General features: G+C 63.0%; 106 protein-coding genes and 1 pseudogene. 46 read left to right on the top strand and 61 right to left on the bottom strand.

Annotated features, from left to right (window positions below; genetic code table 11):
- Window positions 1-106 precede the first annotated feature (106 nt).
- Together V1479_RS22780 and mepK are read left to right on the top strand one after the other, a co-directional pair.
- Complete coding sequence (locus V1479_RS22780) at window positions 107-1,636, top strand: sigma-54-dependent transcriptional regulator (RefSeq protein WP_368804880.1); 1,530 nt, start codon at window positions 107-109, stop codon at window positions 1,634-1,636.
- A gap of 240 nt (window positions 1,637-1,876) precedes the next feature.
- Window positions 1,877-3,667 (top strand): peptidoglycan L,D-endopeptidase MepK, encoded by a 1,791-nt coding sequence (mepK, locus tag V1479_RS22775; protein ID WP_438620823.1) that lies wholly within the window; start codon window positions 1,877-1,879, stop codon window positions 3,665-3,667.
- Window positions 3,668-3,747: 80 nt separating this feature from the next.
- Here the strand turns inward: mepK and V1479_RS22770 are convergent, their stop codons facing one another.
- Window positions 3,748-4,395, bottom strand: a complete 648-nt coding sequence (locus V1479_RS22770; RefSeq protein ID WP_368804878.1) for a 2-dehydro-3-deoxy-phosphogluconate aldolase — start codon at window positions 4,393-4,395, stop codon at window positions 3,748-3,750.
- 98 nt (window positions 4,396-4,493) lie between these two features.
- A complete protein-coding gene (locus V1479_RS22765) occupies window positions 4,494-5,369 on the bottom strand; it encodes an N-acetylmuramidase domain-containing protein (RefSeq protein WP_368804877.1) in 876 nt (291 codons plus the stop codon).
- Between the two features lie 95 nt (window positions 5,370-5,464).
- Here V1479_RS22765 and trhO point away from each other — a divergent pair, with 95 nt between their 5' ends.
- Together trhO and V1479_RS22755 are read left to right on the top strand one after the other, a co-directional pair.
- Window positions 5,465-6,397 (top strand): oxygen-dependent tRNA uridine(34) hydroxylase TrhO, encoded by a 933-nt coding sequence (gene trhO / locus V1479_RS22760; RefSeq protein WP_368804876.1) that lies wholly within the window; start codon window positions 5,465-5,467, stop codon window positions 6,395-6,397.
- 107 nt (window positions 6,398-6,504) lie between these two features.
- Window positions 6,505-7,224 (top strand): tellurite resistance TerB family protein, encoded by a 720-nt coding sequence (locus tag V1479_RS22755; RefSeq protein ID WP_368804875.1) that lies wholly within the window; start codon window positions 6,505-6,507, stop codon window positions 7,222-7,224.
- A gap of 6 nt (window positions 7,225-7,230) precedes the next feature.
- Here V1479_RS22755 and V1479_RS22750 read toward each other — a convergent pair whose 3' ends face one another.
- Entirely contained in the window at window positions 7,231-7,848 is a 618-nt protein-coding gene (locus V1479_RS22750) for a TetR/AcrR family transcriptional regulator (RefSeq protein ID WP_368804874.1), read from the bottom strand.
- Window positions 7,849-7,988: 140 nt separating this feature from the next.
- Between V1479_RS22750 and V1479_RS22745 the strand changes: the two genes are divergently transcribed.
- The 4 genes from V1479_RS22745 to V1479_RS22730 all read left to right on the top strand — a co-directional run bounded on the left by V1479_RS22745 (window position 7,989) and on the right by V1479_RS22730 (window position 12,186).
- Complete coding sequence (locus V1479_RS22745) at window positions 7,989-8,423, top strand: ABA4-like family protein (protein WP_368804873.1); 435 nt, start codon at window positions 7,989-7,991, stop codon at window positions 8,421-8,423.
- A 21-nt stretch (window positions 8,424-8,444) separates the two neighbouring features.
- Window positions 8,445-9,293, top strand: a complete 849-nt coding sequence (locus V1479_RS22740; protein WP_368804872.1) for a hypothetical protein — start codon at window positions 8,445-8,447, stop codon at window positions 9,291-9,293.
- A gap of 195 nt (window positions 9,294-9,488) precedes the next feature.
- Entirely contained in the window at window positions 9,489-10,247 is a 759-nt protein-coding gene (locus tag V1479_RS22735) for an SDR family oxidoreductase (protein ID WP_368804871.1), read from the top strand.
- 160 nt (window positions 10,248-10,407) lie between these two features.
- A complete protein-coding gene (locus tag V1479_RS22730; RefSeq protein WP_368804870.1) occupies window positions 10,408-12,186 on the top strand; it encodes an SLC13 family permease in 1,779 nt (592 codons plus the stop codon).
- On the opposite strand, the gene V1479_RS22725 is transcribed toward V1479_RS22730, so the two are convergent.
- On the bottom strand, window positions 12,183-12,554 hold the full coding sequence (locus tag V1479_RS22725) for a YciI family protein (protein WP_368804869.1): 372 nt from the start codon (window positions 12,552-12,554) through the stop codon (window positions 12,183-12,185). The two genes, V1479_RS22730 and V1479_RS22725, sit on opposite strands and share 4 nt — an antisense overlap.
- A 37-nt stretch (window positions 12,555-12,591) precedes the next feature.
- Entirely contained in the window at window positions 12,592-13,776 is a 1,185-nt protein-coding gene (locus tag V1479_RS22720; RefSeq protein ID WP_368804868.1) for a pyridoxal phosphate-dependent aminotransferase, read from the bottom strand.
- Between the two features lie 80 nt (window positions 13,777-13,856).
- Here V1479_RS22720 and V1479_RS22715 point away from each other — a divergent pair, with 80 nt between their 5' ends.
- Genes V1479_RS22715 through denD form a run of 5 tightly spaced genes read left to right on the top strand, consistent with a single transcriptional unit; the run spans window position 13,857 to window position 17,427 of the window.
- On the top strand, window positions 13,857-14,540 hold the full coding sequence (locus V1479_RS22715) for a GNAT family N-acetyltransferase (protein ID WP_368804867.1): 684 nt from the start codon (window positions 13,857-13,859) through the stop codon (window positions 14,538-14,540).
- Window positions 14,541-14,551: 11 nt separating this feature from the next.
- A complete protein-coding gene (locus tag V1479_RS22710) occupies window positions 14,552-15,475 on the top strand; it encodes a cation diffusion facilitator family transporter (protein WP_368804866.1) in 924 nt (307 codons plus the stop codon).
- A 13-nt stretch (window positions 15,476-15,488) separates the two neighbouring features.
- Window positions 15,489-16,247: an SDR family oxidoreductase gene (locus V1479_RS22705; protein WP_368804865.1), complete on the top strand. Its 759-nt coding sequence runs from the start codon at window positions 15,489-15,491 to the stop codon at window positions 16,245-16,247.
- Window positions 16,247-16,459, top strand: coding sequence for a hypothetical protein (locus V1479_RS22700; RefSeq protein WP_173193209.1), 213 nt, complete (start codon window positions 16,247-16,249; stop codon window positions 16,457-16,459). The genes V1479_RS22705 and V1479_RS22700 overlap by 1 nt, the downstream gene beginning before the upstream one ends.
- A gap of 2 nt (window positions 16,460-16,461) precedes the next feature.
- A complete protein-coding gene (gene denD / locus V1479_RS22695) occupies window positions 16,462-17,427 on the top strand; it encodes a D-erythronate dehydrogenase (RefSeq protein WP_368804864.1) in 966 nt (321 codons plus the stop codon).
- Here denD and V1479_RS22690 read toward each other — a convergent pair.
- The 4 genes from V1479_RS22690 to V1479_RS22675 all read right to left on the bottom strand — a co-directional run bounded on the left by V1479_RS22690 (window position 17,419) and on the right by V1479_RS22675 (window position 21,343).
- Window positions 17,419-18,498 (bottom strand): nickel/cobalt transporter, encoded by a 1,080-nt coding sequence (locus tag V1479_RS22690; RefSeq protein WP_368804863.1) that lies wholly within the window; start codon window positions 18,496-18,498, stop codon window positions 17,419-17,421. The two genes, denD and V1479_RS22690, sit on opposite strands and share 9 nt — an antisense overlap.
- On the bottom strand, window positions 18,495-19,163 hold the full coding sequence (locus V1479_RS22685) for a DUF1007 family protein (protein WP_438620816.1): 669 nt from the start codon (window positions 19,161-19,163) through the stop codon (window positions 18,495-18,497). The genes V1479_RS22690 and V1479_RS22685 overlap by 4 nt, the downstream gene beginning before the upstream one ends.
- Before the next feature lie 84 nt (window positions 19,164-19,247).
- A complete protein-coding gene (locus V1479_RS22680) occupies window positions 19,248-20,147 on the bottom strand; it encodes a LysR family transcriptional regulator (protein ID WP_173193203.1) in 900 nt (299 codons plus the stop codon).
- Window positions 20,147-21,343, bottom strand: a complete 1,197-nt coding sequence (locus tag V1479_RS22675; RefSeq protein ID WP_368804861.1) for an amidase — start codon at window positions 21,341-21,343, stop codon at window positions 20,147-20,149. Before V1479_RS22675 ends, V1479_RS22680 begins: the two co-directional genes overlap by 1 nt.
- A gap of 536 nt (window positions 21,344-21,879) precedes the next feature.
- Here V1479_RS22675 and V1479_RS22670 point away from each other — a divergent pair.
- Window positions 21,880-23,013, top strand: a complete 1,134-nt coding sequence (locus V1479_RS22670) for a type III PLP-dependent enzyme (RefSeq protein WP_173193201.1) — start codon at window positions 21,880-21,882, stop codon at window positions 23,011-23,013.
- 272 nt (window positions 23,014-23,285) lie between these two features.
- Window positions 23,286-23,804, top strand: a complete 519-nt coding sequence (locus tag V1479_RS22665) for a GNAT family N-acetyltransferase (RefSeq protein WP_368804883.1) — start codon at window positions 23,286-23,288, stop codon at window positions 23,802-23,804.
- 25 nt (window positions 23,805-23,829) lie between these two features.
- Here the strand turns inward: V1479_RS22665 and V1479_RS22660 are convergent, their stop codons facing one another.
- The gene (locus V1479_RS22660) at window positions 23,830-24,153 is read right to left on the bottom strand and encodes a hypothetical protein (protein ID WP_368804860.1); all 324 of its coding nucleotides are present in this window, start codon (window positions 24,151-24,153) and stop codon (window positions 23,830-23,832) included.
- Window positions 24,154-24,324: 171 nt separating this feature from the next.
- Window positions 24,325-24,606 (bottom strand): SCP2 sterol-binding domain-containing protein, encoded by a 282-nt coding sequence (locus V1479_RS22655; RefSeq protein ID WP_173193196.1) that lies wholly within the window; start codon window positions 24,604-24,606, stop codon window positions 24,325-24,327.
- 127 nt (window positions 24,607-24,733) lie between these two features.
- Between V1479_RS22655 and V1479_RS22650 the strand changes: the two genes are divergently transcribed.
- The 5 genes from V1479_RS22650 to V1479_RS22630 all read left to right on the top strand — a co-directional run bounded on the left by V1479_RS22650 (window position 24,734) and on the right by V1479_RS22630 (window position 32,281).
- Window positions 24,734-25,606 carry an SDR family oxidoreductase gene (locus V1479_RS22650; protein ID WP_368804859.1) on the top strand — a complete coding sequence of 291 codons (873 nt, stop codon included), beginning with the start codon at window positions 24,734-24,736 and terminating at the stop codon, window positions 25,604-25,606.
- Window positions 25,606-27,216 (top strand): acyl-CoA carboxylase subunit beta, encoded by a 1,611-nt coding sequence (locus V1479_RS22645; protein ID WP_368804858.1) that lies wholly within the window; start codon window positions 25,606-25,608, stop codon window positions 27,214-27,216. The genes V1479_RS22650 and V1479_RS22645 overlap by 1 nt, the downstream gene beginning before the upstream one ends.
- 48 nt (window positions 27,217-27,264) lie before the next feature.
- Complete coding sequence (locus tag V1479_RS22640) at window positions 27,265-28,434, top strand: acyl-CoA dehydrogenase family protein (protein ID WP_368804857.1); 1,170 nt, start codon at window positions 27,265-27,267, stop codon at window positions 28,432-28,434.
- Window positions 28,435-28,438: 4 nt separating this feature from the next.
- Complete coding sequence (locus V1479_RS22635; RefSeq protein ID WP_368804856.1) at window positions 28,439-30,334, top strand: acetyl/propionyl/methylcrotonyl-CoA carboxylase subunit alpha; 1,896 nt, start codon at window positions 28,439-28,441, stop codon at window positions 30,332-30,334.
- A gap of 90 nt (window positions 30,335-30,424) precedes the next feature.
- A complete protein-coding gene (locus V1479_RS22630) occupies window positions 30,425-32,281 on the top strand; it encodes a feruloyl-CoA synthase (protein WP_368804855.1) in 1,857 nt (618 codons plus the stop codon).
- Window positions 32,282-32,287: 6 nt separating this feature from the next.
- On the opposite strand, the gene V1479_RS22625 is transcribed toward V1479_RS22630, so the two are convergent.
- Window positions 32,288-32,770 carry a MarR family winged helix-turn-helix transcriptional regulator gene (locus V1479_RS22625; protein WP_368804854.1) on the bottom strand — a complete coding sequence of 161 codons (483 nt, stop codon included), beginning with the start codon at window positions 32,768-32,770 and terminating at the stop codon, window positions 32,288-32,290.
- Window positions 32,771-33,039: 269 nt separating this feature from the next.
- Here V1479_RS22625 and V1479_RS22620 point away from each other — a divergent pair, with 269 nt between their 5' ends.
- Window positions 33,040-33,813, top strand: coding sequence for a crotonase/enoyl-CoA hydratase family protein (locus tag V1479_RS22620; protein WP_368804853.1), 774 nt, complete (start codon window positions 33,040-33,042; stop codon window positions 33,811-33,813).
- A 4-nt stretch (window positions 33,814-33,817) separates the two neighbouring features.
- Here the strand turns inward: V1479_RS22620 and V1479_RS22615 are convergent, their stop codons facing one another.
- From V1479_RS22615 to V1479_RS22510, 22 genes and pseudogenes are all read right to left on the bottom strand, one after another.
- On the bottom strand, window positions 33,818-34,330 hold the full coding sequence (locus V1479_RS22615; protein ID WP_368804852.1) for a hypothetical protein: 513 nt from the start codon (window positions 34,328-34,330) through the stop codon (window positions 33,818-33,820).
- Entirely contained in the window at window positions 34,327-34,677 is a 351-nt protein-coding gene (locus V1479_RS22610) for a hypothetical protein (RefSeq protein WP_368804851.1), read from the bottom strand. Before V1479_RS22610 ends, V1479_RS22615 begins: the two co-directional genes overlap by 4 nt.
- A gap of 96 nt (window positions 34,678-34,773) precedes the next feature.
- Window positions 34,774-35,337 (bottom strand): rod-binding protein, encoded by a 564-nt coding sequence (locus V1479_RS22605; protein ID WP_368804850.1) that lies wholly within the window; start codon window positions 35,335-35,337, stop codon window positions 34,774-34,776.
- 65 nt (window positions 35,338-35,402) lie between these two features.
- Window positions 35,403-35,789 carry a hypothetical protein gene (locus tag V1479_RS22600; protein WP_368804849.1) on the bottom strand — a complete coding sequence of 129 codons (387 nt, stop codon included), beginning with the start codon at window positions 35,787-35,789 and terminating at the stop codon, window positions 35,403-35,405.
- 1 nt (window position 35,790) lies between these two features.
- A complete protein-coding gene (fliR, locus tag V1479_RS22595) occupies window positions 35,791-36,549 on the bottom strand; it encodes a flagellar biosynthetic protein FliR (RefSeq protein ID WP_173193178.1) in 759 nt (252 codons plus the stop codon).
- Window positions 36,550-36,560: 11 nt separating this feature from the next.
- Window positions 36,561-38,648 carry a flagellar biosynthesis protein FlhA gene (flhA, locus tag V1479_RS22590; RefSeq protein ID WP_368804848.1) on the bottom strand — a complete coding sequence of 696 codons (2,088 nt, stop codon included), beginning with the start codon at window positions 38,646-38,648 and terminating at the stop codon, window positions 36,561-36,563.
- A gap of 114 nt (window positions 38,649-38,762) precedes the next feature.
- Complete coding sequence (fliQ, locus tag V1479_RS22585) at window positions 38,763-39,029, bottom strand: flagellar biosynthesis protein FliQ (RefSeq protein ID WP_173193174.1); 267 nt, start codon at window positions 39,027-39,029, stop codon at window positions 38,763-38,765.
- A gap of 74 nt (window positions 39,030-39,103) precedes the next feature.
- A pseudogene (gene flgD / locus V1479_RS22580) lies at window positions 39,104-39,493 on the bottom strand (flagellar hook assembly protein FlgD); the annotation flags it as partial.
- A 4-nt stretch (window positions 39,494-39,497) separates the two neighbouring features.
- A complete protein-coding gene (flbT, locus tag V1479_RS22575; RefSeq protein WP_173193171.1) occupies window positions 39,498-39,932 on the bottom strand; it encodes a flagellar biosynthesis repressor FlbT in 435 nt (144 codons plus the stop codon).
- Window positions 39,929-40,276: a flagellar biosynthesis regulator FlaF gene (flaF, locus tag V1479_RS22570; protein WP_173193169.1), complete on the bottom strand. Its 348-nt coding sequence runs from the start codon at window positions 40,274-40,276 to the stop codon at window positions 39,929-39,931. The genes flbT and flaF overlap by 4 nt, the downstream gene beginning before the upstream one ends.
- Window positions 40,277-40,320: 44 nt before the next feature.
- A complete protein-coding gene (locus tag V1479_RS22565) occupies window positions 40,321-41,364 on the bottom strand; it encodes a flagellar hook-associated family protein (RefSeq protein WP_368804847.1) in 1,044 nt (347 codons plus the stop codon).
- Window positions 41,365-41,368: 4 nt separating this feature from the next.
- Window positions 41,369-42,817, bottom strand: coding sequence for a flagellar hook-associated protein FlgK (gene flgK / locus V1479_RS22560; RefSeq protein WP_368804846.1), 1,449 nt, complete (start codon window positions 42,815-42,817; stop codon window positions 41,369-41,371).
- Between the two features lie 33 nt (window positions 42,818-42,850).
- Entirely contained in the window at window positions 42,851-44,140 is a 1,290-nt protein-coding gene (locus V1479_RS22555) for a flagellar hook protein FlgE (protein WP_368804845.1), read from the bottom strand.
- A gap of 124 nt (window positions 44,141-44,264) precedes the next feature.
- A complete protein-coding gene (locus V1479_RS22550; protein WP_173193166.1) occupies window positions 44,265-44,933 on the bottom strand; it encodes a response regulator transcription factor in 669 nt (222 codons plus the stop codon).
- A 148-nt stretch (window positions 44,934-45,081) separates the two neighbouring features.
- A complete protein-coding gene (locus V1479_RS22545; protein WP_368804844.1) occupies window positions 45,082-45,654 on the bottom strand; it encodes a transglycosylase SLT domain-containing protein in 573 nt (190 codons plus the stop codon).
- Entirely contained in the window at window positions 45,602-47,119 is a 1,518-nt protein-coding gene (gene fliK, locus V1479_RS22540) for a flagellar hook-length control protein FliK (protein WP_368804843.1), read from the bottom strand. The genes V1479_RS22545 and fliK overlap by 53 nt, the downstream gene beginning before the upstream one ends.
- On the bottom strand, window positions 47,116-48,318 hold the full coding sequence (locus tag V1479_RS22535) for a MotC family chemotaxis protein (RefSeq protein WP_368804842.1): 1,203 nt from the start codon (window positions 48,316-48,318) through the stop codon (window positions 47,116-47,118). The genes fliK and V1479_RS22535 overlap by 4 nt, the downstream gene beginning before the upstream one ends.
- Window positions 48,315-49,583, bottom strand: coding sequence for a MotB family protein (locus V1479_RS22530; protein ID WP_368804841.1), 1,269 nt, complete (start codon window positions 49,581-49,583; stop codon window positions 48,315-48,317). The genes V1479_RS22535 and V1479_RS22530 overlap by 4 nt, the downstream gene beginning before the upstream one ends.
- Entirely contained in the window at window positions 49,580-50,233 is a 654-nt protein-coding gene (locus tag V1479_RS22525) for a hypothetical protein (protein WP_173193156.1), read from the bottom strand. Before V1479_RS22525 ends, V1479_RS22530 begins: the two co-directional genes overlap by 4 nt.
- Entirely contained in the window at window positions 50,233-51,876 is a 1,644-nt protein-coding gene (gene fliF / locus V1479_RS22520) for a flagellar basal-body MS-ring/collar protein FliF (protein WP_368804840.1), read from the bottom strand. Before fliF ends, V1479_RS22525 begins: the two co-directional genes overlap by 1 nt.
- Before the next feature lie 129 nt (window positions 51,877-52,005).
- On the bottom strand, window positions 52,006-53,412 hold the full coding sequence (locus V1479_RS22515; RefSeq protein WP_368804839.1) for a GumC family protein: 1,407 nt from the start codon (window positions 53,410-53,412) through the stop codon (window positions 52,006-52,008).
- A gap of 56 nt (window positions 53,413-53,468) precedes the next feature.
- Window positions 53,469-54,443 (bottom strand): glycosyltransferase family 2 protein, encoded by a 975-nt coding sequence (locus tag V1479_RS22510; protein WP_368804838.1) that lies wholly within the window; start codon window positions 54,441-54,443, stop codon window positions 53,469-53,471.
- Window positions 54,444-54,635: 192 nt separating this feature from the next.
- On the opposite strand from V1479_RS22510, the gene V1479_RS22505 reads away from it, so the two are divergent.
- The 4 genes from V1479_RS22505 (at window position 54,636) to V1479_RS22490 (ending at window position 58,711) form a co-directional block, all read left to right on the top strand.
- Window positions 54,636-56,057, top strand: coding sequence for an oligosaccharide flippase family protein (locus V1479_RS22505; protein WP_368804837.1), 1,422 nt, complete (start codon window positions 54,636-54,638; stop codon window positions 56,055-56,057).
- A gap of 48 nt (window positions 56,058-56,105) precedes the next feature.
- Entirely contained in the window at window positions 56,106-56,897 is a 792-nt protein-coding gene (locus V1479_RS22500; protein ID WP_368804836.1) for a polysaccharide deacetylase family protein, read from the top strand.
- A gap of 350 nt (window positions 56,898-57,247) precedes the next feature.
- A complete protein-coding gene (locus V1479_RS22495) occupies window positions 57,248-57,946 on the top strand; it encodes a helix-turn-helix transcriptional regulator (RefSeq protein WP_368804835.1) in 699 nt (232 codons plus the stop codon).
- Between the two features lie 30 nt (window positions 57,947-57,976).
- Window positions 57,977-58,711, top strand: coding sequence for a helix-turn-helix transcriptional regulator (locus tag V1479_RS22490; protein WP_368804834.1), 735 nt, complete (start codon window positions 57,977-57,979; stop codon window positions 58,709-58,711).
- A 2-nt stretch (window positions 58,712-58,713) separates the two neighbouring features.
- Here V1479_RS22490 and V1479_RS22485 read toward each other — a convergent pair whose 3' ends face one another.
- The 6 genes from V1479_RS22485 to motA form a co-directional block, all read right to left on the bottom strand.
- Complete coding sequence (locus V1479_RS22485) at window positions 58,714-59,154, bottom strand: BspJ family T4SS effector nucleomodulin (RefSeq protein ID WP_173193144.1); 441 nt, start codon at window positions 59,152-59,154, stop codon at window positions 58,714-58,716.
- The gene (gene flhB / locus V1479_RS22480) at window positions 59,151-60,242 is read right to left on the bottom strand and encodes a flagellar biosynthesis protein FlhB (protein WP_173193142.1); all 1,092 of its coding nucleotides are present in this window, start codon (window positions 60,240-60,242) and stop codon (window positions 59,151-59,153) included. Before flhB ends, V1479_RS22485 begins: the two co-directional genes overlap by 4 nt.
- 31 nt (window positions 60,243-60,273) lie before the next feature.
- Window positions 60,274-61,284, bottom strand: a complete 1,011-nt coding sequence (locus V1479_RS22475; RefSeq protein WP_368804833.1) for a flagellar motor switch protein FliG — start codon at window positions 61,282-61,284, stop codon at window positions 60,274-60,276.
- A 41-nt stretch (window positions 61,285-61,325) separates the two neighbouring features.
- Window positions 61,326-61,652, bottom strand: a complete 327-nt coding sequence (fliN, locus tag V1479_RS26180) for a flagellar motor switch protein FliN (protein WP_438620821.1) — start codon at window positions 61,650-61,652, stop codon at window positions 61,326-61,328.
- Between the two features lie 193 nt (window positions 61,653-61,845).
- A complete protein-coding gene (locus V1479_RS22465) occupies window positions 61,846-62,769 on the bottom strand; it encodes a FliM/FliN family flagellar motor switch protein (protein ID WP_173193136.1) in 924 nt (307 codons plus the stop codon).
- Between the two features lie 10 nt (window positions 62,770-62,779).
- Window positions 62,780-63,655: a flagellar motor stator protein MotA gene (gene motA / locus V1479_RS22460; protein ID WP_368804831.1), complete on the bottom strand. Its 876-nt coding sequence runs from the start codon at window positions 63,653-63,655 to the stop codon at window positions 62,780-62,782.
- Between the two features lie 165 nt (window positions 63,656-63,820).
- Here motA and V1479_RS22455 point away from each other — a divergent pair, with 165 nt between their 5' ends.
- From V1479_RS22455 to V1479_RS22370, 18 genes are all read left to right on the top strand, one after another.
- The gene (locus V1479_RS22455) at window positions 63,821-64,942 is read left to right on the top strand and encodes a DUF1217 domain-containing protein (RefSeq protein ID WP_368804830.1); all 1,122 of its coding nucleotides are present in this window, start codon (window positions 63,821-63,823) and stop codon (window positions 64,940-64,942) included.
- Window positions 64,943-64,952: 10 nt separating this feature from the next.
- Window positions 64,953-65,678, top strand: a complete 726-nt coding sequence (flgF, locus tag V1479_RS22450; protein ID WP_368804829.1) for a flagellar basal-body rod protein FlgF — start codon at window positions 64,953-64,955, stop codon at window positions 65,676-65,678.
- A gap of 4 nt (window positions 65,679-65,682) precedes the next feature.
- Window positions 65,683-67,104, top strand: a complete 1,422-nt coding sequence (gene fliI, locus V1479_RS22445; protein WP_173193132.1) for a flagellar protein export ATPase FliI — start codon at window positions 65,683-65,685, stop codon at window positions 67,102-67,104.
- Window positions 67,088-67,894 (top strand): hypothetical protein, encoded by an 807-nt coding sequence (locus tag V1479_RS22440; RefSeq protein ID WP_173193130.1) that lies wholly within the window; start codon window positions 67,088-67,090, stop codon window positions 67,892-67,894. Before fliI ends, V1479_RS22440 begins: the two co-directional genes overlap by 17 nt.
- 63 nt (window positions 67,895-67,957) lie before the next feature.
- Complete coding sequence (flgB, locus tag V1479_RS22435; RefSeq protein ID WP_173193128.1) at window positions 67,958-68,338, top strand: flagellar basal body rod protein FlgB; 381 nt, start codon at window positions 67,958-67,960, stop codon at window positions 68,336-68,338.
- Between the two features lie 5 nt (window positions 68,339-68,343).
- Window positions 68,344-68,760, top strand: a complete 417-nt coding sequence (gene flgC / locus V1479_RS22430) for a flagellar basal body rod protein FlgC (RefSeq protein ID WP_173193728.1) — start codon at window positions 68,344-68,346, stop codon at window positions 68,758-68,760.
- A 47-nt stretch (window positions 68,761-68,807) separates the two neighbouring features.
- Complete coding sequence (fliE, locus tag V1479_RS22425) at window positions 68,808-69,086, top strand: flagellar hook-basal body complex protein FliE (protein ID WP_173193726.1); 279 nt, start codon at window positions 68,808-68,810, stop codon at window positions 69,084-69,086.
- Window positions 69,087-69,097: 11 nt separating this feature from the next.
- The gene (flgG, locus tag V1479_RS22420) at window positions 69,098-69,886 is read left to right on the top strand and encodes a flagellar basal-body rod protein FlgG (protein ID WP_173193126.1); all 789 of its coding nucleotides are present in this window, start codon (window positions 69,098-69,100) and stop codon (window positions 69,884-69,886) included.
- A 5-nt stretch (window positions 69,887-69,891) separates the two neighbouring features.
- The gene (gene flgA / locus V1479_RS22415) at window positions 69,892-70,359 is read left to right on the top strand and encodes a flagellar basal body P-ring formation chaperone FlgA (RefSeq protein WP_368804828.1); all 468 of its coding nucleotides are present in this window, start codon (window positions 69,892-69,894) and stop codon (window positions 70,357-70,359) included.
- Window positions 70,356-71,564 (top strand): flagellar basal body P-ring protein FlgI, encoded by a 1,209-nt coding sequence (locus V1479_RS22410; RefSeq protein WP_368804827.1) that lies wholly within the window; start codon window positions 70,356-70,358, stop codon window positions 71,562-71,564. Before flgA ends, V1479_RS22410 begins: the two co-directional genes overlap by 4 nt.
- A 10-nt stretch (window positions 71,565-71,574) precedes the next feature.
- Window positions 71,575-72,114 (top strand): MotE family protein, encoded by a 540-nt coding sequence (locus tag V1479_RS22405; RefSeq protein WP_368804826.1) that lies wholly within the window; start codon window positions 71,575-71,577, stop codon window positions 72,112-72,114.
- Complete coding sequence (flgH, locus tag V1479_RS22400) at window positions 72,111-72,812, top strand: flagellar basal body L-ring protein FlgH (RefSeq protein ID WP_368804825.1); 702 nt, start codon at window positions 72,111-72,113, stop codon at window positions 72,810-72,812. Before V1479_RS22405 ends, flgH begins: the two co-directional genes overlap by 4 nt.
- A gap of 11 nt (window positions 72,813-72,823) precedes the next feature.
- Entirely contained in the window at window positions 72,824-73,315 is a 492-nt protein-coding gene (locus V1479_RS22395) for a flagellar basal body-associated FliL family protein (protein WP_368804824.1), read from the top strand.
- Window positions 73,312-74,049, top strand: coding sequence for a flagellar type III secretion system pore protein FliP (gene fliP, locus V1479_RS22390; protein ID WP_368804823.1), 738 nt, complete (start codon window positions 73,312-73,314; stop codon window positions 74,047-74,049). The genes V1479_RS22395 and fliP overlap by 4 nt, the downstream gene beginning before the upstream one ends.
- Window positions 74,050-74,256: 207 nt before the next feature.
- Window positions 74,257-75,054 (top strand): flagellin N-terminal helical domain-containing protein, encoded by a 798-nt coding sequence (locus V1479_RS22385; RefSeq protein ID WP_368804822.1) that lies wholly within the window; start codon window positions 74,257-74,259, stop codon window positions 75,052-75,054.
- A 315-nt stretch (window positions 75,055-75,369) separates the two neighbouring features.
- Window positions 75,370-76,167, top strand: coding sequence for a flagellin N-terminal helical domain-containing protein (locus V1479_RS22380; RefSeq protein WP_368804821.1), 798 nt, complete (start codon window positions 75,370-75,372; stop codon window positions 76,165-76,167).
- 315 nt (window positions 76,168-76,482) lie between these two features.
- On the top strand, window positions 76,483-77,283 hold the full coding sequence (locus tag V1479_RS22375) for a flagellin N-terminal helical domain-containing protein (protein ID WP_368804820.1): 801 nt from the start codon (window positions 76,483-76,485) through the stop codon (window positions 77,281-77,283).
- Between the two features lie 173 nt (window positions 77,284-77,456).
- Entirely contained in the window at window positions 77,457-78,452 is a 996-nt protein-coding gene (locus tag V1479_RS22370; RefSeq protein WP_368804819.1) for a flagellin N-terminal helical domain-containing protein, read from the top strand.
- Between the two features lie 70 nt (window positions 78,453-78,522).
- On the opposite strand, the gene V1479_RS22365 is transcribed toward V1479_RS22370, so the two are convergent.
- Genes V1479_RS22365 through V1479_RS22355 form a run of 3 tightly spaced genes read right to left on the bottom strand, consistent with a single transcriptional unit; the run spans window position 78,523 to window position 82,095 of the window.
- Window positions 78,523-79,884, bottom strand: a complete 1,362-nt coding sequence (locus tag V1479_RS22365) for an O-antigen ligase family protein (RefSeq protein ID WP_368804818.1) — start codon at window positions 79,882-79,884, stop codon at window positions 78,523-78,525.
- A 7-nt stretch (window positions 79,885-79,891) separates the two neighbouring features.
- Window positions 79,892-80,665, bottom strand: coding sequence for a WecB/TagA/CpsF family glycosyltransferase (locus V1479_RS22360; protein ID WP_368804817.1), 774 nt, complete (start codon window positions 80,663-80,665; stop codon window positions 79,892-79,894).
- An 11-nt stretch (window positions 80,666-80,676) separates the two neighbouring features.
- The gene (locus V1479_RS22355) at window positions 80,677-82,095 is read right to left on the bottom strand and encodes an undecaprenyl-phosphate glucose phosphotransferase (protein WP_368804816.1); all 1,419 of its coding nucleotides are present in this window, start codon (window positions 82,093-82,095) and stop codon (window positions 80,677-80,679) included.
- A gap of 291 nt (window positions 82,096-82,386) precedes the next feature.
- Between V1479_RS22355 and V1479_RS22350 the strand changes: the two genes are divergently transcribed.
- Complete coding sequence (locus V1479_RS22350) at window positions 82,387-83,523, top strand: Gfo/Idh/MocA family protein (protein WP_368804882.1); 1,137 nt, start codon at window positions 82,387-82,389, stop codon at window positions 83,521-83,523.
- A gap of 3 nt (window positions 83,524-83,526) precedes the next feature.
- Here the strand turns inward: V1479_RS22350 and V1479_RS22345 are convergent, their stop codons facing one another.
- The 6 genes from V1479_RS22345 to speB all read right to left on the bottom strand — a co-directional run bounded on the left by V1479_RS22345 (window position 83,527) and on the right by speB (window position 89,384).
- Window positions 83,527-84,306: a carbon-nitrogen hydrolase family protein gene (locus V1479_RS22345; RefSeq protein ID WP_368804815.1), complete on the bottom strand. Its 780-nt coding sequence runs from the start codon at window positions 84,304-84,306 to the stop codon at window positions 83,527-83,529.
- Window positions 84,303-85,106, bottom strand: a complete 804-nt coding sequence (locus tag V1479_RS22340; RefSeq protein ID WP_368804814.1) for an ABC transporter permease — start codon at window positions 85,104-85,106, stop codon at window positions 84,303-84,305. Before V1479_RS22340 ends, V1479_RS22345 begins: the two co-directional genes overlap by 4 nt.
- Complete coding sequence (locus V1479_RS22335) at window positions 85,103-85,960, bottom strand: ABC transporter permease (RefSeq protein ID WP_368804813.1); 858 nt, start codon at window positions 85,958-85,960, stop codon at window positions 85,103-85,105. The genes V1479_RS22340 and V1479_RS22335 overlap by 4 nt, the downstream gene beginning before the upstream one ends.
- A 73-nt stretch (window positions 85,961-86,033) precedes the next feature.
- A complete protein-coding gene (locus V1479_RS22330) occupies window positions 86,034-87,059 on the bottom strand; it encodes an ABC transporter ATP-binding protein (protein WP_368804812.1) in 1,026 nt (341 codons plus the stop codon).
- Window positions 87,060-87,157: 98 nt separating this feature from the next.
- Window positions 87,158-88,246: an ABC transporter substrate-binding protein gene (locus tag V1479_RS22325; protein WP_368804811.1), complete on the bottom strand. Its 1,089-nt coding sequence runs from the start codon at window positions 88,244-88,246 to the stop codon at window positions 87,158-87,160.
- A gap of 76 nt (window positions 88,247-88,322) precedes the next feature.
- Complete coding sequence (gene speB, locus V1479_RS22320) at window positions 88,323-89,384, bottom strand: agmatinase (RefSeq protein ID WP_368804810.1); 1,062 nt, start codon at window positions 89,382-89,384, stop codon at window positions 88,323-88,325.
- Between the two features lie 153 nt (window positions 89,385-89,537).
- On the opposite strand from speB, the gene gcvA reads away from it, so the two are divergent.
- Together gcvA and V1479_RS22310 are read left to right on the top strand one after the other, a co-directional pair.
- Window positions 89,538-90,527, top strand: coding sequence for a transcriptional regulator GcvA (gcvA, locus tag V1479_RS22315; protein ID WP_368804881.1), 990 nt, complete (start codon window positions 89,538-89,540; stop codon window positions 90,525-90,527).
- 17 nt (window positions 90,528-90,544) lie between these two features.
- Window positions 90,545-91,720 carry an aminotransferase gene (locus V1479_RS22310; RefSeq protein ID WP_368804809.1) on the top strand — a complete coding sequence of 392 codons (1,176 nt, stop codon included), beginning with the start codon at window positions 90,545-90,547 and terminating at the stop codon, window positions 91,718-91,720.
- A 190-nt stretch (window positions 91,721-91,910) separates the two neighbouring features.
- On the opposite strand, the gene lpdA is transcribed toward V1479_RS22310, so the two are convergent.
- The 12 genes from lpdA to V1479_RS22250 all read right to left on the bottom strand — a co-directional run.
- The gene (lpdA, locus tag V1479_RS22305) at window positions 91,911-93,308 is read right to left on the bottom strand and encodes a dihydrolipoyl dehydrogenase (protein ID WP_368804808.1); all 1,398 of its coding nucleotides are present in this window, start codon (window positions 93,306-93,308) and stop codon (window positions 91,911-91,913) included.
- A gap of 4 nt (window positions 93,309-93,312) precedes the next feature.
- Window positions 93,313-94,617, bottom strand: a complete 1,305-nt coding sequence (locus V1479_RS22300; RefSeq protein ID WP_368804807.1) for a dihydrolipoamide acetyltransferase family protein — start codon at window positions 94,615-94,617, stop codon at window positions 93,313-93,315.
- On the bottom strand, window positions 94,618-95,631 hold the full coding sequence (locus tag V1479_RS22295; RefSeq protein ID WP_173193080.1) for an alpha-ketoacid dehydrogenase subunit beta: 1,014 nt from the start codon (window positions 95,629-95,631) through the stop codon (window positions 94,618-94,620). It lies immediately after the preceding gene.
- Window positions 95,632-95,633: 2 nt separating this feature from the next.
- Window positions 95,634-96,866: a 3-methyl-2-oxobutanoate dehydrogenase (2-methylpropanoyl-transferring) subunit alpha gene (locus tag V1479_RS22290; RefSeq protein WP_368804806.1), complete on the bottom strand. Its 1,233-nt coding sequence runs from the start codon at window positions 96,864-96,866 to the stop codon at window positions 95,634-95,636.
- A gap of 241 nt (window positions 96,867-97,107) precedes the next feature.
- The gene (locus V1479_RS22285) at window positions 97,108-97,566 is read right to left on the bottom strand and encodes an RbsD/FucU family protein (RefSeq protein WP_368804805.1); all 459 of its coding nucleotides are present in this window, start codon (window positions 97,564-97,566) and stop codon (window positions 97,108-97,110) included.
- A gap of 63 nt (window positions 97,567-97,629) precedes the next feature.
- Complete coding sequence (locus tag V1479_RS22280; protein ID WP_368804804.1) at window positions 97,630-98,529, bottom strand: DMT family transporter; 900 nt, start codon at window positions 98,527-98,529, stop codon at window positions 97,630-97,632.
- A gap of 175 nt (window positions 98,530-98,704) precedes the next feature.
- Complete coding sequence (locus V1479_RS22275) at window positions 98,705-99,298, bottom strand: hypothetical protein (RefSeq protein ID WP_368804803.1); 594 nt, start codon at window positions 99,296-99,298, stop codon at window positions 98,705-98,707.
- A gap of 11 nt (window positions 99,299-99,309) precedes the next feature.
- Window positions 99,310-99,756 carry a hypothetical protein gene (locus V1479_RS22270; protein WP_368804802.1) on the bottom strand — a complete coding sequence of 149 codons (447 nt, stop codon included), beginning with the start codon at window positions 99,754-99,756 and terminating at the stop codon, window positions 99,310-99,312.
- A 7-nt stretch (window positions 99,757-99,763) separates the two neighbouring features.
- Window positions 99,764-100,369, bottom strand: a complete 606-nt coding sequence (gene gspM, locus V1479_RS22265) for a type II secretion system protein GspM (RefSeq protein WP_368804801.1) — start codon at window positions 100,367-100,369, stop codon at window positions 99,764-99,766.
- Entirely contained in the window at window positions 100,366-101,442 is a 1,077-nt protein-coding gene (locus V1479_RS22260) for a hypothetical protein (RefSeq protein WP_368804800.1), read from the bottom strand. The genes gspM and V1479_RS22260 overlap by 4 nt, the downstream gene beginning before the upstream one ends.
- Before the next feature lie 49 nt (window positions 101,443-101,491).
- The gene (locus V1479_RS22255; protein ID WP_368804799.1) at window positions 101,492-102,205 is read right to left on the bottom strand and encodes a hypothetical protein; all 714 of its coding nucleotides are present in this window, start codon (window positions 102,203-102,205) and stop codon (window positions 101,492-101,494) included.
- Window positions 102,206-102,563: 358 nt separating this feature from the next.
- The coding region (locus tag V1479_RS22250) for a hypothetical protein (protein ID WP_368804798.1) at window positions 102,564-103,345 on the bottom strand (782 nt) is incomplete at its 5' end.

Raw genomic sequence — 103,345 nt, 5'->3', positions numbered from 1 at the left:
CTCGCTGGCGCACTTCCGGGGAAAACTTGTTCGTCGTCTTGCTCATGATGGCTCCACCTTCTCAGGAGTTGGAGCCTCCGGCAAACCCGGAGCGGTTCAAAGTTCCATGGCACGCCCAGTACTCATTGTCGATGACGATCCGGTCCAGCGCCGCATTGTCGAAGCTGCGGTCAGCAAGTTCGGTTATGAAACGCTTGTCGCCGACGGCGGCGAAGCCGCGCTCGCGGCGATGGACGGTCCGCGTGGCCGCGACATCGCCGTCGTGATCCTTGACCTCGTCATGCCTGGCGTGGACGGACTTGAAGTGCTGAAACGGATGCGCGAGCGGGAAATCTATGTCCCGGTGATCGTGCAGACCGCAAAGGGCAGCATCGACACCGCGGTGTCGGCGATGCGGGCCGGTGCGTTCGATTTCGTCGTCAAGCCGGCCTCGCCCGAGCGGCTGCAGGTCGCGCTCGCCAATGCGGTGAAGGTGGAAGCCTTCGAAGGGGAGGCCAAGCGGGCGCGCAAGGGGGCGGCCGGGGCACTGACCTTCAAGGACCTCGTCACTGGCAGCCCGACCATGGAGCGGGTCATCGGTCTGGCGCGCAAGGCTGCATCCTCCAATATTCCGATCCTGATCGAGGGCGAGTCCGGTGTCGGCAAGGAACTGGTCGCCCGCGCCATCCAGGGATCGTCGGATCGCAAGGGCAAACCTTTCGTCACCGTCAACTGCGGCGCCATCCCCGACAATCTTGTGGAAAGCATCCTGTTCGGCCACGAAAAGGGGTCTTTCACAGGCGCTACGGAAAAGCACACCGGCAAGTTTGTGGAAGCCAATGGCGGCACGCTGTTCCTCGACGAGATCGGCGATCTGCCGCTCGACGTGCAGGTCAAGCTTTTGCGCGCCGTGCAGGAGGGCGAGGTCGATCCGGTGGGCGCGCGCTCTACCGTCAAGGTCGACATCAGGCTGATATCGGCGACCCACCGCGACCTTCTGCAGCGAGTGAAGGACGGCGAGTTCCGCGAGGACCTTTTCTACCGGCTCAACGTCTTTCCGATCCACGTGCCGCCGCTTCGCGACCGGCGCGAGGACATCCCAATGCTGGTGCAGCACTTCATTTCGCGCGTCGGTCCGGCAGAAGCGCGCGACAAGATCCACGGAATCTCGTCCGGTGCGCTTGCCATGCTGAAGGCCTATGACTGGCCGGGTAACATCAGGCAGCTCGAGAATGCGATCTTCCGGGCGGTCGTGCTTGCCGAAGGCAATGTGCTCACGGCTGACGAGTTTCCGCAGATCAAGGCGCAGGTGGAAGGCATAGACGAGTCCGTGCTGGATACCGCAGCGCCGGGGGGTATTCCCGAGATCGGTGAAAGGAGCGAGGCCCAGCGCGTGGTCTCAGCAGATTCGGCCATGCCATCTGCGAAGCCCTCGGAGCCACGCTTCGGACTGATGCGGGCGCTTGACGAACGGGGTAACGTGCGGCCGCTGGCCGATGTCGAGAATGAGATGATCCGGTTGGCCATCGAGCACTACAAGGGCCAGATGAGCGAAGTCGCGCGGCGACTGGGCATCGGCAGGTCGACGCTCTATCGCAAGCTCAAGGAAATGGGCATCGAACCTGAGGAGGGGCGCTCCGACAGGATGGCCTCCTGACAGCCACACGCAAGAAGCCATTGTTATTGATCGGTTTACCATGCGATCTATTGTGGAGAAACGCCACGATGTCGCCATGGTCTTTGCGCATTCCTGCTTTAATAAGCGGGGATTAACCATTAGAAGCGATAGTTGGGCGGAATCGCCCCGGCTTTTGTTTCGGGGACCAATCAATAGCCGATAAGGCGACGCGTTTTGAGCATTCTGAACCGAACTGACATCGTGCGGCGGTTGGAGGGTATGTCCCGGCTAGGATGGCTGGGCTGCCTTGCGCTCGCAGCGATTGTTTTCCTCTCCGCAGCAGCACCGGCCAATGCGCAGACGCGCAGCCTGAAGCTGTACTTCATCCACACCAAGGAACGCGCAGAGATCACTTATATGCGCAACGGTCGCTACGACCAGCGCGGTCTCAACGAGATCAATCGTTTCCTGCGCGACTGGCGCCGCAACGAGCCGGCCAAGATGGATCCTAAGCTGCTCGATCTCGTGTGGTCGGTCTATCGTTCGGTCGGCGCGCGCGACTATATCCATGTCGTGTCCGCGTACCGTTCGCCCGCTACCAACTCGATGCTGCGCAGCCGCTCGTCCGGCGTGGCCGAGAAAAGCCAGCACATGCTTGGCAAGGCGATGGACTTCTATATCCCGGGCGTTCCGCTTTCCAAGCTGCGGGCAGCCGCTTTCAAAGTCGAGGGCGGCGGCGTCGGCTACTATCCCAAGTCCGGCTCGCCCTTCGTTCACCTGGATGTCGGCAATGTCCGTTCGTGGCCGCGCATGAGCCGGAGCGAGCTTGTCGCGCTGTTCCCCGATGGCAAGACCATCCATCTGCCCAGCGATGGCAAGCCGCTGCCCGGCTATCAGCAGGCCATGGCCGCTTACAAGTCGCGCCGCGCTTCCGGCGCAACGGTTCAGATCGCCAGCGCCGATGCCGGTTCCGAGCGTAGTGGCGGTTCCGGTGGCGGACTGCTGAGCGCGCTGTTCGGCAACGGCAATCGCGGCCAGGCGGAAGCTTCCGCTCCGACACCGTCGGCGGCTGTGGCTGCCGCTGCACCTTCGCGTCCTGCGGCACAGCCCGCGCCGGTTGCGGAAACTCCGGAGACGATCATTGCGGCGCTTCCGGCCCGCAGCGTGCCTGTACCGGGAGCCGCTCCCCGTCCGATCGTGGACGTAGGCGCGCCGGCTGCCGCTCCGCTGATCCCCGGCCTGCCGGAACAGCCCGCGGCGCCTGCGCTGGCCGAGGCCCCCGCAGTCGAGGTTGCAGCGCTCAACATGCCAGTGCCAACGCGGCGGCCGGATTATGCGCCTGAGCCCGCCGTGCAGCTTGCGGCAGCCGAAGTGCCCGCGCCGGATCTCCCTGTTTCGGCTATCGCAGCGCCGCAGCCACGTGGCAGCGGAACGACTGCGATCACGGAAATGCTGGCGATGACGGCAGCCGAAGCGCGTGCTGACGTGGTCATCAATCCTCCGGTTCCACACCTGCGTCCAACGCAATCGGACACTTCGCTGGATGAAAAACAAGTCGCTGCCCTCACCAGCCCGGCTGCGGACCGCGGAGATGTCTTCGTGCTGGCGTCGCTGCCGAGTGTAAAGGAGGAGGCTGGGCGCCCTGCCGAGCTGCCGGTCGCGCTCACGTCGACGCCACGCAAGGATGAACGGCTTGCATCGCTTTCCGCATCGCCGCGCGTTGCGGTGATCGGCCGCGAGGCTGGAACCGATGCCACCTCGGCGCTGGAGTCCGGCGTGCGTACCACCGAAAAGTCTGGTAAGCCCCGTGCCAATGATGCGCGGCCCGGGCGCAAGTCGGTTGCCGTACCGGTCGAGCACGAGTTGACGCGCTGGGCTTTCCGCCGTGACGTGACCGTGGCGACTGCCGGTGGCACGAAGCGACCCGACAAGGCTTACGATACGGTCTGGAGTGCGCCGCAGATGGTCTACACGACCGGCTTCCAGCGCGACACGCCGCGTGAGGACGTCAATCGTTTCACCGGCAAGGCCGTAACATTCCTGCCTGCTGCCAAGTTCGCCACGAACTGAAGCCGGCGAGGCTCGAGAAATCAAAGCGCGTGGAGCCGATCCGAAAGATCGCCACGCGCTTTGTCATGTGAGGCGTGTTATCAGCGCTGGAGTTTGGCGGCAGCCGCCGCCAGGGCTTCGATTTCATCCCACTTGCCGGCGGCCACGAGACCGTCCGGCGCCACCCACGAGCCGCCGACACAGATGACATTCGGCAGCGAGAGATAATCTGCTGCGTTGCCGGCGCCGATGCCTCCGGTCGGGCAGAAGCGGATGCCGGCGAAAGGTGAGGCGAGCGATTTCAGGAATGCGGCGCCACCGGCCTGTTCGGCGGGGAAAAATTTCAGCAGCGAGTAGCCGCGTTCGGCTGCGGCCATGAGCTCGCCGGGGGTGATCGCACCCGGCAGCAGCGGCACAGGGCTCGATGCGACGGCGTCGATGAGAGACGGCGTCGTGCCAGGGCTGACGATGAACCGCGCGCCGGCGGAAACCGCTTCTTCGAACTGGTCGGGATTGAGGATCGTGCCGGCGCCCACTATCGCCTCGGGCACATCCGCCGCGACTGCGCGGATCGCGTCCAGTGCAACCGGCGTGCGCAGCGTGATCTCCACCGCCGGCAGGCCGCCGCGAGCCAGCGCGCGTACCAGCGGAACGGCGTCCGCAAGGCGGTCGATCTTGAGAACCGGTATCACCGGCTGGCCCTGCATGATCTTGAGAAGCTCGTCAGTTTTCTGCGTGCCGGATGGCATTGGCCGCTCCATCTAAAATTCAATCGATTTAGGTCTGTGCCGGCTCTAGCAGAGCGCCGCCGGACTGTCCACGCCAATACGAGTCGTACACGCTGTCTTCAAAGGGTTGCCCGGCCGAAGAGCCTCTTCAGGAGATTCTCGAACCATCCAGAGAGGGAGAAGCCGCCGCTTTCGCGCTTCTCCAGCGCCGCCATGGTGGCCGGGCCGGCGATGCCGTCGACCATCAGTCCCCGTCGATCCTGAAAGCGGCGCACGGCGTCCTCGGTTTCCGGGCCGAATACGCCATCGATGCGCAGGGAAAAGCCGTGTCCATTCAGGCGGATTTGCAGGTTTCGTACCCCGTCACCACGCATGCCGCGCCGCAGGAGAACGGAGGGCGTCCCGGCATTGCCCCGGCTGTATCGGGTGTAAGCCCTGGCCAGCTTCCGGTCGTAGCCGTTCTTGCGAAAGCCGGGGCCGTTATATCCGCGTGCAAAGGCAACCCAGTCGCGCCGGCGCAGCGCCTCGGCCAGACCGGCCTTGTCGATGTAGCGCGCCATGAGATTGAGCTGACCGGCGGTGCTGGACCGTGCTTCATCGACAAGCGCATCGACGCTGGCGTAGCCAAGCCAGGCCCAGTGCGCGCCCATGACCTGGCCGATGCCCCAGGAAACGGACTCGTATGCTGCCCGCCGGTCGATCCGGGCAGCGCGCGCCAGTAGCGACCAGCGTGCCGACTGGGATGCGGGGTTGGCGATCGCGCCTGCATCGGGAGAGGCCAGGCCGCTACGGCGCGCCTCCTCGCGCTTCGCGCCCGATAGGCGCCTGTCGAAATAATGCCCCTCGAAACGGATCAGCGGCTCCGCCCTGCCGCCGACCATGGCGTGGGTTCTCAAGCCGCTTTCTATATGCGCGACGGCAGCGAGTGCCGCCGGCTCGATACCCAGCCGCTCCGCGATCTTTTCGATTTCAGTCAGCACAGCTTCACCCAGCATGTCGCATCTCCTTGGCCGAGACGCATTGTCGAACGGGTTTGGGGGAGGTGGACAAACGCCTTGAAACCGGCACATCGGAACGATAGGAGCGCGCCATGGATCGTTCTGACCCCACAGGTTCCGTCTTTCTTGTTGCCGCGCTCTACCGCTTCGCAGCGCTGCCGCAGTGGCGCGAGCTGCGCATGCCACTCGCCGAATTCTGCTGCGCGCGCGGCATAAGGGGCACGCTGCTGCTCGCCCATGAGGGCATCAACGGCACGGTCGCCGGCAGCCACGATGCAATTGCCGAACTGGTCGCTCATCTAGAGGCGATCCCGGCGTTGGCCGGGCTTGAGGTGAAGTACAGCACGGCGTCCGATATGCCGTTCCACCGCATGAAGGTGCGGCTCAAGCGCGAGATCGTCACCATGGGGGTCGAGGACCTGGACCCCGCGCGGGATGCCGGCACCTATATCGAGCCGCAGGACTGGAATGCGCTCATCGCCGATCCCGAAACGGTGGTGATCGACACGCGTAACGACTACGAGACGGCCATCGGTACTTTTCGTGGCGCCGTCGATCCGGGTACGGCGAGTTTCCGCGAGTTTCCAGGCTGGGCCGCGGCGCGGCGCGAGGACCTCGCCGGGCGCAAGGTGGCGATGTTCTGTACCGGCGGCATCCGCTGCGAGAAGGCGACGGCCTATATGCGCTCGATCGGCATCGAGGAGGTCTATCACCTCAAGGGCGGCATCTTGAAATATCTCGAGGACGTGCCGCAGGAACAAAGCCTGTGGGATGGCGAGTGCTTTGTCTTCGACGAGCGCGTGTCCGTGACCCACGGTCTGCGCGAAGGCGAGGCGGAGCTTTGCCGGGCATGCCGGCATCCTCTAACCGCAGCGGATAAGCAATCGACCTTCTTTGTCGAAGGCGTGTCGTGCCATCGCTGCCACGAGAGCCGCAGCGAGGCCGACCGTGCCCGCTATGCCGAACGCCATCGCCAGGTGGAGCTTGCAAGCAGGCGAGGGACCAAGCCTCATATCGGCCGCTAAGACGCGGTATCTCTCCTGTCATTGCAATGTCGCTGTCGCCTGCCTACCTCTGGCAGGTTGTCGCGACAGCGGCGCGGAGCGAAACGAAGCTGCAAGGAGTGCCCCCGATGCTCGATCCCAGGAAGCTGCTGGATGACCTGCTCGGTTCGAAGGTTCCCGGAACCGAATCGACCGTGCGCGACAAAGCCGGTCAGGCCGCCCAGATGGCGCGGGACAATCCGCTCGCCGCTGGCGCGCTGGCAGCGGTCCTGCTCGGCACCGGTACGGGGCGCAAGCTCACCGGCTCGGCGCTCAAGATCGGCGGCATGGCCGCCGTCGCCGGGCTTGCCTACAAGGCCTACCAGAACTACCGCAACGGCGACCAGCCCGGTCAGGCGCAGACGTCTGCCGAACCGGAACTGCTGCCGCCGCCTGCCGACACGCCTTTCGATCCCGCGCAGGCGCCGCAGGGCGAGGCAGAGTTCGCGCTGGTCATCGTTCGCGCAATGATTGCCGCCGCACGCGCCGACGGGCATATCGACGAGGCCGAGCGAGGCCGTATCGCCGACCGGCTGCGTCTCTCAGGCATCGGCGACGAGGCGGAGGAATTCCTGCTTGCCGAGCTGTCGAAGCCCGTCGACCTCGACACTCTCATCGACGCTGCGAAGACCGACGCGCAGAAGGTCGAGCTCTATACCGCTTCGCGGCTCGCGATCGAGCCGCAGACGCGGGCCGAACGCGGCTATCTCGACATGCTCGCTGGCAGGCTGAAGCTGCCGGACGCGCTGATCGATCACGTCGAGGCGACGGTGTCCGAGGTCAAGACCGACAACCAGTCGGTCTGGTAAGCGGCGTCAGCCCAGCACGCGCGAAACGATCGCAGCGAGATCTTCCTCCAGTTCCTCCGAGCTCTGATCCTGGAGGAACTTCATACGCTGCGAAAGCAGCAGGTGCGCGAGGCCGTGGACAATAGCCCAGGTGGCGGCGAGTTGCCGCCTTCCTTCGCGTGTCGTCAAGGGGGCGACGCCCGCGACCGCCCCGACGCCTGCGACGAGTTGCTCGAACGACGCGGTCGCGGCCCGTTGCAGCCTATCTTCCTGAAAGTCGGCTTTCCGTGATGAAAACATCAGGCTGAAGAGAGCAGGGTTGGCGCGAGCGAATTCGATGTAGCCCAGCCCCATCGCCACCAGCCTTGCTCTGGCATCGCCCGGGTCCGCCGCGTTCATCCGCGCGGAGGTCGTTTTCAGGAAACGTTCGAAACCTTCGGCGGCAAGTGCCGAAAGCAACCCGGCCACGTCGCCAAAGTGATGGGCCGGGGCGGCGTGCGAAACGCCGGCTCGCTTGGCGCAGCCGCGCAGCGTGAAGCCTTCCGGTCCCTTTTCGGCAAGTTCGACTTCTGCCGCCTCCAGCAGTGCACGGCGCAGATCGCCGTGGTGATAGCCCTGCCGTTCGGGCTCGCCGTTCGTCTTCATGTCCCGCCTGTCCTTCACCAGCTCCCACGTCCGCAATGCACCAGCACCGTGCGAAATTCAATCTTTCCAATGTAAATTTTATCTTGACGCCGTAAAGATCGTAATTCAATCTTGACGACGTCAAGAATGGAGAGGCGCCTATGGATGCCGATACGATATTTCAGCTCAGCGGGCCGGTGGCCATCGCCGGATGGCTGTCGCTGTTCGCAAGTCCTTGGTTTCCGAGCTTTGCCGACCGCTTCGCGAGCATAATCGTGCCGGCTCTGCTGTCGGTTGCCTATGTCGGGCTGATGCTGGCCTTCTGGAGCGGGGCCGAAGGCGGGTTCGACACGCTGGATAATGTCGCGTTGCTGTTTCAGACGCGAGAATTGCTGCTGGCAGGTTGGCTGCACTACCTCGCCTTCGACCTGTTCGTGGGGGCATGGATAGTGCGCACGGCGCGCGCCGAGGGCATTTCATTCTGGCTTACATTGCCCTGCCTCCCGTTGACCTTCCTGTTCGGTCCAGCCGGCTATCTCGCTTTCGTTTCGCTGAGGACGGTACTCCCCGGCCGGCGACTGTTCGAGCCCGCTTGAGTTTTGTGAGGAAACATGACGATGACCATGTCCATTGCCGAGGAAGCCCGCTTCGTGACAATCGACCGGCGCCGGCCACTCGATGCGCTCGTCAGGCATGAGCCAGTCTTCGGTGCCTTGGGGCTTCTGATGATGGCGGCGATGGCGCCGACATTGTTCGCCTATGCCATTGACGGGCGCACGTTCAACGGCGTGAACATTTGGCTGAAGCCGCTGAAGTTCGAGTTCTCGCTGACGGTCTATTTTCTCACGCTGGCGTTCTTGGCGCGCTGGCTGCCGGCCGGTATCCGCGATCGGCGCTGGTATCGCTGGTTTACCGGAACAGTCGTTGTGGCTTCGGTTGCCGAAATCGTCTGGATCGGAGCGGCGGCGGCGATGGGCACCGCGTCCCACTTCAACACGTCGCCAATCGGCGCCGCAATCTATCCGGCGATGGGTGTCGCAGCGACGTTGATTACATCCGCGTCCGCCGTCTTCGCCTGGCAGATTTGGCGCAACGGCGCGCTGCGCATGCCGCCCGCCTTCTGCGAGAGCGTCGTGCTGGGGCTTGCGCTGGTGTTGCCGCTGACACTGATAACCGCCGGAACCATGAGCGGGCTGGGTGGGCACGGCATCGGTGGGCAGGCGGGCGACACTGGCGGCCTGATGCTGATGGGGTGGGCGCGTGATGGCGGCGACCTGCGCGTGGCCCATTTCTTCGCCACTCACGCGATGCATTTCATCCCGGCGTTCGCGCTCGTCTCGGTCCCCGTTTTCGGCGGTGCCGACCGCAGGCCGGTGCGGATTTTCGCGGCACTGTTTGTAGCCTTTGTGGCTTTCACCCTTATTCAGGCGCTGATGGGCAGGCCGTTTCTGGCGGCTCTGGGCTGAGCCGGCAAACGGGATTAACCGATCGTTAACGAATCAGGTACAATCTGAAACAAGTCGAATCGGCTTTCCTCCTCCCAAGCGCGATTCAAATTAAGGGCGGTCCCTACGACCGCCCTTTCTTTGGCAGCCCCTGCTTACTTGCCTTCCAGCCTCCCATCTGCAAATCAACGTTGGTGAAACGTGGAGGAGGTTCTCATGGCCGCAACAAAGTTCGCTCTCGTGACCGGTGCAGGCACGGGCATTGGCAAGAGCGTTGCCACCGCGCTGGTTCGCAACGGCTGGGACACGATTTTTACCGGCCGAACGCTGGGGCGGCTCGAAGAGGCGGCGCAAGCGGCCAATGGTCTGGGTGGCGGCCGCGCGCTGGCGGTTGCGTGCGACGTTTCACGGCCTGAGCAGGTGGAGCAGCTGTTCGAGCGGATCGGTGACGAGTTCGGACGCCTCGACCTTCTCTTCAACAATGCCGGCATGAGCGCCAAGGCCATGCCGATCGACGAAATTCCGGTCGAAACCTGGCACGATGTCGTGGACGTGAATCTGACCGGTTCGTTTCTGTGCGCGCGGGCGGCTTTCGGGATGATGCGCAGGCAGGCGCCGCAGGGCGGCCGCATCATCAACAACGGTTCGATCTCGGCTTATGCGCCGCGCCCGGGTTCCGTGCCCTATACGGCCACCAAACACGCCATCACCGGCCTGACCAAGACGCTGGCGCTCGATGGCCGGCCGTTCGATATCGCCTGCGGCCAGGTCGATATTGGCAATGCGCTCACCGAAATGGCAGCCCCGATGGCGCAAGGCGTGCCGCAGGCTGACGGGTCGGTAAAGGTGGAAGCGGTGATGGATGTCGACCACGTTGCCAATGCCGTCGTGCACATGGCCAGCCTGCCGCTCGACGCCAATATCCTTTTCATGAACGTGATGGCGACAAAAATGCCCTTTGTCGGGCGCGGATAGGAAGAACCCTCCCGCTTTCCGGCCCATTTCGATAGGGCATTGTTGGACTTTACGTCGCTGTCGGGATTTCTATTTCCTCCAGGACGTACGGGGCTTGCCGGTCGTGGCTGTCGCCGTGCTAGAACAATCTAGGCCATTGATTGCGGAGGCTGACCTCGACATGGAAGCGCTTCTTGGCGGGGCTCAACCCTATATCGCGCTCGTGCTGCTGGTGCTTCTGCTGGCCGCCTTCGTGATCGAACGCTATCCGCCGGAGGTTACTGCCGCGGGAGGCGCTGCGGCGTTCCTTCTGCTGGGTTTGACCACCCCGGAAGATGCGATGCGCGTCTTCTCGAATTCCGCGCCCATAACCATTGCGGCGATGTTCGTGTTGTCGGGCGCGCTGGTGCGCACCGGCGTGCTTGAAAACCTCGCAAGCAGGCTGACAACCAGCGCCACGAACCATCCGGCCCTGGTGGTCGCGGCTCTTCTGATCGGCACGGTGGCCGCGTCGGCCTTCATGAACAATACGCCGGTCGTGCTGATCCTGATCCCGATCGTTTTTCGGCTCGCCCGCACGCTGGACATCGCAGCCACGAGGCTGCTTATCCCAATTTCCTACGCTGCGATCCTCGGCGGCACCTGCACGCTGATCGGCACGTCCACCAACATTCTCGTCGACGGTGTGGCGCGCAATGCCGGCGAGCCGGCGTTCTCGATCTTCGAGATAACCCCGATCGGAATCGTTGCAGCACTTACTGGAACACTGGTCATGCTGCTCCTCGGCCGTTTCCTGCTGCCTGACAGGCGCGGTGCAGGCGAGACGGCGCAGGCCGGAGAAACGGAGTTCCTCTCCGAGGTGACCGTTCGCGCCGAGGGCCGTTATACCCAGGCGAAGATCGGCGCCATCAGCGACTTCAATCGTGCAGGGCTCAAGGTCCTGGGCTTGCGCAGCGGCGGCGAGGTTATCCGCGACAATGTCGGCGAGCGCACGATGAAGCGGGGCGATTCGCTGATCCTACTCGGCACTGCTTCGGAAATCCTCACGCTCAACGAAAAGAGCGACCTGCATGTCGGGCTGCGCCGTAGTCAGGAACGCGCGGGCGAAAAAGTGGTTGTGGAGGCCGTCGTTGCCCCGCATCGCGCCACCACCGGCGAGCGGATCGGCGACCTGATGCTGGGCCGCCGCTACGGCGTGCGTATCCTTGGCGCGCATCGCCACCGCCATATTCCGGGCTCCGATCTGGAAAGCGTCAAGCTGAGGCCCGCCGACAAGCTGTTGCTCGAAGGCCCACCGGACAATTTCGACGCGTTGACCGAGGATGCAAGTCTCGTGTCGGTATCGCGCCCCAGCGCGCGACCCTACCGACGCAGCAAGGCTCCGGTGGCACTTGGCGCGCTGGCAGCGGTCGTCGGGCTTGCGGCCTTCAACGTCATGGACATCGCCATCCTCGCGCTGCTCGCGGTGGCGGCGATCCTGCTGCTGCGCTGCCTCGACAGTGACGAGGCTTGGGGCTCCATCGACGGCTCGATCCTCGTGCTGATCTTTGCGATGCTGATCATCGGCGCGGGACTGGAGCGGTCCGGCGGCGTCCAGCTCATCGTCAACGCGCTAGCGCCGTATCTGGCGACAATGCCGCCGGTGGTCACACTGGTCGCGATCTTCGCGATCTCATCAACCTTGACCGAGCTGGTCACCAACAATGCGGTCGCGGTTCTGGTTGCGCCAATCGCTATTGGCCTCGCAACGCAGATGGGTGTCGATCCCCGGCCGTTCCTGATCGCCGTGATGATCGGCGCCAGCGCCAGCTTCGCCACGCCGATCGGCTACCAGACGAACACGCTGGTCTATGGTGCAGGCAATTACCGCTTCACCGACTTCCTGAAAGTGGGCATTCCCATGAACATCGCCGTTGCCGTCGCAAGCTGCGTGGCAATCTGGCTGATCTATGACCTTTAGACCTCCGCCACAGATACACCAGGCAGGTAGCGCGTGATCGGGCGGATTTCGTAGACGGCGGACTTGTTCACGCGACGCAACTCGCGTGCTGCGTCGATTGCGGCCTCCAGCGAGTCGCACTCCAGCATGTAAATGCCAAGCAACTGCTCCTTCGTCTCGGCGAATGGACCATCGATGACCATCGCCTCGGGACTGCGCAATGTTACCGCCTGGCCGGTGAAGTCGAGCCGCGCCGATGGCCCCAGCTTGCCGGTCTCGTTGATCTTGTCATGGACCTTCATCAGGTTGCCCATCAACGCCACACCGTCTTCCGGCGTCATCGCGGCGACGACGCCTTCCTCGTGATAGGCGAGTATCGCGTAAAGCATGCGGTTCCTCCAGGCTTTGTCGGGTGGTGCGGCCCAGCTAGCGGGCAAGGAAGCTTTCGATCCTCTCCAGGGCCCGCAGAATGTTTTCCTCGGAATTTGCATAAGAAAGGCGCAGATAGCCTTCTCCGAGGACGCCGAAATCCGGGCCGCCGATAAGCGCGACGCCGGCATCTTCCAGCAAGGCCGATGCAAACGCTTTGGCCGGGCGGCCAGTGTCCCGCACGTTCGGGAACGCATAGAACGCGCCCTTGGGGGTGATGCAGGAAAAGCCCGGCAGCGCATTCAGGCCTTCCACAACGATCCTGCGTCGCCGGTCGAAGGCCGCGAGCATCTTCTCCACATCGTCCTGCGGGCCGTCGATGGCGGCGATTCCGGCGAACTGGCTGGGCGCGTTGACGCAGGACCAGCAATTCACCGCCAGCTTGCGCACCTTGTCATAGAGGTGGCCGCTCTCGGGTCCGTTCGGCCAGATCGACCAGCCCATGCGCCAGCCGGTCATCGCCCATGTCTTCGACCAGCCGTTGAGCACGATCAGCCGGTCGCGGATTTCCGGAAACTGAAGCAGCGAGGTGTGCGTCTCGCCGTCATAGGTCATCACGTCGTAGATTTCGTCGGAGAGGATTGCGACGTGCGGATGCGCATCGAGGCCGCGCACCAGCTTCTCGATTTCTGCCCTCGGCGTCACGCCGCCGGTGGGATTGGCAGGCGAGTTCACGATCAGCAGTCGTGTAGCCGGCGTGATCAGGGCGAGGGTCTCGTCGGCTGAAAAGGCGAAACCGTTTTCCTCGCGGATCGGCACAGGCACCGGCCGCGCGCCGGTGAACTCGATCATCGATCGATAGATCGGAAAGCCCGGATCGGGATAGAGAATGTCGACGCCCGGCGCGCCGAACATCAGGATCGCGGCGAACATGGTCGGCTTGCCGCCTGGCATGATCATCACATTCTCGGGCGAAACCTCGACGCCTGTCGTGGTCAGCGTGCGGCGCACCACGGCTTCGCGTGTGGCAAGAAGGCCGGTTGCCGGCGTGTAGCCGTGATGGCCGTCGCGCAGCGCCTTGATGGCGGCTTCGACGATATGGGCAGGTGTGCTGAAATCGGGCTGGCCGATGCCAAGATTGATGATGTCCTTGCCCGATTGCGCCAGTGCGGTCGCGCGCGCGAGCACCGCGAAGGCATTCTCCTCGCCGATCCTGTCGAAGGCTTCGATCGTTTGGAGCATGCGGGCGTTCCTCCCTGGTTCTTTTCCCGGCACGATGTTCTTGTGAGGCTTGGCGTCTGTTTGTCAATGTTGGTGGGCACATGGAAGATCTGAGCCAATGGACGCCGCGGCAGCGGCCTGAGCGCGAGCCGATGGAGGGGCGCTATGTGCGCCTTGAACCGCTGGATGCCGCACGTCACGGAGACGGGCTTTTCGAAGCATCTTCGACACCGGACAAGGATTCGCGCTTCCGCTGGCTCTACGACCATGCGCCACAGGACCGGGCGGATTTCCAGCCCTGGCTCGACAAGGCCGCGGCGAGCGACGATCCGCTTTATTTCGCGGTGATCGACAAGGCCAGCGGGCGGATCGCCGGTCGCCAGAGCTTCATGCGCATCGATACCGCCAACGGCGTCATCGAGATTGGGAACATTCTCTGGAACGGGCTCGTCGCCCGAAAGCCGGCGTCGACGGAAGCGCTTTACCTCTTCGCGCGCCATGCCTTCGACGATCTCGGCTATCGCCGCTTCGAGTGGAAATGCAATGCCGAGAACGAACCGTCGCGCAGCGCGGCGCTGCGCTTCGGCTTTTCCTTCGAGGGTGTTTTTCGCCAGCATCTCATCGTCAAGGGCCGCAATCGCGACACCGCATGGTTTGCGATGATCGACAAGAAATGGCCGACGATAGGCCGCGCCCTTGAGGAGTGGCTTGATCCGGAAAATTTCGATAGTGAAGGGCAGCAGAAAAGGCGGCTCGGCGAGATCAGGGCTGCCGTGACAGCCTGAGGAGCGCCGGCATGGACCATGGCCACGCGCACGATCATTCCGGCCACGGCCATTCCCACGGCGCGGGCGACAAGACGCGGGTGCTGGTCGCTGCATGCCTGACGGGCGGGTTCATGGTGGCGGAGGCGATCGGCGGCCTCGCCACCGGGTCGCTGGCGCTTCTGGCCGATGCCGGCCACATGCTTTCGGACACGGTTGCGCTGGTGCTGGCCTGGTATGCGTTTCACTTGGCGGGGAGGGCGGCGACGACGCGCCTGACATACGGCTTCGACCGGGTGAAGACGCTGGTTGCCTACACAAACGGGCTGACGATCTTTGCCATCGGTATCTGGATCGTCTATGAGGCCTGGCACCGCATGGCGGAGCCTTCGCCTATCCTCGGCGGGCCGATGCTGGTGATCGGCGTGCTCGGCCTGCTGGTCAATGTGGCGGCGTTTTTCGTTCTGCATGGCGGTGACAGGGAAAACCTCAACATGCGCGGGGCGATCCTGCATGTCATCGGCGATCTGCTGGGCTCAGTCGCGGCAATCGCGGCGGCCGGCATCATCCTGCTGACCGGCTGGTACCCCATCGACCCGATCCTTTCGGCTCTTGTGGCGCTGTTGCTCTTCCGAAGCGCCTGGTCGCTGGTGCGGGAGTCCGGCCACATGCTGCTCGAAGGTGCGCCGAGCGGGCTTGACCGCGACGATATCGCGCGCGACATCGAAGCGAATGTCAAAGGGGTGCTTGGCATTCATCATATGCATGTCTGGTCGCTGGACGGGACACGCAACATGGCAACACTGCACGCCTGCCTGCGCGAGGGGATCAACGCGCATGCAGCGATCTGCGACATCAAGCTGCGCATGGCCAAGGTGCATCACATCGATCATGTAACCGTCGAGCCGGAATTCGGGCATTGCGCCGACCGGCCGGCGGGCGTCCATCTGCATTAGGGAGAGAAGTCGAATGGCTGGAAGGCTCAAGGGCAAGATCGCGGTGGTGACCGCAGCGGGGCAGGGGATCGGGCGCGCTATCGCCGAAGCCTTCGTGAAGGAAGGCGCCACCGTCTACGCGACCGATGTCGACCGCGCAAAGCTCGAAGGTCTGGCACGGGCGAAGAAGGGCAAGCTCAACGTGCTCTCCACCCGTGCCGTCGACGCCTACGCCGCCAAGGTGGGTGCCATCGACATTCTGGTGAACGTCGCCGGCTATGTGCATCACGGCACCGTGCTCGACTGCGAGGAAAAGGACTGGGACTTCTCCTTCGATCTCAACGTAAAGGCCATGCATCGCACGATCCGCGCGTTCCTGCCCGGCATGCTCGATCGGGCCAGGGAAACCGGCTCGTCGGGCTCGATCATCAATCTGTCGTCCTGCGCGTCGTCGCTCAAGGCTGTTCCGAACCGCTATGCCTACGGGGCTTCCAAGGCAGCGGTGATCGGCCTCACCAAGGCCGTTGCGATGGACTTCGTCACCAAGGGCGTGCGCTGCAACGCGATCTGCCCCGGCACCGTGCGGTCGCCGTCGTGGGAGGAGCGCGTCGAGGAACTCGGCCAGTCAGTCGGCGGCAAGGACAAGGCGCTCGAGATGTTCGTGGCGCGCCAGCCGATGGGCCGGGTCGGCGAATCATCTGAGATCGCCGCACTCGCCGTCTATCTCGCAGGCGATGAATCGGCCTTCACCACCGGAACCGCGATCCCGGTCGACGGCGGTTTGACAAACTGATGGATCGCGACACGCGCAACGCTGCGATCGCTGCCGCGGTCATACTGGTCGGGTTCGGCATCGTCGCGTTCTACATGCCGACGCTGATGCTGGCCGCCGGTGAAGCCTCGCCCATCATCGGCGGCATACTCGCGGTGGCATTCGTGCTTGCCTTCTTCGGCGTGTTCTGGCTGCGTGGGCGCAGCAAACGGAACGGCAACGGGGAGGAATAGCCATGCGCGTGGTGGTGACGGGTGCGGCCGGGATGGTCGGCCGCAAGCTGACCAAGCGTCTGATGGAAGACGGCTCCGTTGCCGGCAGGACCATTGCTGCGCTCGATCTACACGACGTGACGCCGTTCGAGGCGATGTCGTCGCCGGCTATGCATGTGACCGTGCATGTCGGAGACCTTGCCGCCGAAGGGGCGGCGGCCGCGCTCGTCGCCCCACGGCCGGATCTGGTGTTCCACCTGGCCGGTGTGGTTTCGGGCGAGGCGGAGGCCAATCTCGAACTCGGCTACCGCGTCAACCTCGACGGCACCCGCGCGTTGTTCGATGCGATCCGGCATGCCGGCAACGCGCCGCGCGTCGTCTTCACCTCGTCGATCGCCGTCTATGGCGGACCTTACCCTGACGTCATCCCCGACGACTTTCATACGGTTCCGCTTACATCCTACGGCACGCAGAAGCTGATGTCGGAAGCGCTGCTCAACGACTACAGCCGGCGTGGCTTCTTCGACGGGATCGGTCTCCGGTTCCCGACGATCTGCGTGCGACCGGGTAAGCCGAACAAGGCCGCCTCCGGCTTCTTCTCCAACATCATCCGCGAACCGTTGGTAGGCTTGCCGGCGGTTCTGCCCGTGCCGCGCGACGTGGTTCATACCCACGCAAGCCCGCGTTCGGCAGTGGGTTTCCTCATTCATGCGGCTGGTCTCGATGGCGGCCAGGTCGGGCCGCGCCGCAATATCACCTTGCCGGGCGTTGGCGTTTCGGTCGGCGAGCAGATCGAGGCGCTGCGTCGCGTCGCCGGTCAGGACGCGGTAGACCTGATCCGGGAGGAGCCAGACGAAGCCGTGTGGGCGCTGGTCAAGAATTGGCCTACGCGGTTCGAGGCGCGCCGTGCGGGCGAACTCGGTTTCAAGGCGGAAACGAGCTTCGACGAGATCATTCGCGCACACATCGAGGATGAGCTCTCAGACTGAGAGCGCAGCCATCAGCAGCGTCAGCCCGAGCAGGAACACGAAGCCGGCGCCGGCAATCTCGATCAAGCCGAGCACCCGGTTTCCAGTGCGTCCGTCGCCTGCATAGGCAACGGCCCAGTTCTTCGCCGTAACCGCCATGATGGCCAGCGCCGACACCGTGATCGCGGTACCGATCGCCATGGCGAAGACCGAGACGATGCCGCCGAACCAGAGACCGTTGAGGAAAGCGAAGGACAGCACGATCAGCGCGCCGGTGCAGGGGCGCAGTCCCACGGCAACGACTGCGGCCCAGGCTGTTTTCCAGTTGAAATGCTCACCTGCGATCAGCTTCGGGTCGGGCGCGTGGGCATGGCCGCAGGTCGAACAGACCTCGCCATGCGCGTGGTCGTGACCATGGTGATCGTGGTGATGATCGTGATGGTGATGGTGATGCCCATGATCATGGTGGTGGTTATCGGTATGTGCATGGGCGGCCGATGATAGGCTGTGGGCCGGATTGCCGAACAGCAAGCCGCGCAGATATGGGCCGGCCTTGCGCCACAACAGCCAGGCGCCGAAGCCCGTCACCAGCACATAGCTCACGATCTCGAGGAAACGCGTTGCGTCGGTCATCGAGATCGCCGTGCCGCGCAGGACCAGGAAGACAGCGCCCATGATGGCAATTGCCGACAACGCCTGGAGCATGGCGGAAACGAAAGACAGCATCACGCCACGCCGCAGGGCAACCTCGTTGGCGAGCATGTAGGAGGAGATGACCGCCTTGCCGTGGCCCGGGCCGGCGGCATGGAACACGCCGTAAGCGAAGGAGAGGCCGACAAGAATCCACAAACCACCGCCGCCGTCGCGCATCGACCGCAAGGCTCCGGTGAGCGAGCGGTAAAAACCTTGCTGCTGTGCGTTGATCCAATTCAGCAGGCCTGCAAACAAACCCGTTGACGGCAAGGTCGCCTCGTTCGCCCCGATGCCGAGCGAGCTTTGTGCATGAGCGTAGCCTGCGAAATGGGTGAGGATGAAGGTCAGCGCCAGCAGCGCGAAGACAATACGGGTCGTCGTCTTTTTCACGCCAGTCATCCCTCTCCGGAGCAGTTCAGTTCGAGTCGGGTCGCGAAAAGCTTGGAATAGTCGTTGTTGGACGGGTCGTTGAAGAACGCCTCGGTGAGCGACTGTTGATTCATCGCGATGGCTTCATCCGGATTGGGGCGAACGACTGTGCGGATGCAGCTTTCCGGAAGATCGGCAACGACCAGGTTCTTGTCTTCGTAAAAGTCGATCGCGGTGTAGAAGGTCGGGTCGTAGACGCCGAAATCGAGCTGGCCATCGAGATGCAGCGGTTCTGCAGGGCGTGATTCGAACAGAATGATGAGCTGGTTGTCTTCGTAATTCGCCATGATGCGGTCCGGCGCAACCATGTCCACTTCCTTGCCGCCAGCGGTGACGATCTGGAAATAGTTGAACTCGGCAAGCGATTCATGAATGACCGCGCCGACTTCCTCAAGCTCTGCGTTGTCGAGTACGAGGTCGGCGTTCTTATCGAATTCCAGAAGCACGGTGCTGGAGAAGAGATCGTCGAAACGCCAGACGTGGCGCAGCGCGACGACGTTGCGATCCGCATCGATTGCGACTTCAAGGTTCGCTTCGGCGAAGACATGGGGGTGCGCCAGAGCAGGGGCTGCGCCCGAAACGCACAGCGCCGCAACAGCGGCCGGCAATGTTCGCTTGCTGATTCTGCAGTGCACGGCTGACCCACCCTCTCCGGTGCGCCCGAGCATCATCATAAAGCGGGCAAAAATGGGACATCCGCACGTATTTGTTCCGTAGAATCAATCCTGTTCATGCTGCTTGAACCACTGGGCCAGAAAGTCGACGAATACCCTGATCTTGGCAGGCAGGTAGCGCCGATGCGGGTACACCGCAAAGATGCCGCCGCCGCGCGGTACCCATTCTTCCAGGACCGTCACGAGCTGGCCGCTTTCCAGCGCGGGGGCGGCAATAAAATCCGGAAGCGGGGCAAACCCCAGGCCGGCGATAGCGGCGGCACGCGTCGTCAGCGGGCTGTTGGCCTCCAGCGGGCCGGAGACCGCCACCGAGAACATCTCGCCGTTCTCGCGCATGAACGGCCAGTTGGAGAGCCACCGGCCGTTGGTGTCGATGATGCACGGCATGCGGGCAAGGTCCTGCGGCTTTTCCGGTTTGCCGTGTTTTTCGAGAAAGGCAGGCGAGGCGCAGATGTTCAGCGCGAAGGGTGCCAGCCGGCGCGCGATCATCGAGGAATCCTCCAGCCGCGTGATACGGATCGCCAGATCGAAGCCCTCTTCGACCAGATCGACGAAACGGTCGTCGAGATGCACATCGAGCACGATGTCGGGATAGGCCTTGGCGAAATCGATCAGTGAATGGCCGATCGGGGCATCGGAGAATGTGCGCGGCGCCGTGATCTTGATGCGTCCCCGCACGTCGCCCGACGAATCGCGAACCGTGTCCGCAAGACTGTCGATTTCGCGCACAATCTCGGAAGCGCGCTTGTAGTAGGTGTGCCCGGCCTCTGTCAGCGAGAACTGCCGCGTGGTCCGGTTGAGGAGCAGGGCGCCGAGCTCGTCTTCAAGTTCGCGGACATATTTGGACAGCAGCGCCTTCGAGCGCCCGATCTTGCGTGCCGCCGCCGAGAAGCCCTCTGCCTCCACCACCTCGATGAAGGCGCGCATGCGGGTGAGCGTATCCATTATCCACGCTCTCCGGCGGCGGTAAGGATGGTGCGGGCGAGTTCGATCAATTGCCGGTCGGCTCCCGCCGGGCCAAGCAGCGAGATGCCGAACGGAGCGCCATCGACCGTGCCCAGAGGAACGGTGATCTGCGGAAAGCCCGAGAGGCCGGACAGACACAGCAGGCGCAAGGCGCGCTCGCGATAGGCCTGAAGATCGTCGAAGCCGAGATCCTTGCGCGGCGCTGCTCCCGGCACCGTTGGAAGCAAGAGGATGCCGTCGTCGCCGAGCAGTTCGGCGAGTTCGTCGCGGAAGGCGTCCCGCTTTCCCGATTCTTCCGAGGCCGTCGCGTCCGTTACCTTCGAACCGAACTCGAAACGCTCCTTCACGCCGGGACCGAGCCCCCGCTCACTCGCCGAAATCCAGGCGCCATGGGTGGCCCATGCTTCGTAGGCCTGGAGCTTGCGGAACGACCAGTAGAGATCGTCAATCTCCTGCACGAGAGGCGGCGCCTCGCGGGGAACATCAAGCGTGGCGGCGATAATGTCCACCATGCGCGCATATTCCGTCGCTTCCCTGTCGCCAAGCGTTAGGGCGTCCAGTGATGCCAGGTTGAGAAAGTGATGCTGTCGTGTGGTGTTGTCGGCAGGCAGCATCACATTGGCCACGCGTTCGTAGGTGGCGATGCCCCTTGCGAACCAGCCGAACGTGTCGAAGGAAGGCGCGAGCGGCATTGCACGGTCGAGCGAGATGACGCCATGGGTGGGTCGAAGGCCGATGAGGCCGCAGAAGCTCGCCGGTGCGCGGATGGAGCCCCCGGTATCCGAACCGATCGCGATGTCGGCGAGCCCGCCGGCCACTGCCGCGGCGGAGCCGGAAGACGAACCGCCGGTGACGCGGTCGGGTGCGGCCGGGTTCACGGGCTCCGGGTAGTGGGCATTCTGGCCCATCAAGGAGAATGTCAGTTCATCCGTCTGCGTGCGGCCGACGAATCGGGCGCCCGCATCCAGCAGGCGCTGGATCGAAGGTGCCGTCGTCTCGGCGACGGGAGCCTCGGCAAGCTTCTGCGGATTCCCGCCACCCGTGCGCTGGCCCGCAATATCGTAGATGTCCTTCACCGCAAGCGTCAGGCCCGCAAGCGGGCCGTCCGACGCATTGGCGACCGGCGCATCGGAATGATCGAGGAACGCGTTGAAGGGATCGTCGGTTGGAGACATTGTTCGACCTTTGGAAACAGTGAGCGCAGCTTCGTTCAACGCAGAGTTTTTTTCAAGCGAACCCGAAAAATCCGTTGATTATGACAGCACTTATCCATATATCGCGCTTGCCCAAAGTCGCACGTGCCTGTGGGTGTCCGCCGTCCCCTCGTTCGGTGAGGAAAACGGTAAGGTACCTGGAGCCAACCACTCCAGTCGGTCAGACGGCCAACCGCCTGAACCGAGGACACCTTGAAGCAACGACGGTGCGGGCCTTTCTGGTGTTCTGCCGGTCGTCCAAAGACCGGGGTTACTGAAGAGGCACACCTTCATTGCCGGCAGTGCGGAGGGTTTCTCCAAAGCTGAGGCAGACAAAGCGAGCAACCGCCGCAAGGCGATGGCTCACCGCCGCGTGACGCGCGTTTTCATGGTCCGGTGACTCCACCGGCTGGACCCTGAGCCGACGCATCGCGCCCTTTGTCCACCGCCCGTCCGTGGCCGCGCGCCGAAGACGGGAGCTTGAGATGAAGCGGCTTGCGCCGCGATCGGAGAAACCCATGGCCACGCAGCGTATCCTCGACTTCCTCGCCACCCGACGTCCGGCCGGCCCCTGCCTGGTCGTCGACCTCGATGTCGTGAGCGACAATTTCCACGCCTTCGAGCGCGCACTGCCGAGCTCGAAGATCTACTACGCCGTCAAGGCCAACCCGGCGCCGGAGATCCTGCGCCTGCTCGCAGGCCTCGGTTCGTCCTTCGATACTGCTTCGGTCGCCGAAATCGAGATGGCGATGGATGCCGGCGCGCCCGCCGAACGAATCAGCTTCGGCAACACCATCAAGAAAGAGCGCGACATCGCGCGCGCCTTCGAGCTCGGCGTCCGGCTCTTTGCCGTCGACTGCGTCGAGGAAGTGGAGAAGGTGTCGCGGGCAGCGCCCGGCGCGCAGGTGTTTTGCCGCGTGCTGACCGACGGCGAGGGCGCCGAGTGGCCGCTGTCGCGCAAATTCGGTTGCGTGCCGGCCATGGCCATCGACGTGTTGCGCCATGCCCATGCGCTTGGCCTCGACGCCTATGGCGTTTCCTTCCATGTGGGTTCGCAGCAGACCGACCTGTCGGCCTGGGACAAGGCGCTGGGCGACGCCAAGGCCGTGTTCGCGACGCTTGCCGAGGAAGGCATCGTGCTGCGCATGGTCAACATGGGCGGCGGCTTCCCGACGCGTTACCTCAAGGATGTGCCGACCGCACAGGCCTACGGCGAAGCCATTTTCGGCGCGCTGTCGCGCCACTTCGGCAATCGCCTGCCCGAGACGATCATCGAGCCGGGCCGCGGCATGGTCGGCAACGCCGGTGTCATCAAGTCGGAGGTCGTGCTGATCTCGCGCAAGGCCGACAACGACAATGTGCGTTGGGTCTATCTCGACATCGGCAAGTTCGGCGGGCTTGCCGAAACGATGGACGAGGCGATCCGCTATCCGATCGTGACGCCGCATGACGGCGGCGAAGTCGCGCCCTGCGTGCTCGCCGGTCCGACCTGCGATTCCGCCGACGTGATGTACGAGAAGACGCCCTATCCGCTGCCGCTGTCGCTGACGATCGGCGACGAGGTGCTGATCGAAGGCACCGGAGCCTACACCACCACCTATTCGGCAGTGGCGTTCAACGGCTTCGAACCCCTGCGATCCTACGTGATCTGAGGCAGCGAGCCTGCCTCAAATCCTGCTGCGGCGGGCGCATGCGCCCGCCCGGCATTGCTCGTGGAATTGATGTCCGCTTGTGAAGGATTGCAGAGATGGACTTCATGAATCTGCTGGCCGATGCCGGCATGATCACCCCCTCATCCGACGTTTCGCGCCCGTCTCTCCCCCGGGGGGAGGAGAGGTCGGCGGCGATTGCGCCCTGTTCTTCCCACGGGGAGGATACTGGCTCGCGCAGAACGCCGGATGAGGGGGGCACCTATGTCATCGGCATGGAACGTGCCGACGATGTGGCGGCCCGCGAAGCGTTGCTAGACCGTGCCATGGGTCCGGGCCGCCGGCGCAAGTCTTCTGAAAAGCTGCGCCGCGGCCGCATGCCTTCGGAGGGGCTCGACCTTGTCGCGAAGGATGGCGACGGCACGCTGGTGGGAACGGTGCGACTGTGGGACGTCCGCGCCGGCGAGGGCGGTCCTGCCGCGCTTCTGCTCGGCCCGCTCGCCGTCGACCCTGCGGTCAAGTCTGCCGGGATCGGTTCGGCGCTGATGCGCCATGCCATCGGCGAGGCTGCCCGGCTCGGCCACAGCGCCATCCTGCTGGTGGGCGATGCCGCGTATTACAGCCGTTTCGGCTTCTCCAGCGAGAAGACCGGCAAGCTCGCAATGCCCGGACCCTACGAGCGTGAGCGCTTCCTGGCGCTGGAGCTGGTCGAGGGTGTGCTTGACGGCGCCAGCGGCGTGCTCAAGGCTTCCGGCCGCAAGGCAAAGCCCGCGCCGATGGCGCGGGCCGCGTAAGCTGGCTCCTGACGGGCGTCGGAATCTAGTCGGTGACGGCGTAGCTTTCCGTTTCGCAAAGATCCGTCGTGTCCTCGATGCTGTCGCCATCTTCGAACACAACGCGAAGGTCGTATTCGCAAGCCCTGCGGCCGTCGGCGATCGTCACGCGCGCGGATTCTCCCGATTCCAGCACATCGCGGCCAAGGATATCCTCCTCCCACTCGCCGACATCACTGGGTGACGCGTAGAGTTCGACGACCGTGTAGCTGCTGTTGTTGTCGAAGCGAAATACGAGATCGTCCGCAAATGCGCCAGCCGGCATCAGAACGGCGACCGCCGCCAGCGGCATGTATTTGAAAGAAAACATGAAATCACACCCCAGAATGCAAAATTGCATCCGGCTTCTACGGCACTTTCAAGCGGCCGGGAAGCGACGCCCCAGGGGAGACGCAAAATATTTGCTTATCAGGATAGGCATACAAGAAAAAAGGCGGCCGAGGCCGCCTTTTTTTCTTCGGAAAACTGGAGGTCTATCCGATCAGAGCACCTGGCTGAGCTGCATAGCGATCGACATGTCGCCCTCGACCTTCAGCTTGCCCTGCATGAACGCCATGGTCGGGTTGAGATCACCCGAGGTGAGGGCCAGAAAATCGTCCTTGGACATGGTGATGGTGCAATCGGCGCCGGAATCTTCGGTGGACACGGACTGGCCGTCGATCACGATGACACCGTCGTCGCCCAAGTCGAATTTCACCGATTTGTCGAAGCCGCTTCCGGCGACGCGTTCGCGAATCTTGTCTGCAATGGCGTCAAGGCTCATGGATCATCTCCTTCGGAGGCGGCCCGACGAGAGGCCGCTGTTTACAGGTGGGTTCAGATAGCAGGCGATTGACGTTTACGTCAACGTGATTTAGCGTTCCTCGAACCGCCAATGGGAGGAGACCACGGTGGGCTACCGCAGCGTGCTGCGCAAGGATTGTTTCGCAGGGGAGACCCACATCGTCACCGGTGCTGGCAGCGGCATCGGTCGTTGTGTTGCGCACGAGCTGGCGAGCCTGGGCGCGCATGTCGTCCTGACGGGGCGCAAGCAGGACAAGCTCGATGCCGTGGCGGACGAGATCGCGCTCGACGGCGGGCAGGTGTCGACCGCAGCCTTCGACATTCGCGACGAGGATGCGGTGCGCGATGCGATCGCGGCAATCGTATCGGAACGCGGCCAGCTCCACGGTCTCGTGAACAATGCCGGCGGCCAGTTTCCCGCACCTATGCAGAGCATCTCGAAGAAGGGCTTCGACGCCGTTGTAGCGACCAATCTCACCGGCGGCTTCCTCGTCATGCGCGAGGTGTTCGTGCAATCCATGCAGGCGCATGGCGGTGCGATGGTGAACATGGCCGCCGACATGTGGCGCGGCATGCCGGGCATGGCGCATTCGGGCGCCGCGCGGGCCGGCATGGTGAACCTGACAAAGACTGCTGCCTATGAATGGGCGCATGCAGGCGTGAGGGTCAATTGCGTTGCGCCGGGCTGGGTGGCGTCATCGGGCATGGACACCTATGACGGCATGACACGCGCGCTCATTCCGCAGCTCAAGAACCACGTGCCGCTCGGGCGGCTGGCGATGGAGGCGGAGGTATCTTCCGTTATCTGCTTCCTGCTGTCTCCTGCCGCCGCATTCGTCACCGGCGTCACAATCCCCATCGACGGCGGCGCGCCGCTCGGCTCGGCGCTGTTTCCGCTGGGCAAGGGGCGGGCGACGAAGCCGTTCGACGGGTTTCACCGTGCCGTCATGCCCGCCGTGCTTGCGGACGAGGAAGGCTGATGCCGGCGCTCGCATCGGCACTGGACACGCGCTCGGATGCCTTTCGTGCCAATATGCTGGCTATGGGCGAGAAGCTCGCGGAAGTGCGCCGCCTGGAAGAGGCGGTGCGCCAGAACTCCGCGTCGAGGAAGGCGCGTTTCGAGGAGCGGGGGCAGCTGCTGCCGCGCGAGCGCGTCGAACGCCTGCTGGATCGCGGTCAGCCGTTCCTCGAATTGTCCACGCTCGCCGGCTACCGGATGCACGACGATGACGGCGGCAAAAACATCATGGGCGGTGGAACGATCGCGGGCATCGGCGTCGTCGGCGGCCGGCGCTGCATCGTCTCGGCTTCCGACAGCGGCATCAAGGGGGGCACGATCCCGCCGATCGGGCTCAAGAAGTCGCTGCGGCTCCACGAGGTCGCGTTCGAAAACCGCCTCCCGTTGATCTATCTGGTCGAAAGCGGCGGCGCGAACCTGCTCTATCAGGCGGAGATGTTTGTCGAAGGCGGCAGGTCCTTTGCCAATCAGGCCCGGCTGTCTGCGGCCGGCATTCCGCAGATTGCCATCGTGCACGGGTCGTCGACCGCCGGCGGTGCCTACCTGCCTGGGCTGTCCGACTATGTCGTGCTGGTACGCAAGCGCTCCAAGATATTCCTTGCAGGGCCGCCGCTGGTGAAGGCGGCAATCGGCGAGGACGCCGACGACGAGTCGCTGGGCGGGGCCGACCTGCACGGCAGCGTCACCGGGCTCGGCGAATATGTCGCCGAGGACGACGCGCAGGCGCTGGCCTATGGCCGGTCGGTCATGGAGCACCTGTCCTGGGACGAGGTGCCGGATCGCGGGATGACGCCGGAACCGCTGTTCGACCCGGAAGACCTCATGGGGATCGTACCCGCGGAGGAAAAATCCCCATTCGACATGAAGGAGATCATCGCGCGGATCGTCGATGCCTCCGATTTCCTCGAATTCAAGGCCGGCTATGCACCCGACACTGTTTGCGGACATGCGGCGATCGAGGGAGCGAAGATCGGCATCCTTGCCAATAACGGACCGATCATGCCGTCGGGCTCGCTGAAGGCGGCGCAGTTCATCCAGCTCTGCGACCAGGCGGGAACGCCGCTGGTCTTCCTGCAGAACACCACAGGCTACATGGTGGGCTCGGCGGCCGAGCGGGAGGGCGCCGTCAAGCACGGGTCCAAGATGATCCAGGCCGTCGCCAACGCCCGCGTGCCGAAGTTCACCATCCTCATCGGCGGGTCCTACGGCGCGGGCAATTACGGCATGTGCGGGCGGGGTTTCTCGCCTCGCTTCATCTTTTCCTGGCCGTCGGCGCGCACCGCCGTCATGGGCGGGGAGCAGGCAGCGAAGGTCATGGAAATCGTCGCGCGCGGCAAGGGTGCGCGCGAGGCCGTCGAGGTCGACGAGGAAGCACTGGCAAAACAGAGCGGCATGATCCGCGCGGGCATCGAGGCGCAGTCCGGTGCGCTCTTCGCCACCGCGCGGCTGTGGGATGACGGCATCATCGACCCGCGCGACACGCGGCGCGTGCTGGGGATCTGCCTGTCGATCGCGGCGGAAGGCGAACGGCGGACGCTGCGTCCGAATGCTTTCGGTGTTGCGCGTGGGTAAGGAACGATCCGCGTAGCGGGCGCCAGTGGAAATCTTGGGAGGAACCAGATGCAATTCACGGCCGAGCACGAGAACTTGCGCCGCACCGTGGCGAAGTTCGTCGAGACCGAAATCAATCCGCATGTGGATGCGTGGGAGGCGGCGGAAGAATTTCCCTCCCATGAGTTGTTCAAGAAGCTCGGCGATCTCGGGCTGCTCGGCATCAAGTACGATCCCGCCTATGGCGGTCTCGGTCTCGACTTTTCCTATTCGATGGTCATGGCGGAGGAACTGGGGCTCGTGCATTGCGGCGGCGTGCCGATGGCAATCGGCGTGCACACGGACATGTGTACGCCCGCGCTCAATCGCTTCGGCTCCGACGCTGTAAAGGAAGACTTCCTGGCGCCTTCGATTGCGGGTGACGTCGTCGGCTGCCTCGGCGTTTCCGAACCCGGCGGCGGCTCCGACGTCGCCGCGGTCAGGACGACGGCGCGCAAGGACGGCGACGACTATGTCATCTCCGGCACCAAGATGTGGATCACCAACGGCATGAAGGCGGATTGGTGTTGTCTGCTTGCCAACACGTCGGACGGGCCGGTGCATCAGAACAAGTCGCTGATCTGCGTGCCGATGGATGCCCAAGGCATCACGAGGCAGAAGATCCACAAGATCGGCATGCATTCCTCCGACACCGCGCAACTCTTTTTCGACGAGGTGCGGGTGCCGCGCCACAACCTGATCGGTCAGGAGGGCGGTGGGTTCATGATGCAGATGCTGCAGTTCCAGGAAGAGCGGCTCTATGCGGCGGCGAGCGCGCTGAAGGGTTTCGACAGGCTCATCGACCTCACCATCGACTACACACGCGACCGCAAGACTTTCGGCAAGCCGGTGCTGGACAATCAGGTCGTCCACTTCCGGCTGGCGGAATTGCGCACCGAGGTCGAGGCGCTGCGCGCGCTGACGTGGAGCGCGATAGAGCAATATGTAGCGGGCGCCGACGTCACGCGGCTCGCCTCCATGGCCAAGCTCAAGACCGGCCGGCTGGCACGCGAACTGACCGACGCCTGCCTGCAATATTGGGGCGGCATGGGCTACACGGCCGACAATCCGGTCAGCCGCGCCTATCGCGACACGCGGCTGGTCTCCATAGGCGCCGGCGCGGACGAAATCATGCTGGGCATCATCGCCAAGCTCGAGGGTACGCTGCCGGGCACAAGCAATAAGGCAAGGCCGAATTGAGCCGATGATCCGCACCCTTCTCATCGCCAATCGCGGCGAGATCGCCTGCCGCATAATCCGCACCGCGAAACGAATGGGTATCGGCACCGTCGCGGTCTTCAGCGACGCGGATGCGGGCGCGCTGCATGTACGGATGGCCGACCGCGCCGTGCGCATCGGCCCGGCGCCGGCCGCGCAGTCTTACCTGCGGGTCGAGGCGATCATCGAGGCGGCGATACAGTCCGGTGCGGATGCGATCCATCCCGGCTACGGCTTTCTGTCCGAGAATGCGGATTTCGCTGAAGCCTGCTTGGCGGCGGGTATTCTTTTCGTCGGTCCGCCGGTTGAGGCTATCCGCGCGATGGGCGACAAGGCAAACGCCAAGGCGTTGATGCGCGCGGCTGGCGTGCCGGTGGTGCCGGGCTATGATGGCGACGACCAGTCGGACGCAACGTTCGCAGCGGAAGCCGAACGCATCGGCTTTCCGGTGCTCGTAAAGGCGTCCGCAGGCGGTGGAGGTCGCGGCATGCGCCGTGTCAGGTCCGCCGGCGAGCTTGCAGGCGCGCTGGAGAGCGCGCGCCACGAGGCCGCCGCGGCCTTCGGCTCCGACAGACTGCTGCTCGAGAAGCTGATCGAGGATGCGCGGCACGTCGAGGTGCAGGTGTTTGCCGACGATCACGGCACAGTCGTTCATCTCGGCGAGCGTGACTGTTCCACGCAAAGACGGCACCAGAAGATCATCGAGGAGACGCCGTCGCCTTTCGTCGATGCGCCGATGCGCCAGGCCATGACCAAGGCGGCCGTGGAAGCGGCTCGAGCGGTCAACTATGCAGGGGCGGGGACGGTGGAGTTCATCGTCGGGTCCGATCGCACCTTCTTCTTTCTCGAGATGAACACGAGGCTGCAGGTCGAGCATACCGTTACGGAGATGGTCACCGGGCTCGATCTCGTGGAGTGGCAATTGCGGGTGGCGGCCGGCGAGCCGCTGCCGCTTGCACAGGAGGCAATCAATTATTCGGGGCATGCAATCGAGGCACGGCTGTGCGCCGAAGACCCGGCAGCCGGCTTCGCGCCGCAGACGGGCAAGGTGATTCACTGGCGACCGGAGGCGGCTGCCATTCCGGGGGTGCGGATCGACCACGGCATCGACGAAGGCGGGGAGGTCACGCCGTTCTACGATCCGATGATCGCCAAGGTGATCGTGCATGCCACAACGCGCGAAGAGGCGATCGCCAGGCTCTCACAGGCGCTGCGGGCGACGCCCTTGCTGGGCGTGGTTTCCAACAGAGGCTTTCTGCTCGAGCTGCTTGAAAGCGAAACGTTCGGCTCTGGCGCGGTTACGACGGGCATGCTGGATGCGGCAGAGCGACCGACGACTGCGCCGTCCGACGAGGATTTTGCCGCCGCCGTTTCGGTTCTGGCGCTCGCGGATGGAGACGACTGGTTTTCTTCGACGGGGCGCAGAAGGTGTCCGATGACGCTTCGAGCTGGCGAGACGACAAAAGAGTGCTCGGCCAATTTCGAGCGCGGTCGACTGGTTTCGATAGACGTCGGTGAGACGAATATCGCCGCGCCGGCTATCGAGACGCATGGCTTGGCACATGTGCGCGAAGGTCGTGCGGTCTGGCTCGACCGCGCGGGCCAAACGTTCCGGTTCGAAGAACCGGACCCGATGCAGCGCGATGCTGCGGCCATCGACGGTCGGGTGGTCGTTACGCCGGTTTCAGGCCTGTTGCGGCGCGTCGACGTTGCCGTCGGCGATACCGTCCGCTCTGGCACCGTCGTCGGCATCGTGGAGGCCATGAAGATGGAAACCGCGCTCACGGCACGCATGGACGGTATCGTCAACGCGGTGAGGGGTAAGGCTGGCGATCAGGTCCGGGCCGGCGACGTGCTCATCGAGATTGCCGGCGAGCAATAGCCATCGGACAAACTCCCTGTCAGCATGAACGCATCTTGAGTCTTCATTGGCCTATTATTATGATGAATAACAATATCTGGGAGGAGCCTGATGCCGATCGTGTCCGTTCCGGGCATGCGTCCGGTGCGCATGGGTGCGCTGGCGGTGGATATGGAGCGCCGTGCCGCCGCCGCCGCCGTGTTGCGGTCGAGGCAAGAACTCGGCCCCTATCCGCGCTCCATGATCGACTGTCTCGACCGTTGGGCCGACGAAGCGCCCGAACGTACCTTTCTCGCCGATCGTGGCCCTGACGGGCAGTGGCGGCATTGCAGTTACCGTGAGGCCAGAGAACATGCCCGCGCCATTGCGCAGTATGTTCTCGATCTCAATCTCGATGCAGACAGACCTGTCGTTGTCCTTTCCGACAACGGCATCGAGCACGGGCTGATTGCGCTCGGCTGCATGATGGCGGGGGTGCCGTTCGCGCCCGTGTCGCCGGCCTATTCGCTTATTTCCACCGATCATTCAAAGCTCAGGCACATCTTCGGACTGCTGACGCCGGGCCTGGTTTTCGCGGCGGATGGACAGCCCTTCGAGAAGGCGGTTCGGGCTGTTCTTACCGAGGACATGCAGCTTGTTTTCGCCCGGGCGCCGGTCGAAGGGCTGACGGCGGCAAGCTTCGACGACATGCTTGCCGCGCGTCCAACAGATGCGGTTGATCGCGCCAACGCGGCTGTCGGCGGGGATACGATCGCCAAGTTCCTGTTTACGTCCGGCTCCACCGGTATGCCAAAGGCGGTGATCAACACACAGCGCATGTTGTGCTGCAATCAGGAGATGATCGCGACGGCGCTCGCATTCCTGCGCGACGAACCGCCCGTCATGGTTGACTGGCTGCCGTGGAACCACACCGCCGGCGGAAACCACAATTACGGCATCGCGCTCTACAATGGCGGAACGCTCTACATCGATGACGGCGCACCGACGCCTGCCGGCATTGCCAGGACGGTCCGCAATCTCGAGGAAATCGCGCCGACGCTCTATTTCAACGTGCCCAAGGGCTACGAGATGCTGAGTGAGCATCTCTCGGCGAACGAGCGATTGCGGAAGACGTTCTTCTCGCGCGTTAAATTACTTCAATATGCCGGTGCGGGGCTGGCTCAGCACGTCTGGGACGCATTGGAGCGGCTGGCGCAGGAGGCTGCCGGCGAGAAGATCATGATCGTGACCGGATACGGTTCCACTGAGACCGCGCCCTTCGCCTCGACGACGACATGGCCGGTCACGCGGCCCGGCGAAGTCGGCTTGCCGGCTCCCGGGCTGGAACTCAAGCTGGTTCCTGCAAGCGAGAAGCTCGAGGTGCGCATGCGCGGCCCGAGCATCACTCCGGGCTACTGGCGTCAGCCGGAAAAGACCGCCGAATGCTTCGACGACGAGGGCTTCTACCGTATCGGCGATGCGCTGAAATTCGTGGATCCGGAAGAGCCCAACAAGGGGCTACTCTTCGACGGCCGCGTGTCGGAAGATTTCAAGCTGTCGACCGGCACATGGGTGAACATGGCCGCTGTACGCGGCGCTCTGATCCGCGGTTGTGCACCGTTGGTGCGAGATGTGGTGCTGACAGGGCTCAACCGCAATCACATCGGCGCGATGCTTTTCCTGGATGTCGACGCCGCGCGGAAGTTGAGCCCCGTTCTGGCGCAGTCGACGGAGGCGGAACTGGCGGCAAGCCAAGCGGTTCGTAGCGCCATCTCCGGAGCGCTGGATCATATGGCGCAACAAGCCACCGGGAGTTCGAACCTCGTCGCTCGAGCTATCGTGCTCGACAGTCCACCCGCCATGGACGCGAACGAAATGACCGACAAGGGATCGATCAACCAGCGCGCGGTGATGGAAGCGCGCGCGACGCTGGTGGAAGACCTCTATGCGGATCCCGCGCCGCCGCACGTGATTGTGGCGAAACGCTGACCCGCGTCACGCCGGTTTTTCGCCCAGAAGACGGCCAAGCAAATCGAGCAGCGTCGCGCGGGCTTCCGGCCCGCCGAGGCGTTCGACAAGGCGTTCTTCATGCGTGCGCCATACGGTGCTCATCTTGTCGACGAATTGGGTGCCCTCGGGCGTGAGGTGCAGCGAGTGCGAGCGCTTGTCGCCTTCGGCCTTGCGCCGCTCGGCCAGACCACGCCGTTCGAGGCTATCCATTAGCGCCACGAAGTTCGCCCGCTTTATGCCGAGCTGTTCGGCGATCTCCGTCTGTTTCTGGCCCGGTGTGCGGGCAATGAGCGCAAGTACGGAGAACTCGGCCGGGCGTAGCTTCATCTTCTCGAAGGTTTCGATGAAGTCCTGAAAGACGAAGAGCTGGGCCCGCCGCAGCTTGTAGCCGACGATCTCGCCCATCTCCGGAATCCCGGCTGGAACGCCAGATCCCGTGTTGTTTTCGTCGTTGCTCTTACCCACCATGAACCCTCATCCAAGCTATCACGACAACCGCGATGTCAGGTCAACAACCGGAATTCAGATCATGCGTTGCCGACGCTCGAATCGCGGCTGCGTAAGCCAGTTTACTGCGTCCACCGCCGGGTGAAACTTGTTTTGCCGGGATGCCCGATTAGTAGGCAACTCACTCGACGCGCGACAGGAAAGCAGCTATATTGTTATATAACAAAACAATCCAGGGAAGAGCGATTAGGCCGGAAGTCATGCGGCGAAGGCTCGTTGTCGAGAGAACCATGAAAAAAAACGAACCGGTACTTCTGACCTGCGTGGAAGGTCCGATCGCCCGCCTGGTGATCAACCGTCCGGGAAAACGAAACGCGATCAACGACGCGCTTCTGCAGGCTCTCGGAGGTTTCTTCAATGACATTCCCGGTGGGGTTCGTGCCATCGTGCTCAGCGGAGCGGGCGGACACTTTTCATCGGGACTGGATTTGTCGGAGCAGGTCGAGCGTGAGCCCGAACAGGTGATGAAGCACTCCCGCGGCTGGCACCGGCTGATGGACACAATCCAGTTTTCAGGTGTGCCGGTGGTTGCGGCCCTTTCCGGCGCCGTGATGGGCGGTGGGTTGGAGATCGCCAGTACCGCGCATGTGCGGGTGGCCGAACCGTCGACCGTTTTCAGGCTGCCCGAAGGCAAGCGCGGCATCTTCGTGGGTGGCGGCGCGACGGTGCGGGTGGGACGCATACTCGGCCCGGACAGGATGACCGAGATGATGCTGACCGGGCGCAGCTACAATGGCGAGGAGGGGTGCAGGCTGGGGCTTGCTCATCATCTGGTTGGCGAAGGCGAGGCTCTGGCGAAGGCCGAGGAGCTGGCGCGCGAGATCGCCGGCAACGCCTCGCTGGTCAACTACCTGATCATCCAGTCGATCGCCCGCATCGGCAACATGTCGCACGATGACGGCCTCTACACGGAAAGCCTGAGTGCGGCGCTGTCGCAGACCGGTGCAGATGCCCGGGAAGGGCTCAAGGCATTTCTGGAAAAGCGCAAGCCCCGCTTCGGCTGACCTGTCAGTGGCCGGTTGGGGCCGCTGTGGAAACCGGCGTGGGGGCGGACTGGCTGATCGAGCTCGAACCGGCTTCGTCCTTCGGCAGGAAGTCGACCTGTTCGACCAGAACCTCGCGAATAAGCTCTTCGCCGAGCCGTTCGTTGACGCCCGTGCGGATGCTTTCGCGGAAGGAATCGATATCCAGATCGTCGCGCTTGGTGAAATCGATCTCGGGGCTAGCGTAAAGCTGCGTGTAGATCTGGTCAGCCAGCAGCGCCTCGGCGGGAAGCTTGAGCGCGGCGAGCCGTTTGCCTTCAGCGGTGAAGACGAGGCGCACGAGGAAATAGCCGTAGACTTTTCCCCGATCGAACACCGGGACCGAAATGATCCCGGTCTTCACATAGTCGAGCCCCTGGAACGCGGTCGCTTCGGCTTCCGCCGTGTCCTGCGGCTTTTGCGCCGACTGGAACGAATAGAGCAGCGCGCCGGTGGTGGCGATGCTGATCCACAGGGCGGCGACCATGAACTTTATCATGGCTGTTCGGCCATCCTGCCGAACTCGCTGGCCGTATATGTGCCGTCAGCTTCCGCGCGCTGAATTGCATCCTGCATCAGCGCAGCGACCTCTGTGACAGCGTTGAGATGAGCCAGGATCGCGGCCTCGTTGGCCGACAGCTTCTCGCGCAGACGGATGATGCCGTGACGATGCTCGTCGCCGAGCCCCGCTGCGCCGAGGCCTGAAACGGCCTTGTTGAGTTCGTAAAGGTAACGGCTCTTGCGAAGGTTCGAGGCCTTGATGTCGAAACGAACATCCGTACGGATGGCTGCCGTTTCGGCATCCACGGTTTCTTCGATGCGGCCAAGGATGGCAGAGAGATTCATGAGCGCTGCTCCCGAATTGTCTTCATTCGGATCCTCTGGCTGCATGAATTCCGCGTGGTCTGGCATAGAGCTTTTCTCATCTGACTCTGACTGAAATTAGCGGCTGCTGGTGACGGAAGGCGGCATCGCGCGCTCCTCGTCGATCGATTGGGCGGTCATGCGCTGGATTTCCTGCACCAGCGCAACCGAGAGCATTTCCTGGGCATCTTGCTCCGCGCGTTCCGGCGATGACTCGCGCACCGGTCCCTCGACCGTTGACTTGCCCTGGGCACGGTAATGGTCGCCCAGGATGCGGTTGGCGATGCCGATGCCGCCGCGCTCGGCCATCACGTCACCGAGCTGCTGGGCGAGAAGCGATTGCCACATCTCGCCGGCCATCCCCTGTCCGTAGACGGATTCGGTATCCTTCGGCAGCATGGACTGGATGAAGGTCTGCAGGACGACGGCCTCGAACTTCTGGAAGGCGTCGGCCGCCGGCGACTTGTGATCGGCAGGCATGCGTGCGGCGGTGGCCGAAGGTGTTCCCGTCGGCTCGAACCTGGCGGCGTCGACCCGCTGGCTCGCGAGCGAGGCAAGGCGCGTCCGTGCTGCTTGCGCGGCGGCAGGATCGGCCGCCCGCGCCACATCCATCACGATGTCGCTTGGGGGTGAAATCGCCAAAGGCAGGACCTCCCAACGTGTTGATTTCGATTTTGCGAATATGGCGTGACAAGCTTGTGGCAGGCTTACTTTGGGTCGGAAAGCTTGCGTTCGATGGTTTCGAGTTGCTCTTTCTCGGCGATTTCCCGCTCTTCCAGGCGAAAAGCCTCACGATAGGCGCGCTCGACGATGTTGGTGCGCGCAGTGGCCGTGGCCACGTGAGATGCTTCCTGCTGCGCCCGGTCATTTTCCCGTGCTTCGCGTTCCATGGCGGCGCCGATTCGCCGGTTATAGAGGTCAGGAAACAGGCCGGGCATTGGCGAGGCTGCATTGAGCGCCTCCAGCATCTCACTCGCTTCCTGCCGGGCTGCTGCGGCATGGGACAGGTGCGTCGCATGCTTCGTCTCGTGTAGTGCCTTGATCTGCTGCTGCAGCCGGACGAGGCGTTTCAACCGTTCCGCGCGTGTTGTCACGTCACCCTCCGAGCGTCGTGGGCAGGAACCCGTCAACGAACAGGCTGAGCATGATGCCGATCCCGAAATAAAGAAGGATGAGGCAACCTGCGATCAGGAACGGCATGGAGACGAAATAGACGGGTATCTGCGGCGTTAGCTTGTTTACGAAGCCGACAGCGAGATTTACCAGGATCGCGTAGGCGATGAAGGGGCTGGCAAGCCTCAGCGTGATGTAGAACGATTGCGACAAGGTGTCGACGAGGTCGATCAGCGCCGATTGCGCACCGAACGTCCCCGAAACCGGGACAGCTTCGTAGGAAAGAATCAGAGCTTTCAGGATTTCATGGTGAAAGTCGAACACGAACAGCAGTAGCAGGGCGCAGAGCGTAATCAGCGCGGTGAGCGCGGCTTGCGGCTCGTTCTCCTCGACGACCGTTCCCGACATGCCGCCAAAGCCACCGGTCATGGCAATTGCCGAGCCGGCGAACTGAAGCGCCAGCACATAGAAGCGCGTGACCAACCCAATCGTCGCGCCGACCAGGATCTCCGAAGCCACCAGCAAGAGCATGCGATCCGGCTCGCGGTCGAGATGCGGGATGATGGAGTCCCAAAGGTGCGCGAGCAGTGCCCAGGTGACGGCGAGGGCAACGAAGAGCCTCACATGCATTGCCACGCGCGCACTTGAAAAGCCGGGCATCAACATGAAGCATGTGCCGATGCGGCAGAATGCGAGGAATGCCGCGAAAACGACCGTCTCGAGATTGAGACCGTTGAGCATTCCTTCTGCGCCTAGGAGATCGAACCGAGGACGCGCACCTCAACGCCGCGTGCGATTTCGACGTGCGAGAGCACCGGCAGGGTCGCGAAAAGCCGCTCGATGATCATGCGCACGTAAGGCCGCGCATCCGGTGCGGAGACCAGCACGAACCGCTCTCCCGCATCGAGATGCTTGCGCACGGCCTTGGTTGCCTCGTTGCCGAATTCCTCCAGCAGTCGGGGGTCGATGTCGAACTCGCGGATCTCGCCCTTGGCGTCGCGCTTGAGTGCCTGATGGAATGCGAGGTCCCAGCGATTGCCGAGCCGCAGCACTTTCAGTACGCCGCCTTCGGTCAGGTCGCCGCAAATCTGCTGCGCCATGCGTATTCGCACGTGTTCGACGATCTGCTCGGTGCGGCGCACATGCGGTGCGATCTCCGCGATCGCCTCGATGATCAGGTGCAGATTGCGGATCGATACGCGCTCAGCCAGGAGCAGCTTCAGCACTGCCTGAAGGCCCGGATAGGAAATGTGCGAGGTGCAGACCTCATCGATAAGCTTGCGGTATTCCTGGTCCTGGCGCTCGATGAGCGCCTTCATGTCCTTGTAGGACAGAAGCTGCGGCAGGTTGTTGCGGATCACCTCGGAAAGGTGGGTCAGCAGCACCGACATGTTGTCGGCGTAGGTGAAACGCTCGCGTTTCAGGTCCTCGGCAAACATTTCTGACACCGAATAGGCGCGCATGCCGAAGGCGGGCTCACGCACCTCTTCGCCGGGAACTTCGGGAACCGGGCCATTGCCGAGAAGGACCGTCACCTCGCCGACGCGCATGTGATATTCGGCGACGACGGTTCCGTGGACCTTGATCTGGTAGCTCTTCGGCGGAATCGAGAAATCGTCCGTCAGCCTGACTTCAGGCACGACGAAGCCGTACTGGGTGGCGAACTTCTTGCGCATCTTGCCCATACGGAAGGCGAGTTCCTGATGGGATGCGAGCAGGCGCATGGAAAGCTGCTTGCCCAGCAGAAGCTCGATTTCGGCCGTCTTAAGCGAAGACTTGATCGACTGCTTTTCTTCTTCCTGTTTCGCTTCTTCCAGCTCTTTCTCGATCGCCGCCTGCGCGTTCTCGTGCTTCTTACGCTGAAGCGGGATCACATAAGCGATCGCGGCGAGGCACATCGCCAGAGCCATGAACGGGATGGCCGGCAGGCCGGGCATCAGCCCGAGGGCGAACATCAGCACCGCTGCAACCGATAGGGCACGCGGATAGGCGCCGAGCTGCCCGAATACGGCTTCGTCCGTGGCTCCGCGCGTACCGCCTTTTGAAACGACGAGGCCGGCCGACAGCGAAACAATCAGGGCAGGGATTTGGGTGGCAAGACCATCGCCCACCGACAGCTTGACGAAGATGTCGGCCGACTCGCCCATGCCCATGCCGTGGCGCGTGTAGCCGATGGCAATACCGCCGACGATATTGATGACGGTAATGATGAGACCGGCGATCGCGTCACCGCGCACGAATTTCGAAGCACCGTCCATCGCGCCGAAGAAGGAGCTTTCCTCTTCAAGTTCGCGGCGGCGGCGCTGTGCTTCCTTGTCGTCGATCACACCGGCCGAGAGGTCAGCGTCGATCGACATCTGCTTGCCGGGAATGGCGTCCAGGGTGAAGCGCGCGCCGACTTCCGCGATACGGGTGGCGCCCTTGGTGATCACGATGAAGTTCACCGTAATCAGGATCAGGAAGACGATGAGGCCGATGACGAAGTCGCCGGCCATGACGAGGTTGGAGAAGCCGCCGATGACATAGCCAGCGGCATTCGTGCCCTCGTCGCCATTCGAAAGGATTGCGCGCGTTGTCGCGATCGAGAGCGCGAGCCGCAACATGGTGACGATCAGCAGGATCGTGGGGAACGACGTAAAGTCGAGCGGCCGCTGCATCCATAGCGCCACCATCAGGATCAGCACGGAAACGGCAATCGAAAGCGCGAGCCCGAAGTCGATCAGAAATGGGGGAATCGGCAGAAACAGGATCGACAGGATCGTGATGATGCCGACCGCGAGCGCGATATCGCGACCGTAGTTCTTGACTTGCGGAAGGGATACGCTTTCGCTGAGTGCCATGCCTGACCGACCATTACCTGTTCAAGGGCGTGCGCGAACACACGCCGCCGGCCAGAGACTAGGCTGCCAAGCTTGTGCGAAAATGAGGTGGGAAGGCTGCGCGCCGGACCTGGGTCAGAAACCCGTCTCGATGCGCTGGAACATCACGTTGGTGAAGCCGGCAATCTGCGCGCCGACGAACGGAGCCGAAAAAGCGACCGCCAGAAGGATCGCAACGATCTTCGGCACGAAGGTGAGGGTGATTTCCTGAACCTGCGTGAGCGCCTGGATGAAGGCGATGCCGACACCGACGAACATCGCCACGGCCACGGCCGGGCCGGATGCGGTCAGGACGGTCCAGACCGCATACTGCGCGATGTCGAGGGCGTCGGCTTCGTTCACGCTGCCTGCTCGTCGCCGGGCTGTTCGTCGTCACCGGGCGTTTCGTCTCCCGGCGGCGGGGTGTAATCCGCATCGCGGATGATGACGCCGGGCGTGATCGCCAGCTTTTCGCCGCCATCGAGGACAGCGACGATACCGTCGGAATAAATCTCGACCTGGCGCACAACGCCGCTGATTTCGCCGTCCATGCTCTCGACGACCTTGCCGATAAGGCCGGTCGCCTGAGCCATCGTCGATGCCTGCAGCATTTCGGTGAGCTTCTTGTTGATCTCGACCGACTGCTCCACCTGCGAGAAAGTTGCAAGCTGGGCGACGTAGTCCGTCGAATCCATCGGCGCCGTCGGGTCCTGGTTCTTCATCTGAGCAACCAGGAGCTGCAGGAACGCCTTGTAATCGACCGACTGCGGCGTGCCCGTAGTGTTCTGCGTCGTCGCCATGGTGTTCGTGATCGCCGAAATGTTCATGGTCCTACTCCGCTGCGGTGAGGACGAGGGGCGCGACCGGCGCGCCCTCGTTGGCGAGAATTCTGGCCTCTGCCGGATAAAGGCCGCGTAGCGCCTTAAGCGCTTCGTAGACATGACCTTCGCTGACGAGGCGGTCGATGTCCTTTAGCGCGGCAAGGATCTGGTGGTCGGAGAAGCAAGCCAGCAGAAGCGGCAGCGACCTGCGCAGCATATCGCGCGCCTCCGGTGCACCGTCGGGGTTCATCAGGATGACCTGGATGATGAAATAGAGCTGCCGCAGCGGCGTCGTCGCGTCCTCGGCCTGAAGCACGTGGCCCTCGAGGAGGAACTGTACGTCATTCAGGAATTCGAGGGAGACCTTGCGGTCCGTCTTGATGACGGCGCCGTTGATGTAAATCTTCTCATTGGCCTTGAGCGTGATCTTGAACGTATTCTTCATTGAATACCGTCGCGAATGATCTGCGAGACCTCGATGAGCCCCTCGAAATTGTCGGAGCGGCCCTGCCGGACCTCTTCGGCCTCGCGCAGCAGCCAGAGGCCTATGGAAATCAGGTTTGCGCGCAGCTCGTGGGGCAGCTCGTTGTCCTCGCTGCCGAGGTCCTCGACGAACGTCGTCCAGACGCGGTTGAGAAAATAGATCGCCCTTGTGGATTCGATCGACTTCGTACCCTTGTCCCTCGCCTCGACGAGCAGGTCGATGGACCGCGACAGCAACTGCCTTTCGCGATCCTTGGCGTCTGCCACGGAGTCGGTCTGAACTTCGGCGTAGGAGAATTGATACATGCGTCTTCCGTGTTGTCTGACTTGTTCCGCGTCCAGGTCTGCGCCTACAGGTACCGAAGCAGGCTGAGCTGCTGCAGCCGTGCCGTCAACGAATAGGAAATCTCGATCTGCGCCAGGAGGCTGTTGACCCTCGTCGATGCCTCGGCGGGATCGACACCCTCCATCTCGGTCAGGCTTTCGGTGAACAGGTCGACCTGCATGGACATGCGATCGTTTGCCCGCTCGATGCGCTGCTGCGTGATGCCGGTCGCGCCCTGCTGGTTGGCGAGATCGTTCACCACTTCACCGAGCAAGGCAATGCCGCGATCCAGCGCCGCGGTGCGTGCCGCTTCGCTCATCGAGCCGTCAAACGTGGCTGAAACGATTGCGGCCGCCATGGCCAGCTTGCGGAAGCCCGGAATGTTTGCCGAAACCGAAGTCTGTGCGGTCTCGGTCAGCGTGATGCGCGATGTGATCTGCTGATCGGTCGCGTTCGACCAATCGTCCCATCCGGCTCCGAAGAATTGCGGCGCTGCCTGGTTGTCCAGGAAGTCGTTCATCTGCGCGTCGGTGATGCCAGCGGCGGCCGGATCGTTCGGCGGGAAGCCGAAATAGGTAGAAAATGCCGTATCGAACGCGGCACGGTTCGGTGAAGCCGGATCAAGAAAATCGTTGAGCGGCTGAACGTCCGTGTTGATGCCGGCGAAGAGATGCTCGCCGTTGAGATTGCTGTTGAGCACGGACGACATCAGGCCCAGCACCTGATCTGCCTGCTGCTTGATGATAGCCGGGTCGGACGCGCCGGAAATGCCGGTCGTGTATGCGGCCAGCAAGTCGTTCGCGGCTTCCGTGAGTTGCTGCAGGCCCAGCTGGGTGGATTCCAGACGCGATGCCGCGAGCTGATTGGAATCCTTCAGTCCGTTGAGTCTCTCGATATCGCGGTTGAGGGAAACCGACACGCCAGTGCGTGCGCCCAGCGCCAGCCCGACATCGGCCACGCGCCAGGTATTTGCTTCCTTCTGGGCGACGATCAGATCGGACTGCATGCGCAGCAACTGATAGCGCATGGCCTGAGTGATCGCCTGAGATGATACGAAAGAGACCTTCATAGTCCTATCTCACCGTATTGAGCAGCGTCTCGAGCATCTCGTCTATGATCTGCATCATCTTCGCGGATGCCGCATAGGAGCGTTCGAGTTCCAGCATCAGGGCGATTTCTTCGTCCTCGTTCACGCTGGTCACGTTTGAAAGGGCCTCGCCGGTGCGCATCATCAAAGCGCCCTTGGTCTCCGCGGCGCCGGCTGCTGTCTTGCGCGCATCCTCCAGCCAGCTGATCGTGTTCGTGGCATAATCCTGCAGGCCCATGCTGGCCGTGGTTCCAGCCACGGTCACAAAGTCGACGGGAGCATCCAGCGCGTTGGTGAAGCGCAAGAGCAGCTCGTTGAAACTGGCGTGATCGTTCGGATTGAGGTCGAAGTTTGCGCCGTCGCGCAAAAGCTCCGGGTTGCCACCCTGCTGCGGATCGATCAGCGCGTTCAAGGTGATCATGCCGGCAAGGCCGGTTTCCAGCACGCCGTCGGCGGGCATGCCCGGCGCACCAGGCCATGTAAACAGGCCGGGCCGAATGTCGGCCGGATTGCCTGGGTCCACTTCGGCGAATGCTTTGATGAGGCCGCGGGCGGTCTCATCCAATTGTGCTTGCATGCCGGTGGCGTAGCCGTCGCGCATCTGCATCATGGCCGCCAGCGAACCGCCGGCGCTGGTGTTTGCGCCATTGGCGGCGGCTATCCGTACGCCGTCAACATAGATGGCGTTGCCGGTGGTAGTGGGGCCGAATGCCGCCGTGCTCTCGAAAGCAACGTGGCGCGGTACGGTCTCGAACAAGGTCGTACCGTCTGCGGTCACAATCATCAGATCGTTGGCGCTGCGCGAGATCGTGGAAATCGGCACATATTCGGCGATCTTCTTCAGGATCGCGTCGCGGGTGTCCAATTCGTTGAGCACATCGCGCCCGGCCTGGGTGCCCTTGACCACCGCGTCGTTGACGGTCTTGAAGTCAGCCAGAAGGCGGTTCAGATCCGTCACGCCCGTCGATATCTGGGCGTCCATGTCCGTGCGGAGCGCCTGAACCGACTTGGTGCCTTCCGTGAGGCTGCCAAGTACCTGACGGGCCATCTCCACGGCGTTTTCGGCCAGTGTCCGGTTCGAAGGGGTCGAAGAATAGAGCTGCAAGGCCTCTTGCAGCTTTGCGATCATCGCCGAGGGTGACGTGGCGTTTTCGACGCCATTGACGGACATCGTGATGTGCTCAAGGCCGCTCACGATGATGCTCTGGGCCTTGTAGCCCGAGAGCGCCGTCAGGTTCTGCTGGAAGAGCGCGGCGTCGGTGGCGCGACGGATTTCGGCCACGCGGGCGCCCGGCGCAAGGCTGGAAAGCATTGCAGTGCGACGGGCATAGTCTGCGTTGTATACGTTCGCGATGTTGCGCGAGACAACGGTGGTCTGGCGCTGGGTATTCAGGAGCGAATTCTGCGCAATATTAAGTGCAGTCGAAAGTGACATCTTTCCCCTATTCCCTACCCAGCACCGTCACTCCTACCGCTTCAGGTTCACCAGAACGTCCATGAGATCGGAACCGGTCTGGAAGACCTTCGAATTCGCGGTGTAGTTGCGCTGCGACTCGATCATGCTCGTAAGCTCTTCAGCGATGTCGACGTTGGAGTTTTCGACCGCGCCGGAAAGTATGTCGCCCAGTCCGCCGCCACCTGCGAAGCCGATCTGGACGTTGCCGGACTCGAGACCGGCAGAGAAGACGTTGCCCGGTTCGACCCTGAGCATGTCGGGGCTCTGTACCGTGGCCAGAGGCAGCTTGTAGAGCGGCGTGCGACCGCCATTTGCGTATTCGGCGTACATGACGCCATCCTTGCCGATCGTCACGCGCTCCACAGCGGAGGGCGCATTGCCGTTCATGTCGGCTTCGCCGCGCGAATAGCCGGTGGCAAGGTTGGTCATCTTGGAAAGATCGAGTTCGATCGGCTGGCCGTTCAGCGCCGAAAGATCGATCGTGAGCGAGCTGATGCTGGAAGCATCGAGCTTGCCGGTCGAGATGTCGAATTCGAGCGTGTCCGTTGCCAGTGCGGGGCCGCTGTACGGGAAGGACGATCCCGCGGTGCCGTCCGGCTGGTAGTAGACCGACATCTGCCATTCGCCAGTGGCCTGCTTGGCAAAGTAGATGTCGAGCAGAACCTCTTCACCGACATTATTGTAGGCGACGAGCGAGGTCTTGACGACCGATCCGTCTTCCAGCGCTTCGTCGAGCCCGACCGGATTGGTCGGGTTGGTCGACAGGTCGACACCGGTCCAGTCCGGAGCGGCATAAGGAAGGTTCGCGGCAAAGGTGCCGAAAGTCGAGGGCGTTGCCTGCAGTTCCTGGCCGGAAATCTGCACCGGCTCGAGGCCGGCAAAGCCGTTTGCAACGGTGCTCGGAATGCCGTTCTCGTAGTTGTAGCCCATCAGCTGGAAACCGGCGGCATTGACGAGGCGGCCTTCGCCGTCCGGTACGAACGAGCCGGCGCGCGTCAGGAAAGGCTGGCCGTTGCTGTTCTGGACGACGAAGAAGCCGTTTCCGTCCACAGCGAGATCCGTACCGGAAGTGGTGTACTGGATTGGGCCGGCCTGTGAGATCGAATACCGCACCTGCGTGGCGACGCCGCCCGAGATATAGCTGGTGCCCGAATTCGGGATGATCATCGAGGAGAACTCGACGCTGGCCTTCTTGTAGCCATTGGTGCCGGAATTGGCGATGTTGTCGGCAACGGTGCCGAGCCGCGTTGATTGCGCCGCCATGCCGGACACGCCGGTGCGCATCATTCCATACAAGCTCATTCGGGATTCTCCTCAAGATTCAGGCCGCTGAGCCCGAAGGTAGCTGTCCTGTCTTGCGTGAAGCTGGCTTGTATGGAGGATGAGCGGGACAGGGGCGAGGCGATCTCGCCTGCTTCCGCGCACATCAGGTTACGAGCCGGTAGCCAAGGAACCGCTTGGAATCGATGGGGTCGTAGCCCAGCTTTTCACGCAGCTTCTTGCGCAGCTTGCTGATGTGGCTCTCGACCACGTTCTCCTCGACCTCTTCGTCGAAAATCCCGTAAATCGCGTTGAAGACCTGCGTCTTCGTCACGCGACGACCGGCATTGCTCGCGAGGAATTCCAGGATACGCCGTTCGCGGCGAGGCAAAGGCAGCGGTTCGCCGTCGATTTCGGGATCGCGCCCGTCGATGAAGATGCGCATCGGCCCGAATTCCGAATAGGGTTTGTCCTCCTGCACACGGCGGCTGATGGCCGAGATGCGTGCGAGGATCTCCCTGATGTGAACCGGCTTGCGGATTACATCGTCCACACCGGACTCAAAGAGCCTCAAGGTGTTCTCGAGAGAGTGCTGGTCGGAAAGCGCGATAACCGGCGCGGTTGTGCGATCCCTGATGCGGCGCGGCGACACGAGGTCGCTCGAGCATTCGCCGATCAGGAAGGCGCGAACTGCCTTCAGGTCGTCTTCCGCGGCTGTGGAAACCCACTCGCCGAATTCGTTCGAGCCGAAACCGGCGCTTGCAACGCCTTCCCGCTCAAAAAGTGAGTGATAACCGTCTTTTACGAGCTCGCGCTCGTCCACTATCACTATCATCGGCCCGCCCTCCGAATCAGTTGATCTAAGTTGTGGATAAAGGGTTAACCGGTGCGGGGAATCGCCGACAATGGTAATTTCTTATAGCTGGTTTTTTGGGAGTCAATTCGTGTGAGTCGGCAACGGGGTGGCAAGGCGCTTGTTGCACTCACTGGTTGCAGAATTCGCGTGCTGCCGATGTCCATTTTCCGAAGCCGGTGGCGACCATATTGGTGATGACGCGGCAGACATAGCGTTTCTGCGCCGGATCGTTGTCGGGTCCGGCATGATAGCGGGCGACGGCCATGGACCAGGTGTCGTGCCTCTGCTTGAGCTCGACCAGAAAGCGCGCTGCATAGTCGACGTTATGGCGCGGATCGAGCATCTGCTGCAGGCTGGCGAACTTCTCGCGATGGTAATGGTGATTGATCTGCATACAGCCAAGATCGATCAGCTTCGCGCCGCCGCGCTTCGCATTCTCGAATTCGCGAATGGCCTCCCGGGATGAGCGCGGGAAGACTGCGCGCCCCTCGATGTTGAGGGCGTTGGGCTGCAGGCTGCCCTTGCGACCGGTCTCCGTGAGGCCCACGGCATAGAGGATGCCGGCCGGCACGCCATAGCGGTCAGAGGCGCGCAGGATTTCCGCTTCGCAGACATTGCCGGCAGCCAGGGCCGGCAAGCAGGCAATGCTAGATATAGCGGCCGCCGCCAGCGCGGTCGGCCATGGTCTCGCCGGCGCCATTGCGCGCTCCTCCGCCATCCCGTCCAGAAGCGCCCTGGTCGCCGCGCCCGCGGGCATTCCGGTCAGTCTGCTGATCGGGTTGCATCTGGTCGTTTCGGCCGGAAGCGCCCTGCTGCGCAGATGACTGGCTGTTCTGTGGGCCCTGCTGGATGGTCACCTTGTCGATGTCGTATCCGATCGCGCGCAGCGCTTTGACGATGACCTCGCTATCATTGGCCAAGCGCTGGCGCGCATCATTCGACTCCACCTGTATTTCAATCGAGAGTTGCGATCCCGATGCGACGAGACGCGCTGTCACCATGCCCAACTCGACTGGCTGAAGCTGGATGCGAAGGGTATTGACTCCGCCCGGCGCCGAGGTGCCACGCGGGGCGGCAGAATTTGCGGGATCCTGGGCGGCCGCGCGCCACGTTCCTTCCGCCTCGACCGCGGCAACAATACCTGCCGCCGTGCTGCTGAGGATAGGAGGTGCGGCCGGTGCCGGAGAGGACGCCGCGGTGAAATTCAGTACATTCACCTTTGCCGAAACGGGATCGGCCTTTGCTGCAGCCGGATTGGCCGCAGAACTGCGCGCGAACGAGCCTTCCTTCGCGCTGACGAATCCAGAGGCCTCGCCGGAGACCGAAGTGGAAGCAGCCGGGGTGGGCTTCTGTGCGCCCTCTTGCTGAATAGTCGTGGGCGGCTGCGTTGCCGGTGCTGGCTTTTCCGCAACAGCAGCGTTGACCGGCGCGTTGGCAGCGGTGCGCGTGCGCGCCGGCTGGCTATCCGTGGGTGCTGCCGGAACGGCGGCGCGCTCGGCAGCGGAAATCTGCGCGGCTTGTGTCTTCGAGGTGCTTGGGGATTCAGACTGAACTGCGGCGCGAGGCTGTGTATCGTCCGGGTCGGCGTCAGCAGCATTGGCGCCAAGCGCGATCGCCGGGCTCTTCGGCGCGTCCTGATCGCCCGCGGTTTTTACGCTGGCGGGCTCGGCCGTTTTGGCTGCTTGCTCACGGACCGTGGAGGCCCGAGGTGATGCGAACGCCGGGCCGGTATCCGTAGCGTCCGCGATGTTCAGATCGGTCGATGCGGATGCATCGTCGGTTTCTGCGTTATCTTCACCATTCAGGTTGGGTTCTGCAGGCGCGCTATCGACGAGCGCTTGGGGGACCGTTGCCGCAGACTGTTGCGGATCGGCGGATGCCTCTTGGTCGCCCAGGAAATCTCCGAATGCCGGTGTGTCCGAGGGGGCCGTGCCGTCGGCCGTCTTGTCGAGCCTGAACAGCGCCGTATAGCGGTCTATTTTCCAGTCCTGGCGTGTGTCCATCGGACCGTCATCCCCATCACCCTTTGTCGCCTTGCGCTCCGCCGAACGGATCGTAAGGGCCTCGTCGAAACGCATGCCGTCGATCTCGCCGTTTTTGGCGCTGCGTTCGCCTTTCTGCTGCAGATTTGCGGGGCTGCCACCCAAGGTGATGTTGGGCATCATTGTTTCGTTTCCTCAAGCATCTTGTCGATCGCCTCCAGTCTGGAGCGCGTGGAGGCGACAAGCTCATCTGCTTCGTCAAGCGGTCGGTCTGGAGCCGCGGTCTCCTCGGTCGGATAATCTTCCAACCACAATGGCGCTGCGGCGTCTGTCTTGACCGGTGCTACAACTTCGGCGGCGACAGTGCGCGCTGCGGTGAGCAAGGCCCGATCGCGCGAAGAAAGCTGTGTCGCATCAAGCCCGTCCAGGCGCGACAGCACGTTCTCGACGGTGTCGGATGTCACAGACGAGATGCTGGAGTAGAGTTCGGTGCGCGGATCGACTTCTTCCGGCGCGGTTTCCTCATCGCCTGTGCTGTGGCGGGTCGCGAATGCGAGGAGTTCGGCATCGCCGTCAATGGCCGCCTTGCGGGCAAGCCGCAGATAGACGGTGTGGGCCTGCTCGCGTGTCATCCAGTCGACCGTCTGCTCGATGCGACGCAGGTCGAGCTTGCCGCGATCCAGCGTTATCATGCCGCTGACGAAAGACTCCGCGAACTGGCTCGCATAGGGCGAGCGCAGGAAGCGCCGCGCGTACTGCTCTGAGGCCGACATGAACTTCTCAGCGTCGCCCGCGCCCGATGCCAGCGCGATGGTGCGCCTGAGTGCCGCTTCCTCTACGAGCGTTCCGGGCGCTGCCAGCCGTGCTTCGTCAAGCATGGCCATGCCTGCCGTCGCATCCTCGCCGGCCACGACCGAGCCCTTCACCAGCGCCAGGAAAGCGGCCAACTCCGGTGCATAGCGGTCCGGATCGATGCCGGCCATCGCGTCGCGGGCCTGGGCGACATTGCCGGTCAGATAGCCAAGCACGCCCGCGCCGGCGGCGCGGTCGGCGTCGTCGATTTCCATGCGCGACAGCAGATCGGCGATTGTCGACGGATTGCCGCCACTCATCGCGTAGATCATCATCGCCTGAAAGTTCCGGCGATCCTCGAACTCGTCGTTGCCGGCGTTGCGGAAGCGGGCGTCGACCATCTCGAGCAGTTTCTTCTGCATCGGCAGGGCGGCGTGATCGCCGCCGGCGATACGGTCCTGAACGAGCTGCAGGGAGCGCACCATCTGATAGGGCGCCAATCCGGCCGCTTCGGTCTGAGCCTGCGCCTGGCCGAGACCGAAGGCCGCAAGCGCCAAAACGCCGAGCGCCATGCCGCGCCGCGGTGTCACCTCGGCACCTCGACGAAGATCTCGATACGGCGGTTCGCGTCGTCAAGCGGGTCGTCTGCGACCTTCAGCTTGCGGTCGGCGAAACCGGCGACCTCGCCGATACGATCTTCTGCCAGCCCGCCGCGAACGAGCATGTAATAGGCCGCATGGGCACGCGCGGTCGAAAGGCGCCAGTTGTCGTATTCCGCATTGCGGAAAGGCCTGCCATCGGTGTGGCCGTTGATGCGGACCGTGCCTTCATGCTGGCTGAGGGTGCGGCCGATCTCTTCCATGGCGAGAACAAGCTGGCCCTGCGGCACGGCGGAGCCGATCTCGAACATGCCGTAGTTGAGTTCGTCCGTTACCGAAATGAGGATACCGTCCGCCTCTGCAACTACGGAAATGGTGCTGTTCAGTTCCGACTCTCGCCCGAACGCGTCGGAGATTTCCTGCCGGATCTGTTCTGCGAGTTGCGTCGTTTCAGCCAGCGCGCCTTCCTCGTTCAGAAGTTGCTCGGGTTCTGCCGGTGCAACCGGCTGTTCGATGGCCTCCGCGGATGGCGCGGTCTCCGCGGCCGCTTGGGACGGTACGACCATGGCCACCGCAGCTTCAGTCTGTTCGGCCTGCTCACCCTCTTCGGCGGGCTGTGTCTGCTCGCCGGTCGTCCGGAATACGTCCAGCTCAGCCGCGTCCTCCGCCGTGGCGATCTCCTGAGACCAGAAGTCAGGCGCGAACGGATCGCGATAGGACTCGCCACCCTGTGCGCCGGTTGCCGGGCCGGAGGTCTGCGCACCGCCGTCGCCCTTTGCCGACACGTTCTGCAATGTGGCGGTCTGCGCGGCTATTTCGGCGAGGACCGCATAGGGGTCGGAGAACAGGTGCTGGTCCGACGTCTTGCGGTCGGCGGACTGGTCGATCGAATTGGCGTGCTCGCCCGGGCCGGACCGCTGGTCGCGCGAGCCGGCGGACTGGTCGGAGGATTCTTCCGTATCGTTGTTCGAGCTCTCCGGCGATGTCGAGCTTTCGCCGGGATCGTCCAGGCCCTTGCTGGCCGGGGCGGTGTCGACCAGCGTCATCGGGTTGAAGTAGCTGGCAATCGCGGCCTTGGTGTCCTCGTTCGTTGCATTGACGAGCCACATCACCAGGAAGAAGCACATCAAGGCGGTCATGAAATCGGCAAATGCGATCTTCCAGACGCCGCCGTGATGGCCCTCCTCGTGGTCGCCGCCGCCGCGGCGTACGATGATGATCTCGCGCTTGCCTTCCTCTGCGTCGAACGCACTCATGACAGGGCCTCCGACAGGGCCGTCGACCATTCGGCGAGACGGGTTTCGAACACGCTGTCATCGATCGCGACCGAAATATCGAAGTCGGCCGTTTCGGTAAAATCGAGCTGATCGGCGTATTTCGGGAGCTTTTCCTTCAGCGCTTCATAAAGCGGAACGCTGCCCCGCACGCGGATACGAACAGCTTCATCGTCGTCGAGCGCGTCGCGGATGACCGAGCCGAGGCGCTCGATGGAGCGCTCGCGGACGTCATCCGTCAGCACCACGCCCAGTATACGTGCGGTCACAGCGGTCGTCAGCTCGACGACGCGTGTTTCCATGCTTTCGATGCTCTTGAGAATGAGCTCGCTCGCGTCCTCGGCAAAGCGCTGCTGCAGCGCTGCGACTTCTTCGGCATGCTGGACGCGCTGGGTTTCCAGCGCCTCGGCGTGTTGCCGTTCGAGGCGATCCGCCAAATCGGCTTCGGCGGCCGTAACCGCATCGGCCACCAATGCATCCGTGTCCACCGGGTCGAATGTCGGAAAGTCGGGAAGCGTCGGCAAAACGGCATCGGGAACGGCGAAGCTCGGCGCCGGCGTGAACACACCGGCGCTTTCGAGCGGCCGCGCCCCGAAATCCTTCAATGCTTTGGCCAGGGCACTGGAAGCCATCAGGCAGCGAGCTCCTGGCTGGTCCACTTACGCAGGATCAGTGCGGAACGTTCCTCGTTGAGATCGACCATCTGGGCCAGCCGGTCCTGCGGTGCCGGCTTTATCTTGAAGCGGATGTCGTCGGCCATGTGGTCGGGGAAGCTGTAGCCTTCACCGTTCTCGCCACCCATCACGTCGGGAAGCTGCATGGAATCGAGCGGATTGGGGAGCGAAAGCTGGATGTCGTCGAAGTTCATCGCGTCATCGCCCTGCTTCTTGGTGACCGCCGCCATCATCGGGCGCAGGCCGAACCACGACACAAGGAAGACAACCACGATGAAGGCCAGCGCGTTGACCATCGCTCCGGTGTGGCGGCCAGCCATTTCAAGCCAGCCGGGTGCGGCCATTTCCGTGCCAACCATGCTCTCGATGAATTCGACAGAAGATACGTTGATGCTGTCCCCGCGGGCCTCGTCGAAACCGGTCGCCGAAGCCACCACCTGGCGGATTTCTGCGATCCGCTGCTCCACGAGTTCCGGCGTCGCATTCTCGCCGAGCACGGCGGCGATACGTTCGCTGTTGACCACGACGGCGATCGACAGACGCTCGACCGTGTAGCCGTTGCTGACGGTCGCGACGCGCTTGGAGTTGAGCTCGTAGTTCGTCGTCTCTTCGCGCCGTTCGCGCTGCTCGGATGAGGCAGGACCTTCGCCGCCTTCGACGTTTTCTTCCGGCAGGTTCTGCTGGACGGTCGTCGGCGGTGCGGCCTGCCGCTGGCTGGCTTCGTCGTTGGCGCGCACCGACTGTATGGAGCGGGCGACCTGCGATTCCGGATCGAAGATGATCTCCTCGGTCTGGCGGCTGTCGGTGTTGATGTCGGCCTTGACGCTGGCGCGGAAGTTCTCGTGGCCCAGATAGGGTGACAGCGCGCGGCGGATATTGTCCTCGATCTGTGTCTCGACAGTGCGTTCGACCGTCAGCGAGCGGGTGAAGCTGTTGTTGGCCGGGTCGTCTCCCGCGGCGAGCAGGTCGCCCGACGCGTCGAGTACCGTCACCTTGTCTGCATTGAGCCGCGGCACGGCAGCGGCGACCAAGTGGCGGATGGCCACGGCGGCCTTGATGCCGTCCTCACGGGCGGCGCGGATCACGACCGAGGCGGTCGGAGCCTGCTCTTCGCGGCGGAAGCTGGCGCGCTCGGGCATGACGATGTGCACGCGCGCCGACTTTATGCCGGCGATCGACTGGATGGTGCGTGCGATCTCACCTTCCAGCGCTCGAACGCGGGTGATTTCCTGCATGAAGGAGGTGAGACCGAAGGAGCCGACATTGTCGAACAGCTCGTAACCGGCGTTGCTGCTCGTCGGCAGGCCGCGCTCGGCGAGCAGCATGCGCGCCTGGCCGGTGCTTCCGACCGGCACCATGACGCTCGTTCCTTCGCTCGATACGTCGTAGCGAATGCCTGCCTCGCCGAGAGCGATGCCGATCTGGCCGACATCGTTGCGGTCGAGTCCGACATAGAGCGTCTCGTACGATGGACGGTTCAGGTAGATCGAGGCCGTCAGAATGATAGCGATCACGGCCGCCCCGACACCGCCAAGCATGGCGAGACGCTTCGGCCCGAAGCTGCGGAGATTGGCAATGAGAGTCTTGATTTGTTCAGGCACGGCTTCACGCTCCGGAAATGCGGCATTGCCAGAATAGGCAGCGAAGCTTGTGCGAAAATGAAATCGGGCCGCCAGTGCGGCGGCCCGATCTCCACTCAGGTAAAAGTGGGTGCGTGTGGACCGGTCAGGTCAGTCCATTGCCGAACGCGCCAGTGCAAGGACCGCACCCAGGCCGGCACCGGCAGCTAGCGCCAATATGAAGACCGCCGACAGCGACAGGCCGCGCGGTTTTACAGGCGCCAGCGCCGGCGAGATGACGCGGGCGCTCGTTGTATTGAGGCCCTGTTGCTCATCCAGTTCTCGCGCACGCACGAGATAGGATTCGTAGACCATGCGGCTTGCCTGCGCCTCGCGCTGCAACTCCCGAAGCTGAACAAGCGCCTGCTTGGTGCCCAGCGACTGGTTTTCGGACTGGTTGAGCATGGTCACGAGCTGCGCCTGGTTCTGGCGTGCGCGGTCCAGTTCCTGCCTGGCCGAAACCGCAATCCGACGCAGTTCCTCATCGATCTGACTGCGGAGTGCGGCGACCTGTTCGCGCACGCGTATCAATTCCGGATGACGGCCCATCAATTCCCTGCTCAACGAACGCTCTTCGCGCAGCGCTGTGACGTAGGACGACCGCAGGCTGGCGATCGTGCTCGACAGCAACGCCTCGGGCAACGATTCGATGCTCGCGCCGCGCTCGGTCATTCCGCGAATCTGCTGGTACTTTTCCTCGGCGCGCGACGTCTCGACTTCGGCGCGGGTCAATTCCGCCCGGAGTTGACGCACCTGCTGCTCGCTGACCAGCGCGCCGTCGGCGTCGACGATGCGGTTCTCGGCGCGATAGTTCTCGACGGCTTCTTCGGCGGCGGCGAGATTGGCGCGCAGTTCATCCAGGCGGCTGAAGAGCGCATCGGATGCTTGCCTTGCCGTATCGCCGCGCTGTTCGATTTCCGAATTGACGTAAATTTCGGCGATGGCTGAGGCGAGGCGGGCAGATTTTTGCGGATCGCTTGTACGGACGCTGATGTCGACGATGTAGCTTTCCGGTGCGCGCCACACGCTGACCGATTCCCACAGCGCACGCAGCGCCTGAATTTCCGGCGACTCGCCCGGCCCGGAACCACCAAGGCCGAGGGCATCTTTCAGACCGGAGAGCATTCCGCGACGCATGCCGAAATCGGGGTCGGTCGCCAGATTTTCCTGGACAACAACCTTGCGAAGCACGTTGTCGGAGATCATCACGCGCATCTGGCTTTCGACGACCGCCGTATTGGCCTCGGCGGTTTGAGCGGGCGGCGTGACCTCGTTTTCGACGACACGCAATCCGCGCGGATCGATCAATATTCGAGTGGAGGCTACATAGGTCGAAGGCAGCAGCGCCGCGACCAACACTGCGCCAACTGCAAGCAGGACCATGGTGGTGACGATCAGGCGCAGGTTGTCGCGCAGCGTATCGACCAGCTTTCGAAGGTCGATAAAGGCTGGGCCAGACGCCTGCTGCGTGCCGCCGCCGCGATAGGAAGTCATGTCCTCATAATTCGCCAAAGTCATCTGCCGCATCCTTATCCTATGCCGGAACCGCCCGGCGTTGGAACAACTGCTTCTGTCTAAAGTCCCACGAATGCACCGGCGAACTGCGCCATGGCCCGCGGGCCGCGCGCCGGGTCGCGCCGGATCGAATGAAAAATCATCGCCAGCCCCGCGCGGTAGGTGCCGAGGCGCACCGCAACCGAAGCGAGATAGCTCAACATTGCCGCCTCTGTGCTGCGCCGGAAGCCGGCCAGCCGCTTGGCATCCAGCCGCGCCGTGATCGACGGATCGCTATAGACGGCTTCGATGCCCGGCCTGACCGCGTCGAACGGCAGCAGGCGGGTGTGCATCGTGCTGGTTTCGTGGACACGGTAGCTCATGACGTAAAGGCCCGGCACGAACAGGAACTCGGTGCGTGCGGCGGCCAGGCACCAGAAGTGCCAGTCCTCGAGCTTTCTCAGGGTCTCGTCGAAGCCGCCGCAGGCATCGAATATTTCGCGCCTGACGATCTGTGCGCCGACCACCATGCAGTTCTTCTGGACGATGCTTTCCAGCACGTCGCCCGTAGGCTTACGGCGCATCGCCATGAAATGGCGGCGATTGCCGGCAGAAGCACCGTCCTGGCGAATCCGGTCGTAGTCCCCATAAACGAGGCCGACATCGGGTTTCGTGCCGGCGGCATTCAGGAGTTCATCCAGGGCGCCAGGACGCGCGAGGTCGTCGGCGTCGATGAAGTAGAGCCATTCGCCGGACGTTTCTCGCACACCGATGTTGCGTGCTGCCGATACGCCGACGGAATACTTCATGGTGATCACGCGGACGCGCGGGTCGCCAGAAGCCGCTGCCACCTCGCCGCTGCCGTCGGACGAGCCGTCGTCGACGACGATCACCTCGCGGACGCAATCGCCCTGCGCCAGAACGCTGGCAATGGTTTCGGTTATGAAGGGCGCGGCATTGTGCATGGGAATGACGACGCTGATCAGTCCCGACCGCGCCGCCATCGCCACGGAGGACTTGTCCCGATTCAGGTTCTGCGCCGCCTGCCTGTCCACGAATTGAACTCCACACTGTTTCGAAACGACACATGGGATACCGTGCCGTGCTCGTTGTCCTGAGCTGTGCAAGTCATGGGCCAATAGGCGGTCAGGCGGGCGAGGCGGGGATGTTGTGGCCGGAGCGGGCAAACGGCACGCCGCTTGCTTTCGATGCTGTGACGGAACGCGGAAGGATCGTCTGGGCGGCTGATGCACCACAAGAACGGCATGCTCGTATTTCTGGGATCGAGGATCGCCTCGGCAAGCTTGAACCTGCTTGCCGTTGCGGTCTTTACGCGTCTTGGCGGCGTCGAGACATACGGCACCTATCTGCTCGTGCTCGCATGGTCGTTCATCCTCCACGGTACGATGACGTTCTGGATCGACGAGGCATTCTTCGCCCGTTTTCGCGAGACGGCGCGCATTCGCTATATCTCGAGCGCGCTGGCGATGAAGCTGACGTCGCTCACCATTGTCGCAACGCCGATGGCATTCCTTATATGGCAAGGCACGTTGACGCCGACCTTCGCGCTGGCGTTGTTCATGATGACGGCCGGGCTTGCTATCCACGAATTCGCGGTCACCGTGCCGCGCACGCGCATGACACCCGCCCTGTCGGCGACTGCCACGATGTTGCGGTCCATATTGACCGTGGGCCTGGGCAGCGCGGCCTTGACGCTTTTTGCCGACGAGGCGGTGGCGTTGCCCATTGCGGTCGCAAGCGCCTACCTCATCTCCGCGGTTCCCATGTTCATCACCTATCGGCGCGAGCTCTTTCGCGGCTTCCGGCGAGAGACTGTGATCGAGCTTCTGCGCTACGGCTGGCCGCTCATGCTGGCGGGCGGCACGTGGGCGCTTGCCCAGAACGTCGATCGCCTCGCGCTCGGTCATTTCTACGGCTCGGCCAGTATCGGTCCGTATGGAGCGATGGCCGATTTCCTCAAGCAGGGCTTCTTCGTATTCGGCGAAGTGGTCGCGCTTTCACTGGTGACACTCGCCAAGCGGGCGGCATCGGAGGGGCGCCACGGCGATGTCAAACGGGCGCTCAACGAGGCGATGCGTACCATCGCCGTCATAACCGTATTCGGGTCGGTTCTCGTGCTCGCATTGCAGGACACGATCATTGCGGTCTTCTTCGGCGCGCAATTCCATGCATCCGCCAAGGAACTGCTGCCCCTGCTGCTGGTCGCGAGCTCTATCCTTGTCTTCCGCACCTATTATTTCGGTCAGATCGTCTACTTCCTGCCGTCAGGACTGCTACAGTTCTACGCCTCCGCGTTGCAACTCGCCGTCACCGTCATCCTTGTGGCGCTGCTGGTGCCCGAGATGCGCGAGCATGGTGCGGCCATCGCCCTGATTGCGGGCCAGTGCACAAGCTGTGCGGTGGTGATGTTCTGGCGCACCACATCATTCCGCATGCCGGTGCCGCTTCTGGACATCGTCTGGATCGCGACCGCGGGCTTTGCCGTTTGGCTTGCGCATCTCGCGCTGGCGAGCGTGATCCAGCAGGATCTTGTGCGTATCGTCACCGACCTGGTCCTGATCTCGGGCAGTGCAGGGCTGGTGCTCTGGTACTACGACCTTTTTGCCGCGCGGCTGGTGGTGAGGCATGTCCTTGCCTTTGCCCGCTGACATGAACATGCCCGAAATTATCCGGGCGCTTTGGACGGAGACGATGCGATGAACGCGAGACCGGTCATTCTCGCCGAGGGAGCCAATCACGATCTGCCGAGCCGGATCGACCGGGCGGCGGCGCTCTGGCTCAGGCGGTATCCGGTGCAGCTATCGCTTGACCGGCCGGTGGTAAGCTTCACCTTCGATGACGTACCCGATAGCGCTATCATCAACGGCGCCCGCATCCTGGAGCAGCAGGGATGTCGTGGCACGTTCTACCTGGCAGGTGGCCTCGCCGGCGGGACGTTCGGGCCATACAACTTTTTCGTGCCTTCCGATGTGCCCTATCTCCTCGACCGTGGCCACGAAGTCGGCTGCCACACCTTCTCGCACCCTGTGGTTCAGACGCTCGATGCGCGCAGGCTTGCGGAGGAGTTCGACCGTAACAGGCAGTGGCTGACCGCCGTCGATCCGCGCGCCGAGCCGGTCAGCTTCGCCTACCCTTACGGCGCCGTCGGCTTTTCGCAGAAGGCGCTGACGGCCCGGCGCTTTGCCAACAGCCGGGGCGTGCGGCACGGCCTCAACACAGGCAAAGCCGACCGCGCGCAGCTTCTTGCCGTCCAGCTCTACGATTGCAGGCTCGATGAGAAAGGCCTCGACGAAGTCATCGGCGAAGCGGTTCGCAGCAATGCCTGGCTGGTGTTCTATACCCACGATGTGCAGGAGGGGCCGAGCGAGCATGGGTGCTCGCCGCGCCTGCTTTCACAGGCGGTCGAGCGGGTGTTGGCCGCTGGCTGCACGGTGGCGCCGATGCGGGAAGCCATGGCGATCGCCGGTGGTACTGAAAAGCCGCATTAACGAATCCTTAAAGCATTTTGTTAAGCCGCCCTGCTGCGGAATCTTGACGCGAATCAATCGGATACATATCACTCTGCATGTAAGCGGGTTTGGGCGGTCGAAAGTGATTCGCGGATTGGCGCACTTCAGGGCGTCGGTTGTTTTCCGGGATTCCTGTGCCGACCTCAGGCTGTGACCGCTCTGCCAGGGCGTGTCGTGCGGGTCTTTTTTCCTGCCGCTGAAATGAGTTTGTCCGTAACAGCGTTGTCTGGGCGGTCTCGCGATGTCGCGGGGCGTTAGCTGGATTCGCGCTTGCGTTTGAGAGTTTCCGACAATCACCGCGCCATGATGGCCGGCAACCCGACGGACCGATGACACAGGCCGCCCCGATTCAGACGACGCAGGACGCACCAGGACCGGTGACGTCGCGTGCGGGGCTTGCGCGGTTTATGCGACGCACCTGTAGCGAGATCTGCGCTGACCTCTACATGCTGGTCGAGCCGTCCGTGGAGCGGGGGCCGAAATCCGTCCGCATCATCACCTCAAACTGGATATTCGACGCGCTCGAAGATTTGGGCACGGAAGGCATCGCCGCCGTCATCGAGAGCGGCAATGCAACGGGTCCGGGCATGCAGCCGCGTGCCATCGTGACCGCCGAGGCCACGTTTCTGTCATCCGAGGAAAGGCGCGCCCTGCGAGACCACGGTCATGCCGAGCTCTATTGTCAGAAGCTCGACGCGGGCGGCACGCGCATCTTCGCCCTGTTTTCGGGGGAGACCCGACATGGCATCAATGCGGCAGCGCTGGCGCGTGCCCACATGGCCTGCTGCTACGCGCTCAACCAATTCTTCACGGCCACAGGCAGTCGCGCCTCCCGCGACCCGCTGTCCGAGCGCGAGCGCGAATGCCTCGCCTGGGTGTCTCAGGGAAAGACGACCGACGAGGTCGCGGTGATCCTCGGCGTGTCGTCCAATACCGTGAACAGCTACGTTGCGCACGCGATCCAGAAATTTGGCGCCAGCAATCGCGCAATGGCGATCGCCACTGCAATCAGAAGCGGGATCATCTGATGGCTGCGGTCAGGGCTCGGGGGAGCACGAATGTTTGACGAAGAAAAGCTGACCGGCTGGAGCCTGCCGGCGGAATGGAGCCCGCAGCCCGTGACCGGCCTGCCGGAGGCCGTGCGCGTGTGTCGCAGGATCGCCGACACGATGAATGCCGAGAGCTTCAGCCTTCAGTTCCTGTCGCCCCAAGGCGAGAGCAGGCGTCTGGCGCCGGTTTTCGACAGCGATTTTCCCGGTGTTTCGTTTCTTTCCAAGGCCCTGTCGGCACGCGAAGCGGGCGCATTTGCGCGGCAGATCGCTCAGTCGACCGTGCCGCTGTGGTGGCGTCCCGCAGGGGCCCCGCCCTTTCCGAGTGCTGGCGCGCGCTGCTGGGCGGACGAGATTGAAAGCCCGACAGAGTCTGACACTTGCGGGATCGCGTTTCCGGTTTCGCTGGAGCACGGGCGCAGCGGTGTGATCGCTTTCGCGGGCGACAGCATCGTGATCGACGAAGTCGGCTTATGCGACGTTCATGCGCGCTGTTTCGCCCTTTTCGGCGAGGTTGCCAAGCAGCGGCTCGAGGACTGCGCCAAGGCCCTGCCGGTATCCAAGCGCGAGATCGAATGCCTGCGGCTGACAGCCAGCGGAATGACCAGTGAGGATATTGCGTCTTCGCTCGGTCTGTCCGTGCATACGGCCAACCAATATCTCACCAATTCGACGCACAAGCTGAATGCCGTCAACCGCATTCATGCGGTTGCCAAAGCGCTTCGCAGCGGCCTGATCGACTGAAGCTATTTGCTCGCGACCGCCGGCTCGCTTTTGCGGATCCGGGCGCGTTCGAGTGCGGCTTCGAGAAACGCATTGTTCTCCAGCGGATCGGGCGAGGCGTTGTCGAACGAAACGTAGTTGACTTCGACCGACGCATGCTTGGCGGTCATCGTCAGCGCGAAATAGACGGTGACGCCCATGGGCCGCAATTCGAGGTCGAGGACGATGCGGGGAGCATGGCTCCAACTCGCGTGGGCCTCCCCGCCGTGGCCAAGTCGCACCGTGCCGGGCTCGAAATAGAGTTCCGCGGCGGAATCGACGAGATCGGCCACGCTGGCGAACCGCTCAAGGCGGATATAGGCGATATAATCGCCCACATCGACAAGGCGCAGTTCGCTCACCACCTCCTTGATGGCGTTGGCCACGATTATCTCGCGGGTGGATGAATGTGGCTGGCGGTTCATGACGTCACCCTGCCTGCAGCGGGGGCTGCCTTGTTTGCGTATAGGACCCGAACGAGTTCGGCGACCGCCTGATAGAACTGAGGCGGAATCACACTATCCACTGAAACTTGATTGTACATGGAGCGGGCGAGCGTCACATCCTCGAAAATCGGGATTTCGTGTGCTTCCGCGATCTCCCTGATCTTCAACGCTACGAGATCCTGCCCCTTTGCAACGACGACGGGAGCGGGCGTTTCGTCCCGCACATAGCGCAGCGCTATCGAGAAGTGCGTGGGGTTCGCGATGACGAGCGTGGCTTTCGGGACGTCGGCCATCATGCGACGGCGGGCGCGGTCGCGTTGCAGCGAGCGCAGCCGTGCGCGCATGATCGGATCGCCCTCAGCCTGCTTGATCTCGTCCTTGACCTCCTGCTTGGTCATGCGCAGGTCCTGCCGCCAGTGGAACCGTGTCCACAGCAGGTCGACCGCGGCGATGACGACCATGATGACGGTTATCGCCACCACGATCTCGATTGCGATTTCGCGGATGACCGCACCGAAAGCTTCCGGCTGGGTGATCATGCCGGCCAGGAGCCTCGTCTGCGCGTCTCGCATCGTGAAGGCGAGTACCGCGCCGGCGAAGACGAGCTTGCCCAGCGACTTGGCAAATTCTGCCAGTCCCTTCTGGCCGAACAGCCTGCTCCAGCCTTCCTTGGGTGAAACGCGCGAGAGCTTGGGCTGGATACGTTCGCCCACGAAGCGCGGCACGTTCTGGAAAACCGATGCCGCGATGCCGGCTCCCACCAGCAACGCCATCAGGCTTGCCAGCAGCTTGGCGATTTCCAGGAATACCTGGCGGTAGAGAAGCACCGCATCGTGTTCGGTGGCCAGTGACCAGCTCTCGGGACGCTCGAGGAACATCGACAGGAAACCGGCAAGCTCGATCGCGCCCGACTGTGCGATGAAGATCAGGAAGACCAGGATTGCCAGGAACGAGCCGACAACGGGCACCTCCTTGGCGAAGGGCAATTGTCCCTTCTCGACCGCATCACGGATTTTCTTTTCCGTGGCTTCTTCTGTTTTGCTTTCCTTGTCCGCCTGTTCGGCCATCAAGCAACCCGTTCAGCAGAGGACGAAGAGGTCAGGCGGCGCTCTGCATTGCAGGGAGTTCGAGCGCGCCGGTCGCCGCGAGACCGATCGCCGTTGCAGCAATGCGCTTGCGCGCCTTTGCAATCTCCGCCGGCGTTGCAGCATCGGATTCGATTGTGAGCTCCGATTCGATCATGCGGCGCGAGCGGGCGCCGATCGCCGACAGAACGGCTTCGGCCAGGTCCTGCGGTGCGCCGCGAAGCGCCATGGTGACGAGTTCCGTCGAGATGCCGTCGAACAGGGTAACGCGGGCCTTCTGGTCCAGCGTGACGATGTCGTCGAAGGTGAAGAGCCGGGCCTTGACGGCCTCGATGCCCTCGACACCGCTCTCCTCAAGATCCGAAACGAGTTCGTCGAGCACGGTCTTGTCGAGCTCGTTGAGCAGGCTGGCAACCCGGGTCTGGCCTGCCGAAACGTCCTTGCCGGTCGAATCGGCGGCGATGCGGACGCGAAGCTGGTTTTCGACGAGCTGCTTGGCGGCAGGCTGGACGGAGGTCATTGACAGCATGCGGCGAAGCACCTCGCGCCGCATCGATTTCTCGAAGGTCAAAAGCGCGTTGGCCGCGGGCTGGGACTCCAGATTGGAAAACACCATAGCGATCGTCTGCGGGTGCTCGCCTTCAAGCAGCGCGCCAAGCCGTTCTGCCGGCATTTCTGCAAGGTCGGGCCAGATCGGCGGCGCCTCGTCGCTCATAAGCGACGGCTTTCCCCAGCCCATCAGCGCGCTGATTTCCTCAGGCGACAGCGATTCGTTGAGGATCGTGTCCATCTGGTCGCCGGAATCGAGCAGGCCGGCACCTTCGGTAAATTCTTCCTCGAACTCGGCGACGATGTTCTCAAGCTCGCTCTGCGGAATCGTGCGGAGCATGCGGGCTGCGTCGATGAGCGCCTTCAGTTCTTCATGCTTGAAAAAACGCAGAAGCCGGCCAGCCGATGGCTTACCCATGGCCACCATGATGGCGGCGGCTTTCTGAGCCTTCGTCAGCTTGCCTTCCAGGCTCATTCCGACACTGTCCCCGATTCGCAACCCGAGTTTATAACGGCTTAGCCGGGCTTGGCAGTATCAATGATCTGCGTGAGCTTGATGCCAAAACGTGAAGGGTCGTTTTCCAGGACGGTAATCTCACCGCTGGCTATCTTGCGACCGTTGACGACAACGTCGACCGGCTCGCCGATACGGCGGTCAAGCGCCACGGTAGAGCCCTTTTGAAGCGCCATCAGCTCCGAAACCGGCATTTCGGCGCTACCCAGCACGATCTGAACGTCCACAGGGATGTTCATGATGATGTTGGTATTCCCGCTCTGGCTGGGCGCGCGCTCGCTGCGCGCCGGGGCCGCGGGCGCTGCTTTATCGTCGGACAGGTCCGACATTTCCACAGTTTCCTCATCGTGGAGGACGCCGCGCAGCTCCTCGATGGCCTTGTTCAGCTCTTCTTCCTGGCGATCCTCGCCGAAGCCGGCAGTCTCGTCGGGATTACCAAGCGTGCCGAGTTTGTCGAAATCGGGGATGGATGTGTTCATGTTCGTCTCCTTGAAGGCTTGTTTCGGCAACCGATCCCGCGGCTCAGCGCGGCACAAGCCCGGCGATGAATTCCTTGCCCGCGTCGTAGGGCTCTATGATCTGAACCGTGAAGTTCTGGCCGATCTTGCCGAACTCGCAGGTGAAAAGCGTCTTGCGGCGCGCCGACAGCCGTGCGCTTGTCGGTGCGGTCTCCGGCATTTCCAGCACCTGGCCAACAAACAGCTCCGACAATTCGCCAAGCGTCATGCGCGAAAGCGGGATTGTCGCTTCAACCCGAACGCCCGAACGCATGACCTCCTCGCTGAAGCGTGCGCTCCATTCCGCTTCCTGCTCCTGCGGCAGGTCCGCGCCGGCGTCGCCCCGGTGCAGGAGCAACACGCGCTGCGGCATCATCACCGTGAAGCGTCCCTCGCCGGACGGCGTGATGAGCGTGAAGGCGATGCGGACGGCGGGGCCGTCGCGGATCACAAGCTTTTTCAGGTCCTTGCCGGAAATAGCGGACGGCATCGGGAACTTTATCGAAAGCGCGCGCACGCCCGAACCGTTAAGTGCCTTCGCTGTTGCCTCGAAGACCACCGAGGCCAGTTCGAGCTCGATTGAGGTCAGGGCGCGATCGATAGGGGTGACCGGCATATCGGGATCGCCACCGAAAAGCGCACTTACCAGAAGGGCGATAGCGCCGGCATCGGCGATCAGCATCAGCGCATCCGGAGAGGTCGCGGAAGCCGCGACGACCAGTGCGTCGTTTTCGACGTCTGCACGGCGCGCTTCTGCCATGCGGCTCAAGGCAACCGACTCGACTTCGATCTCAATCGGGTAGGAGACCTGTTCGTTGAGGCTCTGGCGGATTGCGGGCAGGGCCCGCAGGCCCAGCGCGCGTGCCGCCTTGATGATGTGGTCGGGCTCTCCCGTGTCGCCGATCAGGCGTTCGACGATGGGATTGCGAGCTGTCGCGACGTCGTTCACGCTACCGCCTCTAAGCTGCGTTTCTGGCCGCGTCGGCGGCGTGCAGGGTGCTTTGCTCGACCGCGTCGATCGACGGGCGGTCGTAAGCCGAGATGGTCTTGCGACCGAACTCGAGGGCGACCTGCGGCAGCGAGCCGTTCATGTATGCAAGCAGGGTCTGCTTCACGATGACATAGAGCCGGTTCTTCTTGTCGCGTACGATCTTCACCTTCTGAGCGATCGGCGCAACCACCGCGTAGTTGAGGAAGATGCCCAGGAACGTGCCGACAAGAGCGGCGCCGACGAGGCCGCCGAGGATTTCCGGCGACTGGTCGATGGCGCCCATGGCCTTGATCACGCCCAGAACGGCCGCGCAGATGCCCAGCGCGGGGAATGCGTCGGCCAGCACCACCAGCGCATGATACGACTTCAGCTTGTCATGTTTGATGGTGTGGATTTCTTCGTCCATCAGCGCCTCGACCTCGAATGGACGGGCGTTGCCGATGATGATGATGCGGCAGTAGTCGCAGATGAAGTTGGTCAGGTCGCGGTTCGAAAGCACGCGCGGAAATGCCTGGAAAACCGAGGATTCGTCCGGATTGTCGATATGCGCTTCGACTTCGTTGCGCGACTTCGTACGCAATTCGCGCATCAGGCTATGCAGTACGCCGAGCGTCTCCAGATAGTCCTGCTCGGTCGGCACCTGGTGGCGAAAGGCTTCCATGATCGCCTTGCCGGAGTCCTTTACGGTTGACACCGGGTTGGCGATCAGAAAAGCGCCGACACCGGCGCCGCCGATGATGACCAGTTCCCAAGGCTGCATGAGCACGTCGAGATGCCCGCCCATGGCCATGTAGCCGCCAAGGACGCAGCCGAAGATCACCACAAAACCGATCAGAATGCCCACGGGGTCCACCTCTACATGCGCGCTGTCATTCTGCTGCCTATCGTGCCGGGCTTGCGCGAAGCTTGAATGGGGGCAGGTGCATCGCATGCAACCGGTGCCGTTCAGCTTCGCGCAAGCATTTTGTGGGTATCTACTGACCGACCATCCGGTGGAATGGAGGCGTGCGTGCTCAATACGTATATGAGTTACAACCTGATTACCCGTGATCTCGACAAGTCGCTTGAGCGCGTCGAGAAGCAACCGGTGGTGCAAAGAGATACCGAATACTACCTCGCCAATATCGGTAAGGTTCGTTCGATCAAGGAATTCGTCGATAATCCTCGGCTTTTTAATTACGCCATGAAGGCTCATGGCCTTGAAGACATGACCTATGCCAAGGCTTTCATGGTCAAGGCGCTGGAAGAGGGCATCACGGACCCGGAAAGCTTCGCCAACAAGCTGATCGACAAGCGCTACGCCGAGTTCGTCAAGAGCTTCAACTTTGCAGCTTATGGCGAATTCGCGACCACCTACACGCTGGCCCAGCACCCGGTGATTGATCTCTATCTGGGCATGCACACGCCCTCCGAAGGTCAGCCGTCCGAATTCCACGTTCAGGAAAGCGCCAACTACGCCCAGAACATCGGCAGCGTGAAATCGATCGATCAGTTCCTGCACAAGGATAACGAACGGCTGCTGACCTACGCCTTGTCCGCCTTCGACCTCGAAGATGCCCTGGATGACAAGGCGTTGGTACGCAAGATGCTGGAAGGCGGCGTGGCTGATCCGAACAGCCCGGCGAACAAGGACGAGAACGAGCAGTGGGCGAAATTCGTCGCGACGTTCGATTTCGTGCGGCTGGGCGAGCACGCGACGACCAACAACGCCGCGCTGCAGCCGTCGGTCGACAAGTTCCTCCGCCAGAAGCTGGAAGAGGATGCCGGTGTCCAGAACGAAGGCGTTCGGCTTGCACTCTATTTCGAGCGCAAGGCAGGCGAGATCACAAACGCCTATCAGATTCTCGGCGACAAGGCGCTAGGCACGGTAGTGCGGACCCTGCTCGGCCTGCCCGACTCCGTCGCCCAGCTCGACGTGGACAAGCAGGCGAAGCTCATCGAGTCTAAACTCGATCTCAAGGATCTTCAGGACCCCGAGAAACTCGGCAAGCTCATGCAGCGCTTCGCGACGATGTGGGAAATCAACAATCCGACCACGTCGCCCGAGTCCATGCTTGTTAGTCTGTTCCAGCCGATGGAGTTCGGCATCTCGATGGACACCATGATGGCGATCGCCAAGATGCAACGATAGGAAACGAACCTTGCAATCCGGAATCTACGTCGCCCTGTCCTCGCAGATCGCGCTGGACAAACGTCTCACAACCATTGCCGACAACGTTGCCAATGCGAGCACGGTCGGCTTTCGCGCCACCGGTGTGAAGTTCGAGGACCTCGTCAGCGGGCTGGGGTCGCAATCCGTTTCGTTCGTTTCGTCTGGTGACACCTATCTGTCGGAGCAGGCTGGCGGTATTCGCGAGACCGGAAATCCGCTCGACTTCATCATCCAGGGCGACGCGTGGTTCGGCATCGAGACGCCGCAGGGCCCGGTCATGACTCGCGACGGTCGCTTCACGATGCTCGATACGGGGGAACTCGTCACGCTCGAAGGCTACCGCGTGCTTGACGCTGGCGGTGCGCCGATCCAGCTCAATCCGCAGGGAGGTCCCCCGGAGGCCGGGGCGGACGGTTCGCTGCGTCAGAACGGTGTTCAGATCGGTGCGATCGGCCTCTTTGATTTCCAGCCCGGTATCAATTTCCAGCGCTTCGGAAACTCCGGCATTGTGCCGTTTGGTCCGCCCGAACCCATCGTCGACCGTATGGATATCGGCGTTGCTCAAGGTTTCGTCGAGGATTCGAACGTGAACCCGGTGCAGGAGATTACCCGCCTGATTCAGGTTCAGCGCGCCTTCGAGCAAACGTCGGCCCTGATCCGCGACAGCGAGAATGCGCTCGATCAGGCGATCTCTACGCTTGGACCGAACAGGTAGGTTCATGGCCGCCGAGCCTGACATCCAGCCCTTGCCGGTGCAAGCCGCCGTGTCCGCGGCGCCGGCAGACCTGCCGGAGACGACGCTGCATGCACTGGAGCATCTGCAATCCCGCTTCGCCGGTGACCGCATGCTCCTGCGCAACGGCGGACGCATCGACGAGGTTTCCCCCAGCCATTACCGCGTGCGCGGAATCTCGGCGAGCGCGCGGCTCGGCGACGTCATCGAGCATCGGTCGGCATCGGGTGCGCGCTCCGGCGAGATCGTGAGAATCGGCCCGGAAGAAGTGCTGGTGGCTCCATATGAACGCAACGCGGATGCGGGTATCGGCGACCCTGTCTTCATTCAGACCGGGCGCGGCGCTGCTCCCCACGCTTCATGGCGTGGCCGTGTGATCGACGCCCTTGGCCGGCCGGTCGATGGCGCTGGTTCCCTGCTGCAAGGTAAAGCCGGCGAGGCGGCGGCCGCCCCTCTCGCCATGTCCCGCCAGAGGGTAACCACCGGTTTCAGGACCGGCGTGCGCGTGATCGACATCTTCACCCCGATCTGCTTCGGACAGCGTCTCGGCATCTTCGCCGGATCGGGCGTCGGCAAGTCCACGCTGCTGGCGATGCTTGCGAGCGCGGAAGCGTTCGACACGGTTGTGGTGGCGCTGGTCGGCGAGCGAGGACGCGAGGTCCGCGAGTTCCTCGAAGATACCATCGGCGCGGAGAGCCTGGCGAAAACCGTGGCGGTTGTGGCGACCAGCGACGAAAGCGCGATGATGCGCAAGCGCGCGCCGGATATGGCGATGCGTGTCGCCGAGCATTTCCGCGAGCAGGGGCAGCGCGTCCTGCTGGTGCTGGATTCGATCACACGTTTTGCTCACGCGCTGCGGGAAGTGGCGATTGGTGTCGGCGAGCCTCCCGTGGCGCGCGGCTATCCCGCCTCGGTCTTCACCGATCTTCCGAAGCTTCTGGAGCGGGCCGGCCCAGGTGTCGATGGCGCCGGATCGATCACGGCCATTCTTTCGGTGCTGGTCGACGGTGACGATCACAACGACCCGGTCGCCGATTCCATTCGCGGTATTCTCGATGGCCACGTCGTGCTTGATCGGTCGATCGCCGAGCAGGGGCGGTATCCGCCCGTCGATCCTCTTGCGTCGATCTCGCGGCTTGCGCCGAAGGCGTGGACGAAGGAGCAGCAGATACTGGTGACGCGCCTGCGCAGCATGATTGCCCGCTTCGAGGATACCCGCGACATAAGGTTGCTTGGCGCATACCAGCCCGGCGCGGATCCGGAACTCGATCTCGCGGTCCGGCAGGTGCCGACCATATACGAGGCGCTGACGCAGACGCCGCAGGACAGGGTCTCGCCAGATCCGTTCGCCGATCTCGCCCGCCACCTGAGGAGCAAGGAGAAGCCGGTCGATGAACCTGTCGAATAGGCTTGGCCTCGGACACAAGGGCCGTCCGCGGCTCGCGGGCGATGGAACTGCTCTCGCCGAAGCGCGCGATGTGGCCATCAGGACCCTCTATCACGAACGCGACCAGGCTGAGCGTGACGCCTATCAGGCCAAGCTCGCCAGCCGTCACGAAAAAAAGGGTTTGCTGCATCGCCTGGGGTTCCGCAGGAAGGAAGAGCCGGCTCCCTTCGAAGAGTTCAAGGCGCCCAAGGCCGCCCGCGCCAGTTCCGCGCCGCCCGCGCAGGTTGCAAAGCCTGCTGCGCTGCCGCCAAAAGCCAGAAAACGGGACCGCAGCGATATCGTTGTCGCGGCGCTCGGCGTTACACTCGGCCTGACCTGCGCGCTGTTTCCGTGGTATATCTTCTTCAATCAGGAGCAGTTCGGCGTTCGCGAGTTCATTTTCGAAGGCCGCGGCTCGGTAACGCCGCCGTCCAATCTGGTCTATCAGCCAGCGTTGATCAACCAGCCCTTCTCGACCGGCGAAGTGCCGAAGATGAACCTGGACTTCTTCCCCACTGCCACGCTGCCGGGAGAAGAAGATGAGGTTCGGGCCGTCCCCGCCTCGGAGCAGCCGTTTCCATCGGATCTCATAAGCTTCAAGCTGGTCCATGTCGCCAATGGCCGCGCGATGATCGAGGACGATGACGGGCTCTGGGTCGTGCAGCGCGGTTCTCGTCTGCCCGACGCCAGCGAGGTGGCCTCGATCGAGCAGCGGGACGGAAACTGGGTGCTGGTAACGACCCTCGACAAGGTCGTCGAACTGCAGCGCTGACCGCGCGCAAGGTCCACGCAAGACTCACTCCCTAGGGTGGCGCTACGCGTCAAGGGAGTAGCGATGCAACCCGTCAGCCTGTTCGATCTGGCATCCCAGCAAGCCAAGTGGCTTTCGGTGCGCCAGACCGCCGTTTCAAGCAATATCGCCAATGCGAACACGCCCGGCTACGGCATGCGTGAGGTCGAGCCGTTCGAGGCCGTGCTGAACCAGACGAGCGTGTCGATGCGCGCGACGCATCCGCTGCATCTGGCGGGTGCGAATGCGGTGGGCGAATTCAACGTTCGCCAGGTTAACGACGATCATCCGACGATGCCCTCCGGCAACACCGTTGTGCTGGAAAACGAACTGATGAAATCCGGTGAGGTTCGCCGCTCCTTCGAGATGAACACGGCGATCGTCAGGTCGTTTCACCGCATGCTGATGATGACGACCAGGGGGTAGTCATGATGGATCCGCTCATTTCTTCACTCAAGGTGGCCGCGTCGGGGCTGGGCGCTCAATCCGAGCGCCTTCGCATCGTTTCGGAAAACCTCGCCAATGCACAGTCGACCGGCAATACGCCGGGCGCCGATCCGTTCCAGCGCAAGACGATCACGTTTACTGCCGAGCTGGACCGCGCCTCGGGTGCCCATATGGTGGAAATTTCGGCTATCTCGCCCGATCGCACGCCGTTCGTCACCGAATACCAGCCCGGCCACGAGGCCGCTGACGAGCTTGGTTTCGTGAAGATGCCGAACGTCAACGTGCTGGTCGAGATGGCTGACATGCGCGAGGCCAACCGTAGCTACGAGGCGAACCTGCAGACCATCAAGCAGGCACGCGAACTGATTTCCATGACCATTGAACTGATGAGGGGCCAGTAATGATCCAGGGACTCGCAGGAGTCGATAAGGTCGGTCAGGTGGCCGGCATGCTCGACGGCCTCGCCAACATCACCGGCCCGGCGCTCAATCGCCCCAACGTCGCTCCCGAGACGACTTTTGCTGCCGCTCTTTCGGCTGCCTCGGGGCAGGCGATCTCGACATTGCGCAACGCGGAAGGCCTGTCCTTGCAGGCGCTGCAGGGCGAAGCGGACACGCGTGAGGTCGTCGATGCGGTGATGAGCGCCGAACAGACCCTTCAGGCTGCGATCGCGATCCGCGACAAGATCGTGAGCTCCTATCTCGAAATCAGCCGCATGGCGATCTGAGGATTTAAGCGATGAAAGCACTTGCAATCGCCGCCACCGGCATGACCGCCCAGCAGACCAACCTTGAAGTGATCGCGAACAACATCGCGAACATCAACACCACGTCGTTCAAGCGCGCGCGGGCCGAGTTCTCCGACCTGTTCTATCAGGTCGACCGCGTGCAGGGCGCGCCGAACCGGGCCAACCAGGCGCTCGTGCCGGAAGGCACGCATATCGGCCTCGGCGTCAAGACTACCGCGGTCCGCAACATTCACACGCAGGGTCCTCTCGCCGAAACCGGCAACAAGCTGGACGTCGCGATCGCCGGCGGCGGCTGGTTCCAGGTCGAGGGCGTGAACGGCGAGGCACTCTACACCCGCGCCGGCAGCTTCAACACCAATGCGGAAGGCCAGCTTGTCACGGCTGACGGCTATCTGGTCGCCGGCGGTATCGTCATTCCCGAGGACGCCGTCGAGATCATCGTCAACAAGTCCGGCCAGTTCTTCGCGCGCTTCGATGGGCAGGTGCAGCTCGAGGAGCTCGGCCAGCTTACGGTCTCCGTCTTTTCGAATGAGGCAGGCCTGGCGCCGCTGGGGGACAAGCTTTTCCAGGAAACCGACGCGTCAGGGCCCGCCAATGTGGGCGTGCCCGGCGATCCGGGCTTTGGCACGGTCGAGCAGTATTACCTTGAATCGTCCAACGTCGATCCGGTGAAGGAAATCACCGCGCTCATCTCGGCGCAGCGCGCCTACGAGATGAACTCCAAGGTCATCAAGGCGGCAGACGAGATGGCCGCGGTCGTCACCCAGGGACTGAGATAGGACCGATGATGCGTCTTCTCCTGCGCAGGACATTGTTGGCAATCGCGCTGCTGGCTGTGGCCGGCGCCGCGCAGGCTTTTGCGCAGGAGACGGTGCTGGTGACAACGCGCGTCATCTATCCCGGCGAGACGGTCACCACAGACGCGTTGGAGGAAGTTCCGCTGCGTCGTCAGTTGCGCAACCCGGCCGCCTTCGCGCGTGCATGGGGCCAGGTCGACGGCAAGGTTGCCCGGCGCACGCTGTTGCCCGGGCGTCTGATTGGCCTTTCGGCGGTGAGGGACGCCTATCTGGTAGAGACCGGCAAGCCGGTGCAGGTGCGCTTCGTGCAAGGGGTGCTCGAAATCTCGGTTGCGGGCGTGCCGCTGCAGGCCGGCGCTGCCGGCGATCTCGTCAAGGTTCGCAATATCGACAGCGGTGTCGTCTTCACCGGCACGGTGATGGGCGACGGTTCGATCAGAGTTTCCGAATCATGATGCGTGCGCTGATCCTTGCATTCTGCCTCGGTCTCGGTTTCGTCGGCGCCTCCAGTGCCGACGAAGCGCTTGCGAACGGGGCGCAACCGGCCGGCGACGTCTATGGCGGGGCGGCCTATGGCGGCGTGAACCGCAACGACCCGCTTTCCGGACGAGGCTTTACCGTTTCGCGGATCAAGGATGTCGCCACGCTGCAAAGCGCCCGCGACAATCAGCTCGTCGGTTACGGTCTGGTGATCGGCGTGCAGGGCACCGGCGACGGGCTGCGCAATTCACCCTTCACCGAGCAGTCGGTGCGGGCGATGCTGGAAAACCTCGGCATCTCCACGCGGGGCGGCGCATCCCGTTCGCGGAATGTCGCCGCCGTCATCGTAACCGCGAACCTGCCGCCCTTCGTCCAGTCGGGTGCGCGGATCGATGTTAACGTTTCCTCAATGGGCGACGCCACCTCGCTTGCAGGCGGCACGCTGGTGATGACCCCGCTGCGCGCGCCCGATGGCGAGATTTATGCCGTGGCGCAGGGGTCGGTTATCGTCTCCGGCTTCACCGCGCAGGGTCAGGCCGAAACGCTGACGCAGGGCGTGCCAACGAGCGGCCGTGTCCCGAACGGCGCCATTGTCGAGCGGCAGGTGCCCGCCTCCTTCAGTGCGGATACGACGCTCACGCTGCAACTGCGCAATCCCGATTTCTCCACGGCAGTGCGGATCACCGACGCGATCAACGAATATGCGGTGAGCCGTTTCGGCCAGCGGCTGGCCGCCGAGCAGGATGCACGTACGGTTCTCATCAATCGGCCTTCGAATATCTCTTCGGCGCGTTTCTTTGCCGAACTCGAAAACATCGTCGTCGAATCCGATGCGCCTGCGCGCGTGGTCGTCGACGAACGCACAGGCACGATCGTGATCGGCCAGCAGGTGCGCATCTCGCGCGTGGCGATTTCCCACGGCGCTTTGACGGTGCGCATCACCGAAATGCCGCAGGTCGTGCAGCCGGAACCATTCTCGCGCGGCGAAACGGCGGTCGAGCCCTTCACGGCGATCGATGCGAACCAGCCGGACGCGAACGTCGCCGTGCTTGACGGGCCAGACCTTCAGACGCTGGTTGCCGGTCTCAACCGGCTCGGCGTGAAACCGGACGGCATCATTGCGATCCTGCAGGGCATCAAGTCCGCCGGCGCGCTCCAGGCTGAACTCGTGCTGCAATAGGACCAGGACAATGCGCAGCTACCTCAACCTTCGACCACGTGGCACAGCAACCCTGGCCCTCGGCGCCGGCGTCATCCTGGGTGCGGTGGTCTTCGGCGGAACGCCCGCGGCAACGCAGGCTGTCGGTGCTATCACCGAGACAGTCAGCGAGCTGGACGAGGACGTCCGTCGCTTCTGTTCCAACATCGCCGATGCCGCAAGGGACCGCAGATACGCCTTGCAGAAGGCAGAACTCGAGACGCTTCAGAAGGATATCGACCAGCGCATCGAGGCGATGGAGGAAAAGCGCGCCGAATATGAAGCCTGGCTCACGCGCCGCAATGACTTCCTCGCGAAGGCGGAGGAAAACCTCGTCGAGATCTACTCCGTGATGCGTCCGGACGCGGCGGCCGAGCGGCTTGCCGAGGTGCATGTCGAGGTCGCGGCCAGCATCCTGATGAAACTGCAGGCCCGCAAGGCTGGCATCATCCTCAATGAAATGGACAGCAAGGCCGCCGCGGTGCTTACCGGCATTCTCGCGAGCGCCACCCGCAAGCAGGACCCGACATGATGCGCAAGCCGCTTCTTCTCATCGCGGGGCTCGCGCTCGCCGGTTGCTCGACCGTGCGGGAAGAGGTCGGCGTCCCGCCGACGCTTTCGCCTGTAGGCTATGGCGTGGGCGATCCGCAGGCGATCTACACCTATCCGACGCCGCCCGCGCAGGAGGCCAAGCGTTATTCGCTTTGGGACGACCGGCAAAGCAAGTTCTTTACCGATGCGCGGGCGCTGAGCGCCGGCGACATCCTCACGGTTGATATCCGCATCAACGATCGCGCACGATTCCGCAACGAATCCGAACGCAGCCGCACCGGCAGCCGGGGCCTTGGCTTCGGCGCCGATCTTTCGTGGCTGGGGCTTGGAACCGCCGGCGCGGCCAGCGCCGATATCGATTCATCCACGAATTCGAAGGGCGCGGGGGCAACGGCTCGTTCCGAGGACATCCAGCTCCAGGTGGCAGCGGTGGTGACTGAGGTGCTGCCGAACGGGAACCTCGTGATCAGCGGCTCGCAGGAAGTGCTGGTCAATGCCGAACTGCGGGTGCTGACGATTACCGGCATTGTGCGGCCGTCCGACATCGGCGCGGCCAATACCGTGTCCTATGAGAGGATCGCAGAGGCGCGTATCTCCTACGGCGGTAGGGGCCGACTGACGGAGGTTCAGCAGCCGGCCTACGGGCATCAGATTCTCGACAACCTGCTTCCGTTCTAGGGGTGATGGACTTGGCTATCGTCGACGATACGGCACCGGAAAAGCAGGGACCCTCGCTGCTGCTGCAGATCGCGCTGCTCGTGGGATTAAGCGTCGTTGCGGTCGGTATCGGCTGGGGCTCCGGCCTTTACCTGACCGGCCAGCAACCGGCTGCCCATGAGCAGGCCGCAGTCGAGACGGCGAAGGCGACGGAGACCACGCTCGCCGAGGCCCATGACGGAATGGGTGTCGTCTATCTGGAACCGATCACAACCAATCTGGCCGGGCCGACGGGAACATGGGTGAGGCTTGAGCTGGCGCTGGTGTTCGATGCCGAACCGGACATGATGATGGCGCAGACCATTCAGCAGGATGTTCTCGCCTATCTCCGTACAGTGAAGATTCATCAGGTCGAAGGCGCGAGTGGCTTTCAGCACCTGCGTTCCGATATCGAGGAGCGCGCCTCCATCCGCAGCGACGGCTCCGTCAAGCGTATCCTGATCCGGACGTTGCTTTTCCAATGATCCGCTTGGCCACCTCAGTCCTTTTGCTGCTGGTGCTTGTCGCGCCGGCCAGCGCGCAGCAGCTCGACCTCGGGGGCCTGACCGGCCAGCTCGAGGGCCAGACGGTCGGTTCGATCATTCAGCTTTTCGGACTGTTGACGGTCCTGTCGCTTGCGCCCGGCATCCTCATCATGGTGACGAGCTTCACCCGGTTCGTCATCGTGTTCTCGATCCTGCGCTCGGGCATGGGTTTGCCGAGCACGCCGGCGAACCTGATCCTGGTCAGCCTGTCTCTGTTCATGACTTTCTATGTCATGGGACCTACATTCGATCGGGCCTGGAACGAGGGCGTGCAGCCGCTGGTCGCGAACGAGATCAACGAGGAAGAGGCGTTCGGGCGCATCTCGGAGCCGTTCCGCGATTTCATGATCGCCAATGTGCGCGACAAGGATTTCGACCTTTTCGCAGATCTCGCGCGCGAACGCGAACAGGCGGACGTTTCCGTTCAGGACGCGGATTTTCGCATTCTCGTTCCGGCGTTCATGATCTCCGAAATCCGGCGCGGGTTCGAGATCGGCTTTCTGATCGTGCTGCCGTTTCTGGTGATCGACCTGATCGTGGCGACGATCACCATGTCGATGGGCATGATGATGCTGCCGCCGGTGGTGGTGTCGTTGCCGTTCAAGATACTGTTCTTCGTCCTTATCGACGGCTGGAACCTGCTCGTTGGCAGTCTCGTGCGCTCGTTTGCTTAACGCGCCGATTCAGCGCACGTTAACCATCTGATTTTCCGACGAAAATTAACCACGCTGCTTATCTCATCCGTAGGGTTTGGCCCCTAGAACGGATTGCGAGGGGCAGATTGGTCATGGGGATTTCCAACCGATCGGGCATGAGGCCGCGCCGCTTCGCTGGTGAGAATCCGGCATGTCAATTGTGTATCGAGTACAAGGCGTATTCTCATGACGAGTCTTCTGACCAACGCGTCCGCAATGACGGCGCTCCAGACCCTGAACAAGACCAACAAGAACCTGGCTACCACGCAGAACCGCATCGCCACCGGCGCGCGCGTCAACGAAGCTTCCGACAACGCTGCTTACTGGTCGATCTCGGTCGGCATGAAGAACCAGAGCAACCTGCAGTCGGTCGTCAAGGACTCGATGGGTTTCGGCAAGGCGATCCTCGACGCGGCCTATACCGGCCTTGACGAAGCCATCAAGCTGACCTCCGAAATCCACTCGCGTTACCTTGCTCGCGAGCAGGACGGCGTGGACACGGATGCCATCGACGCCGAAATCGCCGAACTGAAGACGGCTATCCAGGAAATTGCGGCGGCTGCCGACTTCGAGGGCCAGAACCTGCTCGCCACTGCTGGCGCCGACGTCACGGTCGTGACCGGCTATATCAAGGGCGACGGCACTGCCGGTTCCTCCGAGACCAAGACCCTGACGCTCAGCGCCTACGATCTCGAAGGCGAAACGGCGAACATGACCGACGCAGACACCACGGAAGCGTCGCTGGTCGCCATGCGTGAGGCCGCTTCTGACCTCGGCGCCAAGAAGATCCGTCTGGACGCCCAGCTCAGCTTCACCTCGAAGCTGAAGGACGCGCTCGACCGTGGCGTCGGCCAGCTCGTCGATGCCGACATGAATGCAGAGTCGGCTCGTCTGTCGGCCCTGCAGGTTCAGCAGCAGCTCGGTATCCAGGCGCTGTCGATCGCCAACTCCAACAGCCAGAACGTTCTCGCGCTCTTCCGCTAAGACGTTCCATCGGCTGGGATAGGCTGAAGCCTATTTCCTATCATCAGGCCGCGTCCCTCAGGGCGCGGCCTTTTGCTTGTGTCTACCGTGCGGGAGTTACGCTGCAGCCGAAATACTAAGGCGAATGGTAAATTTTTCAGCAAAAGCAAATCATTAACCATGTTCCTTAGGTGGCGGTTAGCCATTGCTGTTTACATCTGCGTTCAAGAGCGGGCCGGGAGGAAACACAGAGTGTTCCGGTTGGCATGACGCCCCTCCGCTTAGCCGGCAGTTGCCCGGCATGTCAGTTTAGTACTCAGTACAAGGCGTATTCTCATGACGAGTCTTCTGACCAACGCGTCCGCGATGACGGCGCTCCAGACCCTGACCAAGACCAACAACAACCTGGCTACCACGCAGAACCGCATCGCTACCGGCGAGCGTGTTTCGCAGGCCTCCGACAATGCCGCCTACTGGTCGATCTCGGTCGGCATGAAGAACCAGAGCAACCTGCAGTCGGTCGTCAAGGACTCGATCGGCTTCGGCAAGGCGATCCTCGACGCGGCCTATACCGGTCTCGACGAAGCCATCAAGCTGACCTCGGAAATCCATTCGCGTTACCTTGCTCGCGAGCAGGACGGCGTGGACACGGCTGCCATCGACGCCGAAATCGCCGAGCTGAAGACGGCAATCGAGGAAATCGCTCAGGCTGCCGACTTCGAGGGCCAGAACCTGCTCGCCACCGGTGGCGCCAACGTCACGGTCGTGACCGGCTACATCAAGGGTGACGGCACTGCCGGTTCGACCGAGACCAAGACCCTGACGCTCAACGCCTACGATCTCGAGGCCGAGACGGCGAACATGACCGACGCCGACACCACGGAAGCGTCGCTGGTCGCCATGCGTGAAGCCGCTTCGGAACTCGGCGCGATGAAGACCCGCCTCGATGCCCAGCTCAGCTTCACCTCGAAGCTGATGGATGCGCTCGATCGCGGCGTCGGCCAGCTCGTCGATGCCGACATGAATGCAGAGTCGGCTCGTCTGTCGGCCCTGCAGGTCCAGCAGCAGCTCGGCATCCAGGCGCTGTCGATCGCCAACTCCAACAGCCAGAACATCCTGTCGCTCTTCCGCTAAGCGACAAGGCAGGGCTGACCAGCCCTGAAAAATCGAAGGCCGCGCTTCAGCCGGAGCGCGGCCTTTACCATTTAAGAACTAAAGTTTCTATTTCATAAATACTTATCCTGTATTTTTACTATTTATAAACCAAAAACATTGGGATTTATACTTCATTAACCATGTTTCTTAGCCTCCCATTATCCATCCTTGTTCATAAATAGCGTCAACAAGCGGGCCGGACCGAGTGTGCAGTATCCGGGGGCATGACGCCAATCCGCCACGCCGGCAATCAGCCCGGCATGTCGTGACGTAATCAGTTCAAGGCGTAGAAAAATGGCTAGTCTCCTGACGAATGCCGCCGCGATGACGGCGCTGCAAACCCTCACCAGCACCAACAAGAAGCTTGCTGTAACCCAGAACCGAATTGCCACCGGCGCGCGCGTCAACGAGGCTTCGGACAATGCGGCCTACTGGTCGATCTCGGTCGGTATGAAGAGCCAGAGCAACCTGCTCGGCGTCGTGAAGGACTCGATTGGCTTCGGCCGGGCGATCCTCGATGCCGCGTATACCGGCCTCGACGAAGCGATCAAGCTGACCACCGAGATCCACTCCCGCTACCTTGCGATGGAGCAGGACGGCACCGATACCGCGGCACTCCAGGCGGAAATCGACGAACTTGTTGCCGCCATGCAGGAAATCGCTGCCGCGGCTGACTTCGAAGGCCAGAACCTGCTGGCGAGCACTGGCGCCAACGTGACCGTGGTAACGGGCTACATCAAGGGTGATGGCACTGCGGGCTCGACCGAAGTCAAGACCCTGACGCTGAACGCCTACGACCTCGAGGCGGAAGCCGCCACGATGACCGATGCCGACACGGCGGAACTTGCTCTCTATGCGATGCGCGGTGCTGCTTCCGAACTGGGCGCGATGAAGGTACGGCTCGAATCCCAGATGACCTTCACGTCGAAGCTCATCGATGCTGTCGACCGTGGCGTCGGTCAGCTCGTCGATGCCGACATGAATGCGGAATCGGCAAAGCTGTCCGCCCTTCAGGTGCAGCAGCAGCTCGGCATCCAGGCGTTGTCGATCGCCAATTCGTCGAGCCAGAACATCCTGACGCTGTTCCGCGGCTGATCCCTAAGGCACCTTAGTCGGTGCCGGTCCGCGCTCCTCATGGGGGCGCGGGCCTTTGTGCTGCGCGCGCGTCTCGAAGCGCCCCATTCGGCACGTCTGCTTAACGACCCGTTAACCATGAAAATCTACTTATGGTTAACCAAATCAGCGGGCGTCTTAGAAGGGGCAACACCTTGTCGAGCATCAACACAAACCCGGCAGCGATGACCGCGTTGCAGGTCCTTCACGCCACCAACAAGGCACTGGAGGTTGTGCAGGGTCGCATCTCGACCGGCCTGCGCGTCTCGCAGGCATCCGACAACGCGGCCTACTGGTCAATCGCGACCACGATGCGGTCCGACAACAACGTTCTGTCCACCGTCCAGGATACGCTTGGCCTCGGCGCCAGCCGCGTCGACACCGCCTATACGGCGCTCGAAGCCGCGATCGGTCTCATCGACGAGATCAAGCAGAAGGTTCTAGCCGCCGTCGGCATGAGCGAAGACAATAAGGAGCGTATCCAGGAAGAAGTGACCGCCTTCCAGGAGCAGCTTCGGTTCACCGCGCTCGCCGCGACCTTCTCGGGCGCCAACTGGCTGTCAGTCAACTCGCTCGCCGCCAACGGTCATCCTTCGGATGGAGTGCACAAGGAGGTCGACATCGTTTCGGCCTTCACGCGCGACCAGAACGGCGCGATCATCCTCGGCTACATCGGCATCGACGTACAGGCTATCAAGCTCTATGACGCCGCGGCAACCACGAACGAAACGATGGGCATGCTTGAGGGGCTCCGCCTCGGCACGACGGGATTGCGCGACGACACCGCCACCGCGGCCACGCCCGGAACCGCGGCCGCGACCGACGGCTACGCTGTATCGTCGCTGAATGTCGTGGGCCACACCGACGAGCAGCTCGAACAGATGCTTACCGTCGTCGACCAGACGCTGGCGGAAATGGCCAACGCCGCGACGGCCATCGGCGCGATCAAGAAGCGTGTGGACCTGCAGAAGGACTATACCTCCAACCTGATGGATTCGATTGACCGCGGTGTCGGTCAGCTGGTCGATGCAGACATGAACAAGGAGTCGACCCGGCTGCAGGCGCTGCAGGTGCAGCAGCAGCTTGGCGTGCAGTCGCTCCAGATAGCCAATTCCTATGCGGAAAACATCCTGCTCTTGTTCCGCAACTAGCGCGGCACTACAGGGGCGAGCATCTGACGGGCTGTCCGCGAGGGCAGCCCGTTTGCGTTGGTGGCACCCGTCAAATGCGTCGCAGCCGCTCGCCCATGTTCCAGAATATGCCGATGATAACACCTGATAGCAGCGTATGGTACAGCGGCACGTCGAGATCTTCCGTCAGATACCAGATCAGGATGACGAAGATTGCGCGGGCGAGAAAAACCAGTTCGAGCCGCGACTCGTTAGTCAGTCGGGCGCTGCGCGTGAAGGCGGCCACCTGCACCACGATCATGCGGACGGCCACTGTCAGATAGAAGGCCAGGAAAAGTCCGAGCCCTATCAGTCCGCCGCGCGTGAAGGTCGACACCATGCTCGAATGCGAGCCGATCGGGATTTCCGCAAGCGAGACGTCGACAGGCTTGATACCCAGCCCGAAGATCAGGTTCTGGTCCAGCACCATGCGGATCGCGAGGGCGTAGGTCTCCAGCCGCGTCGCGGTCGATCCCGCGCGGGACTCGGCAACCGACTGCGCCGAAGCCTGGAACAGGTCGACCAGGTCCGGGCCAAACAGAGCGACCACGGCCAGGACCAACGGCCCGAGCAGAATTACGCCGAGCATCACGCCGCCCCGCCAGACCACCGCCAGAAACGCAAGCGAAGCGACATAGGCGAGACTGGTCGTGCGGCTGCCGAACGGCAGGAGCATCGGGAGGATCGAGAGTTCCAGAAGTATGGCCCACATGAACATGCGCCGGCGGATCAGGTAGATGGCGCCCATTGCGCCCAGCATGACGACCTGGATCGCGCTTTCGGTGGCGTAGACACCCATGCCGTGATTGCGGGAGACGACCCCGCCGTTGATCCAGTCACTCTCCACGACGATGTTCAGCGCGTAGGTGCCGAGAATGCCCGGCAATTGGCCGAGGTTACCTAAAATGAGCGAATAGAAGTAGATTCGGCTTTGGCCGGACACCGCCGAATAGCCCATGGTCACTACCATGAAGACGACATAGGAGATGTAGGCGATAAGGGCTGCGCCGTAGATCGTGTCCTTGGGCCAGATGCCGCGGTGGTTGCGCGGGGCATGGTCGAGCTGCCGGCCGAAATTGATGAAGACCAGAAGCAGCAGCAGCACGGATATGTTGTAGGCGGCACCGAAGGCGCGCTCGCCCTGGAAATGAGTCATCATTGCCAGAAAGAGCGAGAAGGCAAGCGCCGCCGCCAGTGACAGAAGCTGCCACTCGGGGAGTGCGAAACGCACCATTCCAAAGGCGAGGACGACGCCCACGAGGTAGACCCAGGGCAGATCCGTGCCCAGCGCCCAGTTCACCGGCAGCATGACGATGGTCGCGGCAATGAGGAAGCATTGCAGCGCCCATGCGTCGGTGACGATCGGACCGGCCGATCGTCTGACGTTGCCTCTCGTATCGCCTATCGCCGCCATCGAGGTGTCACCCGGTCCGCGTCAGCAGAAGATAGAGGCTGTGGGGATTGGTGATCAGGTAGCGCATCGCCAGCCGGCGCGGCTCGAGCACCGTGCGGTAGAGCCATTCAAGGCCGGCCTTCTGCATCCAGACGGGAGCCCGGGAGCGGGAACCTGACAAGAAGTTGAACAGGCCGCCGGAGGTCTTGACCACCTTGACGCTCTTCAGCCGGTCGATGTTGCGCAGCACGAACTCCTGCTCGCGCGGCACACCGAGACCGATCCAAAGGATGTCCGGCCGCAACCGGTCGAGATCCTCGAACAGTGCTTCCTCGCCTGCCGCGTCCAGATAGCCATGCGAGTAGCCGGCAAGCTTGATACGCGGAAAGCGGTGGCGGACCGTCGCGGCAGCGCGCTCGATCTCGTCCGGCGTGGTGCCGAACATGTAGTAAGAGGTGCCTTCCGGCAGCAGCAGGCTCGCATCGTCGAACAGGTCCGTCGTGCTGGTGCGGTCAGGTACCGGCTTGGAGGTCAGCAGGTGGGAGATCGTCACCATCGGCTGGCCGTCCGCGCTGATAACGTCGGCCTGATCGAACAGCCGTCTTATCTTGCTGCTGCGCGCATACATGGACAGGACCTGTCCATTCGACGAGGTCATGAAAAGCGGCTGTTCCAATTCGGGCAAGCGTCCCGCGATGGCGTCGTCCATGAGTTGTACCGTCTCGCGCAGGCTGAGGCGGGCGTTTGCCATTCCGCCAAGCTTGCAGACCGGCACGAGGTCACGAATTTTCTGGTTGCGCATTGTGATCTTCCTCACACGGCATTCTTGTGGACCAGCCCGATGAAGGGCGTGGCGGCGATGATCGAAATGTCGAAGAGGATCGACCAGTTCTCGATGTAATAGAGGTCGTATTCCAGGCGTTTGTTCATGGCCTCGACCGTGAAGGTCGGCCCACGAAAGTCGTTGACCTGCGCCCACCCGGTGATGCCTGGCTTCACCCTATGGCGGTTGTTGTACATGGGCAGCAGCCCGGCATAGGCGGCGTTCTGCTCGACCGCGTGGGGCCGGGGCCCGACGATCGACATCTCCCCGCGCAGCACGTTGAAGAGTTGCGGCAGTTCGTCGATCGACAGCCGGCGCAGGATCCGCCCGACCCGCGTGACGCGGTTGTCGTTACGCGTGGCCTGACGGAAGCCTTGACCCTCCGACTGCACGTGCATGGTACGGAACTTGAAGACGGTGATGACCTGGTTGTTGAGACCGTGACGCTTCTGCTTGAAGAAAACGGGGCCGGGGCTGTCGAGTTTAACCGCGGCGGCGACGAGCAGCAGAAACGGTGCGAGCAGCACGGTCGCTATGGAGGCGAGCACGTAGTCCTCGACCGCCTTCATCATGTGGCCCCAGCCGGAAATGGGCTTCTGCTGCAGGTCTATGAACTGCACCTGCGCCAGCGAACTGATGCCGCGGAACGGAACCATATGAGTTTCGATATCGGGCAGGAGCTTGATCTCGGCCGGCAGAACGCTCAGCTCCGAAAGCATATCCTCCAGATGCCGCCGCTGAGACGGCGGAAGCGCGATGATGACCGTGTCGACGTCGTTGCGCTGGCCAAAATCGATCAGCTCCGCGAGGCCGCCGTCCCGTGCGGTCACAACGCCAGTCTGGTCGCTGTCGCGCGTCGGGCCGAAGATGCCTGCAATGCGCACGCCGCTGTCGGGCATTCCCAATGCCTCGACCGCGCGCCGCAGTGGAGCGTCCGTGCCGAAGATCGCCGCACGGCGGGAAATCGCGCCTTGCACGGCCTGGCTCGAAAAGACCCGCGCTGCGGCTGCGCGCAGCGTCCAGACGGCGACGACCGACGAACACAACCACACGCCGAACCAAAGCCGCGAAAATTCGTCGGCAGCCCCGATCGCGAGGCCAATCAACGCGACGATCAGGAATGCGCCAACGAGGTTACCCACCGCCGCGCTCGAGAAGGTCAGGAAGCGCGAGAGCTTCTGCACATCGTAGAGCTTCGAGCGATAGTTGAGGTAGCCGAAGGTCAGGACGGTGAGGATCGACGGCCAGATGTATGTCTGGAGGAAATCGTGCTGTTCCAGATGCGTGTAAACGTAGACGTGCCCTATCAGCATGCCGAGCAGCAGCGTGACGAGCAGTTCCATTACTGCATAAATCTGTCCGCTAACGTGCGGGCTGGCCTGCGCATTGGTCCGCAGGTCTGCTGGCATTCTGTCGCCCATGCCAAAGGTTCGGGCGAACCTCGTTTCCAGAATTTCTGTATCTTTTAGGGACACAATTCCGACCCCCAACGCTCTTTTGCCAAATCTGCTGTTACCTGCGGCAGGTGTTGCAAAAGGCGGGCCACTCAGGGTTGAGCCGCCAGGCGTGGACTGCGATCATCGAGAAAGGGGCACTTGAATCGGTTTAAAAGTTGAGGTTCAGTCGCCGGCGAAGAGAGGGAGGTCGATTTGGCCAAAGCAGAAATCAGCAGAACCGACGCCGGACCGATCCGTTATGGCATGGTCGGTGGCGGGCAGGGCGCGTTCATCGGCGGTGTGCACCGCATCGCGGCAAGACTGGATGGAGAGTTTCAACTGGTGGCCGGTGCGCTGTCGTCCGATCCGGAACGGGCTATTGCTTCCGGGCGCGAGCTCGGTCTCGATGCGGAACGCTGCTACGCGTCGTTTGCCGAGATGGCCAAGGCAGAGGCGGCGCGGGCCGACGGCATCGAGGCCGTCGCGATCGTAACGCCGAACCACGTCCACTATCCGGCCGCCAAGGCATTTCTCGATGCGGGCATTCATGTCATTTGCGACAAGCCGCTAACCTCGAACCTTGCCGATGCGAAGAAGCTTGCTGCCGCCGCGGCCAAGAGCGGGCGGCTTTTCGTGCTGACGCACAACTATACCGGCTACCCGATGGTGCGGCAGGCGCGTGAGATGGTCGCCAAGGGCATGCTGGGCGACCTGCGCGTGGTCCATGCCGAGTATCCGCAAGACTGGCTGACCGAGGCTGTCGAGGCTAGCGGCTCCAAGCAGGCCGTCTGGCGCACCGACCCGAAACAGTCCGGTGCCGGCGGTGCAACGGGGGACATCGGCACGCACGCGTATAATTTGGCACGCTTCGTCACCGGCCTGGAACTCGACAGCCTTGCTGCCGACCTCGACGCTTTCGTGCCCGGTCGGCTGCTCGACGACAACGCGCATATCCTGCTGCGCTTCAAGGCGAACGGCAATGCGCCGGCTGCCAAGGGCATGCTTTGGGCCAGTCAGGTGGCACCCGGCAACGAGAACGGGCTGAAGCTCCGCGTCTACGGGACGAAGGGCGGGCTCGAATGGGAACAGGAGCATCCCAACCAACTATGGTACACGCCGTTCGGTGAGGAGAAGCGCTTGATCACGCGGGGCGGGGCAGGGGCAGGGCCGTCCGCTGCTCGCGTCAGCCGCATTCCGGCGGGGCATCCCGAAGGGTATCTCGAAGGCTTCGCCAATATCTATGCGGAGGCTGCGCGCGCCATCCGCGCGATGCGGCGCAATGGCGACAAGATGCCGAAGGACGTTGTCTTCCCGACGGTCGAGGACGGCGTCGAGGGCGTGGCCTTCGTGGAAGCCTGCGTCAAATCCTCGAAGAAGAACGGCGCCTGGACGAAGCTATAGATCTCACTCCACCGAGCGCAGATCGCGCAGGTAGGTGTTATCCTCGGCAGACGCGGTGTAGGCGCTCGGCAGAATGTCTGTAATCAGAAGTGCCTCGCCGACATTTTCCGCGCCGGTGAGCACCTTGCCGTCCGGTGCGGCAACCGTCGACAGCCCTGCATAGGCGAAACGCTCGTCTGCGCCGCAATGGTTTGCATAGGCGACGAACACCTGGTTCTCGAATGCGCGGACCGGAATCATGCTTCTGGCAATGAAAGCGGCATGGTCGCTTTGCGGCAGCGCCGTAGGCACGGCTATCAGCGTGCAGCCTACCTGCGCCAGCCGTCGCACGTTCTCCGGGAACTCGACATCGTAGCAGATCAGCAGGCCCAGCTTCTGCCCGGCATGCTGTATCGTTACGGCAGAAGGTGTCCCGGGTCTGAACAGGTTGCGCTCGTAGTCCGCGTAGAGATGGGACTTGCGATAGACGACGGGAGGCTCAGAACCGCGGATGAAGGCGGCGCTGTTCCAGACCGCGCCTTTATCGGCCTCGGCAAATCCCGCGACGATCGCGACTCCCGTCTCGGCCGAGATCTCCGCGAGGTGCGAGAGCGCAGGGCCGTCTGCCGGCTCTGCCAGGGCGCGGATCGCTTCGCCGGCGCCATAGCCGGTGATCGCGAGCTCGGGCGTGATCAGGAGGTCGGCTCCTCTCGTCGCCGCCTCTCGCGCCGCGCGACCGATGCGCTTTATGTTGGCGGCGGCGTCGCCGGGGTGCGCCTGCATCTGGAGCACGGCGATCTTCACTCTCGATCCCCCGACAAGGCGCCCAGCAATCGCGGCAGATCGCCGAAATGCGCAATCAGGCCAAAAACGATCGCTGCAACGGCGACGAAGAAGATCGAGACCGCGGCCATGGTTGGCGTGTAGCCGTAGCGCAGCGCGTTGAAGATTTTGATCGGCAGCGTTTCCATGGTGAAGCCCACGGTCATGTAGGCAACGATGTATTCGTTGAGCGACAGCACGAAGGCGAACGCATAGCCGGAAATCACGTAGGGCAGGATCAGCGGCAGCACCACCGTGCGCAGCACTGTCCTGTCGTCCGCCCCCATCGTCGAGGCTGCCTCGACAAGGCTGCGGTCGATGGAGCTGAAGCCCAGCGACAGCGTCACAAGCGGCAGGGTGACGAAGAAGATCGCGTGGCTGATCGCCGCCGTCCATGGCTGGCCATAGGCGCCGACCGTTGCCCAGAAGGTCAGGAAGCCCAAGGCGGTAATCACCGGTGGCAGGATGAAGGGCGCCACGCCCAGAAGCTGGAAGATGCGCGCCCACGGCGCGATCCGCCGCCACAGGAACCAGGCGAGCGGCATCGCGATAATGACGGCGAGTGCCGCCGATGCGGCCGCCAGCGTAAGGGAATTCACCAGTGCGGACCGCCAGCCGGGATCGCTGAAGATCTGCCCGTACCATGCGAGGGAAAAGCCTTCCGGGGGGAAGATGAGGCTTTGCTTCTCGTTCACGGAAACGCCTGCCACGACGATGAGCGGGCCGGCAAGAAACAGGGCCACCAGCAGGAAAACGATGCGGCGCAGCGTTGCGGCACTCATGTCCGTTGCTCCCGCTGCGAGCCGACCATCAGCGTCAGGCCGACGAGCGCCAGCGACATCAGCACGAGGAACACCGCCATGGCGGCGGCAAACGGCATGTTGGACTGGTAGATCGCCTGATCGGTGATGAGCACCGACAGCGTCCAGTGCTGGGGCCGTCCGAGTATCTGCGGCAACAGATATGAGCCGAGCGCGAAGACGAACACCATGATGAGCGTGGCCATGATGGTGTTGCGCAGTGCCGGGACCACCACGTTGAGGAAGGCGCGCATCGGCGAGGCCCCAAGCGTGCGCGCGGCTTCGAGCAGGGTTGGATCGAGCCGTACGATGGCGGGGTAGAGCACGAGCACCGTGTAGGGCACGGCTTGATAGACCATCGCCGTCAGTACCGCCCCGAAACCCGGCATCAGCGCCTGCGGCTCGGCCATCAGGCCCGCCATGACGAGCAGATTGGTGATCCCGGCCGTTCGCGAGAACAGCGTCGACCAGGCGAAGCCGATGATGACTTCAGACAGCGACAGGACCGAGAGGATTGCGACCAGCCATACGATCTGTACGCGCCGTGAGGCCTGCGTCAGCAGCCAGGTAAACGGGAAGGCGACGAGCACGCAGACGATGGCCACCATCACCGCCAGCATGATCGAAAAACCGAGCACGCCGCCGAAGAAGGCGGACAGAAACCGCTCGTAGTTGGCGAATGTGAATGCCGGCGAATAGAAGCCCGCCGGGTCTCTCTGGAAGAACGAGACCGCGATCATCGTCGAGAAGGGCACGACGAAGAAGATGACAAGCATCAGCGCTGGAAACGCGATCGGCGCGTAGTCGGCAAGCGTGCGCGGCGGCTCGCGTCTCATTGCCGGCATTCCTGTGATCGGCGAAGGTGTTGCCGTGCGTTGTCGCAGATCACGCTCGTGGCAAAAGCAGGGCTCATCCTTTCAGCACCACGCAGCTTTCCAGGGGCAGCGTCACGTCGACCGGGTCGCCGGCCTTGAAAGGCGTGCGCTCGCGGGGCGTTGTGATGGCCATTACGGTCGTGCCGCCGACATCGACGAAGGTTTCGATCGTACCGCCGAGGTCGCGCACGAAGCTGACCGTGCCGGCGAACATGCCGCTGCCGGCTGCCACGAGCTGCACATCCTCGGGTCTGATCGACAGCTTCCCGCCTGCCGACCGCGTCGCCATCGCAAGGCTGGGCATGGCGCGGCCGAGCAGTGTGCCGTCGGCACCGACGGTCAGCAGGTTGGTCGAGCCGATGAAGTCGGCGACGAAGGCGTCGGCCGGTTTCCGGTATATTTCGACGGGCGGTGCAGCCTGCCTGATGCTGCCTTCACCCATGACGACGACAAGGTCGGCCATCGTCATCGCCTCGCGTTGGTCGTGGGTGACGACGATAGTGGTGATCCCGAGCTTCTGCTGAAGCTGGCGCAGTTCCACCTGCATGGCCTCGCGCAGCTTGGCATCCAGTGCGGAAAGCGGCTCGTCGAGAAGGAAGAGTTTTGGCGACAGCGCGAGTGCGCGGGCGATCGCCACCCGCTGGCGCTGCCCGCCGGAGAGCTTTGCAACCGGCCGTTCCGCATAGCCCTGCAGCGAAATCATGTCGAGGAGTTCCGCGACGCGCTTTTTCTGCTCGGCCTTGCCAATGCCGCGTATGCGCAGCGGATAGGCAATGTTGTCGCCGACGTTGAGATGCGGAAACAGCGCCAGCGACTGGAACACCATGCCGAAATCTCGTTTGTGGGTCGGGATCGGCGTAACGTCGGTGCCGTCGAGCAGGATCGTGCCGGTCGACGGCTCCTCCAGACCGGCGATCATGCGCAGCAGGGTGGTCTTGCCGCAGCCGGACGGCCCCAGCATGCACACGAACGTGCCATGCGGTATCGACAGCGACACGTTGTCGACGGCTGTGAAATCACCGAAACGCTTCGAGACGTCCTGCAGCGCGAGACCGGACATGGGATTTCCTGCTTGTGGTCCGCCGAATTGCGGAGTGCTTATACCGGCGGAGTCTCCTCGCGCCATGGCGCGAGGAGCTTAACCTGTGTCGTAGGAGCCTAGCCAGCGATCATCTCGGTCCACTTCTGGTTCAGCCAGTCAGACTTCGATGTGTATAGATCATAGCGGGGGATAATCGGGTCGATGTCGGACGATACGGCGGCGAACTCCTCGTCGCTCAGGTCGAGGAGGTCGCGCGCGACAGTGGGTGCGGTGCCGACCTTGCGCGACATGAGGGCCTGGATATCCGGCTGGCTCATATAGTCGATGAAGACATGCGCTTCCTCGCCCTTCTCCGAGGCACGGGAGAGCGCCCAACAGCCGGAATCGAGGATACCACCTTCCTTCGGGAAGGTGGAGCGAACCGGATTGCCATCGGCCGCGGCGAGGCCCGTCACGTCGTGATAATATTGGCCCATCGGGATTTCGCCCGACTTCAGCGCCTGCTCGAACTGCGCCTCGTCGCGATACCAGAGCCGCACGTTGGGCTTCACTTCCGCAAGCTTCTCGAAGGCCGCGATCTGGCCTTCCTCGGTGTCGAGCGCGTTGGTGCCGCCCATGTGCGTCTTGGCCGTCACCTCCAGCAGGAAGGAGTTGGAGACCAGCGCCAGCAGGCCGAGCTTGTCGGCATTGGCCGGGTCCCAGAGTGCCGCCCAGCTTTCCGGCGCTTCCGGGTAGGCGTCGGTATTCGTGACAAGCGTTATGTACCACGCCACCGCGCCGATGCCCGCGACGCGGCCATCCGGATATTTGTTGACGAACTGATCGAGCAGGTTGCCGGCATTTTCGAGCTTGGAGGTATCGATCGGCGTCCAGAGTTCGGTCGACTGGCCTTTCAGCATCGCCACCTGGGACATCATGGAGAGGTCAGCCGGCGCCTGCCCGGCGCGGGCGGCCTGTTCGAGCTGCACCAGCCACGCCTCGCCGGTGGGTTCAGCGACGGATTCAACGGCAATGCCGGTTGCCTCGGTGAAGGCCGGGAACACGTGCTTGTCGAACGAATCCTTGAAATAGCCGCCGTAGACGCCGACCTTGATCGAGCGATCCTGCGCGCGCAGGATCGACGGCATCGTCAGGATGCCGGCGGTTGCCAAACCGGCGCCAAGAACGGCACGACGGCTGACCGCGGAATTCAGAAGCTTCCTCATCTGTTGTTCTCCTCTGTTGGCTGTCGGAACTCTACGGCTCCGATCATTTTGACTGGCTGCGGTTATCTTAGGTCTTTCAGGCGGTCTTTCCAGTGACGGCCGGGCTGAACACCATCAGGCTCAATATTTCGAACAGTACCTGTGCGCCCGCTTGGGCGGTGTTGGTCGTCGCGTCATATTGCGGCGCGACCTCGACGACGTCGCCCCCGACAAGATTGACGCCCTTGAGCCCGCGGATCAGCTCCAGGATTTCACGCGTCGTGGGGCCGCCGATCTCAGGCGTGCCGGTGCCGGGTGCAAAGGCCGGGTCGAGGCTGTCGATGTCAAAGGACAGGTAGGTCGGGCCGTCGCCGACCACCTGCTTGGCCTTCTCGATGATCGCGGCAATGCCCATCGCCGGCATTTTCTCGGCGTGGATCACTGTCATGCCCGCCTCGTAGGAGAACTCCCACAGATATTCGGCCGCGCCGCGAATGCCGATCTGGATGGTGCGCGTCGGGTCCAGAACTCCGTCGAGCACGGCGTTGCGGAACGGGCCGCCGTGATGGAACTTGGTTCCGTCGAAGGCGCCGCCGGTGTCGCAATGGGCATCGATATGGATCATGCCGACGGGGCGATCCCTGCCGACCGCCTTGAGGATCGGGTGGCTGATCGAGTGGTCGCCGCCGACGGAGAGCGGGATGACGCCGGCCGACACGATCCGCCCGACATGGTGTTCGATGTCTTCGTGGCTCTGCTCGAGCCTGTAGCGGCTGCGGAACGGCACGTCGCCGATGTCTGCTACCTTTAGCTCGTAGACGGGCGCGCAGTCGAGCACGTGGTTATAAGGCCCGATGCGCTCGATGGCGCGCAGCGCGCGCGGGCCGAAACGCGACCCCGGCCGGTTGGTGACGCCGAGGTCCATGGGCATGCCGACCATTGCAACCTGCAGGTCACCGAAATCGGGGTTTGACGGATCGATCGGGTGATAGGGAGCGTCGAGCAGGGTGGGCAGTCCGGCATAGGGCGCCATGCGGGTTCCGCTTGCGGAGAAGATGCGGTCCGCGACGCGCCGGAAACGCGGATCGAAGATGTCGCCACCATGGCCTTCGCAATATTTCGCCTGCAAGGCAGCGAGCCGTTCTCCGGTCCAGGTCACGTGTGCATCTCCCAATCAGCAGTCCGCGCCCTTCAGTTCCCAAGGCGCCGTTTTCCCGCAGTGGGCTGATCGTGATGCAGAAATATTGAAAACTCAATTGATATTGTTGTACGTCATCTTGTGAGAAATGCTCACATGGAAACGTTCAAGCCCATGGTCAAACGCTTGCCGCCGCTTAACCCGCTCCGCGCCTTCGAGGCGGCGGCGCGTCATGGTTCGCTGACGCGGGCGGCGGGTGAGCTCAACGTGACCCATGGCGCGGTGAGCCATCAGATCAAGGCGCTCGAAGCTTCGCTCAACGTGCGCCTGTTCGAGCGTGTCGGCCAACGCATCCGGTTGACGGCACATGGGGCGGAGCTGTTGCCTGCCGTGTCCTCCGCGTTCGACGACATTGCAGCCGCCACTGCGCGGATGACGCGGCCGACGAGCTCCGGCGCGCTGTCGGTTGCCTGCGTGCCGGCTCTACTGTCGTTCTGGCTGTTGCCGCGGCTTGGCAGCTTCACCGCGCAATTTCCTGAGGTCAGGCTTACCTTCGATGCCTCCAACGACGCGCAGTCGATCCGCTCGCCGGAGATCGACGTGTCGATCCTTTATGGCGACGGGGGCTGGACGGATTGCTGGCTGAAGCGCTGGTCGCATCTTGAACTGTTCCCGGTGATGAGCCCGACACTGATGAACAGCCGCCCGGTGCGAACAATCCGGGACCTCTCCAGCCACGTGATGCTGCATGCCGATGATGGTCGCGAGTGGCACCAGTGGCTGGCGGCGGCCGACGCACTCGACCTGTCGCGCGGGCCGCAGCACCATTTTTCAGACGCGAGGCTGGCGATCGAGGGGGCCATGCACGGCCACGGTATCGCGCTGGGCGACACCATGACAGCGGCGGCGCTGCTTGCGAAGGGACAACTCGTCGCGCCCTTCAACCTCGCAGTGCCGGCCGCCGATGCGTTCTATGTCGCCTGTCGCAGCGATCTCAGGGCGGCGCCGATCGTGAACGTCTTCATCGACTGGCTTTATGCCGAACTCGAGGAAGACGGCGCGCGCGCCGAGCCGCAGACCTCCGCCCGGCGCACCTTGCGGCGCGGGTCCGAGGAGGCGCGCAGCAAACGTGTATCGGCGCCGAAGCCGTCGAAGATCAGATGACCGAGGATTCATCCATAATGACGAAAACCCGCTTCAACCCGCTTGTCGAACAGCTTTCGCCGCCGCCGATCCCGTCGGTGCAGGCTTGGGCGCGCGCCTATGACGGCGCATATGGGCCGTTGATCGACCTTTCGCAGGCGGTGCCCGGCTATCCGCCGCACCCGCAGCTCTTGCAATGGCTTGCAGAGGCAGCCGGTTCTGCTGCTCTTTCGGGCTATGGTGCGATCGAAGGCGACATGGCGCTGCGCACGGCCTATGCCGAACATGTGTCCAAGGCCTATGGCGCGACGGTTGCCGCCGGCAACGTCCATCTCACGGCTGGCTGCAATCAGGCGTTCGTCGCCGCTGTGATGACGGTTGCCGGCCCCGGCGACACCGTGCTCATGACCAATCCGCGCTATTTCAATCACGAAACGACGCTTCAGATGATGGGCGTGCGGGCGCGTTATGTCGATTGCCATGCCGAGGCGCATTTCGTGCCGAAGCTTGCCGATATCGAGGCGGCGCTGGCTCCGGATGTCAGGGCGCTTGCGCTGGTTTCGCCCAACAATCCGACCGGAGCGGTCTATCCGGCAGAGCTGCTTGCAGAAGTGTTTGCCTTGTGCCGCGAGCGCGGCGTTTGGCTGATCCTCGACGAGACCTATCGCGATTTCATCGCCTCGGGCGAAACGCCGCCGCACGGGCTGCTGGGATTGGATGGATGGCAACACACGCTGATCCAGCTCTACAGCTTCTCGAAATCGTTCTGCATTCCGGGGCATCGTCTGGGTGCTATCACGGCCGGCGAGGCGGCTGTGACGCAGATTGCGAAGGTCATGGACAATCTGCAGATCTGCGCGCCGCGCCCGCCGCAAAGCGCCGTGGCGAAGGGGCTGCCGGCACTTGGCGACTGGCGGGAGGCGAACCGGTTGGAGATCGAACGGCGGGCGCGGGCCATGGTGGCTGCCTTTGCCAGGCTGCCTGACTGGGAAGTGCAGGCGATCGGCGCCTATTTCGCCTTCGTGCGTCATCCTTACGAAGGGCAGGGTGCTGCCGCCATCGCCGAAAGGCTGGCGCGGGACCTTGGCATCGTCACCATCCCCGGCAGCTATTTCGGCCACGGGCTGGAACGACACCTGCGCGTCGCCTTCGCCAATGTCGATGTCGACCAGATCGGTGCAGTGGCGCACCGGCTTGCGAACGCGACGCGGTAAAGCGTCATCCCGGAAGCCGGAGCGCAGCGAAGGCTATCCGGGACCCATCGAGCAGCGCGGCCGGGCTGAGGGTTCTCGCGCCGACGCCGGCATATGCCACATCCTGAACCGGCTCGCGCCACACGATTTTGCGGCCAATGGGTCCCGGGTCGGCCCTCGCTTCGCTCGGTCGCCCGGGATGACGGCTGCGCTAAATGTGAAGGGCGTGGCCGAGCGCCTTGAGGGCTGCTTCCTGGAAACCTTCGCCCTGGGTGGGGTGCGCGTGGATCGTGCCGGCGATGTCCTCCAGCCGCGCGCCCATCTCGATGGCCAGTGAGAAAGCGGCCGAAAGTTCCGAGACCCCGCTGCCGACCGCCTGAATGCCAAGCACCAGATGGTTGTCGGCGCGGGCGACGACGCGCACGAAGCCGCTTTCGCCGAGCAGCGTCATGGCGCGACCGTTGGCCGAGAAGGGGAACTGGCCGACCTTGATCTCGGCTCCGCTCTGCCGCGCCTCCTCAGGCGAAAGCCCCGCCGACACGACTTCCGGATCGGTGAAGCAGACCGCCGGGATGCAGCTCTTGTCCCAGCTTCTGCGGTGGCCGGCAACGATCTCCGCCACCATCTCGCCCTGGGCCATGGCGCGGTGCGCCAGCATCGGTTCGCCGGTGACGTCGCCGATCGCGTAGATGCCGCGCATGGAAGTGCGGCACTGGTCGTCGATGCGGATGAACGGCCCGGTGCGGTCGACGTCGATCTCTTCCAGCCCCCAGCCTTCGACGTTGGGGCGTCTGCCCACCGTCACAAGCACACGGTCGGCTTCGATCCTGGTTTCGGCTCCATCCGATGTCTCGACCAGCAGGGCGTCGCCCTTCGACGACAGTCCCTTGGCCTTCGCATCAGTCAGCACGGACACGCCGAGTTCGTCTAGACGTTTCGCGACCGGGCGTGTCAGTTCGGCGTCGTAGAGCGGAAGGATGCGCGGTTGGGCCTCGACGACGGTGACCTTCGCGCCCATCTTGGCAAATGCGGTGCCAAGTTCGAGACCGATATAGCCGCCACCGACCACGGCGAGCGCCTTTGGCGCCTCCTTGAGCGCCAATGCCTCCGTCGAGGATATGACCTTGCCGCCAAAGGGCAGGAACGGAAGCTCGGTCGGCAGGGAGCCGGTTGCGATGACGATAGTTTCGGCGCGGATGACCTGAACGCCGGTTTCCGTCTCGACCTCGACAGTCTTGCCGTCGCGGAACCTCGCCCAGCCCTGAAGCGACTTCACCTTCGCCTTCTTGAGCAGGCCTGCGACGCCTGTGTTCAGCCGGCCGACGATGCCATCCTTCCAGGCCACCGTCTTCTTCAGGTCCAGCGTAGGTTTGGACAGGCCGATGCCGAGCGGGCTCGTGCCCTCGGCCATCTCGGAAACCTTCAGATATTCGTCGGCGGCGTGGATCATCGCCTTGGAGGGAATGCAGCCGACATTGAGGCAGGTGCCGCCTGGCTTGCCGGCCTCGACGATGACGGTATCGATGCCGAGCTGGCCGGCACGGATCGCGCAGACATAGCCGCCGGGGCCAGCGCCAATCACGAGCAGCTTGCAGGAGATTTCCTTCATCGCATCAGTCTCCCACGAAGATCAACGCCGGGGTTTCCAGCAGCGCCTTGATGCGCTGTACGAAGACCGCTGCATCCCAGCCATCGATGACGCGGTGATCGAAGGACGACGACAGGTTCATCATCTTGCGGGGGATGAACTGCGAGCCGTCCCATACCGGTCGAACCATCATCTTGTTGACGCCGATGATCGCCACCTCCGGGTGATTGATCACGGGCGTGGTCGCGACCCCGCCCATGGCACCGAGCGACGTGATGGTGATGGTCGAGCCGGAGAGTTCCTCACGCGTCGCCGTGCCTGCCTTGGCAGCATCCGCAAGCCGGTTGACCTCGGCCGCGCTGTCCCAAAGGTCGCGCGCTTCGGCATGGCGCACCACCGGCACGACGAGACCGGACGGGGTCTGCGCCGCGATGCCGATGTGGACGCCGCCGTGGCGATGGATGACACCGGCCTCGTCGTCATACAGCGCATTCAGTTGCGGCTGTTCGGCGATCGCCTTGACCATCGCGCGCATCAGGAAGGGCAGGAGCGTGAGCTTGGCCCGGTCGGGGCGCTTCGTGGCGTTCAGCGAGGCGCGCAGATCCTCCAGCGCGGTGACATCGACCTCCTCGACATAGGTGATGTGGGGGATGCGCGACTTCGCCAACGCCATCTTCTCGGCGATGCGGCGGCGCAGCCCCACCACCTTGATTTCCTCCACAGAAGTGTCAGGCCGCAGCCCAGTGACGACTGGTTCGCGTCCGCGCGCTATGAAGACGTCGAGATCCTCGTGCGAAATGCGACCGGCGGGGCCGGTGCCCGGCACCTGACGCAGGTCGATGCCGGCCTCTTTGGCGCGCAGCCTGACGGCGGGTGAGGCAAGCGGGCGCTCGCCTTCCGGGCGCGGCGCGCCGGTCGGGGTTGGGCCGGCAGCCGTCGATTTGACGGAAGCAGGCGCCGGTTTCTTCTCGGTGGCCGGTGGCGCGACCGGTTCAGCTTTTGCAGGCTTTGCCTCGGGTTCGGCGGCGACGGCTTTGCTTTTGACCTCGGGCGTTTCGTCCGTCGGCTCAGTGCTTGCTGCTGCATCGCCTGCGACATCGATCTTCACGATCGGTGAGCCGACGGCGACGGTGTCGCCGATCTCCGCGCCGAGCCAGGCGATCTGGCCTTCAACGGGCGAAGGGATTTCCACGGTGGCCTTGTCGGTCATCACCGCAGCGATCACCGTGTCCTCGCGGACGAGATCGCCGACCTTCACATTCCATTCGACAAGCTCGGCTTCGGCCACGCCTTCGCCAACATCGGGCATCTTGATGACGTGTTCGGCCATCTACGCCTCCATCACTTCGAGGAGCGCTTCGCCGACGCGCTTCGGCCCGGGGAAATAATCCCATTCCTGCGCGTGCGGATAGGGGGTGTCCCAACCGGCCACGCGCACCACGGGTGCCTCCAGATGATAGAAGCAGTGCTCCTGCACCAATGCGGCGAGTTCCGCGCCGAAGCCCGACGTCAGTGTGGCTTCGTGGATCACCACGCATCGGCCGGTCTTCTTGACCGAAGCCGTGATGGTATCGAGGTCGAGCGGCAGCAATGTTCTCAGATCGATTATCTCGGCATCGATGCCGGCTTCTTCCGCCGCTGCCTCGGCGACATACACCATCGTGCCGTATGCAAGCATCGTGACGGCCGAGCCTTGGCGCCTGATCTCGGCCTTGCCGAGCGGTACGGTGTAGTGATCGTCCGGCGCTTCGCCCAGCGGATGTTTGGACCAGGCCGTCACCGGCCGGTCGTGATGGCCGTCGAAGGGGCCGTTATAGAGCCGCTTCGGCTCGAGGAAGATGACCGGATCAGGGTCTTCGATCGCCGCAATCAGAAGGCCCTTGGCGTCATAAGGGTTGGACGGAACCACGACCTTGAGACCGGAGACGTGCGTGAACAGCGCTTCGGGGCTCTGGCTGTGGGTCTGCCCGCCGAAGATGCCACCGCCGGTCGGCATGCGGATGACGATCGGACAGGTGAACTGGCCGTTCGAGCGATAGCGCAGGCGTGCCGCCTCGGACACGATCTGGTCGTAGGCCGGGTAGACGTAGTCGGCGAACTGCACTTCCACGCAGGGTCTCAGACCGTAGGAGGCCATGCCTATCGCGGCACCCACAATGCCAAGCTCTGAAATCGGCGCGTCGAAAACGCGGGTCTTGCCGTATTTCTGCTGCAGGCCGGCCGTGCAGCGGAAGACGCCGCCGAAATAGCCGACGTCCTCGCCGAACACGACGACATTGTCGTCGCGCGCCATCGACACATCCATGGCGGAACGGATCGCCTCGATCATCGTCATGCGCGGCATCGTCAAACCCCCGCCTTCTGGCGCTGCCGGCGCAGATGCGGCGGCATCGTCTCGTAGACGCCTTCGAACATGTCGCGCGTCGAAGGCTTGCCGCCCGAATGGAGCGTGCCGTGCTTTTCCGCTTCCTTCTGCGCCGCGATCACGGTGTCGAGGATTTCCGCCTCGGTCTGCTTGTGGCGGTCGTCGGACCACAGGCCCTTGACGATGAGATGGTTCTTCAGCCGGATAACCGGGTCGCCGAGCGGCCAGACGTCGGATTCCGTCTTAGGACGGTAGGCCGACGGATCATCCGAGGTCGAATGCGCGCCGACGCGATAGGTGACGTATTCGATCAGCGTCGGGCCAAGATTCCGGCGGGCCCGCTCGACGGCCCACTTAGCCACTGCATGGACGGCCAGATAATCGTTGCCGTCAACACGCAGGGCCGGGATGCCGAAACCGAGACCACGCGCTGCAAACGTGCCTGAGCCGCCGCGCGCGATGCCCTGGAAGGTCGAGATCGCCCACTGGTTGTTGACGATGTTGAGCACGACGGGCGCCCGGTAGGTCGATGCAAAAACGAGCGCGGCGTGGAAATCGCTCTCGGCCGTCGAGCCGTCGCCGATCCAGCCTGCCGCGATCTTGGTGTCCTGCTTGATCGCCGAGGCCATTGCCCAGCCGACGGCCTGAATGAACTGCGTGCCGAGATTGCCCGAAATCGAGAAGAAGCCGTGATCTTTCGACGAATACATGATCGGAAGCTGGCGACCTTTCAGCGGGTCCGCCTCGTTCGAATAAATCTGGTTCATCATGTCGACCATCGGATAGCCGCCTGCGATCAGCAGGCCGGCCTGGCGATAGGTCGGGAAATTCATGTCGCCGTCCTGCAGGGCCTTGCGGAAGGCGCAGCTCACGGCTTCCTCGCCCATGTGCTGCATGTAGAAGGACGTCTTGCCCTGACGCTGGGCGGTTTGCATGCGGGCATCGAAGGCGCGCAGCGTCATCATGTGACGCAGGCCTTCCATCAGTTCTTCGTCTGTGAGGGTGCCGGCCCAGGGACCTACGGCCTCGCCATCGCGGTTGAGCACGCGAATGATCGAATAGGCGAGATCGCGGATCTCTTTCGGGTCGACATCGACCGGCGGCCTGGCAACCGAGCCGGCCTTCGGGATCACGACTTTCGAGAAGTCGGGCGTGTCGCCCGGACGCACCTCCGGCTCCGGTACATGGAGGCTAAGCCTCTCTGCTTCGGCCATTGTCGTCTCCTCACCAACCCAAGCTCCGGATCAGCTAATGTAAAGCAAACCGTCTTGTCTACAGGGGTCCAACTGGCGCCGAGGCCCGTCGTTTCAAGGGAAGCGCGCCTCCAAATGGCGGAAATTTAGGTTCATTTCCCGACAGGATGGCGCGGCTTCACATTTGTTGCCGAACGAAAGCCGGCAACGAACGGATCATGTTTTTGACCTGAGGAAAGTCAGGCGTGAAAAAAGATGCAAATTATTGTTTTGCGGCGAAGCGGCTGGCTTCTTCCGGGGTCACCACGCCCTTCTTGAGGATGATGTTTGCGTAAAGCGCCTGCTCGCCTGTGGCGACAATAAAGGCGGCGCTGCCCGCACGTTCATAGAAGGCGAAGCGTTCCAGCGGCTCGATCATGAACGGACCAGCTATGCGATCGACGATTTCTTGAAAGGCGAGGCATATCGGCGGAACGATCTGGGGGGTGTCCACCATCTCCATGCGCCAGGCAGCGGCGGGCGCGAATGTGTCCAGCGGCAAGTGAGTTAGCACGGCCTCAAGCAAGGGTGCCGCGCCAAGACCGTCAGCCCGCACAACCTTCGGCCCTACCGTCGCCGCCGGGAAGTTCGCGTCGACGATGGCGATCTCGTCGCCGTGTCCCATCGTGGCGATTGCAAACAGCAGGTCGGGGCCCAGCAGGGGGTGTATGTCGCGCAGCATCCGAACGTCCTCCCTCAGAAGGCCGACAGAACACCCGAGAACGGTGGGGCATGCAAGCTTTTGCTATTGCTTCGCCCTGGCCTTCTGCTCACGCACGAAGATGAAGAGCCCGGCGCTGACGATGATCGCCGCGCCAACCATCATGGCCGTGCGGGGGACGTCGCCGAAGACCAGCCAGCCAAAGACGATAGCCCAGAACAGCAACGTGTACTGGAAGGGCGCGATGGTGGCGGCATCCGCAAGTTTGAATGCACGGTTCACGCAGATATGCGCGACCATGGCCACAACACCCAGAAGCGCGAGGAGCCCGAAGTCGAAACCCGTAGGCGTCACCCAACCAAAGGGCGCAGTCACCAACCCGACAACGCCGGCGCCGACAAGCTGCCAGAAAACAAGCGCGGTGTCGGCGGTGTCGCGAAGCGCGCGTGCCGACAACATCATGAACGCAAAGCAGAATGATCCAGCGATCGATATCAGCGCCGGAGCCGTCAGCGTCGCCGCCGATGGTTCCAGGGCCACGATGACACCGGCGAAGCCGATGAAGATTGCCGTCCAGCGCCGCCAGCCCACCTGCTCGCCAAGCAGAAACGGAGACAGCGCAGCGACATAAATGGGGGCCGCCAGCCAGTAGGTCATCACATCGGCCAGAGGTAGCGTGATGACGGCGAAATAGAAGCAATAGACCTCTGCCGATGACAGGATCACGCGCATGGCCTGCATGCCGGGCCGTTGCAGCGACAAGAGGGGTCGAATGCCGCCCTTCCACAGGAACGGCCACAATATCAGCAGTGCTGCCGCGCTGCGGATCAGCAGGACCTGCCCGACCGAATAGGTTGCCACCAGCCATTTGCCCAGCACGTCGTTGAGCGCAAACAGGAGGATGCCGATCAGCATGACCACCATGCCCAGCCTCGCCGTCGAGCGGGGTTCGGTGAGCTGGACAGTGGAGGGGAAGGTGCTCATTGGCTGGACGGGTTCCGTTGGCGCCAAAATTGTCAGCTTTGCGCGGCGCTCCATGCTCCGTTCCAATAGCAGAGCGCCACGGCAGGCAAGCCCGCAATTCGGTCAATCGGCATCTGGCAGAGCATTTGCAGCCCGTGTGGGCCAGCCTCGCCGCATAAGGTACTTGCGTCGGGAGCTATTGGTCGTCCATGTCCGAGCGCGCGGCCTTCAACAGCGCTTCCAGTTCGCGAACGGCCTGCTGCGTTGCCTCTGCTCGCGAGAGCCCCTCGTCTGACGATTTCGCTTCGGTGCCGGTAGCCACGGACTTTTCCTCGGGCTTGCCGAAGTCCTTCTTGGGATCGATAGTCTTGTCGCGCGCCGCATAGGTGGACGAGGCCTGTCCGGTAGCAAAGGTCACCCGGCTGGGCCGGCTGCCCTCATAGGCGATTGCAAAACCATTGCCGCCCATCACCGCCTGCAACACCTCGTTCAAAGAGCCCTGGAAACGGCCGGTCACCGTACTTCCATCGTAGATACCGTTTATGATTTCCAGGTCGAACTGCTTGCTGATGGTCGCGACGATATCGGCGCGGCCAGCATCGGTCGCATCAACCGTCATCGTTTCCAGGCTTCCCTCAATGGTAAATTCCGCCCGTGCGTGCCCGACAGGCTGAAACGCCAGGCAGACAAGAGCCAGCAGGAATGTTGGCGCAGGCTTTGGCAAGGAGACCAACTCCGGAAAACGTGCGGTTCGACGTTTGCAAAGTACCGAATCGGCGACGGGTTGCATAGGATGTCGCCCTATTGGCTTTCGGGGAAGCGCATGAAGGCGCGTGCGTGGTTGCTGTCCAGCACGGCCTCGAATGGCTCCACGCTCGTCAGGGTCCATCCGTCCCGGCTTTCGCCGCGCCGAAGGCTGAAGACGCTGTTGTCGTAACTGACACGGAAGAGCGCGCTGCGAAGCCTTTCCGAACGTACGACACCAATGAGCTGCCACTGGGGCGCCTGTTCCGGCGTCGCCTCAGGCAATTCAGGATCCGGTTGCGGTTGCGGCTCGGGCGTTGCCACCGGGGTCGCGGCAATCCGGGCGGGCGGTTGTCGGTCCGGTGAAAACAGAGGGCGCTCGCGCAGTGCGACATAGTCTTGAGCCAATCTCGAGCCGACCGCGCGGTCGCTGCCGGTCTGCGCCAAGAGCGGCACTGGGACAAGCAGAAGCAGAAAGGCAATTGCGACGGGCTGCAGCTTCATCGGCTGTTCAAAGCTCCCGGATCCAGAACGCGGAAACGCCGAGCTGCAAATTGAGTGCGCGGTCGGCCCCGGGATCGACTGCAGCGTCGAATGCACCACCGGCCGAGCGGTTGGAGCGCAGCGTCACGGTATCGACGATCATCAGCGGCAGGTTCGTCTCCAAAGCATATAGCAGATCGGGTAGCGTTTGTTCGAGAACCTCGACGCTTGCCTCGAGATGCAAGCGCATCAGCTCGCCATTCGTTTCCGTGGCCACGCCTGGGACTTGTTCGCTCTCACGAATGTCGAGCGAGCGCACCAAAGCCCCGGAATTCTCGACGAGCCGTGTAAAATCACGCTGAAATTCCGCCGAGGCAAGACCTGATGTGTCGCCCGCGATGAGCCTATTTCGTGAAACAGCGCCCCCGGCGGCCGCGTCGCCGCCGCCCGCAAGCTCGGCTGCCCGCGCTTCCAGCATGCGCGTGCGCTGGCGTAGCTCGACGACGGCTCCTCGCTGGGCTTTGACTGTCCACACGGAGTCGACAATGACCACCACGGCCGCGATGAGGATCATCGCGATGACCGCAAGGCTCAGCAGGCGACGGTCGAGCCAGGTTCCGGGTGCGCGGCTCATTTCAACTCGCCTCCGGAGCGGATGAGCGGTCGCGTCTCAAGCGTGAAGAGTGACGAGCGCTCGTCTTCGCCCCGTACAGCCGGGCCTATCAGCGCGCTGTCGGCGAAGCGGCCGGAGGATTCCAGAGCTGTAAGAACATCCGGCAGGTCGTAGGTTCGCCCGGCCAGTCGCAATTTCCCTTCAGCCAGCGCGACTTCGGTCGCAAAGGAATGGACAGGCAGTGCCGCAGCCAGATCGTCCAGCGCGCCAATCGCGCTGATCGCATCGTTCTTGATGTCGATAGCCGCCTGCTCGGGCGCGGTGCCCGCGGTCTGTGGCGCCATAAATTCGCTTATCGTCGCCCGTGCCGCAGCGGCTCTGACTTCCAGCTCTGCCTGCTGGCCGGATCGATACATGCCGTTGGCGACTGTGACCCCGAATGCGATAAGCATTGAGGCGATCGCGGTCGACAGCAAAAGGCCAAGCCCCAGCTTGATCCGGCCAAGAGTCGCGGCGCGCCCGGCGCGACGCGGATAAAGCATGATGCGTGTTCCCTGCTGTGCCTGTGCTACCAGCTCGGTGTGCCGCGCGCCGGCGGTGTCGAGCAGGTCGATCACCGGAGCAACGCGCGCTTTGGGAAGCAGCGCTATATCCACGCGCATGCGTCTCGTGGCGCTGTCGGTTCCGGCTACGCCGTGCCCGTAGAGCATGTCCTGAACGGGCAGCGGGGAAAGCGAAGCCACACGCGCGGCGACGATGCCTTCGAGGTGATCGCCTGCCTCCTGCGGCAGTTCGATGCGGCGCTCGATGACCCATGCGCGCGGCGCGACAAGCACCACGCGCTGCCCCTTGACCAACGTCGAGAGCGTTGTCGCCTGTGCCTGCTGGTCGCCGCCCGGCTGCAGGGGCAACGATGCCTCCGCAGCACCGCCTTTGCCAGCACCCCGCAAAGCGATGCTGCTTCCGTCCTCGGCAAGACGCGCCTCGATGTCGGTGTGGCGGCGACTTGCCTGCCATCGTTCGGCAATCAGCGAAGCCGGCCCTTCGAGCCAGTTATCCAGCACCTGCCACGCGGTGCGGAGGACCTGCTGCATCAATTGTCTCCATGCGACGACGCATCCGTTTCTGCTTTTGCAGGACCGGTCAGTCTACTTCCTCTGTCGCGTTGCGCCAGTCAAGCACGCGGTAGGGCACGGTGTCGCTGCCGGCGATCAGGATCAACGCTTCGTTGGCCTGCGTGTAGCCGCCTGGAAGAACCACGTTGAGTTCTGCGCGCCAAACTTGGGAGCGCGTGGTGGTATGCAGTTCGCTCTCTGCAAGGATTGCATCGAGCTGTGCCTGGGAAATTCGACCGGCGCGATGAGCGACGATTGCATTGCGGATAGCGCGCGGCAGGTTGGGTATGGCGCGAAGAAGCGCGTCGTCGATGCCGTCGAGCCGTACGCCCTCAAGGCCGGATGAGACGGTAGCGTAACGCGCAGCCCGAATGGCGACGGCGGCCGGCATGTCGGGCAGCAATGCAAGCTCGTCGATCGACTGCAGGGGGCCGATCGGCGATCGGTCGGCTGCCTCGCGCATTTCAACCAAAGCCTGGGTCAGCGTGCGGGCCTGAGCGCGGTTGGCGCCCGCGGCTATCAGGACGCCTTCGACAAGATCGGGTGGCGCGCGATTGAGATCGACACGCAGAGCTTCGTTGCGAAGCGAGGCGCCGGCTATGCCAGAGGCCAGCGACACCTCCGCATTTGCTTCGTAGCCTATACGGCGAGGGCCTTCGGCTGGCGCTGCACGAACACGGGCTGCCGCCATTGCGAGGCCGGCATCGGCGAGCGTGCTTGCAATCGCCTTGTCTTCGGTCATGCGCACACTTTGAGTGACGCTTTGTATGTGAACGCTAAGCACGACCGCGAGCCCCGACAATAGTACCGCGATCCAGAGGACGCCGACGAGGATCGCGCCGCGGCGCGGATGAGGACTCGTGAACCGGTTTGCCGTTGAAATCATCTTCGAAGCTGATGCCTTTGCCGGCCTGTCGTCAAGGCAACGATCCGTTGTGAGCGGTTTTGCAGTCGGTGGGAATGGCTTCGGTCGAGACGTTCCCCCACTCTTGGCCCTCCAATGCCGGCTTGTGCGGCCGCCTTTTCATGCAATCGGCCGCCGCGACGTTAGACGTCACGGCGGCCGATCTGGTTGGTGCTCCGTCTAAAGCGGAGTGGTGCTACTGAGCAATGTCGGTCAGGCTGGCCGATTGGCGTGAGCCTGCTTCACAGCCTTCCTTACCGATGGTGCAGACCGATACGCTGGCGGTGCCAACAACCGCCGAACCCTGGCGGAAGTGGACGTAGAGCCGGGTGGCGGGATCGTAGGCGATCTCGCCGCCCTGATGCTCCACGAACGCCGCGAAGGTGACTGGCATGTTCGAGGCGGCCTCGAACGTCACCGAGCTTGCCCGCGCGCCGATGCAGGTGCTGGTCGCCGGGTCGGTCCGGCAGATCGACATGCCCGCAGGCAGTGCCGAAGCCGCACCGGCAACCGGCGACAGCGACAGCTCGGCCGTCAGCGTCGCACCCGCTCCGGCATTGTTCACCGCGACAGTGGTGAAGCTGCCGCCGCCTGCGGGGACCCGCAGGATGCCGTCATTGCTCGGTGTCACCACGGCGGAGACGAGTTCGGCGCGGTTGCTGCCGACCAGTGCTGCGGCAGGCTGAGACACCTGCTGCGAACGGGTCGCAACCGTGACATCGCCTGTATCGCCGGACTTGGTCGCCGATGCGCCGGCCGACGTGCCCTGCTGCAGCGGAACAGGTGCCGCAGCGAGACGGGCCGGAGACGGCGTGTCCGATGCGTAGGTGGTGACGCTTGCGGCAGAGGCTATCGGCTCGACCGGTGTTGCCTCAACAGAGTTTGCGCCGACCGCATAGGTGCCGCGACCCGGCTCGCCGCCCACGATGTTCAGGCGGATGTTGCCGCTGCGGTTGCCGTAGCCGGCGATCGCGATCT

The sequence above is a fragment of the Neoaquamicrobium sediminum genome, assembly GCF_040970315.1.
Classification (GTDB): Bacteria; Pseudomonadota; Alphaproteobacteria; order Rhizobiales; family Rhizobiaceae; genus Aerobium; species Aerobium sediminum.
This window is presented reverse-complemented; position numbering and strand designations above follow the sequence as displayed.

Excerpts from the sequence above, each read along its gene's own strand:
- V1479_RS22640 (WP_368804857.1), top strand. The coding sequence starts at position 27,265 with ATGCAATTCACGGCCGAGCACGAGAACTTGCGCCGCACCGTGGCGAAG.
- V1479_RS22335 (WP_368804813.1), bottom strand. The coding sequence starts at position 85,960 with ATGAGACGCGAGCCGCCGCGCACGCTTGCCGACTACGCGCCGATCGCG.
- V1479_RS22555 (WP_368804845.1), bottom strand. The coding sequence starts at position 44,140 with ATGAGCTTGTATGGAATGATGCGCACCGGCGTGTCCGGCATGGCGGCG.
- flgC (WP_173193728.1), top strand. The coding sequence starts at position 68,344 with ATGGATCCGCTCATTTCTTCACTCAAGGTGGCCGCGTCGGGGCTGGGC.
- V1479_RS22710 (WP_368804866.1), top strand. The coding sequence starts at position 14,552 with ATGGACCATGGCCACGCGCACGATCATTCCGGCCACGGCCATTCCCAC.
- V1479_RS22765 (WP_368804877.1), bottom strand. The coding sequence starts at position 5,369 with ATGCTGGGTGAAGCTGTGCTGACTGAAATCGAAAAGATCGCGGAGCGG.
- fliR (WP_173193178.1), bottom strand. The coding sequence starts at position 36,549 with ATGCTCAACGGTCTCAATCTCGAGACGGTCGTTTTCGCGGCATTCCTC.
- V1479_RS22300 (WP_368804807.1), bottom strand. The coding sequence starts at position 94,617 with ATGGCCGAACACGTCATCAAGATGCCCGATGTTGGCGAAGGCGTGGCC.
- V1479_RS22495 (WP_368804835.1), top strand. The coding sequence starts at position 57,248 with ATGACACAGGCCGCCCCGATTCAGACGACGCAGGACGCACCAGGACCG.
- V1479_RS22750 (WP_368804874.1), bottom strand. The coding sequence starts at position 7,848 with ATGAAGACGAACGGCGAGCCCGAACGGCAGGGCTATCACCACGGCGAT.
- V1479_RS22515 (WP_368804839.1), bottom strand. The coding sequence starts at position 53,412 with ATGACTTTGGCGAATTATGAGGACATGACTTCCTATCGCGGCGGCGGC.
- V1479_RS22680 (WP_173193203.1), bottom strand. The coding sequence starts at position 20,147 with ATGGATACGCTCACCCGCATGCGCGCCTTCATCGAGGTGGTGGAGGCA.
- fliI (WP_173193132.1), top strand. The coding sequence starts at position 65,683 with ATGGCCGCCGAGCCTGACATCCAGCCCTTGCCGGTGCAAGCCGCCGTG.
- V1479_RS22290 (WP_368804806.1), bottom strand. The coding sequence starts at position 96,866 with ATGGCCGAAGCAGAGAGGCTTAGCCTCCATGTACCGGAGCCGGAGGTG.
- gcvA (WP_368804881.1), top strand. The coding sequence starts at position 89,538 with ATGGTCAAACGCTTGCCGCCGCTTAACCCGCTCCGCGCCTTCGAGGCG.
- lpdA (WP_368804808.1), bottom strand. The coding sequence starts at position 93,308 with ATGAAGGAAATCTCCTGCAAGCTGCTCGTGATTGGCGCTGGCCCCGGC.
- V1479_RS22770 (WP_368804878.1), bottom strand. The coding sequence starts at position 4,395 with ATGCCATCCGGCACGCAGAAAACTGACGAGCTTCTCAAGATCATGCAG.
- V1479_RS22565 (WP_368804847.1), bottom strand. The coding sequence starts at position 41,364 with ATGAAGGTCTCTTTCGTATCATCTCAGGCGATCACTCAGGCCATGCGC.
- fliK (WP_368804843.1), bottom strand. The coding sequence starts at position 47,119 with ATGATGCCCAACATCACCTTGGGTGGCAGCCCCGCAAATCTGCAGCAG.
- flbT (WP_173193171.1), bottom strand. The coding sequence starts at position 39,932 with ATGAAGAATACGTTCAAGATCACGCTCAAGGCCAATGAGAAGATTTAC.
- flhA (WP_368804848.1), bottom strand. The coding sequence starts at position 38,648 with ATGGCACTCAGCGAAAGCGTATCCCTTCCGCAAGTCAAGAACTACGGT.
- V1479_RS22360 (WP_368804817.1), bottom strand. The coding sequence starts at position 80,665 with ATGCGCAACCAGAAAATTCGTGACCTCGTGCCGGTCTGCAAGCTTGGC.
- fliN (WP_438620821.1), bottom strand. The coding sequence starts at position 61,652 with ATGTCGGACCTGTCCGACGATAAAGCAGCGCCCGCGGCCCCGGCGCGC.
- V1479_RS22675 (WP_368804861.1), bottom strand. The coding sequence starts at position 21,343 with ATGTCTCCAACCGACGATCCCTTCAACGCGTTCCTCGATCATTCCGAT.
- V1479_RS22660 (WP_368804860.1), bottom strand. The coding sequence starts at position 24,153 with ATGTTTTCTTTCAAATACATGCCGCTGGCGGCGGTCGCCGTTCTGATG.
- V1479_RS22350 (WP_368804882.1), top strand. The coding sequence starts at position 82,387 with ATGGTCGGTGGCGGGCAGGGCGCGTTCATCGGCGGTGTGCACCGCATC.
- flhB (WP_173193142.1), bottom strand. The coding sequence starts at position 60,242 with ATGGCCGAACAGGCGGACAAGGAAAGCAAAACAGAAGAAGCCACGGAA.
- V1479_RS22740 (WP_368804872.1), top strand. The coding sequence starts at position 8,445 with ATGACCATGTCCATTGCCGAGGAAGCCCGCTTCGTGACAATCGACCGG.
- V1479_RS22735 (WP_368804871.1), top strand. The coding sequence starts at position 9,489 with ATGGCCGCAACAAAGTTCGCTCTCGTGACCGGTGCAGGCACGGGCATT.
- V1479_RS22705 (WP_368804865.1), top strand. The coding sequence starts at position 15,489 with ATGGCTGGAAGGCTCAAGGGCAAGATCGCGGTGGTGACCGCAGCGGGG.
- V1479_RS22620 (WP_368804853.1), top strand. The coding sequence starts at position 33,040 with ATGAAAAAAAACGAACCGGTACTTCTGACCTGCGTGGAAGGTCCGATC.
- V1479_RS22730 (WP_368804870.1), top strand. The coding sequence starts at position 10,408 with ATGGAAGCGCTTCTTGGCGGGGCTCAACCCTATATCGCGCTCGTGCTG.
- V1479_RS22285 (WP_368804805.1), bottom strand. The coding sequence starts at position 97,566 with ATGCTGCGCGACATACACCCCCTGCTGGGCCCCGACCTGCTGTTTGCA.
- gspM (WP_368804801.1), bottom strand. The coding sequence starts at position 100,369 with ATGAGCCGCGCACCCGGAACCTGGCTCGACCGTCGCCTGCTGAGCCTT.
- V1479_RS22410 (WP_368804827.1), top strand. The coding sequence starts at position 70,356 with ATGATGCGTGCGCTGATCCTTGCATTCTGCCTCGGTCTCGGTTTCGTC.
- V1479_RS22340 (WP_368804814.1), bottom strand. The coding sequence starts at position 85,106 with ATGAGTGCCGCAACGCTGCGCCGCATCGTTTTCCTGCTGGTGGCCCTG.
- V1479_RS22255 (WP_368804799.1), bottom strand. The coding sequence starts at position 102,205 with ATGACCGAAGACAAGGCGATTGCAAGCACGCTCGCCGATGCCGGCCTC.
- V1479_RS22530 (WP_368804841.1), bottom strand. The coding sequence starts at position 49,583 with ATGAGTGCGTTCGACGCAGAGGAAGGCAAGCGCGAGATCATCATCGTA.
- flgB (WP_173193128.1), top strand. The coding sequence starts at position 67,958 with ATGCAACCCGTCAGCCTGTTCGATCTGGCATCCCAGCAAGCCAAGTGG.
- V1479_RS22270 (WP_368804802.1), bottom strand. The coding sequence starts at position 99,756 with ATGAAGCTGCAGCCCGTCGCAATTGCCTTTCTGCTTCTGCTTGTCCCA.
- V1479_RS22280 (WP_368804804.1), bottom strand. The coding sequence starts at position 98,529 with ATGAGCACCTTCCCCTCCACTGTCCAGCTCACCGAACCCCGCTCGACG.
- V1479_RS22260 (WP_368804800.1), bottom strand. The coding sequence starts at position 101,442 with ATGCAGCAGGTCCTCCGCACCGCGTGGCAGGTGCTGGATAACTGGCTC.
- V1479_RS22295 (WP_173193080.1), bottom strand. The coding sequence starts at position 95,631 with ATGCCGCGCATGACGATGATCGAGGCGATCCGTTCCGCCATGGATGTG.
- V1479_RS22505 (WP_368804837.1), top strand. The coding sequence starts at position 54,636 with ATGCACCACAAGAACGGCATGCTCGTATTTCTGGGATCGAGGATCGCC.
- V1479_RS22365 (WP_368804818.1), bottom strand. The coding sequence starts at position 79,884 with ATGGCGGCGATAGGCGATACGAGAGGCAACGTCAGACGATCGGCCGGT.
- V1479_RS22635 (WP_368804856.1), top strand. The coding sequence starts at position 28,439 with ATGATCCGCACCCTTCTCATCGCCAATCGCGGCGAGATCGCCTGCCGC.
- V1479_RS22665 (WP_368804883.1), top strand. The coding sequence starts at position 23,286 with ATGGAACGTGCCGACGATGTGGCGGCCCGCGAAGCGTTGCTAGACCGT.
- V1479_RS22525 (WP_173193156.1), bottom strand. The coding sequence starts at position 50,233 with ATGGCTTCCAGTGCCCTGGCCAAAGCATTGAAGGATTTCGGGGCGCGG.
- denD (WP_368804864.1), top strand. The coding sequence starts at position 16,462 with ATGCGCGTGGTGGTGACGGGTGCGGCCGGGATGGTCGGCCGCAAGCTG.
- V1479_RS22380 (WP_368804821.1), top strand. The coding sequence starts at position 75,370 with ATGACGAGTCTTCTGACCAACGCGTCCGCGATGACGGCGCTCCAGACC.
- V1479_RS22610 (WP_368804851.1), bottom strand. The coding sequence starts at position 34,677 with ATGAATCTCTCTGCCATCCTTGGCCGCATCGAAGAAACCGTGGATGCC.
- fliP (WP_368804823.1), top strand. The coding sequence starts at position 73,312 with ATGATCCGCTTGGCCACCTCAGTCCTTTTGCTGCTGGTGCTTGTCGCG.
- V1479_RS22355 (WP_368804816.1), bottom strand. The coding sequence starts at position 82,095 with ATGCCAGCAGACCTGCGGACCAATGCGCAGGCCAGCCCGCACGTTAGC.
- V1479_RS22690 (WP_368804863.1), bottom strand. The coding sequence starts at position 18,498 with ATGACTGGCGTGAAAAAGACGACGACCCGTATTGTCTTCGCGCTGCTG.
- V1479_RS22645 (WP_368804858.1), top strand. The coding sequence starts at position 25,606 with ATGCCGGCGCTCGCATCGGCACTGGACACGCGCTCGGATGCCTTTCGT.
- V1479_RS22625 (WP_368804854.1), bottom strand. The coding sequence starts at position 32,770 with ATGGTGGGTAAGAGCAACGACGAAAACAACACGGGATCTGGCGTTCCA.
- V1479_RS22550 (WP_173193166.1), bottom strand. The coding sequence starts at position 44,933 with ATGATAGTGATAGTGGACGAGCGCGAGCTCGTAAAAGACGGTTATCAC.
- V1479_RS22275 (WP_368804803.1), bottom strand. The coding sequence starts at position 99,298 with ATGCAACCCGTCGCCGATTCGGTACTTTGCAAACGTCGAACCGCACGT.
- flgH (WP_368804825.1), top strand. The coding sequence starts at position 72,111 with ATGATGCGCAAGCCGCTTCTTCTCATCGCGGGGCTCGCGCTCGCCGGT.
- V1479_RS22405 (WP_368804826.1), top strand. The coding sequence starts at position 71,575 with ATGCGCAGCTACCTCAACCTTCGACCACGTGGCACAGCAACCCTGGCC.
- V1479_RS22325 (WP_368804811.1), bottom strand. The coding sequence starts at position 88,246 with ATGAGGAAGCTTCTGAATTCCGCGGTCAGCCGTCGTGCCGTTCTTGGC.
- V1479_RS22630 (WP_368804855.1), top strand. The coding sequence starts at position 30,425 with ATGCCGATCGTGTCCGTTCCGGGCATGCGTCCGGTGCGCATGGGTGCG.
- V1479_RS22755 (WP_368804875.1), top strand. The coding sequence starts at position 6,505 with ATGCTCGATCCCAGGAAGCTGCTGGATGACCTGCTCGGTTCGAAGGTT.
- V1479_RS22745 (WP_368804873.1), top strand. The coding sequence starts at position 7,989 with ATGGATGCCGATACGATATTTCAGCTCAGCGGGCCGGTGGCCATCGCC.
- V1479_RS22670 (WP_173193201.1), top strand. The coding sequence starts at position 21,880 with ATGGCCACGCAGCGTATCCTCGACTTCCTCGCCACCCGACGTCCGGCC.
- V1479_RS22615 (WP_368804852.1), bottom strand. The coding sequence starts at position 34,330 with ATGATAAAGTTCATGGTCGCCGCCCTGTGGATCAGCATCGCCACCACC.
- flgG (WP_173193126.1), top strand. The coding sequence starts at position 69,098 with ATGAAAGCACTTGCAATCGCCGCCACCGGCATGACCGCCCAGCAGACC.
- V1479_RS22385 (WP_368804822.1), top strand. The coding sequence starts at position 74,257 with ATGACGAGTCTTCTGACCAACGCGTCCGCAATGACGGCGCTCCAGACC.
- V1479_RS22715 (WP_368804867.1), top strand. The coding sequence starts at position 13,857 with ATGGAAGATCTGAGCCAATGGACGCCGCGGCAGCGGCCTGAGCGCGAG.
- V1479_RS22500 (WP_368804836.1), top strand. The coding sequence starts at position 56,106 with ATGAACGCGAGACCGGTCATTCTCGCCGAGGGAGCCAATCACGATCTG.
- flgK (WP_368804846.1), bottom strand. The coding sequence starts at position 42,817 with ATGTCACTTTCGACTGCACTTAATATTGCGCAGAATTCGCTCCTGAAT.
- V1479_RS22485 (WP_173193144.1), bottom strand. The coding sequence starts at position 59,154 with ATGAACCGCCAGCCACATTCATCCACCCGCGAGATAATCGTGGCCAAC.
- V1479_RS22440 (WP_173193130.1), top strand. The coding sequence starts at position 67,088 with ATGAACCTGTCGAATAGGCTTGGCCTCGGACACAAGGGCCGTCCGCGG.
- fliE (WP_173193726.1), top strand. The coding sequence starts at position 68,808 with ATGCTCGACGGCCTCGCCAACATCACCGGCCCGGCGCTCAATCGCCCC.
- V1479_RS22545 (WP_368804844.1), bottom strand. The coding sequence starts at position 45,654 with ATGGCGCCGGCGAGACCATGGCCGACCGCGCTGGCGGCGGCCGCTATA.
- mepK (WP_438620823.1), top strand. The coding sequence starts at position 1,877 with ATGTCCCGGCTAGGATGGCTGGGCTGCCTTGCGCTCGCAGCGATTGTT.
- V1479_RS22655 (WP_173193196.1), bottom strand. The coding sequence starts at position 24,606 with ATGAGCCTTGACGCCATTGCAGACAAGATTCGCGAACGCGTCGCCGGA.
- V1479_RS22725 (WP_368804869.1), bottom strand. The coding sequence starts at position 12,554 with ATGCTTTACGCGATACTCGCCTATCACGAGGAAGGCGTCGTCGCCGCG.
- V1479_RS22780 (WP_368804880.1), top strand. The coding sequence starts at position 107 with ATGGCACGCCCAGTACTCATTGTCGATGACGATCCGGTCCAGCGCCGC.
- trhO (WP_368804876.1), top strand. The coding sequence starts at position 5,465 with ATGGATCGTTCTGACCCCACAGGTTCCGTCTTTCTTGTTGCCGCGCTC.
- V1479_RS22490 (WP_368804834.1), top strand. The coding sequence starts at position 57,977 with ATGTTTGACGAAGAAAAGCTGACCGGCTGGAGCCTGCCGGCGGAATGG.
- flaF (WP_173193169.1), bottom strand. The coding sequence starts at position 40,276 with ATGTATCAATTCTCCTACGCCGAAGTTCAGACCGACTCCGTGGCAGAC.
- flgA (WP_368804828.1), top strand. The coding sequence starts at position 69,892 with ATGATGCGTCTTCTCCTGCGCAGGACATTGTTGGCAATCGCGCTGCTG.
- V1479_RS22720 (WP_368804868.1), bottom strand. The coding sequence starts at position 13,776 with ATGCTCCAAACGATCGAAGCCTTCGACAGGATCGGCGAGGAGAATGCC.
- V1479_RS22375 (WP_368804820.1), top strand. The coding sequence starts at position 76,483 with ATGGCTAGTCTCCTGACGAATGCCGCCGCGATGACGGCGCTGCAAACC.
- V1479_RS22700 (WP_173193209.1), top strand. The coding sequence starts at position 16,247 with ATGGATCGCGACACGCGCAACGCTGCGATCGCTGCCGCGGTCATACTG.
- V1479_RS22475 (WP_368804833.1), bottom strand. The coding sequence starts at position 61,284 with ATGAGCCTGGAAGGCAAGCTGACGAAGGCTCAGAAAGCCGCCGCCATC.
- V1479_RS22330 (WP_368804812.1), bottom strand. The coding sequence starts at position 87,059 with ATGTCCGGTCTCGCGCTGCAGGACGTCTCGAAGCGTTTCGGTGATTTC.
- V1479_RS22310 (WP_368804809.1), top strand. The coding sequence starts at position 90,545 with ATGACGAAAACCCGCTTCAACCCGCTTGTCGAACAGCTTTCGCCGCCG.